Genomic DNA, 87361 nt, shown 5'->3' on the forward strand with positions numbered 1-87361 from the left:
CCGTTGCCCCACAACAAACCCCCAGCCCCACCAGCTGTCCCGTACCCGTTGGCGTCGGTGAACCCGTTCGCCCCGTCCCCAATCAACGGACGCCCGAGGATTGTTTGGAAGGGGGTGTTGATTGCAGCCAACAGGGGATTGTTGAACGCCTCCGCCGTGGCGTACCGGGATACCGACGACTGCAACAAACCGACGAAGTCCGTGTGGAAACGCGCGACCTGAGCCGAGGCAGCTTGGAACGCTGCGCCGTGCCCGGAGAACAACTGGGCGACAGCGGCGGACACTTCATCCGCAGCCGCGGTGACAACACCCGTTGTCGGTGCGCTCGCTTGGGCGACCGCGTCCCCCACCGACGTTCCGACGCGCGCCACATCAGCTACCGCTGCCGCGAACCCGTCCGGGTTAATCAGAAACGACATCCCAAACCCCCATCCTCACACGGCATCGTAAAACCCCGACCAGGCAGCGCGGGGAAGAATCGACGAAGGTCATATACGTCACCGTGACGAAACTAGGAGGCAGCACCGTACCTACCTGACGCTGCATCGGACACCAATCTCATCTCGGCGCTACTGACAGCGGTGTAACGCTGCGTAGTTGCAACCGACGCATGGCCCAATACTTCCTGTACCGCCCGCAGGTTCCGCGTCCCCGCGTAACCGCGGGTGGCGAAGCGGTGACGGAGCTTATGCATCGACCAATTCGGCGGCATCACTTGACTGACCAGCTTGCCAACTCGGTCGGGGCTCATGTGCCCGTTGATCTGGCCAGGGAACACAAACCCCCCGAACGGCTGCGCCGCCTGGATAGCTTCCGCCAGGCTGACGCTGATCGGGATAACTCGCTGCTTGCTTCCTTTGCCGTGGACAATCAACTGGGGTCCATCGCCACCGCCGATCAAGTCGTCGGTGTGGACTTTGGCGACCTCAGCCCGCCGGAGACCGGCTTCTCCGGCGAGGCGGGCCATGAGCAGGGTGCGGGAGTCGGCGTTGGCGAGGAGCTGTTCCCAGATTTCGTCGGTGGCCGGCCGGGGCGCGCCGATAGCGGCCCGCACAGTCGGCAGGTTCACCGTCGGGTCGGTGTCGACGACACCCGATGTCACACACCACCGGTAGAAAGATGCCAGGCTGGCCCGCAGGCCTCGCCTGTGCTCAATTGAGTAGTCGGGTCTGCCGAGTATCGACAGCAGCGCCGCGTCTGTGATATCACGGGGGTGGGCGGCGTTGAGTTCGCGAGCAACTGAACGCACATGCGCGCGCCGGGTCCTGCGGGTGGCCGGTGATGTTCCCGCCGCAATCAGCCAGGTCAGCCAGCCATCGAGGGCGTGGTCCCAAGCTGCGGGCAGCGCGTACGAGAGAACATGTGCGTGGGTCATGGTTGATAACCAATACCTTTAGTCCAGGTTGTGTTAACACACTGGACGCCTAACTCATTGCGTCTGCAGGTTTGGAACACAGGTTCCACCCAGCCTTCCATGCGTACCGTTAACCAACAGATTACAGGTATGTAATTAGGTGGGGAACGATCAAGATCAAACCGTTACGCATGGGACGCAACCGGTGGCACAAACTTCCGGTATGCGCCAAAAAGCGTTGCAGCACTTAACATTTAAGCGGCAGACCTGTAGCCGAAGGGTTGAAGGTTCGAGTCCTTCCGGGGGAGCCACCGGCCGCCGCGATCGCCCTTCACAGCCACCTGTTGACCGGGCGGCGCCGGGCGGCAGCGTCGGTACCGGTCAGAAATTCCTCTCCCCATTCCCGCGCGGCGCCCTGCTCGGCAGCCACCCCGGCGGTCTGTGCGTTGGCGTGCTCGCCGGCCAGATTGACCAGTGCCCCGGCCATGGCGAACAGCGGAACCTGCTGACGTTCGCTGGCGCTGAGCAGCTCACGGAACGCCGCCTGGGTGCTGCAGCGGCGCCAGCCCACCAGGATCCCCACCGCGGTGTCGATCGCCCGGGTGGCCTGCATTCGATCTTCGGTCATGTCCTCGTCGTCCTGTCGCTGAAAGAGAGCGCGAAAATCGTTGCAGGGCAGCGACTTACGAACTCCGCTGAACTGGTGTCAACCGCTCAGCAACAACAGTCCGGCGCGCGCAACGCGACGAAGTACGGCAAATCAACCCCCGGCATCATTTCAGCCTAGGCCATCAAGGGCGGGGTCGCGCCATTTCAAAGTGTTTGGCTTGCAGGCGATTTAATACTTGCCTGGCAGGTGCGAGGCCACTCAGGCGGCGGGGGCGCGCCGAAGCCGCGCGACCAGCGGGTACATCTGGCAGCCCAGGCAGATGCCGAAGGCGGCGTTGAGGAAGGCGGCGAACAGCGCGAAGGCCGTCGCGATCACGCCGACGAGCTGCAGACCGGCCGCGAAACCAATGACCCCGACGACGGCGAAAATCAACCCGACCAACTGGGCGAACTTCAGCGGTGCCACCGGCTCGCGCTCAGTGACCGGACTCAGTCGCGGGGCCACCAGCTTGGCGAACAGCAACCCGTAGGGACTGTTGCGTGGCCCGCGCGCGGCGCTGATCGCGAAAACCACGGCCTGCGCGGCCAGAATCAGGGCCGCGGCGGCTTGGCTGAATACTGACACCACCAACGTCGCCACCAACACCGCGGTGCTGATCCACGCCGCGAAGCGCGGACCCCGGACGTCTACTTGGCTGATCTCCGATGACATCAACTGCTCCTCTCGCAAAAACTCAGACCCTCAGTGGTTGCAGCACCGAGTGCAGGTCGGCGGCCTTGGGGACGCCGGCGGTGCGGAAACGCTGCTGACCTTGGGCGTCGAAGATGAACGTGGTGGGCAAAGACAGCACCGACAGCCGCTTGGCCGCCACCGGATGCGCGTCGATGTCCAACTCGACATGGGCGACGTCGGGCAGATCCGCGCACACCTGATGAACCACGCGACGTACCGCCGCGCACGGTCCGCACCACACGGCACTGAAATGCAGCACGGTCGGACCCGTCTCGGACAGTCCCAGATCGGAGTGGTCCTGGTCCGCACCCGCCGAGGGTTTGGCCTCCCGCAGCACACCTGACCGCTGGTTGACCACACAGCCGATCAGGCACGCCGCCACCAATGCCGCCGCAATGGCCAGTCCGGCGATGACAACAGAACTCACGAGCCCACCAACACTTTTCTCAACGCAATATTCCTAGATGGAGAAGTCCTCGCCGTACCAAACGCCGGCTTCGGGCGGACGGATGACACGATCGGCCGAGGCTCCGGACTGATGGCCATTCGCGGCGCCGGACCGATCGCCTTCCAGCCTGGCGACACGGGTGAGCAGCGATTTCAGGCTGACACCGACCAGGTCCGGCAGCTTCGACTCGTCCTGGCTGTCGGGACCGGGCCGGCTGACGACCTGCCCGGGGACGCCCACCACCACCGCGCTGGCAGGTACCTCCTTGACCACGACGGAGTTCGCGCCGATCCGGCTGTCGTCACCGATCTTGATCGCCCCGAGGACCTTGGCGCCCGCTCCGATGGTCACCCGGTCACCGATCGTGGGGTGGCGCTTGCCTCGGTCGCGGCCGGTGCCACCGAGGGTGACGCCATGGAAGATGGTGACGTCCTCGCCGACCTCCGCGGTTTCGCCGATCACGACACCGGTTGCGTGGTCGATGAACAGGCCCGGCCCCAGCGTGGCGCCCGGGTGGATCTCTACTCCGGTAAGAATCCGGGTGAACTCGGCCAACGTGCGCGCCAGCAGCCGCCTGCCGCGCTGCCACAACCAATGACTGATCCGGTGGCCCCACACCGCGTGCACACCGGGGTAGGCGAAAATGACCTCCAGCGTCGTGGGCTCGGCCGGATCTCGCTCCCTGGCCACTCGGATGTCGCGCCTGATGGCGTCCAGCATGGCTAGTCGCTCAGATCGGAGAACAGGACGGTGCTGAGGTAGCGCTCACCGGACGACGGCAGCACGACGACGATGAGCTTGCCGGCGTTCTCCGGCCGCCGGGCCACCTGCAGGGCGGCAGCCACGGCCGCTCCCGAGGAGATGCCGACCAGCAGTCCCTCCTCGGCGGCCAACCGGCGGGCCAAGGTCAGCGCGTCGTCGTTCTCGACGGTGACGACCTCGTCCACCAGCCCCATGTCCAGCACCGGCGGAATGAACCCGGCGCCGATCCCCTGGATCGGGTGCGGTCCCTTCTGACCGCCGGACAGCACCGGCGACGCGGCTGGCTCGACGGCCACGAATTGCACCGAGGGCTTGCGTTCTTTGATGGTCTGGGCGACGCCGGTGATGGTGCCGCCGGTTCCGACCCCGGAGATGAAGATGTCGATCTTGCCGTCGGTGTCTTTCCAGATCTCCTCGGCGGTAGTGACAGCGTGTACCGCTGGGTTGGCCGGGTTCTCGAACTGCTGCGGCATGAAGTAGCGCTCGTCGCTCTTGGCCAGCTCTTCGGCCTTGGCGATGGCGCCGGCCATTCCTTCGGGGCCGGGGGTCAGCACCAGCTCGGCGCCGTAGGCACGCAGCAGGATCCGCCGCTCGGTGCTCATGGTCTCCGGCATGGTCAGGACGCACTTGTAACCGCGCGCGGCGGCCACCATGGCCAGGGCGATGCCGGTGTTGCCGCTGGTGGGTTCGACGATGATGGTGTCGGGCTTGATCAGGCCCGCCTTTTCGGCGGCATCGATCATCGCCACACCGATGCGGTCTTTCACGCTGCCACCGGGATTGAATGACTCGAGCTTGGCGACCACGTCGGCCACCGCGCCGTCGGTGACCCGGCGCAGCCGGACCAGTGGCGTGTTGCCGATCAGTTGGGTGATGTTTTCCGCGATGGTCATCCACATTCTCCAACGACGTCGGGGCAGGGCCGGTCGGCATCCCAGGTGATGTCGAACTCAATTGTCACGCGTGTGGGGGTGGTGAGGGCAACCGGCGTCAGACGGTGAGATGCCGCAAGCGCCACCCCGGTCACGACTCGTCCACTGAGAAGCTGGGACGTGGTTGCGGTCAGAGTTATTCCCGAGCTGCCCGGGGTGAAACGCAGGTAGAAGTCCGTGCCCGGCTCGACCGGTTCGGTTATGGCCGCTCCGTCGGCGTCGACGACGAGCTGGTCACCGGTCGGCCTGAGCGTCAGCGGCACGCTGACCTGGAAGGGGCCGACGAGGTCGGAGTCCACCACCGCGGCGCTGTCCAGCAGCGGTTCCCGGGTTGTGCGCAGGGCCGTGTAGGCACCGGCGAGCAGGTAGTTGTAGAGGTGCACGATGCGGTCGGCGTTGCGGTAGTGCCCGGCGCCGTTCAACCAGAAGTCGACATGGTCGATCGCGGGCGCGGCGTCGGGCGTGGTGGTGACCAGCCGGTAATAGCGGTAGCCGCGGGTGCCGCGGCCGTGGCTGCTGCTGGACAGGGTGCTTCCGAGTCCCAGCGTGCGTTGGTAACGGCCCTTGCCGGCGTCGACGGTCAGGTGCGAGCCGGAAACATCCTGCCAGCTGACGCCGTCCGGGGATTTCTGCAGCCGCACCCCGAACGGAGCTGCGACCGAGGACCACAGCGCGTAGCCACCGAGCTGCGGTGCTCCGTCGAATTCGAAGGTGAGTACCCCGCGGCCCCGGTGCACCGCGATGGGTGCGTTCAACGGCCGGGTGTCCAGGGCCAGGCCGTTGGTGAAGTGCCAGATGGCGGCCTGAGTGCCCGCGATGGCTTCGTGTTCGCTGATGTTGGACGGCCCCAGCGGGTATCCGGCCTGGCGTAGCCGCCGGCTCAGTGCGACGGTGGAGCGCATCGGATAGGAGTGCCGCAGAATCCATTCCACCTCCGCCTCGCAGCCGCGGGTGCGCAGATGCGGCAGCGCCGTCCAGGTACCCAGTTCATAGGGTGACGGGTGGTGCGGGGCGATCCCGGCGAAGTCCAGCGAGTACGCCTGCAGATTCGGATTGAGCCTGATCAGGTCGGTGCGGGCGGTGGTGCCGTCGGTGAACACGATCTTGTCGACGGTGTGCGAGTACGTCCCGCCGCGGTATCGGGTCATGCGGGATGGCTCGGCGGCCGGCCGCACCCGCACGCGCTTGCGGGTCGCCACCGGCGCCACAGTGCGGCTGGGAATGGACAAAACGGTCATAGATGGTTGCTCTTCCTGAAGCAGATAGCGCGTGGCAGCACCGAATAACGGCGGAACGCGATGATTTCTGGACGGTCAGACTTCGTCAGGAATCAACAGGAACAACAACAACAACAGAGCACGGCGGAACAGCGCGTGCGGACAAAACGCAGCTGGACGGCCTGTTGCATGCCGTCCACTATAAAGCATGGGCGGAATATCGTGATTCGACTCAATCGCGGTTTTAACTCTTGGCGGGTGCCACTGCCCCTGCGTAGGCTCGGCGCGCACTCGCGCAATCGGTGGGGCATGATGACTTCGCCCGGTACCCGGCGCTTGCCCGATCACGCAGGGAAAGGACGATTATGACGTCATCGGCCCAGGGGTCGCAGAACGAGTCCCAGGCGCTGGGCGACCTGGCGGCCCGCCAGCTTGCCAACGCGACGAAGACGGTTCCGCAGCTTTCCACCATCACGCCGCGCTGGCTGCTGCATCTGCTCAGCTGGGTACCGGTGGAAGCCGGCATTTACCGGGTCAACCGGGTGATCAACCCCGAGCAGGTGGCCGTCAAGGCCGAGGCCGGCGCCAGCATCGACGAGCCGCTGCCCGAAACCTACGTCGACTACGAGACCAGCCCGCGTGAGTACACGCTGCGGACCATCTCGACGTTGCTCGACATCCACACCAGGGTCTCCGACCTTTATTCCAGCCCGCATGACCAGATCGCCCAGCAGCTGCGGCTGACCATCGAGACGATCAAGGAGCGCCAGGAGTTCGAACTGGTCAACAGCCCCGAGTACGGGCTGCTGGCGCAGGCGACTCCGGAGCAGACCATTCAGACACTGGTCGGCGCGCCCACCCCGGATGACCTGGACGCGCTGATCACCAAGGTGTGGAAGACGCCGAGCTTCTTCCTCACCCACCCGCTGGGCGTCGCCGCGTTCGGCCGCGAGGCCACCTACCGCGGCGTCCCCCCCGTGGTGGTCAGCCTGTTCGGCGCACAGTTCATCACCTGGCGTGGCATCCCGATCATTCCGTCGGACAAAGTTCCGGTCGAAGACGGCAAGACCAAGATCATCCTGGTGCGCACCGGCGAGGAGCGCCAGGGCGTGGTCGGTCTGTTCCAGCCGGGCCTGGTCGGCGAGCAGGCGCCGGGGCTCTCGGTGCGGTTCACCGGTATCAACAAGTCGGCGATCGCGACGTATCTGGTCACGCTGTACACGTCGCTGGCGGTCCTCACCGACGACGCGCTTGCCGTGCTAGACAACGTCGCGGTGGACCAGTTCCATGAGTACAAGTGAGTACCGTTCGGTAGACGCCGAAAGCGACCTGCCGGTCAGCGCCGCCGAACTCGCGGCGCTGGCCAGCCAGTTGTATGCGGCCAGCATCCGGCCGGGCCCCGACAGCCCGCCGCAGGCCGTGCCGGTCGCTCCGCGCGGAAGTGTGCCGGACACCACGGCGGCGACATCCGCTGGAGCGACGGCATTCGGGACGTCCGATCCGCTGCCGAACCCGGTTCCGTTCATCGGCGTCTCCAACATCTACCTTCCCGCACCGGCGTCACCCGGACCGGAACCTGTGCCGCCGGAGACGGTGCCCGTCGCACCGCGGGGCAATGCGCCGGATACCACGGCCGCGCCGTCGACAGCACAAGCCGCCGCATCGGTAGCGGATCCGTTCCTGCCCGGTGATGTCAGTGTCTTCGCCGTGCCGGCATCGGGCATCGTGCCCACGGTTCCGGGGGTGCTGGCCGGCGCACCGCCGACGGTCCCGGTGGCACCGCGCGGGTCCGCACCCGGTTGGCCGGCACAGACCCCGTCGGTCGCCGATCTGGGTTGGTCCGACGCTCCCACCGCCGAGCGGGCCGGCGACGAGGCGAATTATCATTTCCTGGCCTCCGAGCCGGTGCCGCAGCTGCCGGACGAACACGAGGTCTTCGACGTCAACGCGGTGCGGGTCGACTTCCCGATCCTGAAAGAGACGGTCAACGGCAAACCGCTGATCTGGTTCGACAACGCCGCCACCACGCAGAAGCCGCAAGCCGTCATCGACCGGCTGGCGTACTTCTACACCCACGAGAACTCCAACATCCACCGTGCCGCCCACGAACTGGCGGCACGCGCGACCGACGCCTACGAAGAGGCCCGCGACACGGTGCGGCGTTTCATCGGTGCGCCGAAGTCCGAGCAGAACATCTTCGTGCGCGGCACCACCGAGGCCATCAACCTGGTGGCCTATGCGTGGGGTGGGAAGCACCTCAAGCCCGGCGATGAGATCGTCATCACCCACCTGGAGCACCACGCCAACATCGTTCCCTGGCAATTGGTTTCGCAACAGACCGGTGCGGTGCTGAAGGTGGCTCCGGTGGACGATGCGGGCAACCTGCTGCTGTCGGAATTCGAGGATCTGCTCGGGCCGAAGACCAAACTTGTTGCTGCCACTCAAGTTTCGAACGCGCTCGGGACGGTGACGCCGGTAGAAAAGATTGTGCAGTTGGGTCACCGGTACGGCGCGCGGGTGCTGATCGACGGTGCGCAGTCGATCCCGCACCTGCCGATCGATGTCGCCGAACTCGGTGTGGACTTCTTCGTCTTCTCGGGGCACAAGATCTACGGCCCGACGGGAATCGGGGTGTTGTACGGAAGCGAGGAGGCGCTGGCCGAGACACCGCCGTGGCAGGGCGGCGGCAACATGATCGCCGATGTCACCCTGGAACGTTCGCTGTACCAGGGCCTGCCCAACAAGTTCGAGGCCGGCACCGGCAATATCGCCGACGCGGTTGGACTGGGCGAGGCGCTGCGCTACGTCGAGAAGGTGGGAATCGGGCGCATCGCCGCCTACGAGCATGCCCTGCTCGAGTACGCGACGCCGCGCCTGGCTGAGATCCCCGGCGTGCGTCTGGTCGGCACCGCCGACGAGAAGGCCAGTGTGTTGTCGTTCGTGCTGGCCGGGCATGAACCGCTCGAGGTCGGCAAGGCGCTCAACGCCGAGGGCATCGCGGTGCGTGCCGGACATCACTGTGCGCAGCCGATTCTGCGCCGCTATGGTCTGGAGGCAACCGTGCGTCCCTCCTTCGCGTTCTACAACACCTTCGAGGAGATCGACGTTTTCCTGCGCGCGGTGCGCCGCATTGCCGAAGGCGGCGCGAACGTAGGCTGATTCGCACGTCCGCTCTACAGTTGATTTCCCGCTGATTGCAAAGCTGGGAACCGATTCTCGGTGTTCGTAAGCTGGCGACGTGATTCTATCTGCATTCCGGCGGCGCGGCGCGGCGCAACGTCTGAATGCGGTTAATTTGTTGCGGGACAAGGGATTACGGAAGAATCCGAATCTTTTCGCAATGTCGGCGTAACGGGGCCGGGATGAGCGCAATGCAACTGTGGATTAGCCCGGGGGGGTGCAGATCGTGACGACTTCGACCATCGCCAAGCCCATGAACGCGTTGGGCGAGTTCTTCAGGTTCTGCGCCGAAACCTTCGTCATCCTGGTGCGACGGTCATGGAACTGGCGCGAGATTCTCGAGCAGATCTGGTTTGTTGCCCGAGTATCGATCTTTCCGACCATCATGCTGTCAATTCCGTACACGGTGCTGATCGTGTTCGTCCTGAATATCCTGCTCGTCGAAATCGGCGCAGGCGACCTGTCCGGCGCCGGCGCGGGGCTCGCGTCGGTAACCCAGGTGGGCCCGGTGGTCACGGCCATGGTCGTATCGGGCGCCGGTTCGACCGCCATGTGCGCCGACCTCGGGGCGCGCACCATCCGCGAAGAGATCGACGCGATGAAGGTGATTGGCATCAACCCGATCCAGGCGCTGGTGGTGCCGCGCCTCATCGCCGCCACCTTCGTCGCGGTGCTGCTCTACTCGGTGGTGGCGGTCACCGGCCTGGTCGGCAGTTACATCTTTGTGGTCTACGTCCAGCACGTGACTCCCGGAGCGTTCGTCGCGGGCATGACGTTGCTCACCGGGCTGCCGCAGGTGGTGATCTCGCTGATCAAAGCGACGCTGTTCGGCATCTCGGCGGGCCTGATCGCCTGCTACAAGGGTCTGTCGGTAGGCGGTGGCCCGGCCGGCGTGGGCAGCGCGGTAAACGAGACCGTGGTGTTCTCGTTCATGGCGTTGTTCTTCATCAACATCCTGACCACCGCGCTCGGTGTCAAGGTGACTGCCAGATGAGCGTGGACGCGCCCCCCGCGCACGAGGGACTGACGCCACCCGCCGAGCGGCGCCCGGTGACGCCCGGGAGTCGCGTGGTCGTTGACGAGCCGTCATGGGTTGCCACGGTCGGTCCCAGGCTGACCGCCGCCACCCGGAAATTGGGCGAGCAGACCGCGTTCTACGGGCGCGCCCTGGCCAACACCGGCGAAGCGGTCCGCCGCTATCCGGGCGAGCTACTGCGGCTGATCGCTGAAATGGGAATGGGCACCGGAGCTTTGGCGGTGATCGGCGGAACCGTGGGAATCATCGGCTTTCTCACGCTGACCACCGGCGCCCTGGTGGCGGTGCAGGGCTACGACACGTTGTCCAACATCGGTGTCGAAGCGTTGACGGGTTTCCTGTCGGCGTTCCTGAACGTCCGCATGATCGCGCCCTGCACGGCGGGTCTGGCGCTGGCGGCCACCATCGGTGCCGGCGCCACGGCTCAGCTGGGCGCCATGCGGATCAACGAGGAGATCGACGCACTGGAGGTGATGGGTATCCGGGCGATCACCTACCTTGCGTCCACCCGGATCATCGCCGGTGTGCTGGTGGTCATTCCGCTCTATGCCGTCGCCGTGTTGATGTCGTTCATCGCGGCCAAATTCCTCACGATCTCCGTCTACGGCCAGTCCCGTGGGGTTTATGAGCACTACTTCGCAACGTTCCTGCACCCCAACGACCTGCTGTGGTCGTTCCTGTCGGCGCTGACGATGGCCACGGGGGTGATGGTGGTGCACACCTACTACGGGTTCACCGCGTCCGGCGGTCCGGCCGGAGTGGGGGAGGCTGTCGGTCGCTCCGTGCGGTCATCGATGATCGTGACCGCCTTTGTCTGCCTGATGATTTCGCTGTCGGTCTACGGGCAGCACGGCAACTTCAACCTGTCGGGTTGAGCCCTGTGACTGACAACAGCCTTAGCGGCGCCTTCAGGCACAACCGAGTCCGCGCCAGCAAGATCGATCCGATCTGGTACGCGCCGATTCTCTTCATCGTCGTCGCGGGGCTCATCGCGTTCACCACCGGGGCATTCTCGGGCAAATTTGAGCAAACCATCCCGCTCACTCTGGTCTCGGACCGGGCGGGGCTGGTGATGGAACCGGGCGCGAAGGTCAAGTTGCGGGGGGTGCAGATCGGCCAGGTCGCCTCGATCGGCACCGACGTGAAAGCCGCTCAGCTGCAACTGAAAATGCAGCCCGACGCGTTCAAGTACCTGCCGAGCAACGTCGAGGCCGAGATCAGGTCCACCACCGCGTTCGGGTCGAAGTATGTCGACCTGATCGTGCCGGAACATCCGAGTCCGGCGGCGCTGCGGCCCGGCGCGGTGCTGCACTCCCGCAATGTGACCGTCGAGGTCAACACGGTCTTCGAAAATCTGCAGTCGCTGGTGCAGGCCATCGACCCCGCGAAGCTGAACGCGATCCTGTCGGCCTTCGCGCAGTCGGTGCGGGGAAAGGGAGATCGGATCGGGCAAGCGATCACCGACGCCAACAACCTGCTGCTGGCCGTCAACCCCCGGCTGGAGACCATCCACACCGACTGGAAGCTGTTCGGTAAGACCGCCGCTACGTATTCTGCTGCGGCACAGGACATCCTGTCGATTCTGGATTCTGCCTCGACCACCAGCACCACCATCACCGACAATCAGCGGTCGCTGGACGCGCTGCTGATGTCGGCGATCGGTTTCAGCCAGACCGGCATCAGCGTCGTGGGCCGCAACGAAAGCAACATCGTGCAGGCGATCAACCTGCTCGACCCCACCACCAGGCTGCTGGACATGTACTCACCGACCTACACCTGCCTGTTCCAGGGTGCGCAGTGGTACGTCGAGCACGGTGGCCGACACACGTTGGGCGGCAACGGTTATTCCTTCATCATGGACGCCGGGCTGCTCTTCGGCGACGACCCGTACCGATACCCCAAACACCTTCCCAAGGTGAACGCCACCGGCGGCCCCGGTGGAAAGCCCAGCTGCGGCTCGCTGCCCGACCCCAGCGCCAACTATCCGGTGCGTGCACTGGTCACCGACACCGGCTGGGGCGCCGCGCCGAACGAGATCCGCACCAACCTGGCCGTCGGAAATCCCTGGTGGGCCAACTACTTCCCGACAACCAAGAATCCGCCCGAACCGCCGCGCTACTTCTACCGTGGAGGACAACCGCCGCCATGAGTGCAGAAGGAAGGCCGGGCACCTTCAAGATCTGGGCCCGCGTCGCGATGTTCACGGTGGTGTGCCTGGTGTTCACGTTCGCGTTGATCGCGGTGTTCGGCCAACTTCGGTTCGAGGACCGCACCGGTTATCACGCGGTGTTCACCAATATCTCCGGATTGAAATCCGGAAACTTCGTCCGCATCGCCGGGGCTGAGGTCGGCAAGGTCGGCGACATCAATCTGCACCGAGACGGTACGGTCAGCATCGACTTCGCGATCGACAAAGGCGTGCGACTCACCGAGGGCACTCGGGCCGTGGTCCGTTACGAAAACCTGATCGGTGACCGCTATCTCGCTCTCGAACAGGGTGCGGGCTCGCCGCACCGGCTGGCGCCGGGCGGGACGATTCCGGTGTCTCGGACGGCGCCGGCCCTGGATGTCGACGTGTTGATCGGTGGTTTTCGCCCCTTGTTCCGGGCACTGGATCCCGACCAGGTCAACGCGTTGACCGGTCAACTGCTGCGCATCTTCCAGGGTCAGGGCGGCACCCTGTCCTCAGTCCTGGCGCAGACCGCGACGCTGACGTCGACGCTGGCCGGACGCAGCGAGCTGATCTCCGAGTTGATCACGAACTTGAACACCGTGCTGCACACCTTCGCCACGCGCGATCACGAGTTCTCCGACGGGCTGGACAAGCTGTCGGAGTTCGTCGACGGCCTGGCGCAACGCAGGACCGAGATCTCTACCGGACTGGCCTATGTCAACGCCGCCGCCGGATCGATCGCCGACCTGCTGGTGCAGGCCCGCGAGCCGATCAAGAACGTGGTGCACGAGACCGATCGCGCATCCGGCCAGATCCTCGCCGACGGGCCCTACGTGGACGGCCTGCTACACAGTCTTCCCGACGTGTATCAGGTCCTCTCCCGCCAGGGGCTCAACGGAGACTACTTCGGTTTCTACTTCTGCGAAGTGCTGCTCAAGCTGAATGGCAAGGGGGGCAACCCGATCTACGTCAAGCTGCTCAACCAGCCCTCTGGGCGGTGCACGCCGAAATGAGCCGCTTCAGAGGCACACCGGGCAAGGGCCGCAGCTCGGTCATGTTGGGAGTGATGGGCACCGTGCTGGTGGCGTGCGCGGTCATCGTCGCCTTCCAGTACGACAAGCTGCCGTTCGTCAACGGCTACGACAACTACGCCGCCTTCTTCTCCGAGGCCGGTGGCATCAAACCCGGTAACCAGGTGCGGGTTTCCGGCGTGGGCGTCGGCAGAGTCTCCGACGTCCGCCTGGAGGGCACGAAGGTGCGGGTGGGCTTCACCGTCCGCAAGAGCGTCGAGCTGGGCGACCGCACCGAAGCGGCGATCAAGACCGAGACGATCCTGGGTTCGAAGATGCTGGAGCTGACGCCGCGTGGCGAAGGCCGGCTGCGGGAAACCATTCCGCTGCAGCGAACCACCTCGCCCTACGACCTGCCCGACGCGCTGGGCGATCTGACCACCCAGATCAGCGGACTCGACACGACTCAATTGTCCTCGGCGCTGACGACATTGGCTGACACGTTCAAAGAGACGCCGCCGAATCTGCGGCCCGCGCTCGAGGGGGTGGCCCGGTTCTCGGACACCCTCAACAATCGCGACGCGCAGCTGCGCAGCCTGCTGAGCAACGCCAACAGCGTCACGGGCGTGCTGGGCCGGCGCAGCCAGCAGATCGCCACCCTGGTGTCGAATTCCAACGCCTTGCTGGTAGCGCTGCTGCAGGAGCGTGATTCGATCGACGCCCTGATGAACAACCTGACCGCGGTGTCGCATCAGATCTCCGGCCTGGTCGACGACAATCGCACTCAACTCAAACCGGCACTGGACAAGCTCAACGGCGTGCTCGAAATCCTGGACAACCGCAAGGAAGACCTGCAGCGGACCCTGCCCAAATTCAAGAGGTACGCAATGTCGTTCGGCGAAGTGCTGGGCTCCGGTCCGTTTTTCAAGGCCTATGTGGCCAACCTGATTCCCGGGCAGCTCAGCGGTCCCATTCTCGATTCCCGGATGTATGACCGGTATCTGGACCCCAATCAACATCTGCCATCGGAGTCGGTGGACCCGCCGACCGGAACTCCTCCCGTTCCGCCCGAGGCCGCGCCGGTGCCGCTGTGGTCGCAGCCACCGTCACCCGGTCCCGCGCCGGGCCCGCCTCCCGAGCCCGCAGAAACGGGGGGCCGATGAACGTCAACCGCCGCATCGTGCGCAGGGTGACCGCGGTCAGCCTGGCTCTCACCCTCGTCCTGGCGTCCTTCCTGGTTGGCCGCAATCTGTGGAAAGAGGTCGAAAAGAACACCTACTCCGCATATTTCGTCAACGCCAACGGCCTGTTCACCGGTGACGAGATCCGCATTCTCGGGGTCGGTGTCGGCACCGTGGACCGCATCGAACCGCAGCCGGCCAGCACCAAGGTCGTCTTCTCCGTCGACAAGCAGTACGCGATTCCCGCCGACGCGCGCGCCGCGATCCTGTCGCCGTCACTGGTCACCTCACGCGCCATTCAACTGGTGCCCGCCTACTCCGGTGGCCCGAAACTGGCCGCGGGAGCGTCGATCCCACTCAACCGGACCGCGGTTCCCGTCGAGTGGGACGACTTCCGCAGGCAATTGGAGAAGCTGACCGAGGCTCTGCAACCCACCAGTCCAGGCGGGGTGAATTCTATTGGTGAGCTGGTCAACTCGACCGCGGAGAACCTGCGCGGCGAGGGTGACACCGCTCGCGACACCATCGTCAAGCTGTCCGCGGCGATCTCCGCGCTGGGCGATCACGCCGACGACATCTTCAGTACGGTGCGCAATCTCCAACTCCTGGTGTCGGCGCTGTACTCCAGCAGCGATCTGCTGGCGTCGTTCAACCGGAACCTGGCGAGCGTCACGACGGTGCTGTCCAACACACCCAACGAGGTCGCCAATGCGGTGCAAAGCCTCGACGGGGCACTGGCGGATCTGCGCGGTTTCCTCGCGGAGAACCGAGAGTCAATCGGCGTCACCTTCGACCGGTTCAGTTCGATCACCACCGCCCTTAACGACAGTCGGGCCGATATCAAGCAGATCCTGCATGTGGTCCCGACGGTGTTCCAGAACTTCACGAACATCTACCAGCCGGCCCAAGGGGCCATGACCGGCATCATCGCGCTGAACAACTTCGCCGATATCCCCCAATGGATCTGCAGCTCAATCGAAGCCGCGTCCCGACAGGGTCTGGACCGGGTGTCGAAGTTGTGCCTGCAGTACGTCGAGCCGATCATCAAGAACCGCATCTACAACTACATCCCGGCGGGACTGAATCCGTTCGTCGGGCCGCAGGCGCGTCCCAGCGAGATCACCTACAGCGACGACCGGCTGCGCCCGGACTACCAGCCCCCCGAGCCGCTCCCGGCCGAACAGCCCGCACCTGCGCAGGCCCCCACCGTCGTCGACCCGAGCCTGGGCCTGCAGGGCCTGATGGTTCCGCAAGGCGCCGGTTCATGAGGCGCGCCGTCGTTGCCGTGTTGAGCGTGTCGTGCGTCGCGGTGCTGCCGGGATGTGGCAGCGATTGGCACGGCCTGAATTCGCTGACGCTGCCGGGCACGTCCGGCGGGGGGCCGGGCTCCTACACGATCCAGGCGCAGTTACCCGATGTGGTGAACATCCAGGAGAACACCCGCGTCCGGGTCGACGACGTCAACATCGGCAACGTCACCAAGATTGAAGTCCAGGACTGGCATGCGTTGGTGACCATGCGGATCAACGGCGATGTCCGCCTGCCGGCCAACGCCACGGCCAAGATCGGGCAGACCAGTCTGCTGGGCTCGATGCACATCGAGCTGGCGCCACCGAAGGATGAGCCGCCGGTCGGGCAACTGAAGAACGGGTCGGTGATCCCGTTGGCGCACGCCAGCATGTACCCCACCACCGAGCAGACGCTGGCCTCGGTGTCGGTGCTGCTCAACGGTGGCGGTCTGGCCCAGCTACAGGAGATCACGCAGTCGGTCGCCAAGGCATTCGCCGGCCACGAAAACGACATGCGCAGTCTGCTGCACCAGCTGGACGAGTTCATCGCCGGTACGAACAAGCAGACCGATGACATCATCGCCGCCTCCGAAAACCTCAACTCACTAGTGGGCCAGTTCGCGGCGAAGGACCCGGCCGTCGACCGGGCGTTGACCACGGTGCCGAAAGCGCTGGCGGTGCTGGCCAAGGAGCGCGGCCAGATCGCGGACGCGATCGATCAACTCGGCAAGTTCAGCGCGATCGCGGCGGACACCCTGCGCCAGAGCAAGGAATCTCTGGTAGACAACCTGCGGCAGATTGCGCCGGTGCTGCGCCGGCTCGCCGACGCCGGCCCCGCGCTGACCAAGGGCCTCGACGGCCTGGCCACCTACCCGTGGCCGACATCGACGGTCACCAACTGGTTCCGCGGCGACTACGCCAACCTCACGATGATCGTCGATCTGACGTTGAGCCGCATCGACACCGGGCTGTTCACCGGCTCCCGCTGGGAAGGCAACCTCACCCAGCTCGAGATGCAGTGGGGACGCACCATCGGTATGCAGCCCAGCCCGGCCACCGCGGGCAATCCGCTGACCTTCCCCTACCACGACGGGGGTTACTGATGCTGCGCCTGAACCGCAAGACCTGGATACAGCTGGCCGTGCTGTCTGTGGTGACGGTTGTTTCCTGTGGCGCAATGGCTTTCAACTACATGAAGCTGCCCGAGACGCTGTTCGGAATCGGCGAGTACCAGGTCACCGTGGACCTGCCGCAGTCGGGCGGGCTGTACGAGAACTCGGTGGTGACCTATCGGGGCACCGACGTGGGGCAGGTCAAGTCGGTCAATGTCACAGCCGGTGGAGTGCGTGCGGTGCTGGCCATGCGATCCGGGGTCGAGGTGCCCGCCGACGTGCAGGCATCGGTGCACAGCCGCTCGGCGATCGGGGAGCAGTTCATCGAGCTGACCCCCCAGACCGCCAGGGACGGCCGGCCCGCCCGCCTGCTGCGTGCCGGCGACGTGATTCCCGCCGGGCAGGTCGATGTTCCCGTCGACATCGGCCGGCTACTGGACATGACCAACCGTGCGCTGCAGGCCATTCCGCGGAACAACCTACGCACGGTCACCGACGAGGCCAACCGGGCGGTCGGTGGTCTCGGCCCGGAGCTGTCCCGAATCGTGGACGGCTCAACGGCGTTGGCCATCGCCGGCGGGCGCACCATCGACCCGCTGGCCACCCTGATCGACCGGGCCCCGCCCGTGCTGAACTCGCAAGTGCAAACCTCGGACGCGATCGCGACCTGGGCGCAGCGGACAGCGGCCATCATGGCGCAGTTCCAGGCGCAGGACGCCGCGCTCCGAGACCTGTTGACGCAGGGGAGTTCCGGCGTGGAGGAAGGCCGTGCGATGCTCGAACGCGTCGGCCCGGCCGTACCGGTGTTGTTCGCGAATCTGGTGAGCCTCGGGGATATCGCCTACGTCTACCGCCACGACATCGAACAGATCCTGGTGCTGTTGCCGCAGGGGATCGCCGTCATGGCAGGGTCTCTGGTGCCCAACGCCGGGACCAAACAGGACTACACCGGCTTCTACCTGGATTTCAACCTCAACATGAACCTGCCACCGCCCTGCACGACGGGCTTCCTGCCGCCGACGCAGCGACGCTCGCCGGCCAGTGTTGACGCCCCGGATCGCCCTGCCGCGGAGCTGTATTGCCGATTGCCGCAGGACTCGGAACTCAATGTCCGTGGGGCGCGCAACATCCCGTGTGAAACGAAGCCGTGGAAGCGGGCCCCCACCGTCGAGATGTGCGAAAGCGACGAGGAGTACGTGCCGCTCAACGACGGTTACAACTGGAAGGGTGACCCCAACGCCACCACCAGTGGGCAGGGCGTGCCGCAGTACCCACCGGGCCAGGACCCGCGGCTCCCACCGCCCCGCGGCACGGCGCCGGCGCCTCCGGCGCCGCCGCCGGTAGCCGTCGCCACCTACGACCCGTCTTCCGGCGAGTACATCGGGCCGGACGGGCACCGCTACACCGAGGCCGACCTGGCCCACCCGCGAGCGAAGAACTGGCAGTCACTGCTGGTGCCGACGTCCCCCTGAACAAGGAGCAACATGGCCGAAGAACCTGATATCCCAGCCGTCGAGGAACTCGACGACGAAGTTCCTGCCGACGAAACCGGTACCGGCGAGCCCGAATCCGCCCGCCGGCGGCTCCGGATCACCAATCGGCTTACCCAGCCCGCCCGGGCAGTGGTTGTCAGCGCGGTGGTAGTGACAGCTTTGGCCGGGCTGACCGGCTGGCTGGGCTACCGCGCCTACTCCGAGCGCGAGGCGCAGGCGCAACGCGACCTGTTCGTGCAGACCGCACGGCAGGGCGCGGTGAACCTCACTACCATCAGCTACACCGAGATCGATTCCGACGTGCAACGGATCCTCGATCTGGCCACGGGGGCATTCCGTGACGATTTCGAGCACCGGTCCAAGCCGTTCATGGAGCTCGTCAAGGCGGCGCAGTCGGTTTCGGAAGGCACGGTGACCGACGCCGGACTCGAGTCCCAGCACGGTGACTCGGCTCAAGTGCTGGTCGCGGTCGCGGTGAAGTCACGCACCGCGGGCGGCGAAGAGGCGCCCCGGGAATGGCGGATGAAGATCGAGGTGAAGGCGATCGGCGACGACGCCAAGATGTCGAACGTGGTGTTCGTGCCATGACGACGCTGAGCGAGAGGACCGAGGACGCCATCACCGAAACATCCGACTCGATCGACGAAGGCGACACCACCGAACAGGTCTCGGAAATCGACGATATCGACGACATTGACGACGTCGAGGACGTCGAGGAGCCAGGCGCCCCGGCGCCGGCGAAGAAGCCGATCGCGTGGTCGCGGGTCCTCGCCTATGGTGTGCTGCCCGGGCTGGCGTTGCTGCTCGCCGTCGCGGCGGGCTACTTCAAGTGGATAGCCTTCTCCGGAACCGAGGTGGCACAGGCCCGCAGCGAGTCCATGCGGGTCGCCAGCGAGGACGCGGTCGCGCTGTTGTCCTACACTCCCGACACCGCAGAGAAACAACTCACCGCGGCCCGCGATCGGTTGACCGGCGATTTCAAGGACGCCTACACCGCACTCACCCGTCAGGTTGTCATCCCGGGTGCGAAAGAGAAGCGCATCGCGGCAGTCGCGAAAGTGAATGCAGCGGCATCGGTCTCGGCGACCGCCACCCACGCCGTCGTGCTGCTGTTCGTCGACCAGACCGTGACGATCGGCGACGGCGGTACTCCCACGGATACCCAACCCGTGATCCGGGTGACGCTGGAGAAAGTCGACGGCCGGTGGCTGGTCTCGCATTTCGACCCGGTATAGCGTGGTGGGCGCTATCTGCCGCGGTAACTGCAACGGCGGCAGCGACTTCGGTGATACCTACGGCCCACGCCGATAACAAGCGTCTCAATGACGCCGTCGTTTCCGGCGTCTACACCCTCCAGCACCAAGCCGGCTGCACCAACGACGTCGTCATGAACAACTCGCTCTACCTGGCCGCCCAGTGGCACGCCGACGACATGATGAGCAACAGGAACATCAACGACGACTTCGGATCCGACGGCTCGACACCCCAAGACCGGGCCAACGCCGCCGGCTTCCGCGGCAAAGTGACCGAGACCGTGGCCATCAACCCGGCGCTGTCGATCAGCAGCTTCGAGCTGTTCAACCAGTGGTACAACAACCCCGAATACCTGGCCATCATGCGGGACTGCGCCAACACCGCGATGGGTGTCTGGTCCGCCAACAGCCTGGACCGCACCGTGGTGGTGGCACTGTACGGGCAGCCGGCCACGCAACAGCGCTGACCGTCAGTCGTAGACCGGGGACCACATCCGGTCGAGCACCGCCTGCCTGATGTCGTCGTAGGTCGTGGTGGCGACACCGTCATCGACCGCGGCGTGGTAGACGGCCTCGGCGACCTTTGCCGAGATATCCCGCAGATTCTGCACGTCCGGTAGCAGTGAATCGCCGGGTGAGGCGGGGTTGGCTTGTTGAGCAACGGCTTTGGCCGAAGCGTGCAACATCGACTGGGTGAGCCGCCGGGCGCCGGCGACGATGATGCCCAGCCCGATGCCGGGAAACACCAACACATTGTTGGCCTGACCGATGGTGTACGTCGTCGCGTCGTGGACGACCGGTGCCATCGGGCTGCCGGTGGCCACCAGTGCCCGACCGTCCGACCACTGCACCAGATCGGCGGGCATGGCTTCCATCCGCGAGGTGGGGTTGGACAACGGGAAGATCATCGGGCGCTCGCAGTTGGCCGTCATCTCCTCGACCGCCTCCCGGGTGAACGCACCGTGCACCGCCGAGCAGCCCAGCAGCACCGTCGGCCCGGCGAGCTTGATGGCGTCGACCAGTCCGACGTACTCGCCGGCGCCCACACCCAGGCGGTCGCGGTTCTTGGCGTAGGGCACCTGGAAGTCACGCAGGTCGTCCATGTCGTCGAACAACAGACCCTGGCGGTCGATGGGCCAGATCTGTGCTGTCGCCTGTTCAGGGGTGGCGCCGTCGGCGATCATGGCGTCGCGGATCTGGTCGGCCACCCCGAGGCCTGCGGTGCCGGCGCCGAAGACCACGATGCGCTGGTCCCGCAACGGCTGGCCGGTGACTCGGCATCCGCCGTAGACCGCGGCCAGCACCACCGCGCCGGTGCCCTGCATGTCGTCGTTGAAGACGAGGTAATCATCGCCGTAGGTCTGCAGGATCTTGCGCGCGTTGGCCGGGCCGAAGTCTTCGAAATGCAGAATCGCGCGGGGAAACAGCCGGTGGGCGGTCTCGAGGTAGCGCCGGATGAAGTCGTCGTACTGCTCTCCGCGCCGGCGGGCGTGCCGGTTGCCCAGGTAGAACGGGTCCTGCAGCAACTGCTCGTTGTCGGTGCCGACGTCCAGCGACACCGCCAGGCAGCGCCGGGGATCGATGCCACCGCCGGCGGTGTAGAGCGCCAGCTTGCCGACGGTGATCTGGATGCCGCCCACCCCCCAGTCACCGATGCCCAGGATTGCTTCGGCGTCGGTGCACACGATCAGGTCGATGTCGTCGGGGCCCTGCCCGAGCGTCGCGAAGGCGTCGGCGATCTCGTCGGGGGCGTCGATGCTCAGGAACAAGCCGCGCTGCCCGCGGTACTCGTCGGAAAAGCGCTGAATCGCCTCGCCGACGGTCGGTGTGTACACCACCGGCATCAGCTCGGGCAGGTGATCGGTGAGCACCTTGTAGTAGAGCAGTTCGTGCCGGTAGTGCAGCTGTTCGAGGAGCAGATTGCGGCCCAGATCCGTTGCCATGCTTTGTAATTGGTGCCACACCCGGTCGGCCTGCTGGTCCAGGGTGAGTACCGCCGCTGGTAGGCGCCCGGTCAGTCCCAGTCGGCGCCGCTGTTCGTGGGTGAAGCCCACCCCACGGTTGAGGCTCGGTGTCGACAATGCTTCGGGGAATCGGGGCACGCAAGCATCGCTCATCACAAGCTCCGTCCGTGACTAGGGAGGCGTCACGCCACGTTAGCGCTGAATGAGCTACTGACGGTTACCAACCGGAGGCGGACTTGCGCGTGTCTGCGTTGAGTTCGGGGTGATCGACCATGTCGCAGATGCACACATCCTGGGCCCGGCGGCGGAAGCGGCCGGCGCGTTCGAACTTCAGGTGCTGGGCGTAGACCTTGTCGCGCTGGTTCTGGGAGAACGCGAGGTCCAGGTTGACCGGCAACCCGGCCCAATCGACCTGGTCAGCGCCTTGGCGGGTGCGGCAGTGCCGAGGACAGACAGTGTGCAGGGCGGTCTCAGACGGACCATCAGACTCCCGAGCCACGCGTACGACCCTCCCTCGAGTGCACGATCTCTTGGGTGAATGGTGCGACGCCCATGTTTCGTCGAAAGGCGCATGACGTTTCCGTCAAATTAAGCGACTACCCAGCCGTGCAGCTCAGTACACGTCGCGGTGGTAGCGCTTGTCCGCGCTCAGCGCCTGCACGAAGGCCCTGGCCGCTTCCGGGTCGAGTTTGCCGTGTTCGGCCGCGATATCGCAGATTGCCTGCTCAACGTCCTTGGCCATCGGGTCAGCACTGCCGCAGACGTATAGCTGGGCGCCCTCCTGAAGCCAGCTCCACAGGGTTGCGCCCCGCTTGCGCATCAAATGCTGCACGTACACCTTCTCCCGCTGATCCCGGGAGAATGCCAGGTCGAGCTCGGTGAGCAGGCCGTCGGCGTGCATGGCCTGGATCTCGTCGCGGTAGTAGAAGTCGGTGGCGGCGTGCTGCTCGCCGAAGAACAGCCAGTTGGGTCCGGTGTGGCCCAGCGCGCGCCGCTCCTGCAGAAACCCGCGGAACGGGGCGATCCCGGTGCCGGGCCCGACCATGATCATCGGGGTCTGCGGGTCGCTGGGGGGCCGGAAGTTCTTCGAAGTCCGCACATAGACCGCGATCCGGTCGCTGGGGGAGCGGTCGGCCAGATAGGTCGAGCACACCCCGCGTCGTGGGACGCCCCGGAAGTTGTAGCGCACCGGCGAGACCGTGAGATGTACCTCACCGGGATGCACTTTGGGGCTCGACGAGATCGAATAGAGCCTTGGCTGAAGGGGTTTGAGCACCGCGAGCCACTCGTCGACGGACGCGCGGACCGGCGCCTGCCCGAGTAGGTCCACCGACTGACGCCCCCATGACCAATCCGCCAGCGCCGCCTTGTTCTCCGGCCTCATCAGTTCGTCGAGGCGGCTGGCCGCGTCGGCGTCGACGGTGCGTTGCTGCACGAAGCGCAGCAGGTCGGGGCTGATGTGGGCGATCTCGAACCGGTCGGTCAGCGCGGTGCGCAACGACATCGCGCCGTGGTCGGCGACTTCCACCTCGCTGCGACCGTCCAGTCCGGTGACGGTCAGCCACTCGTCGACGAACTGCTCGTTGTTGTGCGGCCACACCCCGAGCGCGTCTCCGGCCTGGTAGTCGACGGTTGCCTCGGGCACGTCGAAAACCAGCTGCCGCACATCTTTTGCCGAGTGGGGCCGGCTCAGTGTGGTGTTGCGGATCAGATCGGTGACCAGGGGGCGTTTTTTGGTGTACTTCTGCGCAGCCGCGACGGGTGGTGCCGTCTTGCGGACCGGTGTCGGGGACAGGGCGCTCAGGATGTCGTCGAGCCAGCGGGCGGCAGCGGTTTCGTAATCGGGCTCGCAGTCGACGCGGTCGGTGATCCGGGTCGCGCCCAGTTCGGTGAGTCGCTCGTCGAGGCGGCGTCCGTGACCGCAGAAGTCGTTGTAGTTGGAGTCACCGAGGGCCAGGACGGCGTAGCGGGTGCCGTTCAGTTGCGGCGCATCCCCGCCCGACAGCGCCCGCCACACGGCGACACCGTTGTCCGGGGGGTCACCGTCACCGGTGGTGCTGGTGATCAACAGCAACTCGCGGGTGCCGGGCAGGTCGCTGATCGTGACGTCGTCCATGGCGTACAGGGCAACCGGTAGGCCGGCGTCGGTCAGGCGCGCCGCCACGTCGGCGGCGAGTTCCTCGGCGTTGCCGGTCTGGGAAGCCCACAACAACACGATCGGTGGCCGGCCGTCTTCGGTCTCGGGCTCGCGGTCGGTGTCGGCGGCTGCTGGCGCCGGCGTGCGCGAGCACATCCCCGCGATCACGCCGTCCAGCCACATCCGGGTCCGGGTGTCGAACGGTGCGCTGACGGGCACGGTGGGTAGTCCGGTCATCGGACGGCCGGCTTCTACCCGCAGTCCGGCGAGCAGCCCCGCCAGGTAGGCGCGACCGTGCGGATCGAACTCGGGTGCTGGTTCGGCTGCCACGCCGAGGAATTCGGCGATCGCATCGATCTGGGACAGGCTGACATGCGGCGCCTGGTGATGAGTTTCGGGATGCTGCGGTGTCGTCGCAGTGGGGCCGGCGACCTTGGTCAGGGTGACCGCGCAGGCCTTGTATTCCGGTTGGCGCGACACCGGGTCGACGGCGTCATTGGTGACGGCATTAATCGACAGGTACTCACCGAAGGTGTCGTTCCAATGGAACGGGGCGAAACAGTTGCCTGGCCGCACCCGGTCGGTGACGACGGCGGGCAGCACGGCACGGCCTCGCCGGGACGCGATCTCGACCCGATCACCGTCGGAAATGCGTTGGCGGGCAGCGTCTTCGGGATGAATCTCGACGAATGGTCCGGGGTTGAGTTTGTTGAGCTTGGCGACCCTGCCGGTCTTGGTCAGGGTGTGCCACTGGTGCGGCAGGCGCCCGGTGTTGAGCAGGAACGGGTAGTCGTTGTCCGGCATCTCCTCCGGCGAGAGGTGCGGACGGGCGAAGAAGACGGCCCGGCCGTGCGGAGTCGGAAACACGAGCCGGGGCACGCGTCCGTCCTCGCGGACCAGCCGGGTCTGGCTGACGCTGTCATTGAGGTAGCGAATCGGGTTGCGGTCGGCCGGGCTGCCGGGCGGGCAGGGCCACTGCACCGGCGTCTGGCGTAGCCGTTCGTAGCTGACACCGCGAATGTCGTAGCCGGTCTTGGGGTTGGCGAAGCGCTTGATCTCCTCGAACACGTCTTCAGCTGAGTCGTAGGTGAACGACTCGGAAAAGCCCATCGCACAGGCCATTTGGGCGATGATCTGCCAGTCCGGCAGGGCCTGCCCCGGCGGATCGACCGCCTTGCGGAACAGGGTGAGGTTGCGCTCGGAGTTGACCATCACCCCGTCGGATTCCGTCCACAGTGCCGCGGGCAACACCACATCCGCGTATTCGTTGGTCTCGGTCTCCAGATACGCGTCCTGGGTGATCACCAACTCGGCCTGCTCCAGGCCGGCCAGCACCGTCTTCCGGTTGGCGACGGTGGCAACGGGGTTGGTGCACATGATCCAGCACGCCTTGATCGCACCGTCGGCCATCCGGGTGAACATGTCAATCACACCATCGCTCACCTCGGTGCGCAGCGAACCGCGGGGAATGCCCCACTGGTCCTCGGTGAACTCGCGGTCGTCGGTGCTGGTCACCGTCCGCTGACCCGGCAGACCTGGCCCCATGTAACCCATTTCCCGCCCGCCCATGGCGTTGGGCTGGCCGGTGAGCGAAAACGGCCCGCTCCCGATTTTGCAGATCGCTCCGGTGGCCAGATGCAGGTTGCAGACGGCATTGGTGTTCCAGGTGCCGTGGGTGCTCTGGTTGAGGCCCATCGTCCAGCAGCTCATCCAATTGGCGGCCTCGCCGATCCACCGTGCCGCGGTGCGGATGTCGTCGGCGGGAATACCCGTGATTTCACTGACCCGGTCCGGAGTGAACTGTTCCAGGAAGGTGGGCATCACCTCCCAGCCGGTGGTGAACTCGGCGATGAAATCGGGGTCGGTGTGCCCGTTGCGGACGATCAGATGCAGCAAACCGTTGAGCAGCGCGAGATCCGAGCCGGGGGCGATCTGCAGGAAGAGGTCGGCCTTGGCGGCGGTCGCGGTGCGGCGCGGATCGACGACGATCAGCTTGGCGCCGGCTTTGACCCGTTCCATCATGCGCAAAAACAAAATCGGATGGCAGTCGGCCATATTCGCGCCGATCACGAAGAACACGTCGGCGTGGTCGAAGTCCTGGTATGAACCCGGGGGCCCGTCGGCACCCAACGACAGCTTGTAACCCGAACTGGCGCCCGCCATACACAGTCGCGAGTTCGATTCGATCTGATTGGTTCCGATGAAACCCTTGGCCAGCTTGTTCGCCAGGTACTGGGCTTCCAGTGACATCTGGCCGGACACGTACAGGGCTACCGCGTCGGGTCCGTGTTTGTCGATGATGGCGCGTAACCGCTCGGCGGATCGCATGATCGCGGTGTCGGTGTCGACGGATTCGAAGGGCTGACCGCGGTCCGTCCGTGAGTATGCCGACTCCGCTCGCCCCGGTGCGGCCAGAAAGTCAGCGGTGGTGTTTCCCTTGGTGCACAGACGGCCGAAATTGGCCGGATGGTTGTCCTGCCCAACGGCTTTGGCGATGTGACGCCGGCCGCTTTCCGGGTCGGTTGTGATCTGCAGCACCATTCCACAGCCGACGCCGCAGTAGGCGCACATGGTGCGCACGGCGTCGTCGGGGGACCGCATGGTGATTTCCGACCTCTCCTCTCGGGCACAGGGATCTGCCCAAAATCGTCCGTCAGTGATGTTTCGGTCCGGCGCATCCGAGGTTTCAGCGGCTTTACGGACTTCTCGCAGTGGGGTATGGCGTTGTGTGCGCAGTCCGACATCATCGCGAAAATCGGCTGGTGAGCAGGCGCCGGCAATCAGTGCGAGCCCAGTCCTCGTTGACCAGTTAGCTGTGCCGAGGCTACCCACGCCGGTGCCCGTTTCATGCCCTACACCAGGGGTTTTGACCAAACTCGACGGACATTCACAGTGTGCATCCAGCTGCGGCCTCCGGTCCCGAGGGCTTTCGCTAAGCTCGCGGGGTGCGGTCTCGGTTCGGCGCTGTCGTGCTCATGCTGGGTGTGGCGGTCGCAGGTTGTGACGGTCAATCGTCCACCCAGCCCAGGGCAAAGCCGGATTCCTGCAAGGACTCAGACAGCCCCACCGCCGACACGGTGCGCCGGGCCATCGCCTCCGTCCCGATCGAGGTGCCGGGTTCGGCATGGGTGGAGATCGCGCGCGGCCACACCCGCAAATGCCGGCTCAACTGGGTCCAGATCATCCCCACCATCGCCTCGGAATCGACGCCGCAGCAACTGCTTTTCTTCGATCGCAACAGGCCACTGGGTTCCCCCACTTCGAATCCCAAGCCCTACATCACGGTGCTGGCGCCGGCCGATGACACCGTCACCGTGCAGTACCAGTGGCGCATTGACAAAGACGAGGAATGTTGCCCGACCGGCAGGGGCACGGTGAAGTTCGAGATCGGACCGGACGGCAAACTCAAGGCGCTCGGCCCCATCCCGCATCAGCCGCCCAGCTAACTCCCAGCCCGGGCCCTATTCAGCACTTCTACAGCACACCTACAGCAGGTTCAGGCTGCTTCTGGCGTGCTTGACGCCGGTTGGCCTGGCACGCTTGAGCTTCCGTGCCGGACATAGGTGTGAAGTCACAGTGAGGAGGGTCATGTACTCGCAGACGCTGCCGCAAAGGGTGGAGTCGCGCGACGACGTCGCCAACGGTCGTCGTAGCCCGCGTCACATCTCGCACTTTGACGCCGAAGATGTGGTGGCGTGGGAGGCCGGCAACAAGGTCATCGCGCGACGGAACCTGTTGTGGTCGGTCGTCACGGTTCACCTCGGGTACTCGGTGTGGACGCTGTGGCCGGTGATGGAACTGTTCATGCCGGAAAAGGTGTACGGGTTTTCCACGGGCGACAAGCTGCTGCTGGGCATTACCGCAACGTTGGTCGGCGCCTGCCTGCGGATGCCGTATTCCTTGGCGACCGCGGTTTTCGGCGGACGGAGCTGGGCGATCCTTTCGTCGGTGGCCTTACTGGTTCCTGTCCTCGGCACCATGGTGTTGTTGGCGCACCCCGGTCTGCCGTTGTGGCCGTACCTGATCTGCGCTGCGCTCACCGGATTGGGGGGTGGCAATTTCGCGGCCTCCATGAGCAACGCCAATGCCTTCTATCCGCACCGGCTCAAGGGCTCGGCCCTCGGATTGGCCGGCGGCATCGGCAATCTCGGCGTACCCGCGATCCAATTGGTCGGACTGCTGGTGATCGCCACCGCGGGTGACCGCAAGCCGTACCTGGTGTGCGGACTGTATGCGGTGTCGCTGGTGATCGCCGCGATCGGCGTGACCCGATGCATGAATACCGTTGAACAGCATCACGTTAAGCCGGAGAAGCTGCGGCCGATCATCACCGCGATGTTCGGGGCCCGCGACACCTGGCTGCTCTCGCTGCTCTACCTCGGCACGTTCGGCTCGTTCATCGGGTTCTCCTTCGCGTTCGGCCAGGTATTGCAAACCAACTTCGTGGCCAGCGGGGAAACCGTGGCGCAAGCCAGCCTGCACGCCGCCGAACTGGCCTTCCTCGGGCCGTTGTTGGCCGCGGCCGCAAGGGTTTACGGTGGCCGCTTGGCCGACCGCATCGGCGGCAGCCGCCTCACGCTGATGGTGTTCCTCGGCATGGCACTGACCGCTGGACTGTTGATCAACACCAGTGCGCATCAACAAAGCCACCATCACGGCGGCGCCGCCATGGCCGGCTACTTCGCCTGCTTCATAACACTTTTCGTGCTGTCGGGACTCGGCAACGGATCGGTCTACAAGATGATTCCGACGATCTTCGAATCCTGCAGCCGCTCGCTCGACCTCGGCGAAGCCGACCGTCGGGAATGGTCACGGATCATCTCCGGCGTGGTCATCGGTTTCGTGGCGTCCGTTGGCGCCCTTGGTGGGGTCGGCATCAACCTCGCGCTGCGGACATCCTATGAGAGCACCGGCGCCGGGACCGAGGCGTTCTGGATCTTCATGTGCTGCTACGCCGCGGCCGCGGCGCTGACCTGGCATGCCTACGTCCGCAAGTCGGTCACCCCCGTGGTGGCCGCGCCGGCGGAAATCGCGGTGCGGAAGGCCTAATCGGGAAGATTCTCCGGGTGCAGCATCTCGGCGTACCGCAGCTGCTCCGGGATGCCGAACCCGTCGACCAGCGTCCGGGCATGCGGTCGCAGCACCCGGCACCGGTCGTTGATGCCTCGGGTGACCGCTTTGGCCCGCTCGGTCGACAGGTAGCGGTGCTCGATGAACCACGCCTTGTCCTCTTCGATCACCGACAACGCGTACAGGTCACACACCACGCCGAGCAGCTCGCGCGCCTCACGGTCCGGGCAGGACTCGATCCCGGCGACGAAGGCTTCCAGCACCACCGTGTCGATGTGCGCCTGCGCGGCGTGCAGCACGTGATCCTGCACGGCGTTGAACGCATCGAAGGCCGACATTTCTTTGGACTTGCCCTGCAGCCGGCGCGCCACCGAAGACAGCAGGTAATCCTCACGGTCTTCGAACATCTGAACCTGGGTGCCGCGGTTGAACAGGCTGCCTTCCTCCTCGTTGTCCTGCCGAGAGTCCACGATGCGCTGCATTATCGCTTCGGCCGCAGTGCGTTTCTTCACCCGGTCGCCCACCGTGTTGGCCGCGAAACGCACCCATTCGACCGGGCTCATGCTCTTGATGTCATCGGCGTAGGCGGTCAGCAGTTCCTTGGCCACCAGCTGGGTCAGCACATGGTTGTCACCCTCGAAGGTGGTGAACACATCGGTGTCGGCCCGCAATCCGATCAGCCGGTTCTCGGCCATGTAACCGGCGCCGCCGCACGCTTCCCGCGCCTCCTGGATGGCTCGTGAGGCATGCCAGGTGTTGGCAGCCTTCAGCCCGGCGGCACGCGCCTCCAGTTCACGCTGCTCCTCGGCGTCCACCACATCGGAGGTCTGCAGATCGTGGCATTTCGACACCAGTTCGTTCTGGGCGAATTGCAGCGCATAGGATTTGGCGATCAACGGGAACAACCGCCGCTGGTGCACCAGATAGTCCATGATCAGCACTTCGTGGTCGTCGTCGCCCGGAGCGCTGAATTGCCTGCGCTGCAACGCATAACGGGTGGCGATGTCCAGCGCGACGTGGGCCGCGTTGCCGGCGCTGCCGCCGACGGTGACCCGGCCCCGGATCAGCGTGCCGATCATTGTGAAGAAGCGCCGGTTGGCGTTGTCGATCGGTGAGGTGTAGGTGCCGTCGGGTTCGACCTCGCCGTACTTGTTCAGCAGATTGACCCGGGGCACCCGGACGTTGTCGAACATGATGCGACCGTTGTCGACACCGGGCAGCCCGCCCTTGTAGTGACAGTCCGAGGTGGTCACGCCCGGCAGGTCGTTGCCGTCGGCGTCGCGGATGGGCACCAGGACGCAGTGCACGCCGTGGTTGACCGGCTTGCCGTCCTGATGGGTGATCAGCTGCGCGAAAACCGCTGCGATGGTCGCTGTTTCGGCCGCACCGCCGATGTAGTCCTTGCGGGAGGTCGGGGTGGGGGAGTTGACGACGAACTCTTCGGTCTCGGGGTCGTACGTCGCCGTCGTCTCCAGTGACTGGACGTCACTGCCGTGCCCGGTCTCGGTCATCGCAAAACAACCGAGCAGATCGAGGGTGATGATGTCCTTGACGTAGGAGGCGTGGCGCTCGGTGCCCAGGTTCTCGACGGCGCCGCCGAACAGGCCCCACTGCACGCCGGCCTTGACCATCAGGGACAGATCCGACATCGCCAGCATCTCGATCATCGTCACCGCCGCACCGACGTCACCGGTGCCCCCGTGTTCTTTGCGGAACCCCTCGTCAGAGACACCGGCGGCCGCCATCATCTGCATCTGCTCGGCGACCTTCGCGCGGGCGATGACCGTGTTGGGGGTGTGGTGCGGGCGGAACGCTTCGTGTGAGAGCTTGACCCGCGTCTCGTTCTTCACGTCGCGCCAACGCCCGTCGAGCGCGTCACGGATGTAGTCGGCAGTGCTCTTGTTGTCTGACGCCATTCCACGACCGTAGCCCGTCGCCCGCCCCGTCGGAATAAGTCGGCCCTATGAACACAGTGTGTCGCGGAAATCGACTTGTCGTTGCGGGGGCGCCAAGCCTTCGTGGTCATCATCGGCCAAGGGCCGCGGCGGGGGCCGGCGCGGTGTTGCGTCCTCCGAATCTCGTTCAGGGACACCACAATTGCGACGCGCCGAGCGCCGGTGCGCGGCCGATGTTCCGCGCAGACAACCGGCCACGCACTCTCGCGTCGCGGGGCCGCAAAGCCGACGCCACTGCTCTCGGTGATACCCGCGGCGACATCGACGAGATGGCGCGCGGACGGGCCTTCAGTTGCGACGAGCCGGTCCTCGACACCCAGCTCGGGTGTCGCACGACGGCCGCTGCGGATACCGATCTACGGGCAGGCAATCGGCACGGGAATGAAGCTGCCGGTGGGCCAGCACAACCCCGGCGGAAGAGGCGGCGGAGGCTGATACCCCGAGTCTGGGGGCTTCGGTGGTGGATTATCCCCGTCCCAGATCATGTTGGACACGTTGCCCATCCCAGGCCACAGGTAGTAGTAGGTGTGGCACACGGTCATGTCCCAGCCCCGGAATGGGTCGGTGACGTGGTTGCCGGTCGCCGGTAGGGGATCTCCTGGGCACCACTGCTTCGGTGGACCCCATCCGTTGTCGTCGGTGGCGAATGGGCCGGGGGCCAGTGGAACAGAACCGGGATCGGCCTGGGCGATTCCCGTGGCAAAACCTAAGCCGGCAACGGCCACACCTCCCGACAGCAACGCTCCGCCGACGATCCTCTTCAACCTGGGATCAGCCATCATCAATGATTCCTTTCTTTGTCGAGTCGCCCGCCGAGACGGATGTCGTTCCGGTCTGCCGGGCCAGGGGCGGGAAGCTAGGGGCACATGAAGCTGATCGCCGGGCATTCCCGTCTGGTGATCGCCTCGATCGGCGGGTTGTCGCCGTCCCAGATCGAGATCGGGCTGCCTTGTGAGGTGACGTTGCCCATCCCATAGTTGGTTGGATACCAGGTGTGGCAGACGCTCCAGTCCCAGTCGATGAACTGGTTGGTGATGTAGGGCGGCTGCTTGGGATTGCCCGGGCACCATTGGTGCGGCGCGAAGGTGTCCGCATGGGCGGTGGCCATGCCGCACCCACTCACCGCGGTGCACGCGGCCAGCACCGCGCCGGCGATGACTTGTTTTGTTGCTCGGGCCGGCAACATAATCGCCCTCCTCTACGTTTGGAGTAGGCAGATGATAACTACGTAATCGACCCGTGGCAGGCGATTTGACGGCGTGCTATTCACGCCCACCGTCGAATCTCCGACCGCAGGCATGATCGCTGATCCTTTTCTCTGTTGCGGCAACATTAGATTCGCCGAGTTGCGAAATCCTGGCGTCCGGCGCGACGTTATCGGCAGAGCTCGAGCGCCTGTTCAGCAAGCCTCGGCTTTAGGACGCACAATGCATCTCGGCACCGAGATATCGACTGGACGGCCGGTGGTGGCGTGACCGAGGTCACTATCCAGCGCGATGAATGAATTCAATTACGACCACACCTGCGCAATTCCCGCCACATATCAGCAGCGCAGGTCTAAGGCAACGTGTTGGAAGATCAGCCGTTATCCACTTCGGGGCAACGATTGTTGCTTTTCGCGATCTGCTGGCGTGATAGTGGGCGGGCGCAATCGATAACGGACGAATCCGAGCCACAGCGCGGCGAGGACGCCCAACATGAGCATGTCGAACACCCACCAGCCCGAATAATGGCTCCACACCGCGTTGTCAGCGGCCAGCTTGTCGATCCGCCGCAAGTCCACGGTGGCGGCCGACGCGGCGAATCCCCACTGTGCCGGAATGAACCACGAGACCTGGTCGTAGCCCCAGGTTCCCACCAAGGAAACCAATCCGCCGGCAAACAACAGCGAGGCTAGCAACGCCGGGATCAGCAGCGGCACTACTTCGGCCATCGACTTGCCCAGCGAAGACAGCGCGAGGCCCACGATCGCCGAGACAATAGCCGTCGCCGCCACGCTGAGGTAAAGCTCGATGCCGGCCGCCAGCGGGGAAGTGCCGAGCAGGGCCGCGCCGTGTCTGGGGCCGCCTTTGGCCACAATGACGATTGCGGTCAGGATTGCCGCCTGCACTGCGGCGATGAGACCGAACACGATGAGCTTGGCGAGCAGATACGCCGATGCCGACAACCCGATTGTCTGCTCCCGCCGGAAGATTCGGCGCTCGGAAACCACGCTGCCGATGGTGAGCACGGTGCCCATGAGCACCGCGGCGAAATTCAGCGCGGCCAGAATCTCGATGGCTTCGTGTGTGTTCGCCGACGCCGGGCCGGGCCTGGCCAACCCGGAGTTGCCCGGGATCAACAACGTCAGCGCTCCCAGTGCGAAGGACAACGCCGACAGCAACACCGAATACACCGGGCTGGCCAGCAACAGCCGCAGCTGGCGACGGGCCAGCATCCGCAATTGTCGACCGAAGCCGGGAGCCGGCGCGAGCCGTTGCGGTCTGGCGACCGACGGTGGCGTCGACGACACCGACGCCTGCTGCCGCATCAGGAATGCGTGATGGGCGCCGTACGGGTCCGCGCTGATCCGCCCGAAGATGTCGAACCAGTCTGTGCTGCCCAGCGCCGAGTCGACGTGCGAGGGCGGCCCGGCGAACGCCAATTGGCCCGCCGGGGTCAGCAGCAGCACCTGGTCGCACATGTTGAGGTACGCCGGAGAGGTGCCGGCTATCACCACCACGCAGCCGAGGTCGGCCTGCCGGCGCAGCAGTGCCATAACGTGATGCTCCTGCACCGGATCCAGCCCCGCCCCCGGCCCCTCGACCACCAACAGCGACGGCCTGGTGAGCAGCTCGACCGCCAGCGACACGCAGCGGCGCGCTTCGGGAGGCAGTTTGGCGACCCGGGTCGTGCGATGCGGGGTCAGCTCGAGTTCGTCGAGAACCTGGGCAATGACCCTTTCGCGGTTCTCCGGCGAGGTGTTGGGGGGCAGCCGCAGCTCGGCCGCATATCCCAGGGCACGCTCCACGGTAAGGCGGGGTTGCGCCCGGTTGTCCCGCGACACCACGCCGATCCGCAACCGCAGCACGTCGGGCTCGGCATGCGCGTCGTGGCCGTCGACGGTCAGCAGACCCCCGCTCCGGGGTCGGGTTCCGCCGAGCAGCCCGGTCAGGGCGAAATTGCGCGCCGCCGACGGTCCGACCACCGCGATCAGCGAACCGGGTGGCGCCGTGAACGTGATGTTCGACAGCACCTCGGTGCCATCGACGGTGCACCCGAGGTTGTAAGCGGCTACCCCGATCGTGCGTGCGCCCGGCAGCAGCGGTAGCCGGCTGGTCTGCGGTGGGAGCTCGTCGAGTTCGGGATCGGTGCGCCCCGGAAGCATTTTTCGGCCCGCCTCGGTCATTCGCTCGACCAGCCCCGGCGCCTTGGCCGGTGCGTCGTCGACCGCCGCCGGGGCGGTAGCTGCGTCTGCCGACGGAACCCGGAAGGGCCGGGTAGGTCGCTCCAAGGGGGAGGGTTCAACCGGGCCGTAGTCGGCGGCCGGTGGGGCGGGGATGGCGGTGGTCGGGGGGTCCTCGGCCGGTGGGGCGGGGATTGCGGTAGTCGGTGGGTCCTCGGCCGGTGGGGCGGGAATGCTGGTGGGCGCCGGCTCGGCCGGGCTTTCCAGGGGCGCCTGGACGAGCGGCGGCGCCGGTTTCTTCACCCCCATCGGATCGGTGTTCGGCGGGGGCGCATCGTCTGGAGCGGTGACCTGGAATCTGAGCCGCGGTCCGCTCTGGGGGTCGCCGATCGCGATCGTCTGACCGTCGCGGATGTCGATGGTCGACATCCGGACCCCGTCGAGAAAGAGCCCCCGGTGGCTCTGGTCGACGGCCAGCCAGTGGGTGCCGGCGAAGCGCAGCACCACATCGGGAACGGGTTGAGTGTCGGGGCCGGGACCGTCGGGATCCAGTCGGACGTCGCAGTGTCCGCCGTGCCCCACGATCACATCGCGGCCCGGCGCGAAGACGTACCGCATCGATCCGACCCATACGGTCAACGGGGAGACGTCAGGGATGGCCGCCACCTTTCATCGGGGGTTACTGACTCAAGTGTCTACCCGCTCAGGCGGTGCCTCCACTCGCGCTGGTGCGATCAGAGTGTGTGGCGGCCCGGCGCGTTGGCGGCGTTTTCCAGCAGCCGCCGCAATACCTCGACGGCATCGGTCAGGACCTGACGGTCCGCGGCATCGAGGCGGGCCAGTTGTGGTTCGATGGCGGCGGCCCGGTCCCTGCGGACCGCGTTGAGCGTGTGGACGCCCGTGGGTGTGATTTTGATCCGGACCGCGCGGGCGTCACCGGGGTCGACCGTTCGGGACACCAGTCCGGCGTCCTCGAGGCGACGCACCTGAGTTGTCATCGTCGGTTGGGAACAGTGGTCGACGGCGGCCAGATCGCCGATGCGCGCTTCGCCCTGCGCCTCGATGGTTGCCAGCAGCCGGGCCTGCGCCGAGGGCAGCGGCATCTGGATGCGCTGAGTGGCCAGGCGATTCAACCGCGCGACGACTGCCAGCAGGTCGGCTCCCAGACCGTGCGCGACGTCGGCGCCCTCTGCCGCGGCGGGCGAAGTCATATGCCCATCGTTGCATAGCTTTGCTATGCGAGACGAATCGTGAAGGCCGTCACGTCAAATGTCCGGGCGGCTGTGTGCTGGCACCTGGCGGCAAGTGGACCTGGCAGAATCGGTCGAGTGAGCGAGATCGGGCCATCCCCTTCGCGCGCTCGGGGTGGACCGCTGCGACCGAGTGAATTGGCGCAAGCGTCGGTAATGGCCGCGCTGTGCGCGGTGACCGCCATCATCTCCGTCGTTGTGCCGTTTGCCGCGGGACTGGCGCTGCTGGGCACCGTCCCTACCGGCCTGCTGGCCTACCGATACCGGCTCCGGGTACTGATCACGGCGACGGTCGCCGCCGGCGTCATCGCCTTCCTGATCGCCGGCGGTGGCGGGTTGATGGGCGTAATCCAGAGCGCCTACATCGGAGGGCTCACCGGCATCATCAAGCGCCGGGGTCGCGGCACCCCCACGGTGGTGGTGTCATCGGTCATCGCGGGCCTGGTGTTCGGCGCCGGCAACGTCGGGGTGTTGACGGTGTTGACCCGCCTGCGGCACCTGATGCGCGACGCGATCAGCGCGAACGTGAACGGGCTGGCGTCGTTTCTGGGCCGGGTGGGCTTGGAGGATGTCGGGTCGTGGCTGAAGGCGACCTACGCCGCGGCGCTGCACTACTGGCAGCTGGTCTTACTCGGCAGTGTCACCGTCGCGGTCATCGTCATCTCACTGATCGGGTGGTGGGCCCTGTCCCGGCTGCTGGAGCGGATGCGGGGCATCCCGGACGTGCACAAGCTGGACGCGCCCGCCGGTGACGGTGGCGCCGCCGCCGTCGGCCCCGTGCCGGTGCGGCTGGACCACGTGCGGTTCCGCTACCCAGGCGCCGGCCAGGATGCATTGCGCGAGATCAGCCTGGACATCGGCGAGGGCGAACACGTCGCGATCACCGGCGCAAACGGCTCCGGCAAAACCACCCTGATGTTGCTTCTGGCCGGCCGGGAACCGACATCGGGCACGGTGCACCGCCCAGGTGCGGTTGGGCTGGGCAAGCTGGGTGGCACGGCGGTGGTGCTGCAACATCCCGAGAGTCAGGTGCTCGGCACCCGGGTTGCCGACGACGTGGTGTGGGGGCTGCCGCCGGGTACCAAGACCGACGTCGAAACATTGCTGCGCGAGGTGGGACTGGAAGATCTGGCCGAACGCGACACCGGCAGCCTGTCCGGTGGCGAATTGCAGCGGCTGGCGCTGGCCGCCGCACTGGCCCGTGAGCCCGCGATGCTGATCGCCGACGAAGTCACCACCATGGTGGATCAGCAGGGCCGCGAGGGCTTGCTGAACGTGCTGTCGGGTCTCACCAAGCGGCACCGGACCGCACTGGTGCACATTACGCACTACAACAACGAAGCCGAATCTGCAGACCGCACAATCAAACTCAGTGATTCTCCGGACAACTCAGGCATGGTCCAGCCCGCAGGGGATGCGCAGCTGCCCACGGTGGGAGTGGGTGGCACACGCAGTGGGTCGACGCTTGAACTCGTCGGCGTCGGCCATGAATATGGCATCGGGACCCCGTGGGCGAAGACGGCGCTGCGCGACATCAACTTCGTCGTCGAACAGGGCGACGGTGTGCTGATCCATGGCGGCAACGGTTCGGGCAAGTCGACGCTGGCGTGGATCATGGCCGGTCTGACGTCGCCGACGAGTGGGGTGTGTCTGCTGGATGGGCGTCCCACCGACGAGCAGGTGGGCGCGGTGGCGTTGTCGTTCCAGGCGGCCCGGCTGCAATTGATGCGCAGCCGCGTCGACTTGGAAGTCGCCTCCGCGGCCGGTTTCTCACACAAAGACCACGATCGGGTCATCGCGGCGCTCGGTGTCGTCGGACTCGACCCTGCGCTGGCCAGCCGCAGCATCGACAAGCTCAGCGGCGGCCAGATGCGTCGGGTCGTCCTGGCCGGCCTGCTCGCCTGCCAACCCAAGGCGCTGATCCTCGATGAGCCGCTGGCCGGGTTGGATGCCGAGAGCCAGAGCGGGTTGCTGCGCCTGCTCGAGGATCTGCGCCGGGAGCGGGGTCTGACGGTAGTGGTCATCTCGCACGACCTGGTCGGGATGGAGAGCCTGTGCCCGCGCACCTTGCATCTGCGTGACGGCGTCTTGGAGTCGGCCTCCGCATCAGCGGCGGGACCGGGGGGTACGCCGTGACCACCACATCGCACCCGAGACAGCGCGAGACCCGCAGGCCCGGCCGGCCGGTGGTGTTGCTGGTTCCCATACCTGGCTCCTCACGCATCCACGAGCTGTGGGCGGGCACCAAACTCCTGGTGGTATTCGGCATTTCAGTGTTACTGGCCTTCTATCCGGGCTGGGTGACGATCGGATGTGCTGCCGCCCTGGTGCTGGCGGCGATCTGGACCGCGCACATTCCCCGCGGTGCGTTGCCGTCGATACCCCGGTGGCTGTGGATCGTGGTCGCCATCGGTGGCTTCACCGCGGCGCTGGCCGGCGGTGACCCACTGGTCTCGGCGTTCGGCCTCGAGGTAGGCCTGGGCGGTTTCTTGAACTTCCTGCGGATCACCGCGCTCACACTGGTGCTGCTGGCGTTGGGCGGTCTGGTTTCATACACCACCAACGTTGCCGAAATCGGGCCCGCCGTAGCCACTTTGGGCCGGCCGTTGCGGTTGCTGCGGCTGCCGATCGACGAGTGGGCGGTGGCGCTGGCGCTGGCGTTGCGTGCCTTCCCGATGCTGATCGACGAGTTCCAGGTGCTGTACGCGGCGCGCCGACTGCGGCCGAAACCGGTGCCGCGCAACCGCAAAGAAAAGCGTCAGCAGCGCAGGCTGGAGGTCATCGATCTGCTCGCGGCCACCATCACCGTGACGCTGCGCCGCGCGGACGAGATGGGCGACGCGATCACCGCGCGCGGCGGCACGGGTCAGTTGTCGGCCCACCCGCGCCGGCCCAAGCTTTCGGACTGGGTCGCGATGACGATCTCCGTGCTGGTCTGCGGTGCGGGTGTGGCGATTCAGACGATGCTCACCGTGCGCTGACATTTGTGACGGTCTGCCTCAAGGCCGCATCCGGTCGATGAGGTTGGACAGCACCACGATGCTCTCGCTGCGCTCGACGTCGGCGCTGGACCGAATGCGCTCCAGCGCGGTCTCCAGGTGCCGCATGTCCCGGGCAAGCACATGCAGGATCGCGTCCGAGGTACCGGTCACCGTGGCGGCGCTGACCACCTCGGGGATGTCCACCCACGCCTCTCGCAACTTCTCCGGGGCAATCCGGCCGTGACAGAAGACCTGCACGTACGCCTCGGTGTTCCAGCCCAGCGCGTTGTGGTCGACGACGGTGGTGAAGCCCCGGATCACACCGCTGTCGAGCATCCGGTCCACCCGGCGCTTCACCGCCGGCGCGGACAGATTCACCTTCTGACCGATTTCGGCGAACGTGGCCCGCGCGTGTTCGGCGAGCTCGACCAGAATGCGCTCGTCCGTGTCGTCCAGGCGGTCCATCCGGCACCTCCTCGTCGTTCACACAACAAATCACCGCTGTACGAAGCGTAGCGCAACATATCGATGGTAAATGCGCAATGTACTTCGTTTGCTTGCGTAGAAGCGGCGCCATAGCGTTGATATTTATGACGGACAACTATGTTGACGCTCGATTCGTGCCCGGGTTGAGGTCGGCCTGCCCACGCGAACGTCAGCCCACCGCACGGCACTATGCGATGACACCGCCGACCTTTTTCGCCGTCGACTACGCCATCAACCCCTGGATGGACACCAGCACGGCGGTCGACGTCAGCCTCGCCACGGTGCAGTGGGAGCGGCTGCGCGAAACCTACGTCCGGCTGGGTCATCGGGTGGATCTCATTGAGCCGGTGGCGGGCCTGCCGGACATGGTGTACGCCGCCAACGGCGGATTCGTCGCTGATGACATCGCGATCGTCGCGCGATTCCGGTTCGCCGAGCGTGCCGAGGAATCCCGGGCATATGCGAAGTGGATGTCCTCGGTCGGGTACCGGCCCGTGACCACCCGCCACATCAACGAGGGGCAGGGCGACCTGATGCTGATCGGCGATATGGTGCTGGCGGGCTACGGGTTTCGCACCGATCCACGCGCGCACGCCGAGATCGCGGCGGCCCTGCGAATGCCGGTGGTATCCCTCGAGTTGGTGGATCCGCGCTTCTATCACCTGGATACCGCGCTGGCCGTCCTCGACGAACACACCATCGCCTACTATCCGCCGGCGTTCAGCGAATCGGCCCAGACCCAATTGCGGGCGCTGTTCGCCGACGCCATCATCGTCGGCACGTCGGATGCCTACCTGTTCGGGCTCAACGCCGTCTCCGATGGCCGCCATGTCGTGCTGCCCTCCGCGGCAACGGGTTTCGCGGATCAGTTGCGGGCGGCCGGTTTCGAGCCGATTGGCGTCGACCTGTCCGAACTGCTCAAGGGCGGTGGTTCGGTGAAGTGCTGCACATTGGAGGTACACCCATGACGATTTTGGCCGACCTGACCGACACCGCCATCGACCTGGTGGAAAGGCATGCCGCTCATAACTATTCGCCTCTTCCGGTGGTGGCGGCCAGCGCCGAGGGCGTCTGGATCACCGATGTGGACGGCCGCCGCTACCTGGACTGCCTGGCAGCCTATTCGGCGGTCAACTTCGGTCACCGTCATCCCGAGATCGTCGCGACGGCCCACGCTCAGCTCGACACCGTGACGCTGGTAAGCCGCGCCTTCCACTCTGACCGCCTCGGGCCCTTCTGCGCGGCGCTCGCCGAGCTGTGCGCAAAGGACATGGTGTTGCCGATGAACTCGGGCGCCGAGGCCGTCGAGAGCGGTCTGAAGGTTGCCCGCAAGTGGGGCACCGACGTCAAGGGCGTCCCGGCCGGGCAGGCCAATATCATCGTGGCCGACAACAACTTTCACGGCCGCACGATCAGCATCGTCAGTTTCTCGTCCGATCCGGTGGCACGCGGGGGATTCGGTCCCTTCACGCCCGGGTTCCGTTCGGTGCCGTTCGGTGACGCCGCCGCGCTGGCGCGCGCGATCGACGAGCACACCGTCGCGGTACTGCTCGAGCCGATCCAGGGCGAGGCGGGCATCATCGTGCCGCCGGATGACTACCTGCCCGCGGTGCGTGCCCTCTGCAGCGAACACAACGTGCTGATGATCGCCGACGAGATCCAGTCGGGGTTGGCGCGCACGGGATACACGTTCGCCTGCGACCGCTGGGGCGTGGTGCCCGACGTCTACCTCCTCGGCAAGGCGCTAGGCGGAGGCGTGGTGCCGCTGTCGGCGGTGGTCGCCGACGCCGATGTGCTAGGCGTGCTGAACCCGGGTGAGCATGGCTCGACGTTCGGCGGCAACCCGCTGGCCGCCGCGATCGGCGCCACCGTCGTGGGCCTGCTGGCCAGGGGAGAGTTCCAGGCGCGCTCGGCCGAACTCGGGACGCACCTGCACGAGGGGTTGGGTGCGCTGATTGGCGGCGGGGTGACGGCGGTGCGCGGTTTCGGCCTGTGGGCCGGTGTCGACATCGACCCGCAACTGGGCACCGGCAAGCAGATCAGCCTGCGGCTGGCCGACCGCGGCGTGCTGGTGAAGGACACCCACGACTGGACGCTGCGGTTCGCCCCGCCGCTGGTGATCACCGCCGCGGAGATCGAATGGGTCGTGGCGCAGTTCGCCGCGGTGCTGCGGGAGGCCATACTGAGCTGACACAGCGAGGGGAGCGCACTTGCCGGCCACTTCGATCAGCCTCAAGGAGCAGATGCTGCGCCGGCGCCCAGTGGGAGGCGCACCCGTCGCTCAGGGAGCCGCCCCCGAGCTCAAGCGCAGTTTCGGCACTTTCCAACTGACCCTGTTCGGGGTCGGCTCGACCGTGGGCACCGGAATCTTCTTCGTCCTGTCGCAGGCCGTGCCCGAGGCCGGTCCCGGCGTGCTCGTGTCGTTTCTGGTGGCCGGGATCGCGGCCGGCCTGGCCGCGATCTGCTATGCCGAATTGGCCTCGGCCGTGCCGGTTTCTGGCTCGTCGTACTCGTACGCGTACACCACGCTCGGCGAGGCGGTGGCCATGGTGGTGGCGGCGTGCCTGCTGTTGGAGTACGGGGTGGCCACCGCCGCGGTGGCCGTCGGATGGAGTGGCTATCTCAACAAGCTGCTCCACAATCTCTTAGGCGTCGAACTGCCGCACGCGCTCTCGGCGGCGCCGTGGGACAAGGCGCCGGCGGGCGTCGCGCACGGGTGGGTGAACCTGCCCGCGGTCATCCTGATCGTGCTGTGCGCGCTGCTGCTGATCCGCGGCGCCAGTGAATCGGCGAAGGTCAACACCATCATGGTGCTGATCAAGTTGGGTGTGCTGGGGCTTTTCGCCGTGATCGCCTTCACCGCCTTCAACGACGACCACCTCAAGGACTTCGCGCCGTTCGGGGTCGCCGGCATCGGCACGGCGGCGGGCACGATCTTCTTCAGCTATATCGGCCTGGACGCCGTCTCGACCGCCGGAGACGAGGTCAAGGATCCGCAGAAGACCATGCCGCGTGCGTTGGTCGCGGCGTTGGTGGTGGTGACCGGCGTGTACCTGCTCGTCGCGTTGTCCGCACTCGGCACCCAACCGTGGCAGGACTTCGCCACCCAGGAGAACGCCGGGCTCGCCACGATTCTCGACAACGTCACGCACAGCCGTTGGGCCGGCACGGTGCTGGCCGCCGGCGCGGTCATCTCCATCTTCACCGTCACGCTGGTCACCATGTACGGCCAGACGCGCATCCTGTTCGCCATGGGCCGCGACGGGTTGCTGCCCACGCGGTTCGCGACGGTGAACCCGACCACCATGACGCCGGTCAACAACACCGTGATTGTCGCGGCGGCCGCGAGCCTGCTGGCAGCGTTCGTACCGCTGGACAAGCTGGCGGACATGGTGTCCATCGGCACGCTGACGGCATTCATGGTGGTGTCGGTCGGGGTGATCATCCTGCGGGTGCGCGAACCCGATCTCGAGCGCGGGTTCCGGGTGCCGGGATACCCTGTGACGCCGGTGCTTTCGGTGTTGGCCTGTGGCTACATCCTGGCCAGCCTGCACTGGTACACCTGGTTGGCGTTCGGCGGCTGGATCACGGTAGCGCTGATCTACTACTTCCTGTGGGGGCGACATCACAGCGCCTTGAACGAGAGTCCGCCGTGACCGTCGTCGTCGGTTACCGCGCCGACAAGGTGGGGCTCTCGGGGCTTTACCTGGCCGTCGGCATCGCCCGGACGCTGCAGACCTCGCTGACGGTGGCGACCATCGTGCCGAGGGGCTGGCCGGCCCCGTCACTGGCGCGTGTCGACGCCGAATACCAGTATTGGGCTGAGAATTTGGCGGAAAGCTCGGCCAACGAAGCCCGCGGATATCTCATGTCGCTGGCCGAAGACCTCGAGGTTCACTACTGTCACCGCGCGCATCGGTCGGTGTCGCGTGGATTGGCCGAAGTGGTCGAGGAGTCTGGGGCCGAGATCCTCGTGCTCGGCTCGCTGCCCAGCAGCGGGCGCGTGCACATGGTGGTGGGTTCCACGACCGACTCGCTGTTGCACTCATCCGCGGTTCCGGTTGCGATCAGCTCTCCCGGCTACCAGTCGCGCACCGGAAGATTGACCCGGCTCACATGTGCGTACGCACCGGTCCCGCAGTCGGTCGATGTGGTGCGCCGCTGCGCCGCGTACGCCGAGCGGATGCAGATTCCGTTGCGGGTGCTGACCTTCGCCGTCCGAGGCCGCACCATGTACCCGCCGGACGTCGGCCTCGACGCCGAGGACTCGATCCTCGAGACGTGGGCGGCGCAGGCGCGAGAGGCCTTGCAGTCGTTGAAGATTGACGGTGTCATCGGCAATGACGTCGTGCTGAAGGTGATCACCGGTCACACCTGGTTGGAGGCGTTGCACCGGGCCGATTGGGTTGACGGCGAGATCCTGACGCTGGGCACCTCGCCCGGCGGGGACATCCGTCGCGTGTTTCTCGGGGTGCGTTCCGGCCAGATCATCCGGCACAGTCCGTTGCCGGTGCTGGTGCTGCCGGGCTGAGGCCCGGCCGTCGGTATCGCGTCTTTTTCTTCGTCGGTGATTACGCCTGGGTGGGCGCCATCCGCGTGCCTGCGATCTGCCTCACGGTTTGAACAGACTCTTAAATTGGTGCATGGGTTGAACAAATCAGCTGATATGTTCATAACCACACCCGACGTCGCTGGCAGGAAGCGATGAATAGTTCGAGGAGGTTCGCCGTGGCGACCGTTGCACAGACAAACCCCGGCGCCGGCGTCGCACGCTGGCGGGATCGAAAGCGATACCTGTGGCCGCTGGGCCTGATACTTCCGACGTCGCTGCTGGCCGCCGTGGGCGTCGCGTGGCTGTTCGGCAAGCTCGGATGGACCGCCGCCACCCCGGTGCTGTGGTGGGTCGGGCCGATCCTGCTCTACGTGCTGTTGCCGATCCTGGACACCTTCTTCGGCGCCGACGACCAGAATCCGCCGGACGAGGTGATCGAGTACCTGGAGAACGACAAGTACTACCGCTACTGCACCTACGCCTTCATTCCCTTCCAGATGGCCAGCCTGATCGTGGCCTGCTACCTCTGGTCGGCCGACGACCTGAGTTGGCTGGGAATCAGCGGCGGTCTGGGTCTGGTCTCCAAGATCGGCGTGATGGCGACGATGGGCGTTATCGGCGGAGTGGGTATCAACACCGCCCACGAGATGGGGCACAAGCGCGAGAATCTGGAACGCTGGCTGTCCAAAGTTACACTCGCGCAGACGCTTTACGGGCATTTTTACATCGAGCACAATCGCGGCCATCACGTCCGCGTCTCCACCCCGGAAGATCCGGCCAGTGCGCGATTCGGTGAGAGCTTTTGGATGTTCCTGCCACGCAGCGTTTTCGGCTCGCTCAAGTCGGCCTGGGAACTGGAGAAGGCGCGAATGGAGCGGCTTGGCAAGTCCCCGTGGCACATTCAGAACGACGTGCTCAACGCGTGGATCATGTCGATCGTGTTGTTCGGTGCGCTGACGGTCGCCTTCGGGTGGCAGGTGCTGCCATTCCTGATCATCCAGGCCGCCTACGGCGCGTCGCTGCTGGAGTCGGTGAACTTTCTCGAGCACTACGGTCTGCTGCGCCAGAAGACCGCGTCTGGACGTTATGAGCGCTGCGCGCCGGTACACAGCTGGAATTCCGACCACATCGTCACCAACGTCTTCCTGTACCACCTGCAGCGGCACAGCGACCACCACGCCAATCCCGTGCGGCGCTATCAGACGCTGCGCAGCATGGACGGTGCTCCCAATCTGCCCAGCGGATACGCCACGCTGGTCGGTCTGACGTACTTCCCGCCGCTATGGCGCAAGCTGATGGACCACCGGGTCATCGATCACTACGACGGTGACATCACCAGGGTCAACATCGACCCCCGCAAGCGCGAGAAGATTCTCGCTCGCTACGGAGCCCGGTGATGGCTGCCTTTCAGTGTCCGAACTGTGACTACGTCTACGACGAAGCGATCGGGGCGCCCCGAGAGGGTTATCCGGCCGGGACAAGCTGGGACGACGTGGAGGACGGCTGGCCCTGTCCGGACTGCGGCGTCCGCGAGAAGTTCGACTTCGACCCGAAGCGCGCGCGCTCGACGACAGGAGCCAAGCGAGATGCCGAATAGCCTCGGTTGGATGGTTGAGCCGACGTCCCCGCGAAACCGCAGCCCGTATCAGAACAACGCCTTCGCGTTGATGCGCGAGGGAGTTCTGGACGCGATGCAGCGCTTGCTGGTCGAACGCAAGTGGTCGACGATCACCATGGCTGATGTCGCCAAGGAAGCGGGGATCAGTCGGGGCACGCTCTACAACGAGTTCGGGACGCGTCGCGGACTGGCACGCAGTTATGCGTTGCGGCTCACCGACAGCATCATCACCGGCATGGAAAGCGCGGTCGAGACCCATCCGGGCGACGGCTACGGCACCCTGCGGTCGGCGTTCAGTGAGTTCTTCGCCCGCGCTGACAGCGATCCGCTGGTGTGCGCGCTGCGAACCGAAGACGCGCCCAATGATCTGCTCCGAATGATCACGGTGGAAAGCCAATTCATCGTCGACTACGCCGCAGAACACCTCGCCGCGATTTTCGAGCGGAGCTGGGTGCGGGCCAATGCCATCGACGCCAACGTGCTCGGCCAGACCATCGCGCGCGCCGCGCTCAGCTTCCTTGCCCTCCCGCCGATCGGGGCCGACGACGCGGCGAAGACCATTGCCCACGTGTTGGCGCCCTTCGTCACCTCCATCGGACGGGAGCGGCGCTAGCCGGGCCGCGCGGCGCTACTCCACCGCGGAGAAGCGCTCGGCGTGGATCTGCTCCCGGGGTATGCCGACTCCGGTGAGTGCGGCGTAGGCGGCATCGACCATCGGCGGCGGCCCGCACACGTATACGTCGGGCCACTCGTCGAGCAGGGCCGCCTCCGCCGCCGCCAGCTCGACCGGATTGCCGGTGGCGCCAAGCCATTCAGGATCTGGTTGCCACACCACGGTATCGAACCGAAAATCGGGAAGCGACGCGGCGAGCGCCCGCAGTTCGTCCTGTCCGAACACCTCGGTGTGCCGGGTGGCCCCGAAGAACAGCCGCGCGGGCTGGGTGTCTCCCCACTCGGCCATCCGGCCCAGCATCGACAGCAACGGTGACAGGCCGGTACCGCCGGCGATGAACCAGCGCGGCCGAAGACCGTTCTCCACCAGTGCGAAATCACCCTTTGCGCTCGAGACCGTCAGCTCGTCACCGACATTGGCGGCGCCGATCAGGTATTCCGACATCCGTCCACCCGGCAGCAGTCGGATGTAGAACGTCAGTGCGCCATCCCAATTGGCGACGTTGGCCGGCGAGTAGGCGCGCCGGGCGTCACTGCCCGGTACCGTGATGCGGACGAACTGTCCGGATTCGAAGTCCGCAGAGCACGATCCGTCGTCGTCGGCCAGCAGCGAGAGCCGCAGCCGCATCACGGTGTCGGCGACCCGGTCCAATCCGACTATGCGCGCCCGGTGCAGCGTCGGCGGAGCGGTGACGACCTGGCCGCGACCGTACGGCAGGTCGATTCGGCAATCAGCGCGGGGGAAACTGCGGCACAGCAAAACACCGCCTTCATCCTCGGGTGTCTCGATGACATCGGGATCGTGTTCACCCATCTCCACCTGCCCGTCGGACAGCACCGCCGAGCAGGCTCCGCAGCCACCGGCCTGGCATGCTGACTTCAGCACCAGGCCGGATTGCTCGGCGGCGTCGAGAACCGTTGTCCGCGAATCACATCGGATGGTGGACCGCTCGCCCTCGCTGGTAACGAGGACGACGTCGTAGCAGCGAATTTCGGTGTCGGCTGGCGTGTCGGCGATCTCGGTCATCAGGCTCCCCCCATGGCATCCGCCAGGTCTTGTGCCGGGTCGCCGATGGGCTTGAGCGCAAACTTGTCGACGAGGATGTCGACCACCGCCGGGGTGAGAAACGCCGGCAGCGTCGGGCCGAGTCGAATGTTGCGGATTCCCAGCGACAAGAGCGTCAGCAGCACCGCGGCGGCCTTCTGCTCGAACCACGAGACAAACAGGCTCAGCGGCAGATCATTGACACCGCAGCCGAAAGCGTCGGCCAGCGCCAGCGCGATCTGCACGGCCGAGTAGCTGTCATTGCACTGTCCGATGTCGAGCAGTCGCGGGATGCCGCCGATCTCACCGAACTCATGGTCGTTGAAGCGGTACTTGTTGCAGCCCAACGTCATCAGCACGGTGTCGGCAGGCGCGTGGTCGGCGACCTCGGTGTAGTAGTTGCGTCCCGGTGCGGCGCCGTCGCAGCCGCCGATGAGCAGGAATCGTTTGATCGCACCGTCTTTGACCGCTTGGATGACGGCATCCGCGACGTTGAGCACCGCGTCGCGCCCGAAGCCCGTCATGACGGTTTCGGCCGGCACCTCGGCGGTGAACCCCGGCAATGACTGTGCCGCCTTGACCACCAGCGAGAGGTTGTTGGTGTCGAGGTGGCGGATGCCCGGCCAGCCGACCGGGCCGGTGGTGAAGATGCGGTTGCGGTAAGCCGGCCGCGGCTCGATGAGGCAGTTGGAGGTCATCACAATGGGGCCCGGGAAGGCGGTGAAGTCCCGTTGCTGATCCTGCCAGGCGCCGCCGTAGTTGCCGGCGAGATGGCTGTGCTTGTGCAGCTCGGGGTAGGCGTGGGCGGGCAGCAGTTCGCCGTGGGTGTAGACGTTGATGCCGGTTCCTTCGGTGGCTTCCAGAATGCGGGCCAGGTCGTGCAGGTCGTGCCCGGACACCAGGATCGCCTTGCCGGCGACGGGGGTGACCCGCACCGGGGTGGGCACCGGGTTGCCGAAGCTGCCGGTGTTGGCCGCGTCGAGCATCGCCATCACCGCGAAGTTCAGCGAACCCAGTTCCAGGGCGTGCCCCAGCAGCGCGTCGGGGTCCGACGGTGCGCCGGCCAGAAACGCCAGGCTGGCTTCGATTCCGGCGTCGGTCTCGTCGGTGCGGTAGCCGAGGGCATGTGCGTGATGGGCGTACGCGCAGACACCCTTCAGCCCGTACAGGTTCAGGTTGCGCAGCCCGACGACGTCGGCGCCCAGGACGTCGAGCCCGGCGCCCACCCCTACCTCGAGTGCCTGCGCGACCACTTCGGAAATGGTTGTGGCGGGTAAGAATTGAGCCGCTCCGGGCAGGGTTGCGGGCTCGGTGCCGGCGGCGCGGGCGGCGTCCTCGTAGGCCAGCTTGGCCTGGTCGCGCATGCGGACGGCGTCGGCGATCAACGACATGAAACGGGTGGCGTTGAAGTTTACGTTGGTCAGTGTGGTGAACAGGTCAAAGCTTGCATGCGCCGCGAACCGAGGGTCGGGGGCGCCGAGTTCCCGCGCTTTCTGCGCGTACTGGCCGATGCCCAGGTTGACGTGGACCAGCACGTCCTGCAACGCCGCCGTGGTGGCGTCCTTCCCGCAGTTGCCCTTTGCTGTGGCGCAGCCGAAGGTCAGCAGGTTGGGGCGATCGGGGGATGCGGTGCGGTCGGTCTGTTCGCACTGGTAGCAGAACATCGAGTCTCCTGGGGCTGTGAGCGGCTGATGTGCTCACGCTAGGGAGAGGTGGTGGGGCCGGCTTTGACCTAGATCAAGTCGGCGCTGTGTGAACGGTCACAGAATCGACTGGCTGCGCGCGTGCGCGTCGAGGGCGCTGACGTCGGGGATTTCGACGACGGAGCCGTTCACCTGGATCAGTCCTTCGGCGGTGAGGCTGCGCATCGCCCGGGAGAAGGTCTCCGGGGTCATCCCGAGCCGGGAGGCCAGGACCTGCTTGAGGGCCGGCAGTTGGACGCTGGCCGAGGTGGCTTCCGGGGCGGTCGATGTTCCCGTCGCGCCGGCCAGGTCCCAGGAACCGGCGCCCGCGGCGCCCAGCATGTAGGCGATGATCCGCTGCGTGGCCGACTGCAGCGACAGCATGGCGATGTCCTGGATTTTCGACTGCAACCGGCGCGCCATCGAGGACAGCATGACCCGGGCCATGGCTGGGTCGCTGTCGAGTAGTCGGTCGACGGCCGCGGCCGGGACAAAAACCAGGTCGGTGTCGGTGAGTGCGGTGGCGTCCACCGGGTACGGCTCGTGCAGGAACATCACCGCGTGACCGAAAGCGCTGCCGGGACTGAGAATCTCTACCACCTTGACCACACCCTCGGAGTTGGAGACGGAGAGTTGCATCCGGCCGTCGCGGACCATGTAGAAGCCCGTCGACGGGGTCCCGCGGCGAAACAGCACTTGCCCGGCGGGCAGCGAGATCGGCCGGCTCTGGGCGGCCAAGAACTCGACGTGTTCGGGGGCCAGGCCGCCGAACATCGGGGCGGACGCGATGGCTTGGCGGAGGTCGGTACTCATCGGATCCGACGTTATAGCTAGTGGCGCGAGCAGACGCAAAATCACCCTGGAGCGCATGCTCCCAGGGGATTTTGCGTCTGCTCGCGCAACCTAACGCGAGGCCGCGGCGTTGGCCGCTGCCTGCGCCTGCTTCAGCAGCGCGGCGATATCGCCTCGGCCCAGGAACATTTCGTCGAAATACGGTTGCAGAGCCTCGTTGCCGGCGGCGAACCCGGCGCCGCCGGGGGCCGGGATCCGCGGGCCACGCATAACCGAGAAGAACGGGCCGACATCGACGCCCCTGGCTTTCCAATACGCGAAGTAGCCGGGTTGCGCCGAGAGCACGGCCGGGATGGCGGCGCCTTCGCGACCCAGGTAGGCGTTGCCCTCACTGCTGCCCATCCAGTTCAGCACCTGGCGCACCGCCTCGGGATGCTTCGACGCCGAATTGCCCGCTGCTGCAATGCCGTTGGTCACGCTGACGCGGCCCTTGGGCCCGCTCGGCATCATCGCCACTCCCCAGCGGAAGGTGGCGTCGCGCGCCACCGCGGCCAGGCTGTAGGTCCCGGACTGAAACAGCGCCATCTTGCCGGCCAGGAACTGGTTGCGGGAGAAGTCGCCGTTGTCGTTGGTGTCGGAAGCCGGCGGCGCGACATGGTCGCTGTTGATCAGACCGACAAGGTAACGGAAGGCCTGCAGCGCTTCGGGGTTGTCGAAGGCAAACTCGTTGCCGCGCTGGAACACTCCGCCGGCCGAACCGATGTAGTTGAGGTAGATGGCCTGCGGGTCGTTGGCGGCGTTGTATCCCCACTGGCGCACCCGCCGGGGCTCGAATTCCGTCGTGCCGGCCAGGTGTCCGTCGGCGTCGACGGTCAGCCGGGCCAACAGCGGCCGTAGCGTGTCGTCGCTGCCCGGGCTCCAGCGCAGGGTGTCCAGCGCGGCGGGATCCACGCCGGCGGCGGCCAGCAGGTCCGCGTTGTAGAACAGCGCGATGCCGGCATCGGTGAGTTGCGGTACCGCCCACAGCACGCCGTTGTGGGTGAACTGTTCGGTGACCGCCGGATCCCAACCCTGGTCCGGGCCGTCGATCTTGATCAGTCGGCCGCTGTCGGCGTACGCGTCGAGGTAGGCGTTGGACACCCAGAAGATGTCATCCGCGCTGCCGCCGGCCACGTCGGTGCGCAGGGTGTCGAAGTAGTTCGAGAACGCCACCATGTTGGTGCGCACTTCGATGTCGGGGTGCGTGCGCGTGAATGCCTGGAACGACTGCTGATACACCCGCGCGATCGGCTCAGCCCACAGTCGCACGGTCACCACGATCTTGCCGTTGTCTTCGGAGCGGCCCATCAGCATCGCCGTCGTCAGCAGTAACGCCGAAATCAAAGTGAGTGCGGCGGCGAACAGCGTCGAGAAGCGGGGGCGGTTCACAGGAGCGCCTCCCTCGCGCGCCGAGATTGCCGTGAGGGTCGTGAAACCGCGCACATCGCAGCCCTGGCCGCAATCTCAGCGCGGGGCCAGTTGGCTCCCCTCGCGCACCGAGATTGCCTTGGTGGTCGCGATCCTGCGAAATTCGCAGCCATGGCCGCAACCTCGACGCAGCAGCCTCGTGTCACTTGAGCCCCGACACCAGAATCGAGGACACGATGTGTCGCTGGAACGCCAGGAACAGCACGATCAGCGGCACGATCGCGACCGTCGTGGCCGCCATCACCAGCGTCCACTGCGAGTTGTACCGGGACTGCAGGTCCGCGGTGGCCACCGTCAGTACCCGCCACTTGCGGCCGCTGGTGATCACCAAGGGCCACATGAAGTTGTTCCACTGCGAGACCACGGTGATCATCGTCAACGCGGCCAGTACCGGCTTGCTCGACGGCAGGATGACGTGCACCAGCACGTCGAGGGTGTTGGCGCCATCGAGGTGTGCGGCGTTGATCAGGTCCTCGGGAATCAGCCGAAAGTGCTCGCGCAGCAAAAAGATTGCATACGGCGAGCCGAACATGAACGGAATCACCAACGCCCAGAACGTGTTCCGTAGGCCCAGCTGAGCCATCATCAGATACAGCGGCACCACGGTCACGGTGCCCGGCACCATCAACGTTGCGACATAGACCCAGAACAGGGCGTTGCGGCCGGGGAAGTGCAGTCGCGCGAACGCGTAACCCGCCAGCACCGAGAACGTCATCTGGCCCAACAGGATCACCGCCGTCATCAGCGCGGTCACCGCCGCCGCGCGGCCGAAACCGGTGCCGACCAGGTCGGTGTAGTTCCTCAGGGTAGGCGGACGGGGCCATTGCAGCGGGGAACCGGTGGCGAACTGGTGCTCGGAGGTGAATGAGGTGAGGAGCCCCAAAGCGAAGGGCGCCAGGGTGATCAGCGCGCCGGCGACCAGGCCCGCGTAGAGCAGTCCCAGCCGCGCCCTAGACGAGGTCATAGCTGATCCGCCGGCGGAAGTAGAGGTGCTGAACGAACGTGACGCCGACCAGGATCACGAACAACACGACGGCCATCACCGCGGCGCGCCCGATCGATGCCGCACCGAATGCCTCGGCGTAGATCTGGTGGGCCACCAGGTCGGTGCTGCCCTCTGGGCCGCCGCCGGTCAGTGCGTAGACCGTATCGAAAACCTGTGCCGTGCTGACGATCCCGGTGACCAGCACGAAGAACGTGGTGGGCCGCAGCATCGGCAGGGTGATGCGCCAGAACCGCTGCCACACGCCGGCCCCGTCGGTACGCGCGGCGTTGTGGACGTCCTCCGGAATGGCCAGCAGGCCCGCCAGAAAGGACAGCGACACGTACCCGACGTTGGTCCAGATGACCACCGCCGACACCATCGGCAGCGCCAGATCGGGGTTGGTCAGCCATTCGATCCGCCGGCCCAGCAGGGTGCTGACGGCGCCGTCGGTGGGGGCCAGGATCCAGCGCCACAACACCGCGATCGCCAGCGGCGCGCAGATCCACGGCAGCACATACAGCGTCCGGAACAGTCCGCTGCCCGGAAGCCGGGGAGCCAGCAACAGGGCGGCCAGCAGCCCCAGCGCCGTCTGCGCCGGTACGACCAGCGCGACGAAGATCGCGGTCACCACCAGCGAGTCGCCGAAATCACCGTCGTGCAGCACCGAGCGCCAGTTGGCGAGCCCGACGTAGTGCAGTGGTCCCAGCAGGTCCCAGCGGTACAGGCTGAGCCAGATCACCACCAGGATCGGCAGCAACAGGAATGCGACGACACCGAACAGGCTGGGCGCCAGCAGCGTGTAGGCCAGCGCGGTGGAACGGCGTGGCGCGTCGGGCATGAATGTATTAAAGCCGGTCGTTACGGTGTACCCGTGACAGCGAACCGGGGAATCGACGCCGACTTCCTTGACCTGCCGCGACGTCAGTTGGCGGACGCCGCGTTGGCCGCGGCCAAGGCGGCCGGGGCCAGTTATGCGGACCTGCGGATTCACCGCATCACCACCGAAATAGTCCAGCTGCGCGACGGTGAACTCGAGACCGCCGTGCTGACCCGCGACGTCGGGCTGGCGGTCCGGGTGATCGTCGCGGGCACCTGGGGCTTCGCCTCCCATGCCGAGTTGTCGCCGGATGTGGCGGCCCGAACCGCGCGCCACGCCGTCCAGGTGGCCACCTTGCTGGCGGCGCTGAACAACGAACAGGTCAGGCTCGCACCCGAGCCGGTGTACCCCGACGTGATGTGGGCTTCGGACTATCAGGTCGACCCGTTCGGCGTCCCGGCGTCCGAGAAAATCAGCGTGCTGGGGGACTACTCGCGGCGGCTACTGGACGCCGACGGCGTCGACCACGTGTCGGCCACCCTCAACGCCGCCAAAGAGCAGACCTTCTACGCCGACACTTTCGGCTCCTCCATCACCCAGCAGCGGGTCCGGCTGCAACCGCAGCTCGAGGCGGTGACCGTCGACACCAAGGCGGGCAACTTCGAGTCGATGCGCACGCTGGTGCCACCCGCGGCGCGGGGCTGGGAACTGGTGGCCGGCGACGACATCTGGAACTGGTCCGCCGAGCTCGCGGAGCTGCCCGACCTGCTCTATGAGAAGGTGCACGCGCCGTCGGTGGTGCCGGGCCCGACGGACCTGGTGATCGACCCCAGCAACCTGTGGCTGACCATCCACGAATCCATCGGCCACGCAACCGAATACGACCGCGCGATCGGTTACGAGGCTGCCTACGCCGGGACGTCGTTCGCCACTCCGGACAAGCTGGGCACCATGCAGTACGGCTCGCCGGTGATGAACGTGACCGCCGACCGCACCGTCGACTTCGGATTGGCCACCGTCGGTTACGACGACGAAGGAGTGGCCGCGCAGAGCTGGGACCTGGTCCGCGACGGGGTGTTCGTCGGCTACCAACTCGACCGGGTGTTCGCGCCGCGACTCGGGCAGCCCCGCTCCAACGGGTGCTCGTACGCCGACTCGGCCCACCACGTGCCGATTCAGCGGATGGCCAACGTGTCGCTGCAGCCGGGGCCGGAGGATCTGCGCACCGAGGATCTGATCAGCCGGATCGACGACGGCATCTACATCGTCGGCGACAAATCGTGGTCGATTGACATGCAGCGCTACAACTTTCAATTCACCGGGCAGCGTTTCTACCGCATCCGCGACGGCCGCCTCTACGGGCAGTTGCGCGACGTGGCCTACCAGGCGACCACCACCGACTTCTGGAATGCGATGGAGGCCGTCGGTGGCCGGTCGACGTGGCGACTGGGCGGCGCGCTCAACTGCGGCAAGGCGCAACCAGGTCAGGTGGCCCCGGTCAGCCACGGCTGCCCGTCGGCGTTGTTCCGCGGCATCAATGTGCTCAACACCCGGACCGAGGGCGGCCGATGATCACACCTCAGCACGTCGTCAACATCGTCCTGGACGAGGCCGCCAAGATCGGACGTGCGGACGAGACCATGGTGCTGGTCACCGACACGGTCGAGGCGTCGCTGCGCTGGGCGAACAGCACGATGACCACCAACGGCGTCGCGGTAAGCCGTAGTGTGGCGGTGATTTCCATTGTCCGGCAAGGCGATAGCGCGTATGTCGGCACGGTGGTCACGGGCGAGTCGGACCCGACGGTGTTGCCACAGCTGGTGGCGTCATCTCAGGATGCCGCGCGCTCCGCGCCGGAGGCCGGGGACGCGGCGCCGCTGCTCGATGGTTCCGGGGAGCCCGCCGACTGGGATGCGCCGGTGCCCGGCACCGGCGTCGGTGTATTCACCGGCCTCAGCGGTCCGCTGTGCACCGGGTTCCGTGGCGGCGATCGGCTGTACGGCTATGCCCACCACAATGTTTCGACGACATTCCTGGCGTCGTCCACCGGGCTGCGACGGCGCTACACCCAGCCGTCCGGCGCGATCGAGGTCAACGCCAAGCGCGGTGACGCCAGCGCCTGGGCCGGCATCGGCACCTCCACGTTCATTGACGTGCCGATCGATTCGCTGCTCTCGGAGCTTTCGACGCGATTGGACTGGGCGTCGCGGACGGTGGAACTGCCGGCCGGCCGTTACGAGACGATCATGCCGCCCTCGGCGGTCGCCGACCTGATGATCTACCTGGCCTGGAAGATGTCCGGCCGCGGCGCTCAGGAAGGCCGCACCGCGCTGTCGGCGCCCGGCGGCGGGACCCGGGTGGGGGAGCGGCTCACGGATCTGCCCCTGACGATGTTCTCCGATCCGATGGCTCCCGGCCTGGCGTGCACGCCGTTCGTCGCGGTGAGCAACTCCTCAGAGACGATGTCGGTCTTCGACAACGGCATGGAGATCAACCAGGTCGAGTGGATCCGCGACGGAGTGATCAACGCGCTGGCCTATCCGCGTGCCACCGCAGCGCGATTCGACGCCCCGGTGGCGGTGGCCGGCGACAACATCGTCATGACGGGCGGATCGGCAGAACTGGCCGACATGATCGCGGCCACCGAGCGGGGACTGCTGCTGACCACGTTGTGGTACATCCGCGAGGTCGACCCCACCACGTTGCTGTTGACGGGTCTGACGCGCGACGGGGTGTACCTGATCGAGGACGGCGAGGTGACCGGCGCGGTCAACAACTTCCGGTTCAACGAAAGCCCACTGGATCTGTTGCGGCGGGCGACCGAGGCCGGCGTCAGCGAGAAGACGCTGCCGCGTGAGATGGGCGACTGGGCCACCCGGGCGGCCATGCCGTCGTTACGGATCCCCGACTTCCATATGTCCTCGGTGAGCCAGGCGCAGTAGCGTACGAAAGATGCCGCTTCCCGCTGACCAGCTGACGAAACTGGTCGCGTACTCCGACGGGCGTATGTCGGGGCTGGTGCGCCGGGTGTGCGCGCAGACCATGTCGCTGCCGCCGTTGCCCAACCCGGTTACGGTCGGTGAGCCCGAGTCCGAGTCCGAAACCGTCGTCGCCGAGTTCGCCGAGCAGTTCAGCGCCGACGTGTCGGCGATCACCGGCGAACAACGCTCGCGTTTGTCCAAGTATTTGGGCGGCAACACCTTTCGAGTCGTCATCGGGATGTTCATCGCCGACTTCGTGCCGCGGGTACGGGCCGGGTTCGAGGCGCTGGGCGTCGGCTCGGAATATCTCGGTTGGGTGGACGGGCCGATCGCGTGGGACGACGGGCGTGATCCCTCGGATGAGTTGTTCAGTCGATTCCTGCCCCGGGTGGCCCGCGAGCGCGCCGTCGACCCGATCACCTCGGAGCTGGTGCGACTGCGCGGCGCGGCCGCGCACAACTGCCGGCTGTGCAAGTCGCTGCGCGAAGGGCATGCCCTGGACGCGGGTGGCAACGAGGGGCTGTACGACGAGATTGCCCAGTTCGAGAACTCGGTTGTGCTCGATGCACGCGCAAAGGCAGCGCTGCGGTATGCGGATGCGTTAATTTGGACGCCTGCGCACCTCGCCGTCGACGATGCCGCCGAGGTGCGCTCCCGGTTCTCGCCGGAGGAAGCCGTCGAGTTGACGTTCGACATCATGCGCAATGCCAGCAACAAGATCGCCGTGTCGTTGGGTGCCGACGCGGCGCGCGTGGAGTCGGGGACCGAGCGGTATCTGATCGATGTCGATGGTCAGACGGTATTCAGCTGACCCGCGCTCGAAGCCGTTTGTCCAGCGCGTCGACGCCGAGCAGCACCGGTATCGAAGCCAGCGCCACCGCCCAGCCCCATAACGGCGGATTCCACTGACCCAGCAACCGCGCGACCGGTGGTACCCACAGTTCGAGCAGCGAGATCGCCAGCCCGATCAGTGCCGCGGGTACCAAGAGCCGGTTGGTGAACCAGCCCAGCGCTCCCGGCCAGCGGGAGGACGATCGGCAGGCGAAGACGTTGGCCGTCTGGGCCAGCACGACGGTGATGAAGGCCGCGCCGGACGCCGCTGCCAGCGCGTGTCCGGTCGGGAACGGATCCCCGGGGCGCCAGCCGAGCGCGAGGAGGGACACGACGAAGGCTGCGAGCGAGAGAACCGCTTCCAGCGGTCCCAGCAAGCCGAAGGCCCGGCGCAGCACGGTGCGATTCATCAGCCGGCCGTGCACCGGAGGCCCCTCCAGCAGGTGCTGAGCGGGTGGCTCCGCGCCGAGCGCGACCGCCGACAGGGTGTCGGTGCCGAGATCCAGCGCGATGATCTGCAAGACACCGAGCGCGAGCGGGAAGTAGCCGCCCGAGAGCGCCCACACGAGGAACGGCGCCAACTCGGCGACGTTGTCGGTGAGGTGGTAGGTCAGGAAACGGCGGATGTTGACGAAGGTTGCGCGCCCCTGCTCGATGCCGGCCACGATGCCCGCGAAGGAGTCGTCGAGCAGTACCAGATCGGCTGCCGCGCGGGCGACGTCGGTGCCGGAAAGGCCCATCGCCACGCCAATATCGGACTCGTGCAGCGCGGGCGCGTCGTTGACCCCGTCTCCCGTCATCGCCACCACGTGGCCGCGGGAGCGCAGCGCGCGGGCGATGCGCAGTTTGTCCTCCGGCGATACCCGGGCGATGACGACGCCGTCGTGGTCGATCAGCGCGGCCAACTGCGGCTGATCCTCGGGGAGGTCGGTACCGGACAGCACCGGCGAGTCGGGGAACCGCAGCCCCACCTCGTCGGCGATCGCGGTCGCGGTGGCTGGATGGTCACCGGTCACCATCGCCACTTTCACCCCGGCCGTCCGGCAGGCCTGAAGTGATTCGGAGACGTCGTCGCGCGGCGGGTCCTGCAGTGCGACCAGGCCGAGCAGGCGCAAGTCCTGTTCGCAGTCCGTCTGATTGCGGGGCGTGCGGCCGTTTCGCGGGCCGGCGGCGATGGCGAGCACCCGCAGCCCGCGGGCGGTGAGGGCCTCCATCGCCCGGTGCGGCTCGGGATCGTCACCGCACAGCGGAAGGACGGCGTCCGGCGCGCCTTTGATGACGATCTCGTCGGCCAGCACCACCGCCATCCGGCGCAGCCGGGGGTCGAAGGGGAACCGCAGTTGCACGGGGCCGGTGCGACGGTCCGCGCCGGTGTCGACACCCAGGCGGCGGGCGAGGGTGTCCAGGGCCGCCTCCATCGGATCGCCGTGCGCCCGCCACTGTCCTTGTACTTCTTCGGCGTAGCCGGTGGAGCAGCGTTCGGCGGCCAGGGCGAGTTCGCGGGCGGCGTCTGTTGCGGTGGGGGAGGACGGCGTGAGGGTGGCCGTGGGGCCGTAGCCGGCGCCGTCGATGCTCACTGTGCCGGCGGGCGTCCAGGCTTCGACGACGGTCATCTGGTTACGGGTGAGGGTGCCCGTCTTGTCGGTGCAGATGAAGGTGGTCGAGCCGAGCGTTTCGACCGCCTCGAGGTTGCGCACCAGGATCTGCCGCTTGGCCATCTGCTCCGAACCCCAGGCCAGCGACAGCGTGACCGTCGGCAGCAGGGCCTCGGGGACCAGGGCGACCGTGACACCGATCGCGAACACGAACGCCTGCTGGACCGGGTTGCCGATCAGCAGGGAAAGCAGCAGGAACAGCACGCCGACGCTGACCGAGATCGCGGCGGTGAGACGCACGACGCCGTTGAGGCCGCGGGTCAGGGGAGTGTCGGGCTTGGTGGTCGACGTCGACAGCCGCGCGATCCCGGCCAGCCGTGTGTGCTGGCCGATCGCGGTGACCTCGGCGCGAGAGTCGCCCTCGACGACGAAGGTGCCGGCAAAGAGCGCCTCGCCTTCGGCCACCGAGTTGGCCTGGCTTTCGCCGGTGAGCATCGAGGAGTCGACGAGCAACCGATTCTCGGCCAGCACGGTTGCGTCGGCGGGCACCCGGTCACCGCTTTCCAGCAGCAGCACGTCGCCGACGACCACGTCCTCGGCCTCGATCAGCCGCCGGCGGCCGTCGCGGAAGACTGTGACGCGGGTGGGCAGCATCTCCTGCAGCCGGTCGGCGGCGCGATCGGCCCGAGCCTGCTGGATGAGGGCGAAGACGCCGTTGAGCACGATCACCGCGATGATCGCGATGCTGAGTTGCGGGAGCTTGGCGAAGAAGGCCAGTGCCGCGGCCGTCCACAGCAGTAAGGCGAAGAAGTGCGTCAGCTCGCCCAGCATGCGGCGCAAGACCGATGGACGCTTCGCCGCGGGCAAGGTGTTGGCCCCGTCCCGCGCGCGGCGCTCGGTGGCTTCCGACGTGGTCAGCCCTGGTGCCGTCACACCCGCTATGTTCTCACCCGCGCGCAGTTGCTGCCTGACTCGTTCGCGGTATCGTGAGCAAACAAATCAAGATCGCAGCAGCAGCGGGGAGTCATGGCGGTTAGAGCGGTTTTCGCCATCATGTTGGTCGCGGTATTCGCTATGACCGGTTGTTCTGGATCCGGCGGCAAGCCGGCGCGGCAAACCCCGACCGGGCACGACAACCCGTCGCGGCTACCGCCGATCTATCCCGGCACCACGGTGTCGTTTCCGCCGTCCACGTCTTCGTCATCGTCGTCTGTTACGACTCCGTCTTCGTCGGCTCCGGTTGCCCGGACCATCCCGGGGGACGGAACGTTTCGCACGGGCGTGGATCTGGTGCCCGGTGTGTATCGATCCCAGGGTGGTGACTCCTGCTATTGGGAGCGGCTGCGCGGCTTCGGTGGGCAGACCGCCGACATCATCGCCAATGGGGCGGGGATTCTGCCGCAGACGGTGACGATCGCGCCGACGGACGCCGGGTTCCGGTCGCAGGGCTGCGCGCCGTGGACGCTGGTGACGGACGGTTTGACGACGACGACGACGACCACGTCGGTGGCGTTGCCGGCGGGGGCGCAGGCGTGCCCGCCGACGTCGGGGCCATCCGGTGGGTTTGCGCACTCCGCGGTCGGATCGGCGGACACGTCGTGCCCGTTTGCCGAGCAGGTGCGGGTCGCCTACGGCGCTGGTGGACCTGCCAGTGTGACGCCGCGTCAGGTGGAAGCCGACAGCCCGGTGACCGGTCAGCACTACACCATGACGTGTGCGGCCAACGGCTCGATGGTGGTGTGCAACGGCGGCAACGGCGCTGTTGTGTACGTGTATTGAGTTGCGTCTTGGTGGGTACCGTTCCTGCATGCCTTTTCTGCGTGAAAGTCCCATTCGTGGCCGTCGGTTGCGGCTGCACGAAGCCCTGGGGGAACGGGTGGCGATGAGCCGCATCGGCTCGCAGCTCGGGATGGTATTGGCTCCCCGGATCGACAAGTTCGTGATTCCCCGGACCAACGGGCGGCTGAGCGTCGCGGGCGCGAACCGGACCGGTCTGGTAACGACGACCGGCGCCAAGTCCGGCAAGCCGCGCACGAATCCGCTGACGTTGATTGAAGATTCGGACGGATTGCTGGCGATCGGCTCCAACTACGGGCGTCCCTCGCATCCGGGGTGGAGTGCCAACCTGGTGGCGCACCCCGAATGCACGATCGAGTACAAAGGCCCGCCCCGGCAGTATCGCGCTGAGTTGTTGAGCGGGCAGGCGCGTGCTGATGCGTGGGCGAAGGCGGTCGACTTCTTTGCCGGGTATGAGGCGTATCGGGAGAAGTGCGCGCCGCGGGAGATCAGGGTGTTTCGGCTGCGGCCGGTCGAGGGCTGACGGTCTGACGGATCGCTGCTATCGCTGTCTTGAGTCCGCGGCGGCGGCCGGTTTTCGGGTCGGTGGTGGCGGGCGCAAGGTGGGCGAACATTCGCTCGCTGCGCGTTTCCGGCGCGTCGTCCGCCGTGGCCCGGAGGAACTTGTTCGGCAGCGACAACTTCGCGATGGTGCGCCACGTCCTACCGTACTGAACAGCGAAAGACGCTGTGGTGTAGGGCAAGTCGTACTTTTGGCACAGCGCCCGCACTCGTACCGAGGCCTCGCGCAGTCTGTTGCTCGGCAGGTCGGGAAAGAGATGGTGTTCGATCTGGTGGCACAGGTTGCCGCTCAGGAATCGCAACACGGGCCCGGCGTCAAAGTTGGCGCTGCCCAACATCTGGCGTAGATACCACTCGCCCCTGGTTTCACCGGCCATGTCGGTCGTGGTGAATTTGTCTGCGCCGTCTGGGAAATGGCCACACACGATGACCGCGTGCGCCCAGATGCTGCGGACCACATTGGCCACAGCGTTGGCTTTCAGGGTCGATGTGTAGGTTGCGGCCGGTGACAGCGCGGTGAGGGCGGGAAACGCGACGTAATCCTTGACGAACTGCCGGCTGACCTTGGTGACGAACTCGCGCGTCCGCTGACGGGCGATGTCACCGTCGGGCCCGTCCTCGAAATACTTCTCCAGGTCGACGGTCTGCAAGCCGATCGCCCACTCGAACGCGAGCGCGAGAACGAGGTTGTACGGCAGATTTCCGAGGTTGTAGGGCTGCCACGGCTGGTCGCGGGTGACGCGCAGGATGAAATAGCCCACGTCGTCGTCCATGTCGAGGATGTTCGTGAACTTGTGGTGCTGGAAGTTGTGGGCGTTGCGCCAGTGCTTGGACGCGGCGTTCATGTCCCATTCCCACGTGGTGGAGTGAATCTCCGGATCGTTCATCCAGTTCCACTGGCCGTGCATGACGTTGTGGCCGATCTCCATGTTCTCGATGATCTTGGCGACCGCGAGGGTCGCGGTTCCGGCCCATTTGACCGGGCGTCTTGTGCTGCCGGCGAGTATGACCCGCGCGGTGAGTTCCAGGGCACGCTGAGCGGCGATGGTGCGGCGGATGTAGCGGGCATCGCGCGCACCCAGGGACTCCTCGATATCGCGCCGGATGGCGTCGAGCTCAGTGCCCAGATTCTCGATGTCGGCATCGGTCAGGTGGGCGAAGGCCGCAACGTCCGTGATCGCCATATATCTCCCCCGGGGGTGGTTGGTGCCGTTCAGGGCCCGCGGCCGCGCCTGATCGCCTGGCCGAGCCCCCCTTGCTCGGCCGTGCATTAAGGCTAATCGCGATGCGGGTACTTCGCGCGACGAGGAGTAGCCGCTGCGCTGCGGATAATAGTCTCTGCGCGCCAATATCGTTCGTGTCGAGCCTAATTGTCGCCATATGAGGTGGGCGTTGGTGAGACTTAATTGGCGGCTTTGGATATGCGGGGTGCCGTCATCGCTCGCCCGGAGTTCTCAGGGTCAAGGCTAAGCGGTGGAGACCGGTTGCCACGCCAGGACACGCGTTTGCCGGGGGACGCGATTTCGGGGTGTTGGACCAGCGTGTTGTCACTCGCGGTCGGTGGGGAAGCTAAGGTCTAGGTCGTGCTCGGCGACGTTACGGCGTTCCGGGGGCGGTAGCTCAGTTGGTTAGAGCCGCGGACTCATAATCCGTTGGTCGCGGGTTCGAGCCCCGCCCGCCCCACCGTATTTGTGTATTACCTCGGCTGATGCGTGACGATTCGCTTTCGGCTGATCCTTCACACTCCCTAAGGAGTCGAGCCCGGAGTGAGCAGAAGTCGTGTCGTTGATGGCCTAACTGCTCCACATCGTGCATCGAGTTCTGACCGACGTCGATGAGGTCCTGCACGTTCCTGATCCGTTCACCCGAAGGGTCGGCATAGCCGAGCTTGTGGTCTCGAGGAACGTCTCGGAGCGCTTCGCGCCGCTGCACGAGGACCGACCCAAAAGCGGCCCACTGCCACGAGTGCGGACGGCGTTGTAACAGCGCGGTCAATCCGGCTGCGCCGTAAGCGATTGGCCTACTTGCGGTCCGTTGCTTTCCGACGACTCCCCAATCACGGTTGCGAGCTTTCGCGGATGCATTCGATCACCCCTCGGACGCCCTCGCGCAGACCGTCGAGATCGCCGATGGTGCCAAAGAGACATTCGACCTCATCGAGTTTCGTGGTGTCGAGACGAACGGGCAAGATGTACGCGCCCCGGGTCTGCATCGGCGTCGCAGCGCGGAGCGGCGTTCGACGCGGCACCACTCCTTCTCGGCGTCTCGCGCGAGATGAACATGACGACGTAGCGTGCCTCGTCCCGGTATAGCTTTGTGAAGACTTCGCTCAACTCCGCGCCCAAAGCGCGGCCTTGTTGTCGGCGTCGTAGAACACTCTGCCCTTCGGCAGGTCGAGCCCGCGACCGAAGTCCTCAACGGATTGCCGCTGCTCTCCGGCGAACGACACCGCGACGTCGTACTGGTAGGCAGGGGCTGCTCCGCTTCCGCGGGGCGAGTGTGAGTGGCGCTCGACCGACCACGATGAACCGTTGCAAGTGATTGCTCAGGTACCGACCACGTGTACCCGTGGGTCGACGGGCAGTACTAGTTGTCCTACGCCGATGTCGGGGCTGCGGTTGGGAGGTCGATTGATCGGCAACCTTCCAGCAGCCGTACGTCATAGGCTACGAGCGCCGTCAGTTCCGATCTAATCTGCGTGGCCGATGCCAAGTGGATCGCGTCAAGCGAACGCAGCGTAGTTGGTCCGATGGTCTCAGCCAAGGCGATTACCTTTTCGGTGATCGGAAGGATGTCGAGGCCGTCAAGTAGATGAAGGGCACGCTCGATGATCCCCGGTGTGCCATCACGAGCCGCCGTTCGCATCAGCTCGACCCTGCCTAGCGCGCTGGTGACGAACGGCTCTTCTTTGCGCATCTCCACCCATTCGATCAAGGCGGAAGACTCGGTCTCCTCGACGATTAGTTTGATCATCGCCGATGTGTCGATGTAAATCACGATTCGTCGCGGATCTCGTCGAGCGCCGCGGTGAGACTGCGATCGCTCTGCCGACGAATAGGGTTGGCCGTGACCAACGGGCCAGTTCGTCGCGCCGGGGTGAGTACTCCTGCTTCGATCAAAGCATCCCGCGACCGCTCACTGCTGCTGACCGGAACCAGGCGCGCAACAACGCGACCCTTATTGGTCACCACCAATTCTTCGCCAGCCTCAACCCTCGCGAGGTAGCGAGATGCGTTCTGTCGCAATTCACGTATCCCGACAGTTTCCATCCTCCCAAGGTAGCACTTCTGGTGCTACCTCAGGAGGAGGTGGCACTTCACCCTTCTGATCAGGGTCCAGTCGAAACGGTGGGGCTGGTTGGACATGGAGAAGTCGAAGGTGGTCGGCCGAGGTGATAACCGCACTGAGCCCCGTCGGCGCGCGCGAGATGGCGGCTCTCAAAGGGGTCGACGGGCACGTTGGTGTCTGGCGCTATCAGTAGGTCGGCACCGCCCGCGAGCCGCGCTGGTCAGTTCACGACGCGATGACGTGCCCCACATGGAGCGAAGGGAAGGCGGTGATCCGGCGCATCGTCGGACGTGAGCATCGAGCTGACACGTTTTCCCGGCGACCGGCGGAATTCGAGGCCGCTCCGCGCGCGGGTGGACCAGAACCCTATGCCGACGGTCAATTGCACTGTGCAAGAGGGGATTTCAGCCCAGCCCGCTACCGGGTTCGCCTGGTCACGCGAACGTTGTCTAGGCAGATCAGGTGTGAACAAGGTCGATTTGGCTTCAGATAGGGCGGAACTGTGGCGCCGCATAGCGGTCCTTCGCCACTTCCGGCACGCTCCGATTCCCGCCTCAACTCCCGGGCTCCTGGCGAATGGTGTGCTCATTCATTGCCTCGACGCCTGGCGACTCCGCCAGCAATGTCCGCAGTGCGGTTTCCAATTGCGGGAGTTTGTCTTCAAGGACTTGCCATACCAGAGAGTCGTCGACGTTCGCGTATCCGTGAATCAAGATGTTGCGGAAAGCCATGATCCTCGGCAGCTCGGGAACTGCGCCGCCATGGCGGCGTAGCCCTTCGCCAACTGATTCAACGCCTCTCCGACAATCTCGAATTGCCGTTCGACGGCCGAGCGCAGCAGCACGTCATCCTGGTATTCCGCAAATGTCTTACCGGCGGCGAATTGGCGCAGGAAGCCAGCAGCGCGCACCGCGTCCCACGAATACTTTCGAGGATCAGGCTGCGTAGATCAGTTCTCGCGTCTGCATGACGCGCTGTTTGAAATACGGGTTGGCCAGTCCGGACGCGGTCACCACATCAACCGGTCGGCCGATTATTTTTTCGAGCCCTTCTTTGAGCGCGAAGTATTGGTCGAAGTCTGGCCCTGCTTCGAACTCCACAAGTACATCGACATCACTACTTTCGACGTTGAATGAGTCGGTGACAGCGGAGCCGAAGACGTCCAACCGGCGCACCGACAGCTCACGGCACAACGCCTGAATCTGGTGGCGCTTCGACTCGACAACCTCATGCACCGCCCTCACCTCCACTGCGTATTCTGCGCGACCGGCAGCACCGACGTGCTGAAGGCAGTGGCCACGTCCGCAGCAGTACACCATCAGGCGGCGCACCGCGACGCATCGATCTAGGAATGAGCAAACGCGGTGCTGCTCGCCGTGTGGGTAGGACATCTTGCACTTCCTAACGGCCTACGCGGGCTTGCGCGCCGAATCTTCCGCGCTGGCCGATGGGACCGGCTCGTCGCCGGCTGTCCGGGCCGCGCCGGCGGCGAGGTGCTTCAGCAGCTCGGCCTGGATCAGCCGGCGCCCGGGCGCGAGCCGGTGCGAGAGCCCGTTCAGCAGGATCAGCGTGCGCCCGACGAGCGCGAAGTCCTCCGGGATCTTGCGCAGGCTCGTCTCGCCCAGGATCTCGAAGAAGCCAGCCTCGGTGTCGCTGTCGCCGATCGTCATCAGCATCAGCGTGCGCAGGTTGTCGGGTTTCATCGAGGCGACGTCGAAGCCGAGCTGCTCGGCCGCAGCGAACGCGGATCGCGAGTCGCCGATCATCGATGAGACCATCATCGTCGCAACGAGCCGCGCGAATCCTGGTGGCAGCTCCTTGGCCAAGCCGAAATCGAGGAGGCCAATCCGGGCATCAGGCAGGATCAGTAGGTTTCCGGGGTGCGGATCGCCATGGAAGAAGCCCTGTTCAAAGATCATGGTGCCGTAGAGCGCGCCGATCTTGCGCGCGATCTCCGCGAGCTTGTGGCCCGCCGCGACAAGCTCTTTCGTGCGCGCGACCTGAATGCCTTCCAGGTACTCGAGCACGATCACGTTGTCACCGCACAGCTCCGGATATACGCGGGGGACGACGACGAAGGGGACGTCACTGAGGTTCTTCGCGAGCCGCTCGGTCGAGCGCACCTCGCGCCGGAAGTCGAGCTCAAACTCGATGAAGCGCGTCGTCTCGGTCACGAGCGCTCGCAGGTCGATGCGCCGCTGCACGAGCATGACGATCCCGACGACGCGGCACAGCATGCCGAGGTCGAGCGGAATGATCCGCGGAATCTCGGGATAGCGGATCTTCAGGACGACCTCGCTGCCGTCGCGCAGCGTCGCGCGATGCACCTGCGCCAACGAAGCGGCGGCGAGGGCCCGGCGGTCGATCGTCGCGAAGACCTCGTCGAGGGGGCGGCCGAGGTCGCGCTCAACGAGCGGCCGCAGCGTCTCGAAGGGGCGCGGCGGCACCGCGTCGTGGAACTGGCTCAGTTCCTCGATGAAGGGCGCCGGGAAGAAGTCGGCCCGTGCGCCCTGGATCTGGGCGGCCTTCGTGAAGGCGCCGGCCAGCGAGAGCGCGACGCGCTTGATCTCCCGGGCCGCTGCGCCGTGTGCGCGCTGCCAGTCGGCGTCGTTCGTAGGCCACAGCGCGGTGCGATCGCGCGCGCGGAGCAGCAGGTAGCGGGGCAGGACGCGCAAGACGGCAAGCGCCACGCGCAGGACTCGGACGATTCGGAAGTGCCGGATCACGAAGCCGCAGAGCGCCTTTGCTATCGATGTACCGATAGGGGAGGCGCTTCGCGCGCGCTTGAGGCGATCGTGGGCACGGTGTTATTGTGGCTGGTCAGTCGGTCATTCTCAACATTGTGCTCGCCCAGAGGACCCCGCCATGACGTCTCGTGTCTGGCAGCGCTCGGCGCCCTCTCGCGACCGGTCGTCACCCCCTCCTTCTCCGAGCGGCTCCGCTGACTTCGACCTGTTCCTGCCGTTGCGGAGTGCCGGCTCGCTCGAGAACCCCTACCCGATTTACTCCGTGATCCGCACCGTGCGGCCCGTGCTCGAGGTGCCGGTCCCGAACTACGCCGGCCCCGGCGTGTGGATGCTCACGCGCTACCGCGACGTCCACTCGGTGTTGCGCGACCCGCGTTTCTCGGTCGAGCGGCTGCGCGCGCCGCTCATGCGCGACAACCTCGACCGCATGCCGGAGTTTCTGCGCCAGAGCGCGACTGGCATGCGCTCGATGCTGATCATGGACCCGCCCGACCACACGCGTGTCCGCAAGCTCGTCAACCAGGCCTTCACGCCCAAGCGTGTCGCCGCCCTGCGCGGCCACATCGAGGTGATCGTCCGCGAGCTCGTCGACGAGGCGCAGGCCAAGGGCTCCTTTGACCTGATTCACGATGTCGCCGAGCCGCTCCCAGCGATCGTGATCGCTGAGCTGCTCGGTGTCCCGGCGGAGGACCACCGGCAGTTCCGTCAGTGGTCGAGCGCGATGATCAACGGCTTCGCGTCGCCCGGCGCCGAGGCACGCGCGACTGGCGCAGAGGCGGCGCGCCAGATCTTCGACTACCTCGCCGATATCATCGCCGCCCGCCGCCGTGCCCCGCGCGAGGACCTGATCAGCGCGATGATCGCGGCCCAGGAGGAGCGCGACGCGCTCACCGATGCCGAGCTGCTCGCGACCGGCAACCTGCTGCTGCTGGCCGGCCACGAGACGACGACGAACTTGATCGGCAACGGCACGCTCGCCCTGTTGCGCGAGCCCGATCAGTGGAAGCGGCTGGGCAAGGAGCCCGCGTTGCTCCCGACCGCGATCGAGGAGCTGCTCCGCTACGACGGGCCCGTGCAGGCGACGGTGCGCGTCGCGCTTGAGGACGTCGCGATCGACGATCAGGTCATCCCGGAGGGCTCGCTCGTGCTGGTGAGCATCGGCTCGGCGAACCACGACCCCGACACGTTCGAGAACCCAGACCAGCTCGACCTCGCGCGCGTCCCAAACCCACACCTCGCGTTCGGGTTCGGCACGCACTTCTGCCTCGGAGCGCCGCTCGCGCGGCTCGAGGCGCGGCTCGCGTTGGACGCGCTGACGCAGCGGTTCCCGGGGCTCTCTCTCATGAACGACCGGCCGGTGTACCGGACGAATCCGGTGCTACGCGGGCTCACGAGCCTAGACGTGGCGGCATAGACGGTAGGTGCCCATAACGGCGAATTGCGATGTCGTCAGCGCCACAAGGCAGCTTCACAGCCAGGCATTGCGGCCGCCCACTCACGTCATCTATGGCGCCGGCTGACGGTGACATTCGGGATCGGCAGTGGCGTGGCGAGTACCGTCAGCTCACGTGGAGATCTCCTGCGCGTTCGCGACGTCGTCAACCACTCCCGAACACGTCGAGCTGGCTGAGGAGCTGGGCTACAAACGTGCATGGCTCTACGACTCGCCGGCACTCTACCCCGACGTGTGGATGGTGCTGAGCCGGTGCGCCGAGCGCACGACTCGCATCGGCCTCGGTCCTGGGGTGCTTGTCCCCAGCCTGCGACATCCGATGGTCAACGCCGCCGCGATCGCCGAGCTCGCGGATCAGGCACCCAATCGTGTGGCCGTCGCGATCGGTTCGGGGTTCACGGGGCGCTTCACGCTGGGGCAGCGACCGATGCCGTGGCGGCGGGTCGCCGAGTACGTCCGCTGTCTCAAGGCGCTACTGGCAGGCGAGCCGGCCGAGTGGGACGGCGCCACGATCCGGATGCTGCAGCTTCCCGGCTTCGGCGCGCAGCGGCCGCTCGCTGTGCCCATCCTGATCGGCGCGGACGGTCCCAGGGGATTGGCGGTCGCGGCCGAGCTGGGCGACGGCGTCTTCTCCGCGGCCGTCCCTCAGCCCGACGCCGTGGAGGCGGCCGACTGGCGCGCGTTGCTGGCGTTCGGCACCGTCCTGGACGACGGCGAGGAGTTGACGTCGCCGCGGGTGGTCGCCGCCGCCGGCCCGGCCGCTGTGGTGCTCTACCACGCGATGTACGAACGGGGTGGTGCGGCGGCGGTCGACGCGTTGCCCGGCGGACGTCGCTGGCGCGCAGCGATTGAGACTGTGCCCCAACACGAACGGCACCTTGCGATCCACGCAGGTCACCTCGTCGAGGCGAACCCGAGGGACGCACCTCACGTCGCGGACCTGATCCCGATGGCCAGTTCGATGGCTTTGACGGCGACCCGTGACAAGATGCCGGGCAAGATCGCCGCTTTAGGCGCTTCGGGCGTCACCGAAGTGGCGTATCAGCCGGCGGGTCCGGATATCGAGCGTGAACTACGTGCGTTTGCGTCCGCTGCCGGCCTGACCGGCGTCGGCAACTAGCTCGCTGTAGTCTGCTACGCCAGGACCACCGCACCAATCACGCACGGCCACAACGTATCCGACAGTGCTGTGCGGTCGGAGTTCAGTGACGTCGTTAAGCCGATGGTGACCGCACGATACCGCGGAACCCGATGTGGCTCATGCCGGTATCGATGGGTTGCGTCTGCGGGCGGCGGGGCGGTAACGCTCTTCGACACCGCGCCGGCCAAGCCCAATTTCACTGTCCAGCAGTCAAACGCTACGGATGAGCTAAGTAACCCAGAGTGTCTGGGCTCAACCGGCACAGAAACGTCAGCCATCTTGCAGGCCCAACAGGTGCTGACAGGTCCCACTAACGGCAGTGGAGATACCCGTAGCCGACTGGATATGGCGCACCCGCACGACGTAGTTGACCAGTGTCAGCACTGCTTGCACCTGCAGCCGAGCCACCGACTCGCTGAGTTCGGGCCGGAATTGCCTCAGCAGATGGACCCATTCGTCGACGTAGGTACGTTGTGCTGCCAGCGCCGCGTCGCGATGCGGCTCGGGCAGATTGCGCACCTCGGTCATCAGCAGGTCGACCAACGCCGGGTGGGCCAGCGCGAACTCCACGTAGGAACTCACCAGGCTGCTGAGTGCGGCGGCTGCCGTGTTCGACGCAGCAAGCACATCGGAAGCCTGCATGTACAGGTATGCGGCGCCGCGGGACAGAGCGGTGGCCAGCAGGTCGGCCTTGCTGGCGAAGTGGCCATAGACGCTAGGGCCCGCCATCCCGAGCGACGCCGCCACGTCCTCAATCCCCACGCTCGCGTAACGCCGTTCGGCGAACAACTGGATCGCCTTCTGCAGCAGGGCTTCTCGTCGGGAATGCGGCAGCAAGCCGGTCGGCCGGTGCCGCCCTTCTACCATCGCAAACCCGACGGGTGCTTGCGCGGTCAGTACCCGGCCAGTGAGTTCGGCCAATAGTCGGGCCTGCTCTTTGGCGGACAGGTCCGATTGATAGAACGACGGACTGACGACAACGCCAAGGATCATCCAGGCGAACAAGTCCCTGGCGTCGCCGTCGAGGTCGGGCCGCACGGCTTCGAGAAATTCGGCCAGCCCGCCCGCCAGATCCTGGCTCGCGGCGCGCAGTCGTGTCTGCGTGTCGCCGGACAGATGCCGCGCCTCGCGTTCAACCAGTATCCCGATGTGCCTGCTCGTCACGGCCAGCTCGGCAAGGTCCAGCAGAGACTGTTCGGCGTCGGTGAACGCCATGCCGCTCACGACTGCCGTGAACGACTCAAGACCGTTGAACACGAGTTCCTCCAGCAGCTCCTGCTTGCTGGAGAAATGCCGGTACAGCGCTGACGGCCCCACGGCCACGGCCTCGGCGATGTCGCCCACGGCGACGTGCTCATAGCCCCGGGCACAGAAGAGCTCGGTCGCGGCCTCCAGGATCAAATCCCGACGGTTGGCTGGCCTGGTGCCCCGCTCCGGACGGGGAACTGTCGTCACCCCGGTGCACCCCTTCCCTCCGCCACTGCGCGGCAGCGGTGAACGACAGACAGCCTAACGCCGGACTGCCGACGCCGGCTTGCCACCCTGATCCACCGTAGTCTAATTTAAGTGAATATCTAATAGTCTATTGGAGGTCAGATGGCCCGTCGCGTAATCGTCGCCGGCGTGGGGATGATTCCGTTCGCCACACCAAGCCGCACCGAGTTATACACCACGATGGCAGAAGGATCCGTACGCAATGCCCTGGCTGACGCGGGTGTCGACTACTCCTCAGTGCAGCAGGCCTACGTGGGCTATGTGTATGGAGACTCAACATCTGGCCAAGCAGCGCTGTATGGCGTGGGGCAGACCGGCATCCCGATCGTCAATGTGAACAACAACTGTTCGACAGGGTCCACCGCGCTGTGGCTGGCACGCCAGGCCATCGAGAACGGCGCCGCCGACTGCGTGCTGGCAGTGGGTTTCGAGCAGATGCAGCGGGGCGCGCTTTCGTCGATGTGGACCGACCGGCCCAGCCCGTTCGACCGGTTCGACGAGGCGACCCGGACCCTGCAGGGCTGGGATGACGCCGCTCCGATGGCGGCCCAGTACTTCGGCGGTGCGGGCCGGCAGTACGCCGAAACCTACGGCACCCGACCCGAGACCTTCGCCCGCATTGCGGTCAAGGCGCGGGCGCACGCCAAGAATAATCCGTACGCGGTATTCCGGGACGAGGTCACGGTCGAAGATGTCCTGGCCTCTCCGCAGATCTACGGGCCGCTGACCCGCCTGCAGTGCTGTCCGCCGACCTGTGGTGCGGCGGCTGCGGTGTTGGTCAGTGAGGAGTTCGCCCGCAAGCACGGCATACGGGTAGACGTGGCGATAAAGGCTCAGGCCATGGCGACCGACTCCTCGTCAACCTTCAGCGGCGACATGATCAAAGTCGTTGGCTACGACATGGCCAAGGCGGCCGCCGACCAGGTCTACGAGGCTTCGGGGGTGGCGCCGGAAGACATCCGCGTGGTCGAACTGCACGACTGCTTCACCGCCAACGAGCTGCTCACCTACGAGGCTCTCGGCCTGACGCCGGTCGGCACCGCCGAGAAATTCATTCTCGACGGTGACAACACCTACGGCGGCCGGGTGGTCACCAACCCGTCGGGCGGGCTCCTGTCGAAGGGACACCCATTGGGTGCCACCGGTCTTGCGCAGTGCGCCGAACTGGTCTGGCAACTGCGTGGGCTGGCGCAGGAGCGCCAGGTGGATGATGCCGCGGTGGCCCTGCAGCACAACATCGGCCTCGGCGGTGCCGCGGTCGTCACCATGTACGAGAGGGTGAGCTGACCGTGGCGCTGAATCCCAGCGTGGTCGGCACCGAATTGCCGACGACCACAATCACTCTGGACCGGGGCAGGCTGCGCTTCTTCGCCAAGGCGATCGGCGAGACGAACCCCGTCTACACCGACGTCGACGCCGCGACCGGTGCCGGGCATCCCGACCTCCCCGCGCCGCCGACGTTCCTGTTCTCGATCGAACTCGAAGCACCCGACCCGTTCGCGTATCTGGCGGCGCTCGGCGTCGACCTGCGCTTCGTACTGCATGGCGAGCAGAGCTTCGTCTACCACGAAATCGCCTACGCAGGTGACGAGTTGGTGGCGCACCCTCGCATCACCGACGTCTACACCAAAAAGGCCGGCACGCTTCAGTTCATCGTCAAGGACACGGCCGTGATACGCGCCGACGCCACGCCGATCGCCGACCTGCGATCGGTGATCGTCGTTCGCAACCCGGGAGGCAGCGCATGACCGTCATCGATTCGATTGCCATCGGCACCGAGCTTCCGCCGTTGACAGTGCCCGCGATATCGCGGTCGACGCTGGCACTTTTCGCCGGCGCGTCCGGCGACCATAACCCGATCCACATCGACCTCGACGCCGCGAAATCCGCTGGGGTGCCCGACGTGTTCGCCCACGGGATGCTGTCGATGGCCTATCTGGCGCGGCTGCTGACCAACTGGGTCCCGCAGCAGAACCTGCGCTCGTATCAGGTCAGGTTCGCCGCGATCACACCGGTGCACGGCCGGCCCACCTGCACCGGCCGGGTCAGCTCGATCGAGGAGATCGACGGCGAACGGCGCGCCAGCGTGGAACTCACCGTCACCCTCGCCGATGGCACCGTCACGCTGTCCGGCGACGCCGTCATCGCAATCAACTGAAAGGCGCTGTCACTCATGGGAACTCTGCACAGCAAGGTCGCCGTCGTATCGGGATCGGGACGAGGCATCGGTCGCGAGATCGCGCTCAAGCTCGCCGCCGAGGGCGCCTCGGTCGTCATCAACGACCTCGACGCCGACCCGGCCGCCGAGACGGTGGCGGCCATCGAGGCCGCGGGTGGCCGTGCTGTCGGGTGCGTCGGCAGCGTGACCGACGAAGGCTTCGGCGAGCGGTTCGTGCAGACGGCGATGGACGCCTTCGGTGGATTGGACATCATCGTCAACAACGCCGGGTACACGTGGGATTCGGTGATCCAGAAGATGACGGACGAACAGTGGGATGCCATCGTCGACGTCCATCTCAAGGCACCGTTTCACATCCTGCGGGCCGCTCAGCCGGTGATCAGCCGACTGGTCAAGAGCGCCAACGAATCCGGGCAGCCGGTCAGCTGCCGCAAGGTGGTGAACATCTCCTCGCTTGCCGGGCTCGGCGGCAATGCCGGGCAGGCGAACTATGCCGCCGCCAAGGCCGGCGTCATCGGCCTGACGAAGGCGCTGGCCAAAGAATGGGGCCGCTACAACGTCACGGTCAACAGCGTGGCATTCGGGCTGATCAAGACGCGGCTCACCGAATCAGCCGCCGACGGCGACGGAACCATCACCGTGCGCGGTCAGGAGATCAAGGTCGGCGTCAACCCCGGCTTGCTGGCAGCCATGGAGCAGATGATCCCGCTCGGCCGCTCCGGCACCCCGGCGGAGGCGGCCGGGGCCGTCTACCTGCTGTGCACGCCGGAATCGGACTACATCAGCGCCCAAACACTGGTCTGCGGAGGCGGATTCAACTTTTAGCCGACCACGCGCGAGATCCACGCTGCCGCGACATCCATGAAGTCCGGGTGATTGAAGAGCTCGGCCTGAGCCTGCGCCTCGATCTCCTCGACGGCGCGGTCGAAGTCGGCGGTTGCGGCGAGCCGCAATGTCCGTTTGACCGAGCGGATCGTCCGCGCCGGCGCCCTGACCACCTCCGCCGCGAGCCGCAATGCCTCGGCCAGGGCATCGTCGACGACGGCAGAGACCGCACCGATCTCGGCGGCTTCGCGCGCGTGGATGATCCTCGCCGTCAGCAACAACTCCAGCGCCCGGTCACGGCCGGCAGCTGCCGGCAAGGTCTTGGAGAGCCCATAGTCCGGGCCGAGTCCCATCTGGGCGAATGTCGCACCGAAACGGGCCGAGGTCGCCGCGATACGAATGTCGCAGGCGAGGGCCAAGCCCCACCCTGCACCGGCGGCCGGACCGTTGACCGCCGCGATCGTCAGCTGCGGGAGCCGGTGCAGCGTGAGCACCGGCCGGCTGACCTCTTTCATCATCGCGAACGTCGAGTCGGACTCCGCGAGCACCGACAGGATCTTCATATCGGCGCCGGAGCAGAAACCCCGCCCCGCACCGGTCAAGATCACCACGTGGACGTCGTCGTCGGCGGCGAGCCGGCTGAGTGCAGCATCCAGGTCGGCCATCAACTCCTCGTCGAGCGCGTTGAGGACTTCTGGGCGGTTGAGTTCCACGACCGCGATGTGCTCGGCTGGTTGCGTAGTGCGGACGACGTCGGCGGTCATACCCTCAGAATAGCTATTCGGCCTTCACTTATGTGAAAAGATCGCGGTGCGGAGGGGCTTTTGTCTTCCGGATTGAACCTAATGATATTCACTTATACTGAAGGCGCAGCGGCGTTCGAAGGAGATCCCCATGGCCAGTGCGCCTGTCGTCAGCAGTGTGCGATCGCCCCGACGGCGGGGATTGAGCCTGCAGACCCAAGACCGGGTCGAGGTTGCCGACCTTCTCGCCACCGCGCGGGCACGCTATCCCGGCATCGGCTCGGCCTCCGCCGTCACGGACTGCGCCGAAGCGCTCGACGTGCTCGACGAGGTGTGGCGCGCCGCCGTCGACGCCCTTTCTGGGACGGCGCCGCCGGACGCGCACGACATCGAACTGCTCTCCCGCGTCAAGTCAGCGCTCACCCGCATCCATGCGAGCGAGGTCGAGCGGGTCGACACTGCGCTGGCCAGCCTGCGTGACGCTATCGCCGAGCTCGAACTGATCGATGATCCCGCCCATCTGCTCGACCGCGCCGCAATCGCAGCTACCAATCTCGGATTCGACCGCGCGCTGATCTCCTCGGTGGCCGACGGCCAGTGGGTGCCGGTCGCCGGGCACATCGAACGTGATCCCAGCTGGGCGTCGCAAATAGTCGCCGCCGGGCAGGAACACCCGGAGGTCATCGACGCGGCGCTGCCCGAGGCCGAAATGCTGCGCAGGCTGCGGCCGATCCTGGTCGACGATGTGCACCGGCTGCCGCGCTGTTATGCCACCATCATCGACATCTCCAAGGGCCAGCGGTATGTCGCGGCGCCAATCATGTCCTGCCGCAACGTGATCGGCTTTGTCCATGCCGACTCGTTCTACCGGTCACGCCGGTTCACCAACAGTGATATTCGCCTGCTCGGCTTGTTCGGCGAATACTTGGGGGCCACCATGTCGCGCCTCACGATGCTCGACGAGCTGCGTGCGCTGCATGCGCAGGTAGATGGCATCACCTCCCGGATCGCCGAATTGGAGTGCAGCTGGTCCGGCCGCACCCACCGCCGCCCCTCCCTGGGCCGCGGCGCGCTCGACGCGGCGGGACCGCACCGGGGCACGGCCAGCGTCCTCACTCGCCGAGAACTCGAGGTGCTCGAACTCGTCGCCAACGGCGCCACCAACGCGCGGATCGCCCGGGCGTTGACCATCTCCGAAGGAACGGTCAAGGGCCATATGAAGCACATCTTCCGCAAACTCGGCACGGCCAATCGCGCCGAAGCGGTGTCGTACTGGCTGCGGCTGAACTCCTGACCCCGGCTGTCCATTGGGGGTGCAAACAGACCCTCTTGGAGGGATGCTGCCCGCCCGCATCCCTCCGACACTGAAGGTCAACGCAATTCACGCGTGCACTGGAGGCACCATGCAAATCGAGGGCATTCTTCCCGCCACGTCGGACAACAAACCCGACTACTGCGACATCGAGGTATCGAGCAAGTCGTTCTGGGCCCGTCCGGCACTGCAGATGGATGAGGTGTTCGCCCAACTCCGCGCCGAGCACCCGGTGTCCTGGCAGCGTCCCATCGAAGGTGCCGTGGTGCCCGACCCCGACGATCCCGGCTTCTGGGCGGTCGTGCGCCACGCCGACATCAAGCGGGTCAGCCACGACAACCAGACGTTCGTCTCCGGCCAGGGGGTGTTCTTCGACCGGCTGCCCCCATTGTTTCTGGAGATGGCGCTGTCCTTCCTGGCAATGGACCCACCCAGACACGACCAGTTGCGCCGGCTGGTGAGCAAGGCTTTCACCCCGCGCCAGATCAAACGGATCGAGGACAAGATCGAGCTGGCGGCCAAGCAGATCGTCGATGACATCGCCACCGATCCGTCGGGCGAGATCGAGTTCATGGATCGCTGCGCGAGCCTCCTGCCAGTGCGGATGTTCTGTGAGATGTTTGGCGTGCCAAGCCATCTCGAGGAGGCCACGGTCAAGCACGTCATCGGTGCGGTGTCCTGGGCCGACGAGGAGTATCTGGCCGGACGCGCCGCCGCCGAAGTGCAGTTGGAGTCGATCGCTGGGCTGCACCAGGTGGCTCAGGAGATCATCGAACTGCGCCGCCGCGAACCCGGCGATGACATCATTTCGTCGATGACGCAGGCCGAGATCGACGGGCAGCAACTCACCGACTTCGAGATCGCCTCGTTCTTCTGCCTGCTCTCCGGCGCGGCCACCGACACCACAAAAACTACCCTCGGCCACGCGGTACGGGCCCTGTCGCTGTTCCCGGAGCAACGCAGGTGGCTGCTCGAGGACTTCGACGCACGGATCGGCACCGCCGTCGAGGAGTTCATCCGCTGGTCGACACCGCTGCTCACCTTCAGCCGCACCGCCGTCGTCGAGACCGAGTTGGGCGGACAGAAGATCATGCCGGGCGACAAGGTGGTGATGATCTACCTGGCGGGCAACTTCGACGGCGACGTCTTCGAGCACCCCCGCACATTCGACCTGTCCCGCTCACCCAATCCCCACGTCAGCTTCGGCGGCGGCGGTGTCCACTACTGCCTGGGTGCCAATCTGGCCCGGTCGATGCTGCGGGCTGAAGCGCGGGAGTTGTTCACGCGCATACCGGAATTCGAGACCGGAGAGCCAGACTTGTTGGGCACCAACTTCATTCACGGGATCAAACGCCTGCCCTTCCGCTTCACCCCGCAATGACCAAAGGCATGTACCTGACGCAAGGACTGCACCGGTCGCTGCGGGCCACCCCGCACGCCACGATGACAATTTGTGGCGAGCGGGTCCGCACCTTCGCGGATGTCGCCGACCGCGTGGCCCGACTGGCCGGCGGATTCCGGTCGCTGGGGGCGCGCGGGAATGACCGTATCGCCGTCCTGTCCCTGAACTCCGACCGCTACCAGGAGTACTTGCTGGCGACCGTGTGGGCCGGCTGTGTGGTGAACCCGATCAACATCCGGTGGAGCGCCGCCGAGATCGCCTACAGCCTGCGTGACTCCGACTCACGGATGTTGCTGATTGACGACACCTTCCTGTCACTGCTTCCCGAACTTCGTTCGCAATTCGCGGATCTGGCCAACGTCATCTACTGCGGCGATGGCGCGACGCCTGACGGAACCGTCGCCTACGAGAAGTTGATACGGACTAGCGATCCCGTGCCCGACGCTCACCGCAGCGGCTGCGACCTCGCCGGGGTGTTCTACACAGGAGGAACCAGCGGGCACCCGAAGGGCGTCATGCTCAGCCACGAAAATCTGATGACATCGGCGATGGGCGGACTGGCGTCGGGGTTTTTCCTGACCTCAGGTGGGCCGCTGCTGCATGCCGCACCCATGTTTCATCTCGCCGACCTGGCGATCTGGCTGGAACAGATGATCCGGGGCGGTGCGCATGTCTTCATCCCGTCCTTCAAGCCCGAGTGGGTGCTAGATGCGGTGCAAAGACACCGGGTGAGCGACCTGCTGCTCGTACCGACCATGGTCCAGATGCTCGTCGACCACCCGTCGCTGCCCGACTGCGACACCAGCAGCCTGCGGGCGGTCATGTACGGCGGGTCGCCGATCTCGGCCGCCCTGCTGGAGCGTGCGGCGGTGCGGCTGCCCACGGCTTCGTTCGTGCAGGCCTATGGAATGACAGAGGTGTCCCCAATCGCCACCCTGCTGTCGCCGCAAGACCACCACGACCCGGTAGTGCGTCGATCGGGAGGCACCGCGGCGCCGCACTCCGAGGTTCGCATCGTCGGCGACGACGACGCCGAACTGCCGCGTGGTCAGGTCGGCGAGATCACCATCCGCGGCGGCCACGTCATGGCCGGGTATTGGGGCAAGCCCGAGGAGACCGCGGCCGTGCTGCGGAACGGGTGGATGCACACCGGCGATGCCGGCTACATGGACGAACGCGGGTACGTATTCGTCGTCGATCGCATCAAAGACATGATCGTGTCCGGCGGGGAGAACGTGTATTCGGTCGAGGTTGAAAACGCGCTGGCACGCCACCCCGCGGTGGCCACCTGCGCCGTGATCGGTGTCCCCGACGAGCGCTGGGGTGAGCGGGTGCACGCCGTTGTGGTGCTGGCACCGGGGCAGCGCGCCGACGATGAAGAGCTGGGGGAGTTCTGCAAGTCACTTATCGGTGGCTACAAGATCCCCCGCACGTTCGAAGTCGTCAGCGAGCTACCGTTGTCGGCTGCGGGCAAAGTCCTCAAACGGGCACTGCGTGCAAAGTATTGGGCAGGCTCCGACCGCTTGATCGGCTGAGCGCTAGATCAGCTAACCACCCTCTGGCGCAACCACTTCGGCGCGGCTCAGGCCGTATTCGCGGCCGCAGCCGCCACGACGATGGCATAGGCCCGCTTGGAGTGGTCGGTCCCCATGTCGACATGCACGAATTTCTGCTCGGTGTATTCATCGAGGGCATGGGGTCCGAGCTCGCGTCCGAGACCGCTTTGCTTGACCCCGCCGAATGGGTACGCCGCGTTGACCATGTGCCAGTCGTTGATCCATACCGTGCCGGAGTCCAGTTGGCGCGCAATCGCCAACGCGCGTTGCGTGTCCGTACTCCACACCCCGGCAGACAATCCGTAATCGCTGTCGTTGGCTATCGCGACGGCCTCGGCGTCGTCGGCATACTTGATCACGACGAGCACCGGCCCGAAGATCTCCTCCCGTGCCACCCGCATGTCGTTGGTGGCACCGGTCAAAATGGTCGGCGCGACCCAGTGGCCATCTGCGAGCCGGGGCACCGTCGGAGTCGCGCCCTGGAATGCGATCTTGCATCCGGCCTCTTGCCCCAGCGCGATGTACTTCTCCACCCGGGCCTTTTGCACGGCAGATATCAACGGACCGACGTCGGTGGCCGGGTCCATCGGGTCGCCGACTACAAGGGTGGACGCGCGGGCAACCAGCCGTCGCACGAATTCGTCGTGGATCGAATCATGGAGCAGCAAGCGGGTTCCGGACTCACAGGCTTGACCGCTCATCAACAGGAATCCGAACAGGGTGCCGTCGACCGCAAGGTCGAGGTCGGCGTCGTCGCAGACAATGTTGGCGCCCTTGCCGCCCAACTCGAGGGTGACCTTCTTGAGGTTGTCGGCGGCGGCCCGCATAACACCCTTACCCACTTCGGTCGAACCGGTGAAGGCCACCTTGCGAACGTCGGGATGCTCGGCCAGGCGAGCACCGACCACCGGCCCGGGGCCGGTAACCACATTGAGCACACCCGCTGGCAAGCCGACTTCATGTGCGGCCCTGGCGAGTTCGAGCAGGGTAAGCGGAGTTTGATCGTCAGGCTTGAGCACGATTGTGTTACCCGCGGCCAGAGCGGGGCCCAACTTCCACACCGCGAGCAGCAGCGGAAAGTTCCACGGCACGATACCGGAGCAGACTCCGACCGGCTCCCGCCGCAACACGCCCGCGGCCAGCGTCGGCTCTTCGATCAACGGCCCGGTTTCCTCGAAAGCATACGAACGGGCCTGCGAGGCAAAGTATTTGAGGTGAGCAATCGAGTAGCCCACAAGAAAGGCGCCCGCCGCGCGTACGGTCGCGCCGTTCTCATAGACCTGTAACGCGGTCAACTCCTCCGACCGGGCGGCAAGGTTGTCGGCGATCGCATCGAGAATACGAGCCCGCTCGCTGGGTGCTGTCATGCGCCAGACGCCCGATTCATGTGCTGACTTTGCCGCGGCGACGGCCTCGTCGGCGGTGGTCACATCACCTTGGGCAACGGTCGCGACCAGTTCACCGGTCGCGGGATGACGCACCTCTAACGTGCGTGACGTGTCACACCAACGTCCGTCGATGTACATCGAATAGTGCGGAATATCAGTCATGTCTTCCTCGCTCGAAAGATCGTCGTTGCCGGGGTTAGTTTCGTCATCGAATCCGCCTGAGTGATCGCGCGACGTCTTCCACCACTTGGCGGCATGGTGCGTGGCGCTGACCCCGGCCGCACGGACAGTGACCGGGACTGATGGCCCTGTCGGTAGCGGCGGCCGTGGGTGCGGTCATCTGAAGTCCCTTCTAGCGGGCGACCTGGGGTGCGCGTCACGGCGACGTTGACATCCATGCTGGCCAGCGCGGCGGAGGCGCGGCACCGACGCGCGTGCCAATCACTGGCCTGCGCGGGCCACCTCGTGGAACCGACGGTCCGATGCGCCGAACCGGACCCTGGCGACTATCCCCGCCGCTGGCGCGCGCGGTGAAGTCCAGCCGGGCGCACGTCGCATCGGCGATCACGATCGGAATCGGCGGATCGTTCGTTGGGAGCGGCGGCGGCACCCTTAGCACCACCGGCGGCAGCGGCGGCGTCGACACCACGGCGGGTGACGGCAGCGGCAGCGCCACCGGCGGTAACGGCGGTAATGGCGGCGCCGGCGTCTAGCACCGGCGAACTTCGGCTTCCGGCCGACGACGGGCTGGCTGGGGTGGTGACTTGTTCAGCAGAAGCGTTGATGCCATGTTGCGGTCAATTCCGCTTGAAAAATTTAGGTAGTCAACTACTCAAGCCCTCCGCGATTGGCCCGAATACGGTCGGGTTTCGGGCAACCGAATGGCCAGCGACGCGGGAGGTGGGGCAGCAGTGTCGTATGTTTTCGCTGTACCGGAGTCGCTGGGTTCGGCAGCCACGGACTTGGCGCGGATCGGCTCCATCCTGCGCACCGCGCATGCAGAGGCGGCGGCCTCCACGACCAGTGTGCTCGGGGCCGCCGCCGACGAGGTCTCGGCGGCAATGGCCGAGCTCTTTTCGCGCTACGGACGCGAGTATCAGACGCTCAGTGCTCAGGTTTGGGCGTACCACGACCAGTTCGCGGCGGCACTGACCGGCGCGGGGGTCGCCTACGCAACGGCAGAAGCGGCCAACACGAACCCACTGGAAGCCTTCACCCAAGGCGTGCTGAACGCCATCAATGCCCCCACCAATGCTTTGCTGGGCCGTCCGCTGCTCGGCAACGGCGCCGACGGTGCCGCCGGGACCGGTCAAGACGGCAAACCGGGAGGGTTGTTGTTCGGCAATGGTGGCAACGGCGGGTCAGGAGTTGACGGTGGCGGCGTGGGTGGGCGAGGAGGCGACGCCGGGCTGTTCGGTGATGGCGGCCGCGGCGGGGCCGGTGGAACCGGGGCTACCGGAGTTCAAGGCTTCGACACTGCTACGGGTAACGGGGGTATGGGCGGCCCCGGTGGTCAGGGCGGGGCTGGCGGCGCTGGCGGGTTGCTGTGGGGCAACGGCGGTGCCGGCGGAACCGGCGGCACCGGCGGTTGGGGCGGCTACGGCGCCACTGCCCCGAATGCCTTCGTTGCCGGCGGCACCGGCGGCAATGGCGGTGCCGGAGGAATGGGCGGCGCCGGCGGGGCCCATTCGGCTCTATTCAGCCACGACGGCGTCGCAGGCCAGACCGGCGACGGCGGCCGCGGCGGCAACGGTGGCAGCGGCTCCATCAACGGCGGCCCCGGAGGGCTCGGCGGTGATGGGGGGCTCGGCGCGACCGGCGGCCGCGGCGGCGACGGTGGCAGCGTCAGCATCCAAACAAGCGGCAGCAACAGCACAAGCGCCATCGGCGGCAACGGCGGTCACGGCGGCACCGGCACCGTGGGCGCTGGGGGTGCGGGCGGCAACGGTGGCAGCGCATACATCTGGGCCGGTGGCGGAACCGGAAACGCCGTCGGCGGTCAGGGCGGGGCCGGCGGCAGCGGTAGTACCGTAGGCGGCGCCGGCGGCACCGGGGGACCCGGCTCACTGATGGGATACAACTATGGCCCCGGCGGCGGCAGCGGCTATGCCATCGGCGGAGCCGGCGGTACCGGCGGAACAGGGCCGGTCGGCGGCCACGGCGGTGACGCCGCCTACGCATTGAACTGGGGAAGCGGAACCGCCACCGGCGGCAACGGTGGTTACGGTGGCACAGGCAACCCCGGCCACGGCGGTAGCGGTGGTGACGGCGGCGACGCCGAGGCGACTACCCTGGCCAAAGCCTTTGCAGGCTTTGGCGGTTTACCCGGTACCGGGGGAGGCGGGTCGGCCGGCAAGGCGGGAACGGCAAGCCTACTTTAGGCGCGGCGATGGCGAGGCAGCCTCAGCTCATCGAAAACAGTTGCTGCATCACAATTACACTTGCGACCCGCTGCAAAGCGCCCTCCACCGCGATGCGCTGATCGTCTGGGGACTCAAGCAGTTGATCGAGCGCGGTGGAGACCTTTTTCATGTCGTAGATCGGCTGGTCCTTCGCGGCTTGCGAGGCAAACGTATCCCGGTAGAAAACGAGCATCGGGTCGCTCGGGTCGCGCGTCGGCGGCGTCGTGAACGGATGCTTCTGCCGGTCGTACACCTCCGGGATCAACACGTCTTTCGCCGCTTCGCGAAGGACGTGCTTTTCGCGAATGCCCTTGACTTTCAACTGAACCGGCACGCGGGCCGCGGCCTCGGCGACTCGATGGTCCAGGAACGGCACCCGGCCTTCGATCGAGTGGGCCATCTCCATCCGATCGGCGAGATAATTCAGAATGAAGTTCGGCAGAACCGTTTTCGCGTTGATGTAGAGCATCTGATTCAGGTGGTCGCGACCGGTGACGCTTTGCGCGATCGGCAGGCGATCCAGCGCGGCGATCAGCGGCTGAAACTCTCGAACCGAAGCGGGAAGGTCGTCACGAAGCAGTGGTGCCACGCTATTGGTTTGCGCTGCACAAACATTCAGCGTCGCTGGCAGCCAGCCGAGTCTGCGTTCGACGGCCTGCATTTCGGGACTGCTGACTTGATCCGGCATCATCAGCGCGCGAGTCGCGGCGTTGGCACCGAGCATCTCTTCGAGGAGTGCCGATCTCTCCCCGGCACTCAGTGTCGCGTCGTTGTTCAAGGCGTCGACGCGGTAGTACGGATACCCGCCCAGCATCTCGTCGGCCCCTTCGCCGGTGAACACCACCTTGATGCCGGCGGCCCGGACGGCGCGGCTGAGCAAATATTTGGCGACGCCATGCCCGTTGAACATCTGAGTTTCGGCATGCCACACCGCGTCTGCGAAGGACTCCGCAATCTCTCGTCCGGTGATCGGTATCGGGTGGTACGTCGCGCCGACCCGTTTGGCCTGTTCTTGCGCGACGCGGGCCTCGTCGTACAGCGGGTTCTCGAAGGTGAGGGTGAACGCGCGAATCGGCCGGTCCATTTCCTGCTGAGCGAGTCCGAGGACGGCACAGGAGTCGATGCCGCCACTGAGATACGACGCGACCTCGACATCGGCGACCAACCGTTCCCGCACCGCATCCTGCAGTGCCACCCGAAACTCGGCGACGATCTCGGCCTCGCTTCGCGTGTCCGCGCGCATCTGCTCAGCAGTCGGCATCTCCCAATCCCAGTACGGGTAGATGCGAACCCCACCATCTCGGGCTATCGCATAGCAGCCCGGCGGCACGGTACTGATCCCGGCGAACTCCGTTTTCTCATGCGATCTTCCGAACCCACCGGTGGCGCCCTCGAGGTCCCATCTGGCGGGCACACCGAGCGCCAACAACGCTTTGATCTCCGACGCGAAATACACATCGCCGTCCACCACCGCGTAGTAGAGGGGTTTGACGCCGAAGCGGTCGCGGATCGCATACATCGCGCGTTGGCGTTCGTCGGCAATGATCACCGCGAACTCGCCGCGCAGTTGCGTCGCCGCCTGGATACCGCGCTCGGCGTAGAGGTGCAGCGCGATCTCGCTGTCGCTGGCGGAGGAGAAGTGATACCCGCGTGCGCGAAGTTGCTCGCGGATCTCTCGGTAGCCGTAGAACTCGCCGTTCACAACGAGGTGGACCATGCCGCCCGGGCTCGTCATGGGCTGAGTTCCGTTGTCCAGGCCGATGATCGACAACCGCGTGTGCCCCAGCGTCCATTGCCCGTCCCGCGATGTCCAGGTGCCGCAGCCGTCGGGCCCGCGATGCTCCAGGAGCTTGAGCGCGGCGTCACGCCGCTCAGTCGGAAGGCCCCGGCGCGTCATAGCAGCGAATATCCCGCACATCCTTGTGCCCTCCGCCTTTCACGTCGTCCCGCGCCCACCGTCAGCGTCGGCACGATCATGCGCTACCGACGTGCAACGCTGCCATTTGAGCCTAACGCGGGGAGTTTTCAACCATTCCGACTTTTGACAGCGGCGTCGAGGTGAGCGACGCCGCATTTGCCCAGTCTCGGGGGGCAAGACGCAGCTGCACGTCTCAGCAGTGACCGGCACACCTTGCTGATGAGGCGGGGATCCGATCAACAATGTCGGTGCCGCAACAGCGCCAACCGACGCTCCGGTAGTCGCTTGGTAGCGCCGAAAGCGCTACGTGCTTCAGGTTTTTCGCCGGTGCCAGGTAGGGGCAGGTCTCAGTTACCGCCGGCGCCACCGCCGCCGCCACCACCCCCAATGCCGGCATTCGGCTTATTGCCCCCGGTGCCGGGAACCCCGGCGAATCCGCCGGAGCCGGCTCCGCCGTTGCCGCCCTTACCGCCGGTGCCGCCACCGCCGCCATTGCCGCCGGTACCGCCGATGCCCCAGTATTTCGAGTCGCCCTTCGTGTTGCCGCCGCCGCCGTTACCACCGCTACCGCCGGTGCCGCCCTGAGCGCCCAAGACGCCGGGTACGGTTCCGGCGCCGCCGGTCCCGCCCGCTCCGCCTGCGCCGCCGCTTCCGCCGTTGCCGTTGTCCCCGACAACGGCATACCCGCCATAGCCGCCGGTGCCGCCGTTCCCACCGGTCCCGCCCTTGCTCGGGGTCCCGCCGGTGCCGCCATTGATGATGCCGCCGCCGTTGCCGCCGTTGCCGCCTTTGCCACCGCCGCCGGCGTTTCCGCCGTTGTTTCCACCCAGATTCGGGTTGCCCGAGTTGCCGTTGCCCCCGTTGCCGCCGTTGCCGGCGGTGCCGGCGTTGCCACCGCTGGCGCCGTTGCCGGTGCCGCCGCTACCGCCGTTGCCGCCGTTGCCGCCGCTGCCACCGCTGCCACCCGATGTGCCGACCGCGCCTGCTTCACCGCCGCTGCCGGCGTTGCCGCCATTGGCGCCGTTTCCGCCCTGGCCGCCTTTACCACCGCTGAAGCCGCCGTTGCCGCCGTTACCTCCGTTGCCGCCCGCGGCGGCGTTGCCGCCGGTGCCGCCGCTGCCGCCGGTGCCGGCTGTCCCGCCGTTGCCGCCGCCGCCGCCCTTGCCGGCGTTGCCGCCCGCGCCGCCGTCGCCGCCGCCGTTGGGAAAGCCGAGGGCGATGCCGCCGTTGCCGCCGGTGCCGCCGTTGCCGCCAACCGCGCCGCTGCCGCCGTTGTAACCGCTACCGAAGGCGGCCCACGAAGCGTTGCCGCCGCTGCCGCCGCTGCCGCCGTTGCCCGCAGCGCCGCCGTTGCCCGCCTTGGCACCGCTGCCGTTGCCACCGTTGCCGCCATTGCCGCCGTTGCCACCCGTGGCGCCGTTGCCGCCGTTGTGGCTGCTGTCACCGTTACCGTTGCCGCCGCTTCCGCCGTTGCCGCCGTTGCCGGCGTCTCCGCCTAGGCCGCCGCCGGCGCCGCCGTTGCCGCCGTTGCCGCCGGTGCCGCCGTTGCCGGCGGGGCCGCCATTGCCGCCAGATCCGGTATCGCCTGTGCCGCCTACGCCGCCTGAGCCGCCAGCGCCGGCGTTGCCGCCTTTGCCGCCGTCTCCACCGCCACCGGGAGGCCCGCTGCCCGCGCCGTTGGCACCGAACGAACCACCTCCGCTGCCGCCGTTACCGCCGCTGCCGCCCTTGCCTCCCCTTCCGCCGTCGTCCGCGGTCCCGAACAACGCTTCAGCGCCGGCGCCGCCGTTACCGCCTGCGCCTCCGTTGCCGGCATTGCCGCCGTTGCCGGCTATTGCGCCGTACCCGTTGCCTCCGCTGCCTCCGTTGCCGCCGGCGCCTCCGTCGCCACCGGGCCCGCCGTCTTGACCGGCGATAAAGCTGCCGGAGCCGCCATCTCCGCCGTAGTTGCCATTGCCGCCGTTGCCGGCGTTGCCGCCCTTACCCCCGCCAAGTCCGCCTTCTCCACCGTTGCCACCGTTGCCGCCGGTGCCGCCGTTGCCGGCGGGGCCGCCGTTACCTCCCGGACCGGGTGTGCCGCCGTTGCCGCCGAAGCCGGCGTTGCCGCCATTGCCGGCATTGCCGCCGTTCCCGCCGCCGACACCGCCAAAGCCTTGTCCGCCGTTTCCGCCGCTGCCGCCCTTACCGCCGTTGCCGCCATCGCCGCCGGCATAACCGTCCCCGTTGATGATGGAGTAGTCACCCTTTGCGCCATTTCCGGCGTTGCCGGCGTTGCCGCCGTTGCCGCCGTTGCCGGCGATACCGCTCAAGCCCTGCTTACCGCCGCTGCCGCTGCCGGCAAAGCCGCCTAAGCCGGCGTTGCCGCCCGGACCGCCGTTTCCGCCGTCTCCGCCGTTTCCGCCATTTGCTCCGGCCCCGGTGCCCTGGGCGTACGTGGGACCGTTGCCCCCGAAGCCGCCGTTGCCGCCGTTGGCGCCGTTGCCGCCCTTGCCGCCGCTGCCGGCGGTTCCCCCGTTGCCGGCGCCGCCCTGTCCGCCCTGGCCGCCGTTGCCGCCGGCCCCGCCCGCGCCTCCGGGATTGCTGTCGACGTTCGGGTTATCGGCGCCGTTGGCGCCAGAGCCGCCGTTGCCACCGGTCCCGCCGTTGCCGCCGGTTCCCGCCTTGCCGACGGTTCCCGCGGCGCCGGCGCCCGCCCCGGCCAGGCCGGCTTTCCCGGCGCCGCCGCCGGCGCCGCCCTTGCCGCCGTTGCCGCCGTTGCCGCTGTCAGTGTCCAAGTCGGACAAGCCGGTGCCACCCACACCGCCGAGTCCGCCGTTGCCGCCGTTGCCGCCGCTGCCGTTCTTACCGCCGACGTCGGCCAAGCCGCCGGTTCCACCCTGGCCGCCGTTCCCGCCGGCGCCACCGGTGCCGCCGTTGATCTGAACGCCCACGCCGTCTTTACCGGCGGCGCCGTTTCCGCCGTTGCCGCCCTGCCCGCCGTTTCCGCCGTCGCCGGATGTGCCAGCGCTGCCCCCGGCGCCGCCGGTCCCGGCGATGCCGGCCTTGCCGGCGTTGCCGCCGGTCCCGCCGATGCCGCCGTTGCCGCCGCTCTTGCCTGTGGTGACGGCC

At 66.3% G+C, this 87361-nt stretch carries 77 protein-coding genes, 1 tRNA gene and 1 pseudogene; 42 read left to right on the forward strand and 37 right to left on the reverse strand.

The window, feature by feature from the left end; genetic code table 11:
* From AWC08_RS00930 to AWC08_RS00965, 8 genes are all read right to left on the reverse strand, one after another.
* A partial coding sequence (locus AWC08_RS00930; protein ID WP_142283343.1) for a PE family protein occupies window positions 1-419 on the reverse strand: 419 nt, incomplete at its 3' end.
* A gap of 92 nt (window positions 420-511) precedes the next feature.
* On the reverse strand, window positions 512-1375 hold the full coding sequence (locus AWC08_RS00935) for a tyrosine-type recombinase/integrase (RefSeq protein WP_085087314.1): 864 nt from the start codon (window positions 1373-1375) through the stop codon (window positions 512-514).
* Window positions 1376-1685: 310 nt separating this feature from the next.
* The gene (locus tag AWC08_RS00940) at window positions 1686-1982 is read right to left on the reverse strand and encodes an ANTAR domain-containing protein (protein ID WP_065137529.1); all 297 of its coding nucleotides are present in this window, start codon (window positions 1980-1982) and stop codon (window positions 1686-1688) included.
* 240 nt (window positions 1983-2222) lie between these two features.
* Window positions 2223-2675 (reverse strand): DUF4395 domain-containing protein, encoded by a 453-nt coding sequence (locus AWC08_RS00945; protein WP_065137530.1) that lies wholly within the window; start codon window positions 2673-2675, stop codon window positions 2223-2225.
* Window positions 2676-2697: 22 nt separating this feature from the next.
* Complete coding sequence (locus AWC08_RS00950) at window positions 2698-3123, reverse strand: thioredoxin family protein (RefSeq protein WP_065137531.1); 426 nt, start codon at window positions 3121-3123, stop codon at window positions 2698-2700.
* Window positions 3124-3156: 33 nt separating this feature from the next.
* Window positions 3157-3864: a serine O-acetyltransferase gene (cysE, locus tag AWC08_RS00955; RefSeq protein ID WP_065137532.1), complete on the reverse strand. Its 708-nt coding sequence runs from the start codon at window positions 3862-3864 to the stop codon at window positions 3157-3159.
* A gap of 2 nt (window positions 3865-3866) precedes the next feature.
* Entirely contained in the window at window positions 3867-4799 is a 933-nt protein-coding gene (cysK, locus tag AWC08_RS00960) for a cysteine synthase A (RefSeq protein WP_065137533.1), read from the reverse strand.
* Complete coding sequence (locus AWC08_RS00965; protein ID WP_065137534.1) at window positions 4796-6076, reverse strand: thioester domain-containing protein; 1281 nt, start codon at window positions 6074-6076, stop codon at window positions 4796-4798. Before AWC08_RS00965 ends, cysK begins: the two co-directional genes overlap by 4 nt.
* Before the next feature lie 2 nt (window positions 6077-6078).
* Here AWC08_RS00965 and AWC08_RS34795 point away from each other — a divergent pair, with 2 nt between their 5' ends.
* From AWC08_RS34795 to AWC08_RS01030, 14 genes are all read left to right on the forward strand, one after another.
* Entirely contained in the window at window positions 6079-6303 is a 225-nt protein-coding gene (locus AWC08_RS34795) for a hypothetical protein (protein ID WP_142283344.1), read from the forward strand.
* 117 nt (window positions 6304-6420) lie between these two features.
* Window positions 6421-7356, forward strand: a complete 936-nt coding sequence (locus AWC08_RS00970; protein WP_065137535.1) for a family 2A encapsulin nanocompartment shell protein — start codon at window positions 6421-6423, stop codon at window positions 7354-7356.
* The gene (locus tag AWC08_RS00975) at window positions 7343-9214 is read left to right on the forward strand and encodes a family 2A encapsulin nanocompartment cargo protein cysteine desulfurase (RefSeq protein ID WP_069434973.1); all 1872 of its coding nucleotides are present in this window, start codon (window positions 7343-7345) and stop codon (window positions 9212-9214) included. Before AWC08_RS00970 ends, AWC08_RS00975 begins: the two co-directional genes overlap by 14 nt.
* A 274-nt stretch (window positions 9215-9488) precedes the next feature.
* Window positions 9489-10229: an MlaE family ABC transporter permease gene (locus AWC08_RS00980; RefSeq protein ID WP_069434976.1), complete on the forward strand. Its 741-nt coding sequence runs from the start codon at window positions 9489-9491 to the stop codon at window positions 10227-10229.
* Window positions 10226-11146: an ABC transporter permease gene (locus tag AWC08_RS00985; RefSeq protein WP_232008077.1), complete on the forward strand. Its 921-nt coding sequence runs from the start codon at window positions 10226-10228 to the stop codon at window positions 11144-11146. The genes AWC08_RS00980 and AWC08_RS00985 overlap by 4 nt, the downstream gene beginning before the upstream one ends.
* A gap of 5 nt (window positions 11147-11151) precedes the next feature.
* Window positions 11152-12420, forward strand: coding sequence for an MCE family protein (locus tag AWC08_RS00990; protein WP_065137537.1), 1269 nt, complete (start codon window positions 11152-11154; stop codon window positions 12418-12420).
* Window positions 12417-13457, forward strand: coding sequence for an MCE family protein (locus AWC08_RS00995; RefSeq protein WP_069434972.1), 1041 nt, complete (start codon window positions 12417-12419; stop codon window positions 13455-13457). The genes AWC08_RS00990 and AWC08_RS00995 overlap by 4 nt, the downstream gene beginning before the upstream one ends.
* On the forward strand, window positions 13454-14617 hold the full coding sequence (locus AWC08_RS01000) for an MCE family protein (protein WP_142283346.1): 1164 nt from the start codon (window positions 13454-13456) through the stop codon (window positions 14615-14617). Before AWC08_RS00995 ends, AWC08_RS01000 begins: the two co-directional genes overlap by 4 nt.
* Window positions 14614-15903, forward strand: coding sequence for an MCE family protein (locus tag AWC08_RS01005; protein ID WP_069434975.1), 1290 nt, complete (start codon window positions 14614-14616; stop codon window positions 15901-15903). The genes AWC08_RS01000 and AWC08_RS01005 overlap by 4 nt, the downstream gene beginning before the upstream one ends.
* Window positions 15900-17027: an MCE family protein gene (locus AWC08_RS01010; protein WP_085087316.1), complete on the forward strand. Its 1128-nt coding sequence runs from the start codon at window positions 15900-15902 to the stop codon at window positions 17025-17027. Before AWC08_RS01005 ends, AWC08_RS01010 begins: the two co-directional genes overlap by 4 nt.
* Window positions 17027-18508, forward strand: coding sequence for an MCE family protein (locus AWC08_RS01015; RefSeq protein ID WP_069433135.1), 1482 nt, complete (start codon window positions 17027-17029; stop codon window positions 18506-18508). Before AWC08_RS01010 ends, AWC08_RS01015 begins: the two co-directional genes overlap by 1 nt.
* Window positions 18509-18520: 12 nt before the next feature.
* Complete coding sequence (locus AWC08_RS01020; RefSeq protein ID WP_065137542.1) at window positions 18521-19117, forward strand: Mce protein; 597 nt, start codon at window positions 18521-18523, stop codon at window positions 19115-19117.
* Window positions 19114-19764, forward strand: coding sequence for a hypothetical protein (locus AWC08_RS01025; protein WP_232007783.1), 651 nt, complete (start codon window positions 19114-19116; stop codon window positions 19762-19764). Before AWC08_RS01020 ends, AWC08_RS01025 begins: the two co-directional genes overlap by 4 nt.
* Window positions 19765-19814: 50 nt before the next feature.
* Window positions 19815-20249, forward strand: coding sequence for a CAP domain-containing protein (locus AWC08_RS01030; RefSeq protein WP_372511564.1), 435 nt, complete (start codon window positions 19815-19817; stop codon window positions 20247-20249).
* A 3-nt stretch (window positions 20250-20252) separates the two neighbouring features.
* On the opposite strand, the gene AWC08_RS01035 is transcribed toward AWC08_RS01030, so the two are convergent.
* The 3 genes from AWC08_RS01035 to AWC08_RS01045 all read right to left on the reverse strand — a co-directional run bounded on the left by AWC08_RS01035 (window position 20253) and on the right by AWC08_RS01045 (window position 26484).
* Window positions 20253-21899 carry an NAD-dependent malic enzyme gene (locus tag AWC08_RS01035; RefSeq protein ID WP_069433133.1) on the reverse strand — a complete coding sequence of 549 codons (1647 nt, stop codon included), beginning with the start codon at window positions 21897-21899 and terminating at the stop codon, window positions 20253-20255.
* A gap of 64 nt (window positions 21900-21963) precedes the next feature.
* Window positions 21964-22209 carry a hypothetical protein gene (locus tag AWC08_RS01040; protein ID WP_065137557.1) on the reverse strand — a complete coding sequence of 82 codons (246 nt, stop codon included), beginning with the start codon at window positions 22207-22209 and terminating at the stop codon, window positions 21964-21966.
* A 150-nt stretch (window positions 22210-22359) separates the two neighbouring features.
* Entirely contained in the window at window positions 22360-26484 is a 4125-nt protein-coding gene (locus tag AWC08_RS01045) for a bifunctional nitrate reductase/sulfite reductase flavoprotein subunit alpha (protein WP_069433132.1), read from the reverse strand.
* Window positions 26485-26858: 374 nt separating this feature from the next.
* Here AWC08_RS01045 and AWC08_RS01050 point away from each other — a divergent pair, with 374 nt between their 5' ends.
* Both AWC08_RS01050 and AWC08_RS01055 read left to right on the forward strand, forming a co-directional pair.
* Entirely contained in the window at window positions 26859-27329 is a 471-nt protein-coding gene (locus tag AWC08_RS01050; RefSeq protein ID WP_082986811.1) for an LppP/LprE family lipoprotein, read from the forward strand.
* 142 nt (window positions 27330-27471) lie between these two features.
* Entirely contained in the window at window positions 27472-28932 is a 1461-nt protein-coding gene (locus AWC08_RS01055) for a nitrate/nitrite transporter (RefSeq protein ID WP_082986810.1), read from the forward strand.
* Here the strand turns inward: AWC08_RS01055 and AWC08_RS01060 are convergent.
* The 5 genes from AWC08_RS01060 to AWC08_RS01085 all read right to left on the reverse strand — a co-directional run bounded on the left by AWC08_RS01060 (window position 28929) and on the right by AWC08_RS01085 (window position 35504).
* Window positions 28929-30869 carry an acyl-CoA dehydrogenase family protein gene (locus AWC08_RS01060; RefSeq protein ID WP_069433131.1) on the reverse strand — a complete coding sequence of 647 codons (1941 nt, stop codon included), beginning with the start codon at window positions 30867-30869 and terminating at the stop codon, window positions 28929-28931. The two genes, AWC08_RS01055 and AWC08_RS01060, sit on opposite strands and share 4 nt — an antisense overlap.
* Before the next feature lie 395 nt (window positions 30870-31264).
* On the reverse strand, window positions 31265-31690 hold the full coding sequence (locus tag AWC08_RS01065; RefSeq protein WP_142283348.1) for a hypothetical protein: 426 nt from the start codon (window positions 31688-31690) through the stop codon (window positions 31265-31267).
* Between the two features lie 74 nt (window positions 31691-31764).
* The gene (locus AWC08_RS01070; RefSeq protein WP_065137548.1) at window positions 31765-32094 is read right to left on the reverse strand and encodes a hypothetical protein; all 330 of its coding nucleotides are present in this window, start codon (window positions 32092-32094) and stop codon (window positions 31765-31767) included.
* A gap of 399 nt (window positions 32095-32493) precedes the next feature.
* Complete coding sequence (locus tag AWC08_RS01075; RefSeq protein ID WP_085087319.1) at window positions 32494-34911, reverse strand: ABC transporter permease; 2418 nt, start codon at window positions 34909-34911, stop codon at window positions 32494-32496.
* 116 nt (window positions 34912-35027) lie between these two features.
* Window positions 35028-35504 carry a MarR family winged helix-turn-helix transcriptional regulator gene (locus AWC08_RS01085; protein WP_065131986.1) on the reverse strand — a complete coding sequence of 159 codons (477 nt, stop codon included), beginning with the start codon at window positions 35502-35504 and terminating at the stop codon, window positions 35028-35030.
* 117 nt (window positions 35505-35621) lie between these two features.
* Between AWC08_RS01085 and AWC08_RS01090 the strand changes: the two genes are divergently transcribed.
* Both AWC08_RS01090 and AWC08_RS01095 read left to right on the forward strand, forming a co-directional pair.
* Window positions 35622-37679 (forward strand): ATP-binding cassette domain-containing protein, encoded by a 2058-nt coding sequence (locus tag AWC08_RS01090; RefSeq protein WP_414855563.1) that lies wholly within the window; start codon window positions 35622-35624, stop codon window positions 37677-37679.
* Window positions 37676-38524: a CbiQ family ECF transporter T component gene (locus AWC08_RS01095; RefSeq protein ID WP_065131984.1), complete on the forward strand. Its 849-nt coding sequence runs from the start codon at window positions 37676-37678 to the stop codon at window positions 38522-38524. The genes AWC08_RS01090 and AWC08_RS01095 overlap by 4 nt, the downstream gene beginning before the upstream one ends.
* A gap of 18 nt (window positions 38525-38542) precedes the next feature.
* Here AWC08_RS01095 and AWC08_RS01100 read toward each other — a convergent pair whose 3' ends face one another.
* The gene (locus tag AWC08_RS01100; protein ID WP_065131983.1) at window positions 38543-38989 is read right to left on the reverse strand and encodes an Rv2324 family transcriptional regulator; all 447 of its coding nucleotides are present in this window, start codon (window positions 38987-38989) and stop codon (window positions 38543-38545) included.
* A 125-nt stretch (window positions 38990-39114) separates the two neighbouring features.
* Here AWC08_RS01100 and ddaH point away from each other — a divergent pair, with 125 nt between their 5' ends.
* The 7 genes from ddaH (at window position 39115) to AWC08_RS01135 (ending at window position 45793) form a co-directional block, all read left to right on the forward strand.
* Window positions 39115-39978 carry a dimethylargininase gene (ddaH, locus tag AWC08_RS01105; RefSeq protein WP_065131982.1) on the forward strand — a complete coding sequence of 288 codons (864 nt, stop codon included), beginning with the start codon at window positions 39115-39117 and terminating at the stop codon, window positions 39976-39978.
* Entirely contained in the window at window positions 39975-41201 is a 1227-nt protein-coding gene (gene rocD / locus AWC08_RS01110) for an ornithine--oxo-acid transaminase (RefSeq protein WP_069433128.1), read from the forward strand. Before ddaH ends, rocD begins: the two co-directional genes overlap by 4 nt.
* A 19-nt stretch (window positions 41202-41220) precedes the next feature.
* Window positions 41221-42666, forward strand: a complete 1446-nt coding sequence (locus tag AWC08_RS01115; protein ID WP_065131980.1) for an amino acid permease — start codon at window positions 41221-41223, stop codon at window positions 42664-42666.
* Window positions 42663-43541, forward strand: coding sequence for a universal stress protein (locus AWC08_RS01120; RefSeq protein ID WP_065131979.1), 879 nt, complete (start codon window positions 42663-42665; stop codon window positions 43539-43541). Before AWC08_RS01115 ends, AWC08_RS01120 begins: the two co-directional genes overlap by 4 nt.
* Window positions 43542-43714: 173 nt before the next feature.
* Window positions 43715-44959 (forward strand): alkane 1-monooxygenase, encoded by a 1245-nt coding sequence (locus AWC08_RS01125; RefSeq protein ID WP_083271066.1) that lies wholly within the window; start codon window positions 43715-43717, stop codon window positions 44957-44959.
* Complete coding sequence (locus tag AWC08_RS01130) at window positions 44959-45159, forward strand: rubredoxin (protein ID WP_065131977.1); 201 nt, start codon at window positions 44959-44961, stop codon at window positions 45157-45159. Before AWC08_RS01125 ends, AWC08_RS01130 begins: the two co-directional genes overlap by 1 nt.
* A gap of 10 nt (window positions 45160-45169) precedes the next feature.
* A complete protein-coding gene (locus tag AWC08_RS01135) occupies window positions 45170-45793 on the forward strand; it encodes a TetR/AcrR family transcriptional regulator (RefSeq protein WP_232007782.1) in 624 nt (207 codons plus the stop codon).
* Between the two features lie 15 nt (window positions 45794-45808).
* Here AWC08_RS01135 and AWC08_RS01140 read toward each other — a convergent pair whose 3' ends face one another.
* The 6 genes from AWC08_RS01140 to AWC08_RS01165 all read right to left on the reverse strand — a co-directional run bounded on the left by AWC08_RS01140 (window position 45809) and on the right by AWC08_RS01165 (window position 52661).
* Window positions 45809-46879, reverse strand: coding sequence for a 2Fe-2S iron-sulfur cluster-binding protein (locus tag AWC08_RS01140; protein ID WP_069433126.1), 1071 nt, complete (start codon window positions 46877-46879; stop codon window positions 45809-45811).
* A complete protein-coding gene (hcp, locus tag AWC08_RS01145; RefSeq protein WP_065131974.1) occupies window positions 46879-48561 on the reverse strand; it encodes a hydroxylamine reductase in 1683 nt (560 codons plus the stop codon). Before hcp ends, AWC08_RS01140 begins: the two co-directional genes overlap by 1 nt.
* Before the next feature lie 96 nt (window positions 48562-48657).
* Window positions 48658-49392, reverse strand: coding sequence for a Crp/Fnr family transcriptional regulator (locus tag AWC08_RS01150; RefSeq protein WP_065131973.1), 735 nt, complete (start codon window positions 49390-49392; stop codon window positions 48658-48660).
* Between the two features lie 90 nt (window positions 49393-49482).
* Window positions 49483-50799, reverse strand: a complete 1317-nt coding sequence (locus AWC08_RS01155; RefSeq protein ID WP_069433140.1) for an ABC transporter substrate-binding protein — start codon at window positions 50797-50799, stop codon at window positions 49483-49485.
* Window positions 50800-50980: 181 nt separating this feature from the next.
* Window positions 50981-51802: a carbohydrate ABC transporter permease gene (locus AWC08_RS01160; protein ID WP_065135714.1), complete on the reverse strand. Its 822-nt coding sequence runs from the start codon at window positions 51800-51802 to the stop codon at window positions 50981-50983.
* Window positions 51789-52661, reverse strand: coding sequence for a carbohydrate ABC transporter permease (locus tag AWC08_RS01165; RefSeq protein ID WP_065135715.1), 873 nt, complete (start codon window positions 52659-52661; stop codon window positions 51789-51791). Before AWC08_RS01165 ends, AWC08_RS01160 begins: the two co-directional genes overlap by 14 nt.
* A 33-nt stretch (window positions 52662-52694) precedes the next feature.
* On the opposite strand from AWC08_RS01165, the gene AWC08_RS01170 reads away from it, so the two are divergent.
* The 3 genes from AWC08_RS01170 to AWC08_RS01180 are packed head-to-tail and all read left to right on the forward strand — an operon-like array spanning window position 52695 to window position 56432.
* The gene (locus AWC08_RS01170; RefSeq protein WP_069433125.1) at window positions 52695-54212 is read left to right on the forward strand and encodes a TldD/PmbA family protein; all 1518 of its coding nucleotides are present in this window, start codon (window positions 52695-52697) and stop codon (window positions 54210-54212) included.
* On the forward strand, window positions 54209-55582 hold the full coding sequence (locus AWC08_RS01175; RefSeq protein WP_069433124.1) for a TldD/PmbA family protein: 1374 nt from the start codon (window positions 54209-54211) through the stop codon (window positions 55580-55582). The genes AWC08_RS01170 and AWC08_RS01175 overlap by 4 nt, the downstream gene beginning before the upstream one ends.
* Window positions 55583-55592: 10 nt before the next feature.
* The gene (locus tag AWC08_RS01180) at window positions 55593-56432 is read left to right on the forward strand and encodes a carboxymuconolactone decarboxylase family protein (protein ID WP_065135718.1); all 840 of its coding nucleotides are present in this window, start codon (window positions 55593-55595) and stop codon (window positions 56430-56432) included.
* On the opposite strand, the gene AWC08_RS01185 is transcribed toward AWC08_RS01180, so the two are convergent.
* Window positions 56425-58989, reverse strand: a complete 2565-nt coding sequence (locus AWC08_RS01185) for a cation-translocating P-type ATPase (protein ID WP_069433123.1) — start codon at window positions 58987-58989, stop codon at window positions 56425-56427. The two genes, AWC08_RS01180 and AWC08_RS01185, sit on opposite strands and share 8 nt — an antisense overlap.
* An 84-nt stretch (window positions 58990-59073) precedes the next feature.
* On the opposite strand from AWC08_RS01185, the gene AWC08_RS01190 reads away from it, so the two are divergent.
* Both AWC08_RS01190 and AWC08_RS01195 read left to right on the forward strand, forming a co-directional pair.
* Window positions 59074-59826 (forward strand): hypothetical protein, encoded by a 753-nt coding sequence (locus AWC08_RS01190; RefSeq protein WP_172835212.1) that lies wholly within the window; start codon window positions 59074-59076, stop codon window positions 59824-59826.
* A gap of 28 nt (window positions 59827-59854) precedes the next feature.
* The gene (locus AWC08_RS01195; RefSeq protein WP_172835213.1) at window positions 59855-60367 is read left to right on the forward strand and encodes a nitroreductase family deazaflavin-dependent oxidoreductase; all 513 of its coding nucleotides are present in this window, start codon (window positions 59855-59857) and stop codon (window positions 60365-60367) included.
* Here the strand turns inward: AWC08_RS01195 and AWC08_RS01200 are convergent.
* A complete protein-coding gene (locus AWC08_RS01200) occupies window positions 60333-61589 on the reverse strand; it encodes a fatty acid desaturase family protein (RefSeq protein ID WP_069433122.1) in 1257 nt (418 codons plus the stop codon). The genes AWC08_RS01195 and AWC08_RS01200 overlap by 35 nt on opposite strands.
* A 425-nt stretch (window positions 61590-62014) precedes the next feature.
* Between AWC08_RS01200 and AWC08_RS01205 the strand changes: the two genes are divergently transcribed.
* Window positions 62015-62088 (forward strand) — tRNA-Ile (locus tag AWC08_RS01205).
* A gap of 373 nt (window positions 62089-62461) precedes the next feature.
* On the opposite strand, the gene AWC08_RS34800 is transcribed toward AWC08_RS01205, so the two are convergent.
* The 7 genes from AWC08_RS34800 to AWC08_RS01230 form a co-directional block, all read right to left on the reverse strand.
* Window positions 62462-62653 (reverse strand): hypothetical protein, encoded by a 192-nt coding sequence (locus tag AWC08_RS34800; protein WP_142283349.1) that lies wholly within the window; start codon window positions 62651-62653, stop codon window positions 62462-62464.
* 347 nt (window positions 62654-63000) lie between these two features.
* Window positions 63001-63402, reverse strand: a complete 402-nt coding sequence (locus AWC08_RS01210) for a type II toxin-antitoxin system VapC family toxin (RefSeq protein WP_069433121.1) — start codon at window positions 63400-63402, stop codon at window positions 63001-63003.
* On the reverse strand, window positions 63399-63674 hold the full coding sequence (locus tag AWC08_RS01215; protein WP_069433120.1) for a type II toxin-antitoxin system Phd/YefM family antitoxin: 276 nt from the start codon (window positions 63672-63674) through the stop codon (window positions 63399-63401). Before AWC08_RS01215 ends, AWC08_RS01210 begins: the two co-directional genes overlap by 4 nt.
* Before the next feature lie 573 nt (window positions 63675-64247).
* The gene (locus AWC08_RS39490) at window positions 64248-64424 is read right to left on the reverse strand and encodes a HepT-like ribonuclease domain-containing protein (RefSeq protein ID WP_197521986.1); all 177 of its coding nucleotides are present in this window, start codon (window positions 64422-64424) and stop codon (window positions 64248-64250) included.
* Window positions 64403-64603, reverse strand: a complete 201-nt coding sequence (locus tag AWC08_RS37535; RefSeq protein WP_197521985.1) for a HepT-like ribonuclease domain-containing protein — start codon at window positions 64601-64603, stop codon at window positions 64403-64405. Before AWC08_RS37535 ends, AWC08_RS39490 begins: the two co-directional genes overlap by 22 nt.
* A gap of 25 nt (window positions 64604-64628) precedes the next feature.
* Entirely contained in the window at window positions 64629-65024 is a 396-nt protein-coding gene (locus AWC08_RS01225) for a nucleotidyltransferase family protein (RefSeq protein ID WP_232007781.1), read from the reverse strand.
* 78 nt (window positions 65025-65102) lie between these two features.
* Window positions 65103-66383: an ABC1 kinase family protein gene (locus AWC08_RS01230; protein WP_159459947.1), complete on the reverse strand. Its 1281-nt coding sequence runs from the start codon at window positions 66381-66383 to the stop codon at window positions 65103-65105.
* Between the two features lie 175 nt (window positions 66384-66558).
* On the opposite strand from AWC08_RS01230, the gene AWC08_RS01235 reads away from it, so the two are divergent.
* Together AWC08_RS01235 and AWC08_RS01240 are read left to right on the forward strand one after the other, a co-directional pair.
* Window positions 66559-67854, forward strand: coding sequence for a cytochrome P450 (locus tag AWC08_RS01235; RefSeq protein WP_083271064.1), 1296 nt, complete (start codon window positions 66559-66561; stop codon window positions 67852-67854).
* Window positions 67855-68008: 154 nt separating this feature from the next.
* Window positions 68009-69013 carry an LLM class flavin-dependent oxidoreductase gene (locus tag AWC08_RS01240; protein ID WP_069433118.1) on the forward strand — a complete coding sequence of 335 codons (1005 nt, stop codon included), beginning with the start codon at window positions 68009-68011 and terminating at the stop codon, window positions 69011-69013.
* Between the two features lie 291 nt (window positions 69014-69304).
* Here AWC08_RS01240 and AWC08_RS01245 read toward each other — a convergent pair whose 3' ends face one another.
* Entirely contained in the window at window positions 69305-70489 is a 1185-nt protein-coding gene (locus AWC08_RS01245; protein ID WP_083271063.1) for a TetR/AcrR family transcriptional regulator, read from the reverse strand.
* A 141-nt stretch (window positions 70490-70630) separates the two neighbouring features.
* Between AWC08_RS01245 and AWC08_RS01250 the strand changes: the two genes are divergently transcribed.
* From AWC08_RS01250 to AWC08_RS01265, 4 genes are read left to right on the forward strand one after another with little or no spacing between them, the layout of a single operon-like run.
* Window positions 70631-71815 carry a lipid-transfer protein gene (locus AWC08_RS01250; RefSeq protein WP_069433116.1) on the forward strand — a complete coding sequence of 395 codons (1185 nt, stop codon included), beginning with the start codon at window positions 70631-70633 and terminating at the stop codon, window positions 71813-71815.
* A 2-nt stretch (window positions 71816-71817) separates the two neighbouring features.
* Window positions 71818-72276 carry a MaoC family dehydratase N-terminal domain-containing protein gene (locus AWC08_RS01255; protein ID WP_065135727.1) on the forward strand — a complete coding sequence of 153 codons (459 nt, stop codon included), beginning with the start codon at window positions 71818-71820 and terminating at the stop codon, window positions 72274-72276.
* Entirely contained in the window at window positions 72273-72686 is a 414-nt protein-coding gene (locus AWC08_RS01260; RefSeq protein WP_065135728.1) for a MaoC family dehydratase, read from the forward strand. Before AWC08_RS01255 ends, AWC08_RS01260 begins: the two co-directional genes overlap by 4 nt.
* A 15-nt stretch (window positions 72687-72701) precedes the next feature.
* Entirely contained in the window at window positions 72702-73532 is an 831-nt protein-coding gene (locus tag AWC08_RS01265) for an SDR family NAD(P)-dependent oxidoreductase (RefSeq protein ID WP_069433115.1), read from the forward strand.
* On the opposite strand, the gene AWC08_RS01270 is transcribed toward AWC08_RS01265, so the two are convergent.
* Window positions 73529-74296 (reverse strand): enoyl-CoA hydratase/isomerase family protein, encoded by a 768-nt coding sequence (locus AWC08_RS01270; RefSeq protein ID WP_069433114.1) that lies wholly within the window; start codon window positions 74294-74296, stop codon window positions 73529-73531. The genes AWC08_RS01265 and AWC08_RS01270 overlap by 4 nt on opposite strands.
* Before the next feature lie 130 nt (window positions 74297-74426).
* Between AWC08_RS01270 and AWC08_RS01275 the strand changes: the two genes are divergently transcribed.
* The 3 genes from AWC08_RS01275 to AWC08_RS01285 all read left to right on the forward strand — a co-directional run bounded on the left by AWC08_RS01275 (window position 74427) and on the right by AWC08_RS01285 (window position 78524).
* A complete protein-coding gene (locus AWC08_RS01275; RefSeq protein ID WP_083271062.1) occupies window positions 74427-75569 on the forward strand; it encodes a helix-turn-helix transcriptional regulator in 1143 nt (380 codons plus the stop codon).
* A 109-nt stretch (window positions 75570-75678) separates the two neighbouring features.
* Window positions 75679-76968 carry a cytochrome P450 gene (locus tag AWC08_RS01280; protein ID WP_069433136.1) on the forward strand — a complete coding sequence of 430 codons (1290 nt, stop codon included), beginning with the start codon at window positions 75679-75681 and terminating at the stop codon, window positions 76966-76968.
* Window positions 76969-76976: 8 nt separating this feature from the next.
* Entirely contained in the window at window positions 76977-78524 is a 1548-nt protein-coding gene (locus tag AWC08_RS01285) for an acyl-CoA synthetase (RefSeq protein WP_069433137.1), read from the forward strand.
* A 47-nt stretch (window positions 78525-78571) separates the two neighbouring features.
* Here the strand turns inward: AWC08_RS01285 and AWC08_RS01290 are convergent, their stop codons facing one another.
* The gene (locus tag AWC08_RS01290) at window positions 78572-80095 is read right to left on the reverse strand and encodes an aldehyde dehydrogenase family protein (RefSeq protein WP_069433112.1); all 1524 of its coding nucleotides are present in this window, start codon (window positions 80093-80095) and stop codon (window positions 78572-78574) included.
* A gap of 320 nt (window positions 80096-80415) precedes the next feature.
* Here AWC08_RS01290 and AWC08_RS36215 point away from each other — a divergent pair, with 320 nt between their 5' ends.
* Window positions 80416-80646 (forward strand): hypothetical protein, encoded by a 231-nt coding sequence (locus AWC08_RS36215; RefSeq protein WP_069433111.1) that lies wholly within the window; start codon window positions 80416-80418, stop codon window positions 80644-80646.
* A gap of 198 nt (window positions 80647-80844) precedes the next feature.
* On the forward strand, window positions 80845-82314 hold the full coding sequence (locus tag AWC08_RS38900; RefSeq protein WP_085087323.1) for a PE family protein: 1470 nt from the start codon (window positions 80845-80847) through the stop codon (window positions 82312-82314).
* Window positions 82315-82336: 22 nt separating this feature from the next.
* Here the strand turns inward: AWC08_RS38900 and asnB are convergent, their stop codons facing one another.
* Window positions 82337-84253, reverse strand: coding sequence for an asparagine synthase (glutamine-hydrolyzing) (gene asnB / locus AWC08_RS01305; protein ID WP_069435584.1), 1917 nt, complete (start codon window positions 84251-84253; stop codon window positions 82337-82339).
* A gap of 347 nt (window positions 84254-84600) precedes the next feature.
* A pseudogene (locus tag AWC08_RS36220) lies at window positions 84601-87361 on the reverse strand (PE family protein); the annotation flags it as partial.

The sequence above is a fragment of the Mycobacterium gordonae genome (assembly GCF_002101675.1).
GTDB classification, from domain to species: domain Bacteria; phylum Actinomycetota; class Actinomycetes; order Mycobacteriales; family Mycobacteriaceae; genus Mycobacterium; species Mycobacterium gordonae.

Bases quoted from the DNA above. Each gene is read 5' to 3' on its own strand.
- AWC08_RS00935 (WP_085087314.1), bottom strand. From the start codon at position 1,375: ATGACCCACGCACATGTTCTCTCGTACGCGCTGCCCGCAGCTTGGGAC.
- AWC08_RS00940 (WP_065137529.1), bottom strand. From the start codon at position 1,982: ATGACCGAAGATCGAATGCAGGCCACCCGGGCGATCGACACCGCGGTG.
- AWC08_RS00945 (WP_065137530.1), bottom strand. From the start codon at position 2,675: ATGTCATCGGAGATCAGCCAAGTAGACGTCCGGGGTCCGCGCTTCGCG.
- cysE (WP_065137532.1), bottom strand. From the start codon at position 3,864: ATGCTGGACGCCATCAGGCGCGACATCCGAGTGGCCAGGGAGCGAGAT.
- cysK (WP_065137533.1), bottom strand. From the start codon at position 4,799: ATGACCATCGCGGAAAACATCACCCAACTGATCGGCAACACGCCACTG.
- AWC08_RS00965 (WP_065137534.1), bottom strand. From the start codon at position 6,076: ATGACCGTTTTGTCCATTCCCAGCCGCACTGTGGCGCCGGTGGCGACC.
- AWC08_RS34795 (WP_142283344.1), top strand. From the start codon at position 6,079: ATGGTTGCTCTTCCTGAAGCAGATAGCGCGTGGCAGCACCGAATAACG.
- AWC08_RS00970 (WP_065137535.1), top strand. From the start codon at position 6,421: ATGACGTCATCGGCCCAGGGGTCGCAGAACGAGTCCCAGGCGCTGGGC.
- AWC08_RS00975 (WP_069434973.1), top strand. From the start codon at position 7,343: ATGAGTACAAGTGAGTACCGTTCGGTAGACGCCGAAAGCGACCTGCCG.
- AWC08_RS00980 (WP_069434976.1), top strand. From the start codon at position 9,489: ATGAACGCGTTGGGCGAGTTCTTCAGGTTCTGCGCCGAAACCTTCGTC.
- AWC08_RS00985 (WP_232008077.1), top strand. From the start codon at position 10,226: ATGAGCGTGGACGCGCCCCCCGCGCACGAGGGACTGACGCCACCCGCC.
- AWC08_RS00995 (WP_069434972.1), top strand. From the start codon at position 12,417: ATGAGTGCAGAAGGAAGGCCGGGCACCTTCAAGATCTGGGCCCGCGTC.
- AWC08_RS01000 (WP_142283346.1), top strand. From the start codon at position 13,454: ATGAGCCGCTTCAGAGGCACACCGGGCAAGGGCCGCAGCTCGGTCATG.
- AWC08_RS01005 (WP_069434975.1), top strand. From the start codon at position 14,614: ATGAACGTCAACCGCCGCATCGTGCGCAGGGTGACCGCGGTCAGCCTG.
- AWC08_RS01010 (WP_085087316.1), top strand. From the start codon at position 15,900: ATGAGGCGCGCCGTCGTTGCCGTGTTGAGCGTGTCGTGCGTCGCGGTG.
- AWC08_RS01015 (WP_069433135.1), top strand. From the start codon at position 17,027: ATGCTGCGCCTGAACCGCAAGACCTGGATACAGCTGGCCGTGCTGTCT.
- AWC08_RS01020 (WP_065137542.1), top strand. From the start codon at position 18,521: ATGGCCGAAGAACCTGATATCCCAGCCGTCGAGGAACTCGACGACGAA.
- AWC08_RS01025 (WP_232007783.1), top strand. From the start codon at position 19,114: ATGACGACGCTGAGCGAGAGGACCGAGGACGCCATCACCGAAACATCC.
- AWC08_RS01035 (WP_069433133.1), bottom strand. From the start codon at position 21,899: ATGAGCGATGCTTGCGTGCCCCGATTCCCCGAAGCATTGTCGACACCG.
- AWC08_RS01045 (WP_069433132.1), bottom strand. From the start codon at position 26,484: ATGCGGTCCCCCGACGACGCCGTGCGCACCATGTGCGCCTACTGCGGC.
- AWC08_RS01050 (WP_082986811.1), top strand. From the start codon at position 26,859: ATGCTGGGTGTGGCGGTCGCAGGTTGTGACGGTCAATCGTCCACCCAG.
- AWC08_RS01055 (WP_082986810.1), top strand. From the start codon at position 27,472: ATGTACTCGCAGACGCTGCCGCAAAGGGTGGAGTCGCGCGACGACGTC.
- AWC08_RS01060 (WP_069433131.1), bottom strand. From the start codon at position 30,869: ATGGCGTCAGACAACAAGAGCACTGCCGACTACATCCGTGACGCGCTC.
- AWC08_RS01065 (WP_142283348.1), bottom strand. From the start codon at position 31,690: ATGATGGCTGATCCCAGGTTGAAGAGGATCGTCGGCGGAGCGTTGCTG.
- AWC08_RS01070 (WP_065137548.1), bottom strand. From the start codon at position 32,094: ATGTTGCCGGCCCGAGCAACAAAACAAGTCATCGCCGGCGCGGTGCTG.
- AWC08_RS01075 (WP_085087319.1), bottom strand. From the start codon at position 34,911: ATGCGGTACGTCTTCGCGCCGGGCCGCGATGTGATCGTGGGGCACGGC.
- AWC08_RS01085 (WP_065131986.1), bottom strand. From the start codon at position 35,504: ATGACTTCGCCCGCCGCGGCAGAGGGCGCCGACGTCGCGCACGGTCTG.
- AWC08_RS01100 (WP_065131983.1), bottom strand. From the start codon at position 38,989: ATGGACCGCCTGGACGACACGGACGAGCGCATTCTGGTCGAGCTCGCC.
- ddaH (WP_065131982.1), top strand. From the start codon at position 39,115: ATGACGGACAACTATGTTGACGCTCGATTCGTGCCCGGGTTGAGGTCG.
- rocD (WP_069433128.1), top strand. From the start codon at position 39,975: ATGACGATTTTGGCCGACCTGACCGACACCGCCATCGACCTGGTGGAA.
- AWC08_RS01125 (WP_083271066.1), top strand. From the start codon at position 43,715: ATGAATAGTTCGAGGAGGTTCGCCGTGGCGACCGTTGCACAGACAAAC.
- AWC08_RS01130 (WP_065131977.1), top strand. From the start codon at position 44,959: ATGGCTGCCTTTCAGTGTCCGAACTGTGACTACGTCTACGACGAAGCG.
- AWC08_RS01135 (WP_232007782.1), top strand. From the start codon at position 45,170: ATGGTTGAGCCGACGTCCCCGCGAAACCGCAGCCCGTATCAGAACAAC.
- AWC08_RS01140 (WP_069433126.1), bottom strand. From the start codon at position 46,879: ATGACCGAGATCGCCGACACGCCAGCCGACACCGAAATTCGCTGCTAC.
- hcp (WP_065131974.1), bottom strand. From the start codon at position 48,561: ATGTTCTGCTACCAGTGCGAACAGACCGACCGCACCGCATCCCCCGAT.
- AWC08_RS01150 (WP_065131973.1), bottom strand. From the start codon at position 49,392: ATGAGTACCGACCTCCGCCAAGCCATCGCGTCCGCCCCGATGTTCGGC.
- AWC08_RS01160 (WP_065135714.1), bottom strand. From the start codon at position 51,802: ATGACCTCGTCTAGGGCGCGGCTGGGACTGCTCTACGCGGGCCTGGTC.
- AWC08_RS01165 (WP_065135715.1), bottom strand. From the start codon at position 52,661: ATGCCCGACGCGCCACGCCGTTCCACCGCGCTGGCCTACACGCTGCTG.
- AWC08_RS01175 (WP_069433124.1), top strand. From the start codon at position 54,209: ATGATCACACCTCAGCACGTCGTCAACATCGTCCTGGACGAGGCCGCC.
- AWC08_RS01180 (WP_065135718.1), top strand. From the start codon at position 55,593: ATGCCGCTTCCCGCTGACCAGCTGACGAAACTGGTCGCGTACTCCGAC.
- AWC08_RS01190 (WP_172835212.1), top strand. From the start codon at position 59,074: ATGGCGGTTAGAGCGGTTTTCGCCATCATGTTGGTCGCGGTATTCGCT.
- AWC08_RS01195 (WP_172835213.1), top strand. From the start codon at position 59,855: ATGCCTTTTCTGCGTGAAAGTCCCATTCGTGGCCGTCGGTTGCGGCTG.
- AWC08_RS01200 (WP_069433122.1), bottom strand. From the start codon at position 61,589: ATGGCGATCACGGACGTTGCGGCCTTCGCCCACCTGACCGATGCCGAC.
- AWC08_RS01215 (WP_069433120.1), bottom strand. From the start codon at position 63,674: ATGGAAACTGTCGGGATACGTGAATTGCGACAGAACGCATCTCGCTAC.
- AWC08_RS39490 (WP_197521986.1), bottom strand. From the start codon at position 64,424: ATGGCTTTCCGCAACATCTTGATTCACGGATACGCGAACGTCGACGAC.
- AWC08_RS01235 (WP_083271064.1), top strand. From the start codon at position 66,559: ATGACGTCTCGTGTCTGGCAGCGCTCGGCGCCCTCTCGCGACCGGTCG.
- AWC08_RS01250 (WP_069433116.1), top strand. From the start codon at position 70,631: ATGGCCCGTCGCGTAATCGTCGCCGGCGTGGGGATGATTCCGTTCGCC.
- AWC08_RS01260 (WP_065135728.1), top strand. From the start codon at position 72,273: ATGACCGTCATCGATTCGATTGCCATCGGCACCGAGCTTCCGCCGTTG.
- AWC08_RS01265 (WP_069433115.1), top strand. From the start codon at position 72,702: ATGGGAACTCTGCACAGCAAGGTCGCCGTCGTATCGGGATCGGGACGA.
- AWC08_RS01270 (WP_069433114.1), bottom strand. From the start codon at position 74,296: ATGACCGCCGACGTCGTCCGCACTACGCAACCAGCCGAGCACATCGCG.
- AWC08_RS01275 (WP_083271062.1), top strand. From the start codon at position 74,427: ATGGCCAGTGCGCCTGTCGTCAGCAGTGTGCGATCGCCCCGACGGCGG.
- AWC08_RS01280 (WP_069433136.1), top strand. From the start codon at position 75,679: ATGCAAATCGAGGGCATTCTTCCCGCCACGTCGGACAACAAACCCGAC.
- AWC08_RS01285 (WP_069433137.1), top strand. From the start codon at position 76,977: ATGTACCTGACGCAAGGACTGCACCGGTCGCTGCGGGCCACCCCGCAC.
- AWC08_RS01290 (WP_069433112.1), bottom strand. From the start codon at position 80,095: ATGACTGATATTCCGCACTATTCGATGTACATCGACGGACGTTGGTGT.
- AWC08_RS36215 (WP_069433111.1), top strand. From the start codon at position 80,416: ATGCGCCGAACCGGACCCTGGCGACTATCCCCGCCGCTGGCGCGCGCG.
- asnB (WP_069435584.1), bottom strand. From the start codon at position 84,253: ATGTGCGGGATATTCGCTGCTATGACGCGCCGGGGCCTTCCGACTGAG.